Here is a 115343-nt window from a genome sequence, read left to right on the forward strand (position 1 = left end):
GCCTTACGGCCGTGTCGCCGGATCGCGTCGCGCGCATGCTGGGCAAGCACGACCTGAGCCTGCTGCCGGGCCTGCCGGCCCTCACCAGTTCGCCGTGCCTGTACGAAGGCAGCCTGCTCAACGAGTCGAGCCTGCTGGTGCATTCGGGTGAAGCCGGGCTGCTGCTGGAGATCGCGAGCGACGCGTTCAAGACCATGCTCACCAAGGCCAGCGCCGCCCAGTTCGGTGAGCCACTGAGCAACATCCGCCCGAACCTCGACCGCCCCAATGATGACCGTGAGGAAATCACCCAGGCGATGCAGGCATTCACCGCCCGTCGCATCCAGCAACGCCTGGAAGCGACTATCGAGATTCCACCGCTGGCCGACACCGCACAGAAGATCATCAAGCTGCGCGTCGACCCCAACGCTACCATCGACGACATCACCGGCGTGGTCGAGACCGACCCGGCCCTCGCCGCCCAAGTGGTGAGCTGGGCCGCCTCGCCGTACTACGCATCGCCGGGCAAGATCCGCTCGGTGGAAGATGCCATCGTGCGCGTGCTGGGTTTTGACCTGGTGATCAACCTCGCACTGGGCCTGGCCCTGGGCAAGACCTTGAGCCTGCCCAAGGACCACCCGCACCAGGCCACGCCGTACTGGCACCAGTCCATCTACACCGCCGCCGTGATCGAAGGCCTGACCCGCGCCATGCCCCGCGCCCAGCGCCCGGAAGCCGGCCTGACCTACCTGGCCGGCCTGCTGCACAACTTCGGTTACCTGTTGCTGGCCCATGTATTCCCGCCGCACTTCTCGCTGATCTGCCGCCACCTGGAGGTCAACCCACACCTGTGCCACAGCTATGTGGAGCAACACTTGCTGGGCATCAGCCGCGAGCAGATCGGCGCCTGGCTGATGCGCTACTGGGACATGCCGGACGAACTGTCCACTGCCCTGCGTTTCCAGCACGACCCGACCTACGATGGGCAATACGCCGAGTACCCGAACCTGGTGTGCCTGGCCGTGCGCCTGTTGCGCAGCCGAGGGATTGGCTCCGGGCCGGATGAGACCATCCCGGACGAACTGCTTGAGCGTTTGGGCTTGAGCCGTGACAAGGCTGAAGAAGTAGTGGCCAAGGTGCTGGATGCCGAGGTGCTGTTGCGTGAGCTGGCGTCGCAGTTCAGCCAGGCTTAACAGCAGCTGCAAGCTTCAAGTAGTCAGCTTCAAGCTTGCAGCTTGTGGCTCATCGCTTGGAGCTGCGCTTACGCCCCAAATACTTGGTCAACCCCTGGAACCAGATCACCAGCGCCGGGTTGCCCTTGATCTGGATCGACTTGTCCTGAATCCCCGTCATGAACGCCAATTGCTTGTTCTTCGCCTGCATCGTGGCGAAGCCGTAGGCGGCATCCTTGAACGCGATGGCAAACGCCGGCGCCGGGTGGACACCCGAGCGGCTGGTGATGCGTTGGTCTTTGACGATGAAGTGACGGGCAACCTTGCCGTCGAGGGTCTGCAACTGGAAAGCGAGGTCTTTGTCACCCAGCTGTTGCTGGAAGGCAGGATTGGTGCGGCTGGCTTTGCCCATCATCAGGCCCAGCACCCACAGGAGAAGACGAAATTTCATGCACACGGCCTCGGTGTAATTATTGAGTGGCCGCAGCAGTTTAACGAATTGCAAAAAGAACGCTACCGATCTTGCGCATTAGCGGAAGATCGGCTGGCGTTTGACGCTTATAGCAGCATGTTACTTAAACGTTAGGGCAAGGCACCGGTGCCCAGTCGGCCAGGTTTGGATCGCGGCAAGTGCCTTCGATCTGCGCTTTACCGGCGCTGGCGACCTTCTTGCTTTCATCTTGCTTGGTCTGGGCGGTCTGGAAAGTTTTCTCGGTGCTCACCGCTTCTGTTGGTACGGTTGGAAGAGGCGGCTTTTTCGGCGGTTTGCTGCCTGTACCTTTTTTCTTGCCTGGCGTCACAACGGGTGTAGTGTCGGCCTTGGCCACGGTGACCACGTCGGCACGCTGTACGCCAACCTGCTGCAGGTCTTTCTCGTAGGCCTGGGTGTAGTTGTTCAGGTCTTCGGCGGCTTTGCCGTTGACCGCAACGATCAGGTCATTGGATTCCTTCAGGCCCGAGACGATTTCCGCCAGGCGCTTGCGGCCTTCGGTGTCGTTGACGGTCTTGGCTTTGCGATCAGTCACCAACTTGGTGAATGCGCTCTGGTAGCACTGCTGGGACGCCCTGGCGTACGCGGTGCTGCGGTCGATGTCAGAGGCGCTTTTGTTCACGTCAGCCGCATACGAGGCAATGCGCTGGTTGTCATCGGCGATCTGCTTCTGACGCTCGGTGTAGTAACCCGCTGCGCCGCCGGCCAGGGCCCCGCCCGCTGCGCCAATGGCGGCGTTACGGCCACGCTTTTCCTTGTCGCCGGTCAGGGCGCCCAGCAATGCACCGCCGGCCGCGCCGATGGCTGCACCGGTGACAACCGACTTGGTCATGTTCGAGTCGGTGGCGCGCAAGTGCTGCACTGGCTCGTAGCAGTTGGGGTAGTACTCGACCTTGGTGCTGGACGCGACCTTGGAAGCCGGCGACGTGGCGCAGCCTGTCAACACGGTGCTGAAGCCAGCGGCAATCAGCAGCAAGTGACGCTTGGAAACCGCCTTACGGGAAAAAAGCATAAGTAGTGTTCTCTTCTAAGTTTGACTTGCCCAGCACGGCCACTGCCGCCTGAGTCCCTTCCAAGCTCGCCATACAGCCAGCGATCAGCGCTGACCGCTCGCTGCGAGCAATTCCTTCAAGATCGTCGCCGGGTCGGCCCGCTGTTGTTTGCGGTAGTTGCCAACATGGCGAACGAACAGTGTTGCGCGCGTCACCAGGCTTTTGCCGAGCACTGGCTTGCGATCCAACTCTTCCTTGATACGTTGAAACTGTGCCTGGATCACCGCATCGGTATAACGCGTGCCAGTGGCCAGGTTGTCGATATAGATCGCCACCGCGCCATCGAGGGCGCTGCGCCCGTTCTCGATGGCCGTGGCAAATAGCGTTGCGCTGGCCTCGTCCTTATTGTCCAGGGCCTGTTGGCGACTCTTCTGCAGGTTGGCCAGGCGGATGTTGTAGTTGCTGATGGTCTCGGCCACCAACGCGGCCGACTGAATCAGGTTGCCCGCCGCCTCTTCGCGTTGCTGGGCGATCAGCGAGACATTGCGCTTGAGCTCTTCATTGACCAGCCCCAACTCAGCCTGCAGCTTGGGGTCGACGCTGGCGGCGATGATGCTGTCCAGGCGCTTGGTCGGGTCCTGGGCGTCGTCGATGGCGTCGGTCAGCGAGGCCAGGCGGCCCTCTTTCTGCCACTGCGCAAACAGCTCCTTGTAACGCGAGCGCGGTGCCGACAACGCACCAATCGCCACGCGGAAACCGGTGGTCTCATTGCTTTGCTCGGTGCCGTCGGCGGCGAACAGCGGGTATTCGCGGCGCATGCCGGTAAACAGCGTGCCCTCGCCTTCCAGGTAGTTGCCACCCTTGACCACAAAGCCGCCGTAAGTGCCCTGGCGGCGGCCGGCATGCACCAGTTGGAAGGATTCCTGGACCATTTCCGCGGCGTTGCCGATCACGTCGAACATGCCGATCGGGTTCGGCAACTTAGTGCCGATAGGCATCAGGCGCGCGGCCTGGCCGGTGCCGCCTGCGACTTGGTTGAACACCGCGTAATCACCCAGCGGGCCGTCGCTATCGCTGCCTTCGACACGGCGTGGAAACAGGCGCCCTTCGAGGTCCTGACGGCTCACCGCCTGGCCCCCACGCGCGGCGAACTCCCATTCCACTTCGGTGGGCAGGCGTACAAAACCCAGGCCACCGTCTTCTGCCGACGAACCGCGACCACTCACCGGCAGCAAGTCGCGGTGGTATTTCATCAGCCAGGCGCTGTACACCGCCGAAAAGCGCTCAGCCTCGAAGCGCGACAGCTTCACCTTGGGCAAACGCCCGGCCATGCCGGTGGGTGCATCGCACGCCGGCGCCGGTTCGCCACTGGCCAGCGACTGCGCCTGGGCCATCACCTGGGCGTACTGGCGTGCGGTCACTTCGTACTTGCCGATGAAGTACAGCATGGGCTTGAGCGGGGTCTTGGCGTCGGTCTTCGGCATCAAGGGCGCGATGACTTTGTTCCAATCTTTCGGCAAGTCCTTGAGGGTGAACTGGCCGTTGATAAAGTCGCGGCGATAGCCGGAAATAAACGACTGCTGATAACCCGCCTCGCCTTCGGCGAAGGGGTAGCCGAGGCTGATCTCGCGGTCATCCAGAGTCCCTTGGGCCAACACGTAGGCGTAGCGGAACACCATATTGCCTTCGCACGGCAGCGGCAGGCTGACGTCATCGGGCAACGGCTTGGGGTTGTCGAGCTTGTCACTTGCCTCATCAGCCCAGGCCATCGAGGCCAGGCTCAGCGCCACAACGGCGCCCAGTAACTTATACATCTCTGATTCCTTCAGAAGCCTGGATACGCGCCACTCGCCAACCACCACAGGCGGCCGCCACGGCGCTGACGCCAAGGACTGCAACCAGGGCCAGGCCATAGTGACGCGCCAGCAGGTGGCTGGCGTGTTCGCCCGGCACCTGCACGAATAATTTATTCAAACCCGCTTCGGCCAGGCCATACAGCCCGGCACTGAGCAAGGCGGCAAACCCTGCGCTGTACAGCGCTTGCAGCACCACAAACAGCAACAGCGCGCCGGTGGAAAACCCCAACAGGCGCAACACCGACAACTCTCGACGCTTGCGCGCCACAGCCGCCAACGCCCCGGCGAAGATCGCCGCAAACGCGCCCGCCAAGGCCAGCCCGGCGATGATCCAGAACACAATCGACAGGTTGCGGCTCAGCGACTGCACCTGCGCGATGGTCTGGGCCTGAGTCGATACCAACAGAGTCTGCCCGGCGAAAAACACCCGCAACGGCTCCACATCGCTGAGGCTGCGCGCATACAAGCGAAACGCCGGATACACCCGCTGGTCGCTCACAGCGACCTCATCACCCGCCCAACCCAACGCCGGCACCGCACGGCCATCGCGGTAATCTTCCGCCGCTTCCAGCAATCTCAAATCGGCAAACAACCCATCCCGAGCGAAGGCTTCCAGCGGCAGCACCGCCAGTACCTGCAAGCGCGTGCGCTGGGCTTCCACGCGTCCGGCCACTTGCCGCGCAAAGCTGGTCTCCAGCCAATCCCCCGGCCGCGCCGCAAGCTTCTCGGCAGCGGTGTGGCTCAGCACGATCTGGTCCAGACCCTTGGGCATCGGCAGGCCGTTGAGCAACGGGTCACCCGCCGCCGTCGGCAACATTTCCAGGGTCAGCGTGCCCACCTGCGCCGTCGCCGCAATCTGCCGCGTGCGCGGTAAGGCGAACGCCACATCGCTGCGCTGGCCGAGCTGTTCGACAAATGCGCTGCTGAATCGACCACCGCCCAACGGAATAATTTCACGGGTGGCCGGATCGGTCTCCAAACGTTCGGTCAAACTGCTAACCAGTCCAAATTTCAGGCCGAATAACACCAGCAACGGCGCGATCACCGCCACCAGCGCCAACACCGAACAGGCCGACAGCCAGGCATCGTTGCGGTAATCCTGCCAGGCCAGGGACGCCACCAGGGGGATGCGCATCAGCACGCCTCCCCGAGGGTCGCGGTGACGCCGCCGTCGGTGTCGCGCCGACAGCTGATGCGCCGCACCTGCAAGCCACTGGCACGGGCCAGGGGTTCGTCATGGGTGGCGATCACACAGGCGGCGCGGTGCTCGAGGGCCTGGGCCAGCAGGGCCTGCATCACGCGCTCGGCATTCAGCGGGTCAAGGGACGCGGTCGGCTCATCGGCCAGCACCAGTTGCGGTGCATGGGCCAGGGCGCGGGCGCAGCTCACACGTTGGCGCTGGCCCACCGACAACGCGGCCGGCTTCTTGGCCAACTGGTCGCTGATCTCCAGCTGTTCAGCCAGGCGCGTCACGCTGCCATCATCCCTCAAGCCCAGCAGTTGCCGGGACAGCGCGATATTGCTGCGCACATCCAGAAAGCCCAGCAGCCCACCGGTTTGCAGCACATAGCCCAAGTACTGGCTGCGCAGCGCAGCCAGGCTGGATTGCTGATCGGCGCGCCACAGTCCGCCAATGTCCTGCCGGTTGAATTCGAACCGACCCACCTGATCCGGCGCCAGTACCAGCGCCAACAGATCCAGCAAAGTGCTCTTGCCGCACCCGCTCGGCCCGACAATCGCCAACTGCTCCCCGGCACGCAGGTGCAGCGCCGGGATCACCAGGCTGTAACGCTGGCTGCCGACACCCCGGCTCTTGTGCACTGCGCTCAGGTTCAGCATTACGGCAGTGTCGACAACGGCACGCGGTACAACGCATCGCCCGGTTCGGCATCGCCGAAACGGACCCAGTTGGCCACGTCATTGTGGAAGGTTTCGTAGAGGCGGATTTTCGAATCCAGCTCGTCGATAAAGTCTTCCTGCTCGGCCACGCTCAACGACAACCACAGGTCCTGGGTCATGTTCAGCGACTTGCTGCGGTACGGCAGGCCTTCCAGGTATTCGCCGAGAATGCCGCCGTCGGCCAGGTTGCCGCCCTTGCGCAGGGCCTGCGGGTCGCGGCTCATGTAGGCCGAGGCGCTGGCGATTTCCTGGAAGAAATCCTTGGGCGAGGTCTGGGTCTTGCGCGCCGCATCGACGATCAGTTTCAGCGACTGTTGCAGGTCGTTGAGCTGCAATTTGGTCAGCATCACGCACACCTGGAACGCCGGCAGCGCGGGGTTGGTCAGGTCGCGGTCGGCGGTCCAGGCGCTGACCAGCTGCGGCGCCTGGCTCGCGCCCTTGCGACCGAGGAAATCCATGTGCATCGCATAACCGACCGCTGCGGATTTGTCCGCCAGGCTCGGCGCGGCACTCAACAACGGCACCGGTTGCGGAGTGTTGCTGCGCACCTGATGCACGAGGTTGGCGAACACGCTGCCGATCTCGTCGACGCGCTCGCCCAGCTTGCGTACATCGCCACCCGGAACCGCTGTGTACAGGTCGCCGATCTGCGGGTTGGCGTCGGCCGTAAGGATGCGGTATTGGCTCTCGGCGCCGGCGTGGGTTTTCTTGCCGGCGTCGGTGCGCAGGTGCAGCGCGTAGATCTTGATCTGCTTGCCCAACGCGGCCTGGCGCACTTCGGCTTCGTTCATCTGGGTGGCGGCAAACGGGTCGTTCTTGCGCAAGGCACCGGCGTCGGTGACCAGCAGGATGATACGCCCGCCATAGCCGGACCAGTCCATGCCGTCCACGGCCTGCATCACCCCGGCAAACGCATCTTCGTTGAAGGAGTGGCTGGACACGGTAGACGCCTTCACCTGGCGCGCCATGTCGAGGAAGCGTTGCGGGTCGCGGCCCTGGTCGAGGCTGATCAGGGTCTTGGCCACGTATTCCAGGCCAGGGGTTTTCTTGATGCTGCTACGGAAACCGACCATGCCGAAGCTGACACTGTCCAACTCGCCACGCTCGGCGATACGGGTTTGCAGCTCGTGCACTACATCGCGAATCTGGTCGATATAGGGCTGCATCGATACGGTGGTGTCGACCACCAGCACCACCGCCGTGCGGAAGGCGTCGGCATTCGCGTTGATCACCGGCGTCGCGGGCTTGGCCGCCGCGTTACTGCCTGGGTCGATGGAGGCGATGTTAAGCAACTGCACCGGCTGGCCGTTTTCGTCGAAGCTCTCCTTGGCGTCGAAAATCGGCAGCAGGTAGAACTGGTTCTGCGGCACCGCGCTGGCGGACGGCTCCAGGGCCAGCACCTGGCCGTTGTCTTCGCGGTTCTTCTGCGCCTTGGCCAGCACACCTTTGGCGGCGACAGGGTCAGCCAGCAGTTTTTCCACTTCAGCGGATTGGCGCAGGAACATCACCGGCGCCCGGCCAGAGCGTTCGGTGAATTTGAGCACGAGGCTCTGCTTCCAGTCGCTGACCTGGGCAGCCGGCAACCAGCCGTCACTGCGACCGTCGGTGGCGGCACCGACGCGCACCCACGGGCTGCCGTCGACGTCTTTGCGCTGGTACACATAAAGCACGGAGAACGCCGGCAGGGCCTTGCCCGGCGCGCTGCCGGCGTCATTCGACAGCTTGGCGCCGGGCTTGCTGAGGACGCGCTGGAACAGGGTCTTCTTACCGGCCATCAACAATGGACGTTGGCCGCCGTCCGCCTCAGGAGGCGTTGCCTGGGGCACTTCAACTACCGCCGCAGGTGGCTTGGCCTGAGGCACGACGGCAGCCGGCGGCTTGGCCGGTTCATCACTGCCGCTCAACCACCAGTAGCTGCCGCCACCAATGGCCAATGCGACGGCCACGGCTACGGCGGCCAGTGCCAACACCGGCCCACGCCGCTGCTCGGACACGGCGTTATGCCGGGGCGGCGTCACCACCGGTTGGCGCACCGGTTGCGGCTGGGGTTTATCGGTCGGGATGTCGATCGTGACCGGCGTCATGCCCGCCAGATCAAAACTCAGCGGAATCGGCAACGGCCGCACCAGCGTGGCCTCCGGCGAGTCCGTCGGCAGGTTATCCAGCGCCTGCAGCAGCGCCGCCGCATCCGGGAAACGCTCCGCCGGGTCCTTGGCCAACAGCTTGCGCAGCACGCCCTGATAACGGCCATGGTGCACCGGCAATTCCGGCAAGGGTTCGGTCAGATGCGCCAGCGCCGTGGACAGCGCATCGCTGCCGTTATACGGCAGCTTGCCGACGAGGATTTCATACAGCACCACGCCCAACGCATACAGGTCGGCACGGCCATCAATCTCCTGGCCCCGCGCCTGCTCCGGGCTCATGTAGCTCGGCGTGCCCACGGCAAAACCGGCCTGGGTGAACTGGGTGCGGTCGTCCAGGGACTTGGCGATACCGAAGTCCGACAGCACCGCCGTGCCATCGGCACGGAACAGGATGTTTGCCGGTTTGACGTCGCGGTGCACCAGCCCCTGGGCATGGGCATAGCCCAGCGCCGAGGCGATCTGACGGATCAGCGTGAGGCCCTGCTCCGGCGTCAGGCCGGCGGCGATGCGCTCCTTGAGCGTGCCGTTGGGCAGGTATTCCATGGCCATGTAATACAGCTCACCGACATTGCCGATGTCATGGATGGTCACCGTGTGCGGGTGCGACAGCCGCGCCAGGGTCTTGCCCTCGCGCAGGAAGCGCTCGCAGAAACTCGGGTCGGCCGCCAGCGCCGCCGCCATCACCTTCAACGCCACCTTGCGCTCCAGGGAGCGCTGGGTCGCCAGGTACACGCTGGCCATGGCGCCTTCGCCGATCTCGCCTTCGATGTCGTAGCCCGGAATCACAATGTTCATGCCGATACCTTCACGACGATGGCGGTGATGTTGTCCGGCGCGCCGCGGTTGAGCCCCAGGTGCACCAGGCTGCGCACGATTTCGTCCGGCGCGTTGTGGCTGAGCACTTCGCGGATTTCATGGTCTTCGACGGTTTTGTTCAGGCCATCGCTGCACAGCAGGTAGCTGTCGCCGGGGGCGATCAGCAGGTCGACCACTGCCAGCTCCAACTGGGCCTCCACGCCAATGGCGCGGGTGACGATATTGGCACGCGGGTGCACGCGGGCATCGGCTTCGCTGAGCAGGCCGCTGTCTTGCAGGTCCTGCACGTAGCTGTGGTCGCGCGAGATGCCTTCGAGCACGCCGTCGCGCAGGCGGTACAGGCGACTGTCGCCAGCCCACAGGCACACACCGCGCAAGCCGCGTGCAGCGAGCACCACCACCGTGCTGCCCATCATGGTCACGCCACGGTTGGCGGTTTCTTCACGCACGGCGGCGTTGATGCGGATCAGGTCATTGCGCAAGGCCGCCGAGTACTCGTCGAGGGAGCGCCCCATCGGCACGCTGCGCAGGCTGTCGACGATCAGGCTGCTGACGTAATCCCCCGCCGCATGCCCGCCCATGCCGTCGGCCACCACCCACAGGCGATTTTCCGGCAGGTCCAGGCACGCGTCTTCGTTGACCTGGCGGACCATGCCCACATGGCTTTTGCTCGCGGATTTGTACGTCGACCCCATCTACACCACACCTTCTTGTCCGAGCAAAAACTGCGCAAAATCGCCAGCGGCAGGCAGGCCCTGACACCGCAATAAACCAGGGGAAATCGTCTGTGAACCACGTCCCCACCACAGGCTCGCCCCGTCGCAGGCCTGTTCGGCGAGCGCGGTCATGCGCTGATGAGGCACGCTGGCCGCCACGCGTTGCAGACCGGCGAAACGGCTGTCGACCGCGCGCGGCTCTGTCGCCGGCAAGCCCAGGTCGTCGAGGCCAGCGTTGAAGCGTTCGAACGTGGCGCCGGCATCCAGGGTACTGAGCAACAGCTCTTCAGCCCGCTCGAACCAACTGTCCGGCCCGCCCACCAGAGACGCGGGGTTGATGTCGTGATCAAGCAAGGTGACCACCGCCAGCGGGAAATAGCGCCCGACCCGGTCAATGCTCGGCATCACCACGCCCGCCGCCGCGTCCGGCCCACACACGCCGGGCGCCAGCACAAAGCGCCACAGAGGGCTGACCAGGTACGCATTGAGCCAGCCGGCGCCCAGGCTGTTCTGGCTGGCAAGCAAACCCGCCGCCAGCCAGCTGTCCCACGGGCCGATAAAGCTCTGGGGCAAGGCGCGGCTGACGAAGTCACCGCGGCTCGCCAACTTGCCGTAGAAGCCCAGCGTCGTCATAGCCGCTCCGGCAGGCTGAAGCCGCTGAGCACGCGGCTCTTGAACGGGTTGAAGGCGCTGTTGGCGCGCAACTCGTAGGCGATGCTCGCACCGTCGACCCGCAGGCGCAGGTTGAAGCGGTCCGGCGAGTTACCGGCGGTGAGATCCGACTGTTCCAGCAAGCGGAACCAGGCCCACGGCCCGTCCAGGGTCACGCCCGAGCGGCCACTGGCCGACGGCGGCATGATCGAGATACGCACCACGCCAATGCTGCCGGGGTTCGGCCATTGCATCGCCACCGGGCGGCTTGGGCCATGGTCGTAGCTCAATTGCTGGCCGTCGAGGTCGAGCAGGAACTGGGTGATCGTCGGGTCCATCGACACCGGCTTGAGTTCGAAACGCACGATCGGCTGAGTGCCCCCGGAGCGGAAAAACGCATCACGGATCGTTGCGGCCCGCTGGAAGGTTTGCAGCACGCCCGGCGCAATCCCGAGCTTCTGCGCCGCACCCGGCTGCCAGCGCCAGGTCTGTGCCGACGTGTCCACATACGGCTGCAGGTATTTGCGGAAGTAGTTGTCCATCACCCCGCCCACGCCGAAGAACTGACCGAAATCATCCAGGGTCGCATCCCGCGCACTGCCCGGCGACATCGGGTAACGGCCGGCCAGGGACTGGCGGTACACATTGACCACTTCGCTGACCCACGCCGCGTTCAGTTGGTTACGCACCCCGCCCATCATGCTGTTGGTGGTGGAGTTGACCACCGACTTGACCATGCCCTGCACCAGCGGCGGCTGGCGCTCGGCATTCAGGCTGACCCGCGTGGCCGCAGCCGCCGCCTGGTTCTTCGCCTCGCCAAGCAAGGCATCGCCGCTGGCACCGACCATGGCGCTGACCTGCACATACAGCGCGTTCATGTCCGACAACAGGCCGTCAATGGCTGCCGGTTCGCCTTCGTTCTTGCTGACGATGCTGTTGAGTTCGGCAAAGTGCGCGGTCACCGGATCATCCGCCGCAGCCGGGGCATTGGCCGTCGGTTGCTCCTGGCCGAGCAGGCTGCCGAGACGCTCCTTGAGCTTGTCGACGCCACCTTCCACCGGCACGCCTTTGGCGGCCAATTGGCGCTCTTCAGCTTGCAGATCGGTTTCCTTGGCCACTGCCACCAGCAGCTTTTTCAGCGGCGAACTCGGGCCGGAAATCACCCGCAGCACGTCGGCCGCCTGGGCCACGCTGGTGATCGGCACAAAGTCGATGTCGGCGAGCAACGCATCCCACTGGCGCTGGTAGTCCTGGAAATACAGGCGACGCACGTCGGCGGCGAGGCTGACCACGTTCTGCTGATCGGCCTGCTCATGACCCAACACCCACTGCTCTTCAGCCAGAGTGCCGGTCTGGTTCAAGCTGCTCAGCAAAAACGCCTGGCGATAGCCCTTGGCGGTGAAAAAACCACTCAACGGCTCGCCCAACGGCTTGCCGCTTTTACGGCTGAACACCAGCGCGGCATCACGGCCAGCGGCTTCGTTGATACGGAAGTCCGGGATGCCTTCGGGCAGTTTCTGGCGTTTGACCCGGTCGTAGACGCGCTGGGCCACCGGCAGTTGTTGCAGCTGGCGACGCAGATCATCGATCAAGCGTGGGTCAAGGCGCGCACTCGGCGGATGGCGTTCGAACAACGCCTGCAAGTGCCCGCTCAACGCCTGGCGCTGATCGGCCGGCAGGTCCCGTGGCAGGTTGCGGTCCCAGTCGAGGGCGATCCAGGCCTTGATGAAGTCCGGGTCGTAATGCTCGCTGTCGGCGAGCATCAGGTAGGCCTTGAGGCCTTCGTAGAGGAAGTCGGAGTTGCCGCCACCGTGCAGTTGCTCCTCGATGCGCGTCACCAGGCGCGGCGCAAACACAGCGATCAACAGCTTGCGATAGACGCTGGCGGACTCGGCTTCGAGCATATCGCCCTGATACAGCCCCAGGCCCTCGGACCAGCTCGGCGAATCACCCGCGAGGTTCTTCACCGCATTGAGCAGCGGCAGCACCGCGAGCACTTCACGCTGCGCCGGGCTCAGGTTCTGTACGGTCTGGCCCAGCGGCGCGACCTTCTGGTCGACCTGGGCGATATACGCCTGGTTGGCGCGATAGCTCACCCACCACAGGCTGCTGACCACGATCACCAAGGCCACGGTGGCCGCGAGTACACCGCGTGCGATCCACTTGCGCCGGCGTTCGACTTTCGGGTTCACACCCACCAGTCCACGCTCGGCAAAAGCCACGGCGGTGAAGAGTTTTTCGATGAAGTAACTGCGCCCGGTGCCGCTTTGGCGCGCCAGGTGCTGGCGGTCCAGGTTCATGCTCTGGGCCATGGCGCCGATCAGGCGGTCAATCGGACTGCCTTCCTGGGTGCCACTGGTGAAGTACACGCCGCGCAGCAACACGCGCTCTTCAAAGGCATTGGGTTTGAACACGCCTTCGAGGAAGCTTTGCAGGCAATCCTTCAATGCGCCGAACTGCTGCGGGAAGCCGTAGATCAGGTCGCGCCGCGCCGGGTCGCGCTCCTGTTGCAGGCGCTCCACCAGACGCTCGTTGAGGCGCTGCTCCAGACCGGCGAATTCGCTTTGCAGGTGCGCCAGCGGGCTGTCGCTGTTCTTGCCGTCATCGAGGGCAAAGGTCATGCCCCACACCTGGGCGCGTTCTTCCTTGCTCAGGTTGTCGAAGAACTCCATGAAGCCCGGCACCAGGTCGAGCTTGGTCAGCATCAGGTAGATCGGGAAGCGCACGCCCAACTGGGTGTACAGCTCCTGGATACGCAGGCGGATCGCCGCCGCGTGGGCCGCGCGTTCGGCATCGGTGCCCAGCAGCAGATCCGACAGGCTGATGGCGATAAAGGCGCCATCGATCGGGCGGCGCGAGCGCTGCTTTTTCAGCAGGTCGAGAAAGCCCAGCCACGCAGCCTTATCCACCGTCGAGTTGCTGTCCTGGGTGGTATAGCGGCCGGCGGTGTCGAGCAGTACGGCCTGGTCGGTAAACCACCAGTCGCAGTTGCGCGTACCGCCGACGCCGCGCACCGCACCGGCGCCCAACTGGGCCGCCAACGGAAAGTGCAGCCCGGAGTTGACCAGCGCCGTGGTCTTGCCCGAACCCGGCGGGCCGATGATCACGTACCACGGCAGCTCGTAGAGGTTGCGGCGTTCGTCGCCACCGAGCTTGGCCTTTTTCAGCAGCGCCAGGGCTTCGTCCATGCGCTGGCGCAGGGTGGTGAGCTCTTCGGCGGTGGCCACGCTGTTGGGGTCGGCCGGGGTTTCGGCAGCCAGGCTGCGCATCACTTCGGCCGCCTGGCGCCGCGCCTGGATAATGCGGAACACGCGGTAAGCGATCCACACCGCGAACACCAGGATGATCAGCGCCCAGCGCCGGCCTTCCGGCACCAGCACATCGAGCAACGGCCCCACAAACCAGATGATCAGGCTCAGGGCAATCAGGCCCAGCACGGGGATCACCCAGCGAATCATGAAACTGAAAAACGCCTTCACTCGACGCCCTCCGCCAATACGGTGATTTCAACCCGACGATTGCGGGCACGGCCTTCGGCAGTCGTGTTGGTCGCCAACGGCTCGGTGTCACTCCTGCCCTCGGCACTGAAGCGATCGGCCTGGCCGGTCTTGGCCGCGAGGATCTCCAACACCGACTTGGCCCGCGCTTCGGACAAGGCCCAGTTGGATGGGAACCTCAGCGTGGCAATCGGGCGGTTGTCACTGTGCCCGGTGACGCGCACCTGGCCCTTGACCTTGCGGATGGCGTCGGCGATGCGCAGCATCAGCGGCTGGTAGTCATCGACGATGCTGGAGCTGGCGGACGCAAACAGCTCATCGCCTCGAATGGTGACGACAGAGCGGTCGACCTTGTCTTCCACCGCGACGCGACCGGCCTTGATGTCTTCCGCCAGGAAGCCGGCCAGACGCGGACGCTCGATCACTTTGGGCTGCGCCACGGGACGGTCGATGGCCTGCACCGGGATCTCGCCCAGTGCATGGATATTTTTGAACACCGGCTCCGCCTGCGACGCCAGGAGCATGCGCAAGGTGAACAACAACGCCAGCAGCAGCGCCAGGCCAATCGCCACGGCGATCCACGGCGGCATGAACTGCGCCAGCCGATCACGCGCCACGGTGACGCCACGCCAATGCGGCGACAGCTCGCGCTCGTGGTCACCGCGAGCACTGCGAATCGCCGCCGCCGTGCGCTCACGCAAGGCTTCCAATTGGCTGCGACCGTCGTTCATCACGCGGTAGCGGCCTTCGAAACCCAGGCACATGCACAGGTACAACAGCTCCAGCAGGTACAGGCGCTCACGTGGGCTTTGCAGGCAGTGGTCAAGCAACTGGAAGACTTTTTCGCCCCCCCAGGCTTCGTTGTGCACGGTGATCAACAAGCTCTGCTTGCCCCAATCGCTGGTGCTGCCCCACGGCGTGCTCAACACCGCCTCATCGAGGGCGGTGCACAGTGCGTAACGCGCCAGCAGCACTTCGTTGCGTGCCACGCCAGCGGCTTCGGCGCGCTCTTCGAACTGGCGCAGGTAGGCCAGCAACTGCGCGCGCAGGCTGGCCGGCGCCGGGTGCGCGATGGTCTTGCGCAGGCGCGTCAGCAGCGCCAGCAGCGGGCCGGCGGCACTTTCCAGCGGGTTCAGGCCCTGGCTTTTGCCGGTGAGGATCGGCGCGGCCGGCATCGACAGCGGGGCCGGTTCGGCACGTGCGGGTTCCGGCGCACGGCCACCCGGGCGCGGCATGAACTGGGTGCGGTCGTCATCATTGGGATGCATCGCGGATTATCCTCGGATCGCCCAGAAGGCCAGGTTCAAGCCCGGGAACTGCCCGGCGATGTGGAAGGCAAAACCACCGGAATTGCTCAACTGTTGCCAGTGCTCGCTGCCCCGATCCAGCTCGTAGTAGGTCGAGCCTGCGTGGTACGGCAATTGGCGCGGCGCCACCGGCAACGGTACCAGGCCGATACCCGGCAGTTGCAGGTTGACCATGTCGCGGATGTGCTCCACCGCGCCCACCTTGCTCTGCTGGCCGAAGCGCCCGCGCAGGGTTTCGCCGGGCACGTCGGCGCGTACCACCAGAATGAAACTGGCATTGTCGAGCAGGGTCTTGTCCGCCAGCATCGCCACGTGGATGCCATAGGCTTTTTCCACAATGGGAATCGGCGTGGCCTTGCTGTCGATCAGCATCGACAGCGCCTCACGCAACGCAGCCATCACTGGAGCGAAACTCAGGGCCAGGTCGTCGTGCTGATATTGCGGGTATTCCTGGGGGCGACGGCCAGAGGTGGAGAAAGTCGAGAACTCACCGGCCAGGCTGACCAGTTCGCTGAAGAAGCGCTCCGGGTGCAGCGGGCTCAACTGGCTGAAATGCTGGATCAGCGGCTGGGCGCGGTTGACCAGTTGCAGCAGCATGAAGTCGGCGATCTCCGACGCGCCCCCCGCACCCGAGGCAACCACGCGGCCGGCCAGGGCTTCGCCGCGCTGGTGCAACAGGCCGAGCAGTTCACTGCGAAACGCGCTCAACGGTTTGCTGGCGGCCACATCGAGGACTGGCGGGATGTAGCTGTCGTCGAGGACCAGCGCACGGTCGGCGCGCTTTTCCTTGATGCGCACCAGGCCCACGGCGGCATAGTCGCTGATGCCATCCTGGGCGGTCAGCAAGCGCAGGGCCCGGGCCCCCACGGCCACCGGCGCGCGGTTTTCGAACGGGGCGTTGTCATCGCGCACTTCGCGCACCTGGCTCACGTAACGCGCGGCTTCCAGGGCTTCGCCTTCATCCACGGTGTCGCGGGCACCCGCACGTTTGAGGGGCAAGGCCAGGTAGACCAGGCCATCGCGCAGGTTGTCGTCGATGTTCAGCGGGCTGGGCGCCAGGTCATCCTGGGGGATATTGAACGGCGTACCGTCGGGCAACAGGCCGCGCGCCGAGACGATGGCCAGCTTGCCCTGGGCCAACAGGCCCTGGTCGATCAGCAACTCGGAAAACCCCCAGGCGCCGGCGGACAACGGGCGACTGCGGGCGTCGATCAGGTTTTCCAGGTAACGGTCATGCTGCTGGAAGTGCTGCGTTCCGATGAACATGCCTTCCGACCAGACCACGCGATTGTTCCAGGACATGGGGGCTCCGATTGCTTCTTATTGGGCAGGGCTGGATGGGGTGACCACGACGTCAGCGCGCACGGCACGCACATCGAGGCTGATCTGGTATTCGGTGTATTGGCGCGCCGGCACGTTGATCACCGTGCGCCATTGCGCGCGGTCCAACTCGCGATAACCCACCAGCAAGCCGATCTGGCGCGTGGAGGGGTCGAGGTCGCGCTGGATGCTCAGTTGCTGGCCGGGTTGCACCATGACTTCGTCCTGGTCCAGCAGGTCCAGGCCGAGGGTCGATTGCGCACGGTCGGCCAGGGCGAAGTAGTCGGAACGGGCGAAGGTGGCGGCGTTCTTCAGTTCGAAAATGCGCACCCGCACCGGGGCGGCCTGGCCGTTGGCGCCGGGGTTAAGCCCGGCAATGGCGTGGAAATGCAACTCGACGGCGGCGGTGTCCGCTTCAGCCTCAGCGGCTGTTTCGGGTTTGACCGCGTCCTTGGCACACGCGGTCAGCAGCAGTGCGGTGGCGACTGCGAGTAGAAATCTGGGAATCATCCTGCGTCCTCAATGACGTACTTATCTATCCGTTAATCCATGTGTTGCGTGTCAACGACGCTGTCGTGCGCTGTGTTCTTCGTAGGCCCGGCTGAATTCGCGGCCGAACAGGTCCTGGAAATCTTCCTGGGCCTCGCGGGAAATATTGCTGTAGAGCTCGGTGAACTGCTGCCAGTACTGGGCCTGGCGCGAGCCCGCGAACAGGTTCGACAGCCCGCCGGGCTTGCCCATGCGCTCTTCCAGTTGTGCCGGTTCAAAGCGCGTGAGCAGGTGCTTGATCGCCGCTTCCACGCCGGCCATCACCGCCAGCTGGTGGGCGCGCAGGTCATCAAAACTGTCGCGCACGGCAATGTCCGGCGCCATAAACGCTTGGTTGCCGTGGCGAAGCAGCAGCAGTAATGCTTCGTCGGCATTCGGTGCGAATTTCAACGGATTGTTTTCGGCAGGCTGGATCATCGTCTGCTGCATGCGGAACTCACCCTTGAGGCTGGCGCGGGCACGCAACACGTCGATCAGGCCTTCGACCATCAGGCGATAGCTGCGGCCGATGTTTTCCATTTGCGCCTCGGCCTGGGCTTTGTCCAGTCGCAGCTGGTCCAGGCCGGCACCGCGCAGGAAGGCTTGCAAGAGGTCGGGTTGTTGACTGTCTGCCACGGGGAGCGCTGGCTCGACCACGGGTGTCGGCTGGATGATCGGTGCGGGTGGCGGTGCACTGGCAAGGGGCGCCGGCGTGTCGCCAAACAGGTCCCAGTCTTCGGGGATCACCGAGCCCGAGGCCACGGGCGTCTCGATCACGGGCACAGGCACCGGGGTCGGCGGGCGGAAGTCGTGTTGTTCGCTGGGGACGTGGTCGGCCACAGTGGGCGGCGGCACGGCGGTGGGGCTGAGGAAGTCGAACAGGTCCGGCAGCGTGTCCATCGACGAGGCGCCCTGGAACTGCGGGGCGATCACCGGCGTTGGCGCGGGCTTGCTCACCACGGCGCCCATCAAGGCTTCAAAGCTGTTCGGCGAATCACCGGCGAAGGGCTGGCTGTCGATGGGCTGCACGTTGAAGTCGATACGCGCCTGGATCTCGTAATCGCCGATGCGGATCAGCTCGCCATCTTGCAACAGCTCGCTATTACCCCTGCGCAAACGGATTCCGGCGTTAACTAATTCCACACCGTTTGTACTGTTATCAGTTAAATAATAACGGCCATCTTTATATTGAATAACGCAGTGTTGCGAAGACACCAACCGCTCAGGATCAGGCAATACCCAGTCATTATCCGAGCTACGGCCGATAGCCATCGAGCCCTGGTTCATGGACTTTTCCGAGCATTGCCCGGGGGTAATCTTGTGATAACTAGTGATAGTCAAACACAGCGACATCTTGCCTCCTTGCTGATACTTCGCGCGCAGTCGACCCCAGGGACAGCGATTCCCGGGAGATCCCCATCTGGTCGTGCAATCGACCGTCCAAAACCTGCTGATGCCAGCATGATCGCTGATCTTAACTGGGCTCCATGACAAAAATCCTATGCCGGTACGTCGTTCGACCCACCAGTCGCGCAGGTTGTTAAGCACCGCACATCTGTCACAGAGGGCGAATAGCTTACCTTGACAAGGCCTAAGTACTACACCAAAAATGCACAACTTCTTGAATACCAGTGATGGCACATTAGTGGCATCTTACTTATATGACCAAGAAAACATGCAAAGTTCCTTGCGCAACTAATGCATGCATTGCCCGCTATCTAACGGGCCGATAGGGAGATCAATTTCAGTGGATGTGCCGTTGCTGCTCACCGCCGTTTCTGCGACTTCGCCCTGTGGCGAAGACATGGAATATGACGCGGATTTTCTTCAGCTGGAGCGTGATGCCAAGGGCCAACCCGAGCGCAGCATGGGCGACTCGATCCTGCCTGCCGAACCGCCGGAATGGCGCGGCATCCAGCAGCAGAGTCTCGATTTGCTGCAGCGCAGCAAAGACCTGCGCATCACCCATTTCCTGCTGCAAAGCTCCCTCGCCCTCCAGGGTGTGGCCGGGCTGGCGCAAGTCCTTACGCTGATCAACGCGCTGCTGCGCGAATACTGGGCCGAGCTGCACCCGCGCCTGGACGCCGACGACGATAACGACCCCACCGTACGGATCAACGCCCTCTCCGGCTTGACCAGCGATGCGACCATTCGTCTGCTGCGCGAGAGCATCCTCACGCGCTCGCGCACCTTCGGCCCTGTGAGCCTGCGCGCCGCGTTGAATGCCAGCGGCCTGATGAGTTTCCCCGACGAACAGCTCGGTGCCCAGCAACTCAACGCCGCGTTCCTCGACAGCGAACCCGAACAACTGCAAGCCACCCGCGACGCCTTGAGCGCTGCGCGCGCGGCCTGCGAAGCCATCGAACAGCAAGTCAGCGACCAAGTGGGCTCCGCCCAAGGCGTGGACCTCAGCCTGTTGAAGCAACCGCTCAAGCAAGCGCTGCAGGTGCTCAGCCAGTGTGTTCCGAATAGCGATACCAGCAGCGAACCCGAGGCCGTCAGTGACGACAATGCCCCCTCGGTCGACTTCGCCGCTGCCCCCGCCGCACCTCGCCCCACCGGCGACATCAGCAACCGTGATGACGTGCTGCGCAGCCTCGACAAGATCCTTGCGTACTACACCCGGCACGAGCCTTCGAGCCCGCTGCCGGTGTTGTTGAACCGGGCCAAGCATCTGGTGCACGCCGACTTCGCGGCCATCGTGCGTAACCTGATTCCCGATGGCATGTCCCAATTTGAAAACCTGCGCGGCCCGGACGGCGAGTAAGCCGCCCGACTGTGCAGTAACAACACCGTCGCTCAAGCGACCAGGAGCAGCAACGTGGCGAAGCAAAGTTCTCAGAAATTCATCGCGCGCAACCGCGCGCCTCGAGTGCAGATCGAGTACGACGTCGAGCTTTACGGCGCCGAGAAAAAGGTCCAGCTGCCCTTCGTGATGGGTGTGATGGCCGACCTTGCCGGCAAGCCTGCCGAGCCTCTTCTGCCTGTGGCCGACCGCAAATTCCTTGAAGTGGACGTCGACAACTTCGACTCGCGCCTCAAGGCCATGCAGCCGCGCGTGGCGTTCCACGTCCCCAACGAGTTGACCGGCGAAGGCAACCTGAGCCTGGACATCACCTTCGAAAGCATGGACGACTTCAGCCCGGCCGCCGTGGCCCGCAAGGTCGACTCGCTCAAGCAACTGCTCGAAGCCCGCACCCAACTGGCCAACCTGCTGACCTACATGGACGGCAAGACTGGCGCTGAAGAAATCATCATGAAGGCAATCAAGGATCCGGCACTGCTTCAGGCACTTGCCAGCGCGCCTAAGCCTGCAGGGGACCAGTAATCATGACTGACAATACCGCCCGCGAAGGCGCCCAGAGCCTGGGTGCAACCGAGGAAACCAGCGAATTCGCATCCTTGTTGATGCAGGAATTCAAGCCCAAGACCGAGCGTGCCCGCGAAGCCGTGGAAACCGCCGTGCGCACCTTGGCCGAACAGGCCCTGGCGCAAACCGACCTGGTGTCCAACGATGCGATCAAGTCGATCGAATCGATCATCGCCGCCATCGACGCCAAGCTCACCGCCCAGGTCAACCAGATCATCCACCACCAGGATTTCCAGCAGCTGGAAAGCGCCTGGCGTGGCCTGCACTACCTGGTCAATAACACCGAGAGCGATGAGCAGCTGAAGATTCGCGTGCTCAACATCTCCAAGCCGGACTTGCACAAGACCCTGAAGAAATTCAAGGGCACCGCGTGGGACCAGAGCCCGATCTTCAAGAAGATGTACGAAGAAGAATACGGCCAGTTCGGCGGCGAACCGTACGGCTGCCTGGTCGGCGACTACTACTTCGACCAGTCGCCACCGGACGTGGAACTGCTGGGCGAGTTGTCGAAAGTCTGCGCCGCCATGCACGCCCCATTCATCGCTGCCGCTTCGCCGACCGTGATGGGCATGGGCTCGTGGCAGGAACTGTCGAACCCGCGCGACCTGACCAAGATCTTCACCACCCCGGAATACGCTGGCTGGCGCTCGCTGCGTGAATCGGAAGACTCGCGCTACATCGGCCTGACCATGCCGCGCTTCCTGGCGCGCCTGCCGTATGGCGCCAAGACCGACCCGGTGGAAGCCTTCGCCTTCGAAGAAAACACCGACGGCGCCGACAGTTCCAAGTACACCTGGGCCAACGCGGCCTACGCGATGGCGGTGAACATCAACCGTTCGTTCAAGCACTACGGCTGGTGCTCGCGCATCCGTGGCGTGGAGTCTGGCGGTGAAGTGGAAAACCTGCCGGCCCACACGTTCCCTACCGATGACGGTGGCGTGGACATGAAGTGCCCGACCGAAATCGCCATCAGCGACCGCCGTGAAGCGGAGCTGGCGAAGAACGGTTTCATGCCGCTGCTGCACAAGAAAAACACCGACTTCGCCGCGTTCATCGGCGCCCAGTCGTTGCAGAAACCGGCCGAATACGACGACCCGGACGCCACCGCCAACGCCAACCTGGCCGCGCGCCTGCCGTACTTGTTCGCCACCTGCCGTTTCGCTCACTACCTGAAGTGCATCGTGCGCGACAAGATCGGCTCCTTCAAAGAGAAGGACGAGATGCAGCGCTGGTTGCAGGACTGGATCCTCAACTACGTCGACGGTGACCCGGCGCACTCCACCGAGACCACCAAGGCCCAGCACCCGTTGGCCGCCGCCGAAGTGATCGTGGAAGACGTCGAGGGCAACCCGGGGTACTACAACTCCAAGTTCTACCTGCGCCCGCACTACCAGCTCGAAGGGCTGACCGTATCGCTGCGCCTGGTATCGAAGCTGCCTTCGGCGAAAAGCGCCTAACCCACGGATGAGCTGGCTCTTCTGTGGGAGGGGGCTTGCCCCCGATAGCATCACTGGGGTGTGACTGACACACCGAGGTGCCTGCATCGGGGGCAAGCCCCCTCCCACACAAAAGCACTGCCCATTTGGAGTCACTCAAATTCAGTGGCAAGAGCCACACAGGGAGAAAACATGGCTGTTGATATTTTCATCAAGATCGGCGACATCAAGGGCGAGTCCATGGACAAGGCCCACAAGGACGAAATCGACGTGCTGAACTGGAGCTGGGGCATGGCCCAGTCCGGCAACATGCACGTTGGCGGTGGCGGTGGCGCGGGCAAGGTGAATATCCAGGACCTGTCGCTGACCAAGTACGTCGACAAGGCCTCGCCGAACCTGATGATGCACTGCGCCAGCGGCAAGCACATCGACAAGGTCAAGCTGACCGTGCGCAAGGCCGGTGGTGAAAGCCAGGTCGAGTACATGGTGATCAACCTGGAAGAAGTGCTGGTAACGTCCCTGAGCACCGGCGGTTCGGGCAGCGATGACCGCCTGACTGAAAACGTCACCCTGAACTTCGCCCAAGTGATGGTCGACTACCAGCCGCAGAAAGCCGACGGCACCAAAGACGGCGGCGCGATCAAGTTTGGCTGGAACATCCGTTCCAACACCAAGCGCTGATACGCCTACCTCGCTCCGCTGTAGCAGCTGCCGAGCGAAGCGAGGCTGCGTTCGAGGACGAAGTCCTCGTACACCAGGCACTGAGGTTTACCTGATGAAACTCAGTGCCTGCTCTACGACTGCTTCGCAGTCGGACGCAGCCTCGCTTCGCTCGGCAGCTGCTACGGCGGGTCTTTCATTTTCGATATTGTCCGTGGAGCTGCTTTGGTGGTAACTGAAATCGCTTCCCGCGACCGTCTGCAACCGTCCCTGCTGGACCGGTTGACCGACGACGACCCAACTAATCCCAAGGAAAGCGCCGATAAACGCGTGCTGTCCCTGACCCAATTGAAAGCCTCGGTGCTGCGCGACCTGGCGTGGCTGCTCAACACCACGTCGTTGCTCGATGCCGATGCCACGCTGCACACACAGGCAGGCACCTCGGTGGTCAATTACGGCCTGCCGGCGCTGGCGGGCAACAGCGTTTCCAGCGTCGACATCAAGGCCCTGGAAGCCCTGATCTACCAGGCGATTGCCACCTTTGAACCGCGCATCCTGCGCCATACCCTGCGCGTCAAAGCCCGCGTCGGCCATGGCGAGATGAATCACAACGCGCTGAGTTTCGAGATCGAAGGCGACCTGTGGGCGCAGCCGGTGCCCTTGCGCCTGTTGCTGCAAACCGACCTCGACCTGGAATCCGGCCATGTGCGCGTGGTGAATGCCGACCAGCGGAGGCGCTCATGAACCCGCGCCTGCTAGAGCTGTACAACCAGGAACTGCACCACGTGCGCGAAAGCGCGGCGGAGTTCGCCAAGGAATACCCGAAGATCGCCAGTCGGCTGACCCTGTCCGGTATGGACTGCGCCGACCCGTACGTCGAACGCCTGCTTGAGGGCTTTGCCTACCTCACCGCCCGCGTACAGCTCAAACTCGACGCCGAGTACCCGACCTTCACCCACAACCTGCTGGAAATCGCTTACCCGCACTACCTGGCGCCGACGCCGTCGATGACCGTGGTGCAATTGCAGACCGACCCCGATGAAGGCTCCCTGGCCAGCGGCTTCCCGCTGCCGCGCGACACCGTGTTGCGTGCCGCATTGGGCCGCGAAACCCAGACCTGCTGCGAGTACCGCACCGCGCACCCGGTGACGTTGTGGCCGTTGCAGGTCAGCAGCGCCGAGTACTTCGGCAACCCCGCCGCCGTGCTCGGGCGCCTCGCCGCCAGTGAGCCGAAAGCCAAGGCCGGCTTGCGCCTGACTCTGCGCACCGGCGCCGAATTGCCGTTCAACAGCCTCGATCTGGACAACCTGCCGCTGTACCTCAGTGGCGCCGATGAGCAGCCGTTCCGCCTTTACGAACAACTGCTGGGCAACGCCTGTGCGGTGTTTGCACGCAAGCCCGGTGGCGATTGGGTCGAGCGCCTGCCCCAGGACGCGCTGCGCTCGCGGGGTTTCGACGACGCCGATGCGGCCATGCCGGTCGTCGCGCGCGCGTTCCAGGGCTATCGCCTGTTGCAGGAATACTTCGCCCTGCCCCACCGCTTCCTGTTCGTCGAATTCGCCGAGCTGAGCCGAGCGGTCAAACGTTGCGACGGCCAGGAGCTGGAACTGATCGTGCTGTTCGACCGTCACGAGCCGAGCCTGGAAGGCAGCGTCGGCGCGGCGCAGTTTTTGCCGTTTTGCACCCCGGCGATCAACCTGTTCCCGAAACGCGTGGACCGCATCCACTTGTCCGACCGGGTCAACGAACACCACGTGATCGCCGACCGCACACGGCCGATGGATTTCGAGATTCATTCGTTGAGCGGCATCACCGGCCACGGCACCGGGCCAGAGCAGCCATTTTTACCGTTCTATGCGGTACGCGATCCATCGCGTTATGGCCGCGACCAGGCTTACTACACCGTGCGCCGCGAACCACGGGTGTTGTCCAGCGACCAGCGCCGCAACGGCCCGCGCTCCACCTATGTGGGCAGCGAAACCTTTGTCAGCCTGGTCGACAGCCGCCAGGCGCCGTACCGGCACGACCTACGCCAACTCGGCGTGACCGCGCTGTGCACCAACCGCGACCTGCCATTGTTCATGAGCGTGGGCAATGGCAAGACCGACTTCACCCTGGCCGACAGCGCGCCGGTGTTATCCGTGCGTTGCGTCGCCGGGCCAAGCCGTCCACGCGCCAGCCATGCCCATGACGCCAAGGCCTGGCGCCTGATCAGCCAGTTGTCGCTCAACTATTTGTCCCTGAGCGAACAAGGCCAGGGCGCGGCGGCGTTGCGCGAACTGTTGCGCCTGTACGGCGACAGTAACGACGCGGCGCTGCAATTGCAGATCGAAGGCTTGCGCGACGTCAGCAGCAAGGCCGTCACACGGCGCCTGCCTATGCCCGGCCCGATTGTGTTTGGTCGCGGCCTGGAAATTACCTTGGAGTTCGATGAAAACGCGTTTCGCGGCACCGGCGTGTTCCTGCTCGGTGCGGTGCTGGAACGCTTCCTGGCACGCTACGTGTCGATCAACAGTTTTACCGAGACGGTGATCCGTACCACCGAACGCGGCGAGATCATGCGATGGAAAGCCAAGCCCGGGCGTCGTCCGACCCTGTGAGTACGTTGGATGCGATGCATCTGGAGCCCTGGGAATACGATTTCTTCCAGGCGTTGCGGCGTATCGAGTGCGAATCGCCCGAGCTGCCGCGCCTGGGCCATTCCCTGCGCCTGGCGGATGACCCGTTGCGCCTCGGGCAACAGGCCGATTGCACCTTCGCCCCGGCCACCCTGGCCTCGGTCGATCCCGGTGGCGACGGCAAACCCGCACGGCTGGAACAGTTCTTCTTCGGTCTCGGCGGCCCCAACGGACCGTTGCCGCTGCATATCACCGAGTACGTACGCGAGCGCCAGCGCAACAACGCCGACAGCACCAGCAAGCAGTTCCTGGACGTGTTCCACCACCGTTTGCTGAGCCTCTTTTACCGGGCCTGGGCCGAGGCACGGCCGACGGTCAGCCACGACCGTCCGGACGATGACTACTGGTCTGCACGCCTCGCCGCCTTGAGTGGCCGGGGCATGCCGAGCCTGCTTAACCAAGGATTGATCCCCGACACGGCGAAGCTGCATTACAGCGGCCACCTGTCGGCACAAACCCGCTACCCGGACGGTTTGAAGGCCATTCTCGGCGAGTATTTCGGCCTGCCGGTGGAGATCGAAGAATACGTCGGCCAATGGCTGGAACTGCCCGAGCGCAGCCGCGTGGGCGTGAGCGCCAACCAGCTGGGGGTGGACTTCTGCCTGGGCAGCCACGTGTGGGACCGCCAGCATAAATTCCGTATCCGCCTGGGCCCGCTCAAGCTGGACGACTACATGGGCATGCTGCCCGGCAGCCAACCATTCAACGAGCTGGTGGCGTGGGTGGCCGAGTACCTGGGCCATGAATTGGACTGGGACTTGAACCTGGTTCTGCAACAACCCGAAGTACCCGCGCTGCAACTCAACGGCCAGTTCCGCCTGGGCTTCAACACCTGGCTCGGCAAGCCCGAGCATGACGCCAACGACCTAATCCTGGCCCGGCATTACGCCGATCAAGCCACCACCTCAAGGAATCCAGAGCATGGGTGAAATCAGTCGCGCCGCACTGTTCGGCAAACTCAACAGCGTGGCCTACAAGGCCATCGAAGCCGCCACCGTGTTCTGCAAGCTGCGGGGCAACCCGTACGTGGAACTGGCTCACTGGTTCCACCAGTTGCTGCAACTGCAGGACTCGGACCTGCACCGCATCATCCGCCAGTTCAACGTCGAGCCCGCGCGCCTGGCCCGTGACCTCACCGAAGCCCTGGATCGCCTGCCGCGTGGCTCGACGTCGATCACCGACCTGTCGTCCCACGTGGAAGAAGCCGTGGAACGCGGCTGGGTGTACGGCAGCCTGATGTTCGGCGAAAGCCAGGTGCGCACCGGCTACCTGGTGCTGGGCATCCTCAAGACGCCGAGCCTGCGCCATGCGTTGCTGGGGTTGTCGTCGGAGTTCGACAAGATCAAGGCCGAGGCCCTGAGCGAGCGTTTTGACGAATACGTCGGCGACTCGCCGGAAAATGCCCTGACTGCCAGCGATGGTTTCAATGCCGGCGCGGTGCCGGGCGAGGCCAGCGGTGCCATGGCGCCGAGTGCGATGGGCAAGCAGGAAGCGCTCAAGCGCTTCACTGTCGACCTGACCGAACAAGCGCGCAGCGGCAAGCTCGACCCGATCGTGGGCCGCGACGAAGAGATTCGCCAACTGGTGGACATCCTCATGCGCCGCCGCCAGAACAACCCGATCCTCACCGGTGAAGCCGGCGTCGGCAAGACCGCCGTGGTCGAAGGTTTTGCCCTGCGCATCGTCGCCGGTGACGTGCCGCCGGCACTCAAGGATGTGGAACTGCGCAGCCTCGATGTGGGCCTGCTGCAAGCCGGCGCGAGCATGAAAGGCGAGTTCGAACAGCGTCTGCGCCAGGTCATCGAAGACGTCCAGGCCTCGCCCAAGCCGATCATTCTGTTTATCGACGAAGCCCACACCCTGGTGGGTGCCGGTGGCGCTGCCGGTACTGGTGATGCGGCCAACCTGCTCAAGCCCGCCCTGGCCCGTGGCACCCTGCGTACCGTGGCCGCGACTACGTGGGCCGAGTACAAAAAACACATCGAGAAAGACCCGGCCCTGACCCGCCGCTTCCAGGTGGTCCAGGTTGCCGAGCCGTCGGAAGACAAAGCACTGCTGATGATGCGCGGCGTGGCCTCGACCATGGAGAAACACCACCAGGTGCAGATCCTCGACGAAGCCCTGGAAGCGTCGGTGAAGTTGTCCCATCGCTATATCCCGGCGCGCCAGTTGCCGGATAAATCCGTGAGCCTGCTGGACACTGCCTGCGCCCGCGTCGCCATCAGCCTGCACGCGGTGCCGGCGGAGGTGGACGACAGCCGCCGCCGCATCGAAGCCCTGGAAACCGAGCTGCAAATCATCGCTCGCGAGCATGCCATCGGCATTGCGATTGGCGCGCGCCAGAGCAACAGCGAAACCTTGCTGGCCGCAGAACGTGAGCGCCTGGCGACCCTGGAAAGCCGCTGGGCCGAAGAGAAAACCCTGGTGGATGAGCTGCTCGCTACCCGCGCAACCCTGCGCGAAAAGGCCGGGGTTGTGGACAGTGGCAACGATGAACTGCGTGCAAAACTGGTCGACCTGCAACAGCGCCTCACCGCGCTGCAAGGCGAAACCCCGCTGATCCTGCCGACCGTGGATTACCAGGCCGTGGCCTCGGTGGTCGCCGACTGGACCGGTATCCCGGTGGGCCGCATGGCCCGCAACGAACTGGAAACCGTGCTCAATCTCGACCAGCACCTGAAGAAACGCATCATCGGCCAGGACCACGCCCTGCAGATGATCGCCAAGCGCATCCAGACCTCCCGCGCCGGCCTCGACAACCCGAGCAAGCCGATTGGCGTGTTCATGCTGGCCGGCACCTCGGGGGTGGGCAAGACCGAAACCGCCCTGGCCCTGGCCGAAGCCATGTACGGCGGTGAGCAGAACGTGATCACCATCAACATGAGCGAGTTCCAGGAAGCCCACACGGTGTCCACCCTCAAGGGCGCACCACCGGGCTATATCGGCTACGGCGAAGGCGGCGTGCTGACCGAAGCGGTGCGGCGCAAACCCTACAGCGTGGTACTGCTGGACGAGGTGGAAAAAGCCCACCCGGACGTGCATGAAATCTTCTTCCAGGTGTTCGACAAGGGCGTGATGGAAGACGGCGAAGGCCGGGTGATCGACTTCAAGAACACCTTGATCCTGCTGACCACCAACGCTGGTACCGAGCTGATTTCCCGGGTCTGCAAAGACCCGGCGAATATCCCCGAACCGGAAGAAATCGCCAAGGCCCTGCGCCAGCCGCTGCTGGAGATCTTCCCACCGGCCTTGCTCGGCCGCCTGGTGACGATCCCCTACTACCCGCTGAGCGACGAGATGCTCAAGGCGATCACCCGCCTGCAACTCAACCGCATCAAGAAGCGCGTGGAGAATACGCACAAGGTCGCCTTCGACTACGACGACGCGGTGGTCGACCTGATCGTCTCGCGCTGCACCGAAACCGAAAGCGGCGGGCGCATGATCGACACCATCCTCACCAACAGCCTGCTGCCGGACATGAGCCGTGAATTCCTCACGCGCATGCTCGAAGGCAAGGCATTGGCGGGTGTGCGCATCAGCAGCCGGGATAACGAGCTGCATTACGACTTCAGCGACGCCGAATAACGACTGTTGGAATGCAATGCAAATGTGGGAGGGGGCTTGCCCCCGATGGCGGTGAATCAGTCGCCTGATACATCAACTGACACACTGCTATTGGGGGCAAGCCCCCTCCCACATTTGAACTCAGTTTCTTCAGTTATTTAGTCATTTTCGAGACGCCCGATGCTATTCAACCAAGCCTCACGCCTGGCCAAGATCACCAGCCCCCTCGGGCCGGATGTGCTGCTGCTCAATGAAATGGGCGGCGGCGAAGAGCTGGGCCGCCTGTTCAACTATGAGCTGCAACTGACGTCCCTGGACGCCAACATCGACCTCAACCAGTTGCTGGGCAAGCCGATGAGCGTGGGCCTGCAACTGGCGGACGGTGGCGAGCGGCATTTCCACGGCATCGTCGCGCGGTGCAGCCAGAACATCGACCAAGGCCAGTTCGCCAGTTACCAGGTGACGCTGCGCCCCTGGCTGTGGCTGCTCAGCCGCACCTCGGACTGCCGGATTTTCCAGAACCTGAGCATCCCGCAGATCATCAAGCAGGTCTTTCGCGACCTGGGCTTCTCCGACTTCGAAGACGCCCTGAGCCGGCCGTATCGCGAGTGGGAATACTGCGTGCAGTACCGCGAGACCAGCTTCGATTTCGTCAGCCGCCTGATGGAACAGGAAGGTATCTACTACTTCTTCCGCCACGAACAGGACCGCCATGTGCTGGTGCTGGCCGACGCCTATGGCGCCCACACCACGGTACCGGGCTATGCGTCGATCCCGTATTACCCCAAGGACGAGCAGCAGCGCGAACGCGACCACATGCACAACTGGCACCTGGCGCAGGAAGTGCAGCCGGGCTCGCTGGAGCTCAACGACTACGACTTCCAGCGCCCCAGCGCCAGCATCGACGTGCGCTCCGCCATGCCGCGCCCGCACACCGCCGGCGACTACCCGCTGTACGACTACCCTGGCACCTACGTGCAAAGCGCCGACGGTGAGCACTACGCGCGCACCCGCATCGAAGCCCTGCAAACCCTGCATGAACAGATCGAGTTCAGCGGCAATGCCCGCGGCCTCGGCTCCGGCCACCTGTTCAGCCTCACCGGCTTCAGCCGCCAGGACCAGAACCGCGAATACCTGATCGTCGGCTGCCGCTACTACATCGTCCAGGAAAGCCTGGAAAGCGGTGGTGGCTCAGGCTCGGCGCAGTTCGAAAGCAGCCTGACCTGCATCGACGCCCAGCAAAGCTTCCGCCCCTTGGCGAGCACCTATCGCCCCATCGTCAAAGGCCCGCAGACCGCGCTGGTGGTCGGCCCCAAAGGCGAGGAAATCTGGACCGACCAGTACGGCCGCGTGAAGGTGCACTTCTACTGGGACCGCCACGACCAATCCAACGAAAACAGTTCGTGCTGGATTCGTGTATCGCAATCCTGGGCCGGCAAGAACTGGGGCTCGATGCAGATTCCACGGATTGGCCAGGAAGTGATCGTGAGCTTTCTTGAAGGTGATCCAGACCGCCCGATCATTACCGGGCGGGTGTACAACGCCGAGCAGACGGTGCCGTACGACCTGCCGGAAAACGCGACCCAGAGCGGCATGAAGAGTCGCTCGAGCAAGGGCGGCACGCCGGCCAACTTCAATGAAATCCGCATGGAGGACAAGAAGGGGCTGGAGCAGTTGTACATCCATGCCGAGCGTAACCAGGACATTGTGGTGGAGGTGGATGAGAGCCATTCGGTGGGGCATGACCGGAATAAGAGCATTGGGCATGACGAGGTAGTGACGATCGGCAACGACCGCGTGCGTGCGGTCAAGCATGACGACATGCTTATGGTGGGGTTCAGCAAAACCGACGCCATCAGCAAGAGCTATCTAATTGAAGTGGGCGAAAACTTGCGCCTGGTTTGTGGCAAAAGCGTGCTGGAGCTCAACGCCAGCGGCCAGATCAATCTCACTGGTGTGCAGATCAATGTGTATTCCGAGGGCAGCTCGGAGATCAACACCGGAGGTAATTTGCATTTGAACATTGGTGGCAAAGGCGGCACCACCCCCATGGGCCAAGGGGTCAAGGGTGAAATCGACGCGGCCGTCAATTCCATGTTTCCCAAGCCGCCTTCCGGCCAATAACGAGATTCCGTTTCATGACCTATCAACTTAATGAACTGCAATTCACGCTGCCCAGCGATGACGTTCAGGATGCTTCCATCAATATCCTGAAGTTCGCCGCTCTGGGTACGTCGTTGATCGTCAGCCGTAGCCTTCTAGGTAATGGTGAGACGCTGCAAAGCAACTTCGAAGAGCAACTGGCGAAGCTGGAGAAGCAGGTACAGGACCTGCGCTACCAACCGGCCAAGGCACTTCGTGTAGGCGCGGCGCAGGATATAGACGCCATCGAAGTGCATAACCAGTTCAGCAAGGGCACCGAGCGTATCCATCAATACCAGTTAGCGCTTGTGATACCCGGCACTCGGCAGATGCTTGCCCTGAGTTATGTCAAAGCCCAACCCCTGGGCGATGCTGAAAGCGCCCATTGGGCAACCATCAAAAGCACCTTGCAGCTGAATCCCAAGCCTTGAAGTCCCTATTCCATGTCTGACGCACTCTGGGCGGCACGTCTCGGCGACGGCCTGCTGCACACCTCGGCGATGGCCGACATCCTGGGAGGCGTGCTGGAAATTGCGGCCAACATCGCTATTACGGCCGTTGCCACTGCTGCGATTGTGGCCGCCACCGGAATTACAGTCGTAACCGGCGGGCTAGGCTGCTTTGTGCTGGGCGCCGTGGTGGGAATTATCGTCGGCATAGGCATGAGCAAGACGGGGGCGGACAAAGGGCTGACAAAAGTCTGTGACTGGATAGGCAGCGCGTTATTCCCGCCGGTGGTGATGGCAACAATCGCCACCGGCTCCCACAACACCTTCACCAACGGCATACCCTCTGCACGTGCCGCAGGCGCCATCGGCCCGGTCAGCTCGCAACCTGCCGAAGGTGGTAGCCCCGAAGAGGCTAGCTACCTTGATATGGCCAAGGGTTTCTTCTCGCAGATGTGGCGACCCACCGTAGCGGTTCCCGCACCAGGCGCAGTACCGAAACCGCTGGATATTGTGATTTGCACCAAGCATCCGCCAATGCCGCCGCAGTTTATTGCCGAAGGCTCCAGCAAGGTCACTATCAACGGTCAACCGGCCGCCCGCAGCGGTGACCGAAGCACCTGCGACGCATCGATTGTCGAGTCGGGGATGATCTCCAGCAACGTGCGTATTGGCGGAAGCCCGGTGGTGGTGCGCGAGATCCGCAGTGGCAAGACACCCGGTGTCGGGCTGGCGGTGACCGCACTGTTGATGCTGCGTGGTGGCGGCTCCAAGTTTTTCAGCAAGCTGCCGTGCATGGTCGTTGGTGGACTGGTGTCGTGGGGCACCAGCCAAGTGACCAATGCCATTACCTCTGCAGTAGCAGGCTCGCCCAACCCGGTACACAGCTCCACTGGCGCGAAAATTCTTGATGGGGAAGACGATCTGGACTTCGCCCTGCCCGGCCTGCTCCCTATCGAGTGGCAGCGCTACTACAGCAGCCGGGACGAGCGTCGCGACGGTCTGTTCGGTGCCAGCTGGAGCGTGATCTACGAGGTCTGCGTCGAGATTGGCGTACACCCCGAAGGTGGGGAACGGCTGGTCTATACCGATGAGCAAGCGCGACAGATCGACATGGGCGTCATCCCGCTGGGCGGTGCCGTATTCAGCGCAGGAGAAGGCTTGAGCGTACGGCGCAATACCAATGGCCAACTACTGATTGAAAGCGTTGATGGGCTCTATCGGCTATTCGAACCAACGCCAGGCACCGCCTCACGCCTGCGCCTTAGCCAATTGGGGGATCGCAACGACAACCGAATCTTCCTCGACTATGACGTTCAGGGTCGGCTGAGCCACTTACGAGATACGTTCGACCATGTGCGTGTCGAACTTGTTTACAGCCAGCAATGGCCGGCGCGAGTGGAGCAAGTCGAGCGGCTATACCCCGATCACAGCCGGGAAACCCTTGTCAGTTACAGCTACGACTCTCGCGGCGACCTGGCCGAAGTACGCGATACCGACGCAAACGTGCAACGCCGCTTCGCCTATGACGACGGCCAGCGCATGGTCGAGCATCAACTGCCCACCGGGCTGCGTTGTTACTACCAATGGGGCTGCGTGGACGGCAGCGAATGGCGCGTGGTGCGGCACTGGACCGATGAGGGTGACGAATACCTGTTCGACTATGACCTGTCGGCCGGCGTGACGCGCATTACTGATGGTTTGCAGCGTCTCAGCACACGTCGCTGGAACTCGCAGTACCAGATCACCGAATACACCGACAACCTGGGAAAGACGTGGCAATTCGAATGGAATGAGGAGCGTCAGTTGCTCAGCGCGACTGACCCACAAGGCGGCAAATGGCAGTTCGGCTACGACGAGTCCGGCAACCTGTGCAGCACTCAGGATCCGTTGGGGCGTATCGAGTCGACGTTGTGGCTGGAGCATTGGTCGCTGCCGCTGGTGGAGACCGATGCGGCAGGCCACGCGTGGCAATATCAGTACGACCAGCGGGGCAATTGCGTCAGCGAAGTCGACCCCTTGGGACATGCCACACGTTATCGTTATGACACCTTTGGCCAAGTGGTGGAGATCATCGATGCAACGGGTAAAAGCAAAACCCTGCGCTGGAATGAAACCGGGCAGTTAATCCAGCATATCGATTGTTCAGGGTATCCCACAGCGTTCGAGTACGACCGCCAGGGCCATTTGCAGGTGGTCGTCGACGCCTTGGGTGAACGGCAGCGCTATCGACACGACGGCCAAGGCCGGCTGTTGCAGACCGAAATGCCGGACGGCCGCACCGAACAGTACCTGCGCGACACCAGCGGTCTGTTGATCGGCTATACCGATGCAGCGGGTCACACCACCCGCTACCAATACGGGCGCCGCGGGCAAGTGCGCCAACGAATAGATGCACACGGCCGGCAGATTGAGTTCCGCTACGACGCCTACGGACACCTCCAAACCCTGACCAATGAAAATGGTGAGAGTTACCGCTTTACCTGGGACCCGTGCGACCGCCTCGTGGAACAACAAGACCTCGACGGCAGCGCCCGACGTTATGCCTATGACCTTCTGGATAACGTAGCCGCCGTTGAGTACGTGCCCACCGGGCAGACACCTGAGCCTTCAATTGTGCATCGACTCGAACGAGATGCAGTGGGCCGCTTGCTGTTGAAACAAACCGATGATGGTCGCACCGAATACGCCTACGACCCGTTGGACCAACTCACCGCTGTCACCTTCATCGGCAATGACGAAACCACCCAGGCACTGGCCTTCGCCTACGACGCGCGCGGCCAGTTGCTCATCGAACAAAGCGCCGCCGGCAGCCTGAACTACCACTACGATGAGCTCGGCAACCTGATCCAGACGCAGTTGCCCGACGGCCGCTGGCTCAACCGTCTTTACTACGGCAGCGGCCACCTGCACCAGATCAACCTCGACGGCCGCGTCATCTGCGACTTCGAACGCGACCGCCTGCACCGTGAAGTCCTGCGTACCCAAGGCCAGATCACCACGCGCAGCGAATATGACCGCAGCGGCCGCCTGCGCTCACGGATACGACGCCCCAATGGCCAGCCCACGCAACTGCCGGCTGCCCAGCAAAAACACTTCGACTATGACCCGGCCGATAACCTGATCGGCCGCCTGGAGCGTGACCGCGATAACCGTCGGGATCAGCGCCAACTGCTCCATTACGACGCGACCGGGCGCATTATCGCCAGCCAGGACAACGCTCAGGGCCAGCGAGAAACGTTTGCCTATGATGCCGCCGCCAACCTGCTAGACGGTCCGTCAGCCAGTGCGGGGCTGGTGGTGCATAACAAGCTGTTGACCTATCAGGACAAACGCTATCGTTACGACGGCTTTGGCCGAATGATCGAAAAGCGCAGTGCCCTACGCGGTGTACAGCTCTTTGCCTACGACGCAGAGCATCGCCTGATCGAAGTCCGTAGCCAGAAGGATGGACGCGAAACGGTCGTGAAAATGACCTACGACCCCCTCGGCCGGCGCATCGCTAAAACCGAACATGACAGCAACGGCTATCCGTTGGGTGAAAGCCGCTTTGATTGGGAAGGGTTGCGCCTGCTGCAGGAGCATCGGCATAGCCAGACCAGCCTCTATATCTATGAAGAAGACGGCTATGTACCGCTAGCTCGCGTGGACGGCACGGGCGAGCACCAAAGCGTGCGCTACTACCACAACGACCTGAATGGTTTGCCTGAGCAACTGACCGAAGCTGATGGGAAAACGGTATGGCAGGCGCGCTATCAGGTGTGGGGGAATGCGGACGAAGAAGTGCGTGAGGCGTACTTTATCGAAGAGCAGAATTTGCGGTTCCAGGGGCAGTATCTGGATCGGGAGATTGGGCTGCACTACAACACGTTTCGGTTTTATGATCCGGATGTGGGGAGGTTTACGACGCCGGATCCGATTGGGTTGGCGGGAGGCGGCAATCTTTACCAATACGCTCCTAACCCGACGGGTTGGATAGACCCCTGGGGCTGGGCCTGTTCCTCAGCACAAAGGAGGCAGAATAAAGTCAACGGTAAAGCCGCTGAAAACCTGGTGCATCAGAAGCTATTAAATAATCCCAAAGTGACCGTGCTCGGTACACAGGTTTATGTCAAAACTCCAGGTGCAGGGAGAGGCCGCTACGTAGACATTTTGATAAAAAATAACAAAACCGGGAAAGTCGTCGCAATTGAGGTCAAGTCAGGTGGTGCTGTACGGTCTAAAGCCCAGCTTGCAAAAGACAAAATCATCGCCGATGGGAAAGGCATATTTGGTAATTCTGGAAAGAGCACAAAAGGCGTAACCGTTAGCGAAGCCAGGGTCCCACTATGGAGGTTGCCGTAATGACTGAAACTGTAAAAGATATATTGAAGTTACTGACCTCATTCTTAGCAGAACCCTTCGCGAAACATGGGTACGCGCTAAAAAAAGGCAGAAATTTTGAAACGAATGGCGAGCGTGGTCGAGTTCGTCGCTACACGATAAATCTATCCAAGAGCAAGGGATGGTTTTCTCTCCACTTGACGCTTCAGATAGTGGACCCAGCGCTGATGACGTGCGTGAACAACGTCCTTAATAAAGCACTCCGAGACGAACGGTTTGAATATCCGGAAAACTGGTCCCAGTCTATTATCGAGAAGACTATTAAAACCCGGACTTCCAACCATGTTGTCGCCGAACTGACGGACTGGCGGCCACTAAAAAATCCTGGCGAAACGCTTGAGAACTTCAATGAGCGTTTTTCAATATGGTTGTATTCATTTGACAGCCTGGATGAAAAACCTGACTGGAAAGAGCAGTTGCTGACCAGTATTGGATTAGCCCAATGTTGGTTTGACGAAGCAGATTCGGAAGACTGGATTCGCACCAACACTGATTATCCTGCTCTTTATTTGCTATATAACGAAGGTCTAAATCAGAAACTTGAAGACAAATACAAAGCTGTGCTGAGGTCCTCTGAAGACCCAAATGAAGTGGAACTGTTTTACCTGCATCTGTCTTGATAACCAGAACAACACCCAAGGTCAACGGGAACCTTCATCTACAATGCCGAGCATCGCTTGATCGAAATCCACAGCGAGAGGCGCTCTGCCACGTCATTCGCCAAACGAAAAGGTTGTTTCTAAAGGATCACCGGCTATGGGTATCAATCAAATTATCCTCTCAGAGCAAGACCATAACCTTGGACAAATAGGCGGAGGTGCGTGGCTTACAGACCTTGCACTGTGGCCTAAAGATCCGCAAACCGGTCAGCTTATGCTGCCGGTGATTACGATGACCTCAACGTTCTTGGACGTCCCATTCATACCCTCCGGGATGGCGCTTACGGTGTTCGTCTCCGTTGAGCGTACTGACGAAACGTACACACGATCGTCTGTACGAAAGTTGACTGTCCATCAACAAAGCGAGATGGAAAAACTTCAACTTGGCCATAGCCAGGTTCTGCTTCACGCGCTGGCGACTTCCGAACTCACACCCGCTGCGTTGGTTGATCCAATTCCGCGAACGTATATTGCCCAGCAACCGTTCACTCCCGAACAAATGGAGGAAGAATTGGAAGACGTGGACAGTGGCGCGGGTATCAGCAAGGCCCTTGGGCGCCCCGCTTGGTTGCAAGACCCTTTGTATGAAAGCCCTCGCTACTATTTCTTGGCTCAACTCACCGACGCCGACATTGCAAAAATCAGCCCTAGTCACGAAGGAATATTCGGTGGAGGTATCGGCTATGTGTTCGCCGATAATCGAGCGAAAAAGCTGAAGGAAGGGGATGTGGGCGGCTATTTCCTAGTTCAATTCACCTGAAAATGCGATTAGGCGAGCTGGCTTAATCTGGCATACGCATCAGCACCCAACAAAAAATGGGCACCCGACCCAGTCGGCGTGCCCATCTTCTTTACCGCCCCGCCTCCCTTCGAGACGGTACCGCTTAACTTACGGGTTGACGCTGTCTTTGAGCGACTTGCCCGGCTTGAACGCTACGGTGTTGCTCGCCTTGATTTTCACTGGCTCACCGGTTTGCGGGTTTTTGCCGGTGCGGGCGCCGCGGTGGCGTTGCAGGAAAGTGCCGAAGCCGACCAGGGTGACGCTGTCCTTGCGGTGCAGGGCGCCGGTGATTTCTTCGAGGACGGCATTCAGGACGCGGTTGGCCTGTTCTTTGGTGAGATCGGCTTTTTCAGCGATGGCGGCTGCGAGATCTGGTTTACGCATATGTGAAGCCTCTTTGACGGTTTTTTGTTGTTATGTCCGTGCTGCTCTCTGGTGGAGCAGCGCCAAGGCGCCGCAGGCTCTACTCTGCGGCAGACGGGAGTGAGGATGGCATGCCCTCGGGCGCCGCGCCAGTCTCGCGGCGGCCTTTCTCGGGGTATGAACGTGATGTTTGCGACAGAACGGGTGGTATTTACGCCAGTAACGGCGGAAGTTCTTTGTTCAGCGCCAGTTTTTCCATGACAGCGCTGCCAGTCAGTGCGTAACCCAGCAGGCGGCCGCTGGCATCGCGGCACAGGGCCTTGATGTCGGCACCCTGCCCTTCGACACTCCAGACGCCTTCAGTGCCTCGTGGCGCAGGTGAGACCACCAGCGGGCACACCGGGGTTTTCACGGTGATGGGCATCGGCCCATAGCTCACCGCCGTGGCATTGCCGGCCAGGGTTTGCGCCAGGGCACGGGCGCAGCTCATCAGCGGCATCACGTACAACAGGTTCAGGCCATCGACCTCGGCGCAGTCGCCCAGGGCATAGATATTGGCGTGGGAGGTCTTGAGGTGGCGGTCCACCATGATCCCGCGGTTGATTTGCAGGCCGGCCGCTGCGGCCAGGTCTACACGCGGGCGCAGGCCAATGGCAGACACCACCAGGTCACAGTGGATCACTTCACCGTCCGACAGGTGCGCCTCAAGGCCATCAGCCGTGCGTTGCAGGCGATTGAGCACCGGGCCCAGGTGGAAACGCGCGCCGATGCCTTCCAGCCCGGCTTGCACCGCTGCGGCTGCCGCCGGGTGCAGCAGGGTCGGCATGACTTGCTCACACGGCGCGACCAGGTCGATTTCATAGCCGCCCAGGATCAGATCATTGGCAAATTCGCAGCCGATCAGGCCGGCGCCGAGCAGCAGCACGCGGCGCTTGCCGGCAGCGGCGGCGCGAAAGCGGGCGTAATCTTCGAGGTCATTGATCGGGAAAACCAACTCAGCAGCGTCGCCTTCGACCGGTACGCGCACGGTTTCTGCGCCCCAGGCCAGGACCAGATCACGATAGGCCACCGCTTCTTCACCGATCCACAGGCGCTTGTGGCCGGGGTCGATGCCGCTGACGCGGGTGTGGGTGCGCACTTCGGCCTTGAGTTGCTCGGCCATGGCACCGGGTTCGGCCATGCTCAGGCCATCGGCTTCCTTGTTCTTGCCAAAGCCGGTGGAAAGCATGGGTTTGGAGTAGGAGCGCCCGTCATCCGCGGTGATCAGCAGCAATGGGGTCTCGCTGTCGAGCTTGCGAAACTCCCGGGCCACGTTGTAGCCGGCCAATCCTGTGCCGATGATCACGACAGGTGCGTTCATTCCTTTCTCCTTGTAGTACGGTTCTGAAACTGAAAATTAGCCGATTTCGATCATTTCGAAATCCATCTTGCCGACGCCGCAGTCCGGGCACAGCCAGTCTTCCGGTACGTCCTGCCACAGGGTGCCCGGAGCGATACCATCATCCGGCCAGCCGTCTTTTTCGTCATAGATCAGGCCGCAGACTACACATTGCCACTTCTTCATTTACTTGCTTCCTCAGGGTCCAGGCAGGTTGGCCGGCGGTCGATGGATCCAGCGTTGCCGCACGGCTCAGGGCGTTTTGTACTGATCGGGGCCGGCAGATGCAAGCTCGATCGACGCAAGGCGCCGGCTCAGCCCGGCAAAAGATCAGGACGCCATGGTAAGCTCGCCGCCTCTTTTGCTGCCAATACTGACTCACCGTGCCGCACTCAATCGCCCTTCCCGATGTTTGCCAATGGCTGACCCAGAGCCTTCTGATCCCTGCGCCCGCGCCCTTGACCCTCAACTGGCTGTTCGACGAAGGCTCGCTGACCCGCCGGCTGACGTGGCTGTCCAACGACGGTTTCAGCGTGACGCCACTGTTCGAGGGCTGGCAGCCACTGCGCGATGATGAATGCGCGGCGCTGCACATGCCTGCGGCCAGTGTCGGTTGGGTGCGCGAGGTGTATTTGCGTGGGCACGGCCAACCGTGGGTGTTTGCCCGCAGTGTGGCGGCGCGCAGTGCATTGCAGGGCGACGGCTTGCATATGGACGAATTGGGCAGCCGTTCCCTGGGCGAATTGCTGTTTTGCGACCGGGCGTTCATCCGCCAGGCCATCGAGGTGTGCCATTACCCTCGCCAATGGCTGCCCACCACGGACCAGGCCGACGGGCTGTGGGCACGCCGCTCACGCTTTGATCGCGGGCCGCTGAGCGTGCTGGTGGCGGAAGTCTTCCTGCCGAGCTTCTGGCACGCGCTGCATGACCATCCGGAGAACTGCTGATGTATCAACGTCTGCTCAAATCCTTGAACCGCCTGAACCCCAGGGCCTGGGATTTCATTCAGTTGACCCGCATGGACAAGCCCATCGGCATCTACCTGCTGCTGTGGCCGACGCTGTGGGCGCTGTGGATCGCCGGCAAGGGCTCGCCGTCCCTGGCCAACATCGTGATTTTCGTGCTGGGCGTTACGCTGACTCGCGCAGCCGGTTGCGTCATCAATGACTGGGCGGACCGCAAGGTCGACGGCCATGTGAAACGCACCGCGCAACGCCCGCTGGCCAGCGGCAAGATCAGTTCAAAAGAGGCCTTGGTGTTCTTTGCGGTACTGATGCTGATCAGCTTCCTGCTGGTACTGCTGACCAACGCCACCACCATTTGGTTATCGCTGGGCGGCCTGGCACTGGCGGTCAGCTACCCGTTCATGAAGCGCTACACCTATTATCCGCAGGTGGTGCTGGGCGCGGCGTTTTCCTGGGGCATGCCGATGGCGTTCACCGCCGAAACCGGCCACCTGCCCGCCACCGCCTGGCTGCTGTATATAGCCAACCTGCTGTGGACGGTGGGCTACGACACCTATTACGCGATGACCGACCGCGACGACGACTTGAAGATCGGCGTCAAATCCACTGCCATTCTGTTCGGCGATGCCGACCGGGTGATCATCCTTACCCTGCAGGGCCTGGCGCTGCTGTGCCTGTTGCTGGCCGGCGCAAGGTTTGAGCTGGGGGGTTGGTTCCACCTGGGGTTACTGGCGGCGGCCGGCTGTTTTGCCTGGGAGTTCTGGTACACCCGCGACAGGGACCGGATGAAGTGCTTCAAGGCGTTTTTGCACAACCACTGGGCCGGGTTGGCGATTTTTGTCGGGATTGTGGCGGATTACGGGTTTCGATGAGGGGCCGAGCCCCTCACCGCTAGTGGGCCGGATCAGGGCTTGGCGACTTTCCAGGCGCCGTCCATTTTGCCGTCGCCGGTCGTGTCGCCGGCCTTTTTGTCCATCACGAAGGTATAGAGAGGCTTGCCGCTGTAGGCCCATTGGCCCTTTTGATCGTCGCGGGTGATAACGGTCCACTTGCCCATGGGTTTGTCGGTGGACTCGGCCATCAAGGGCGGCCAGTTGGTGGCGCACTTGTCGTTACACATGGACTTGCCATCGGCGTCCTTGGCGAAGGTGTAGAGCGTCATGCCCTTGTGATCCACCAACATCCCGTCTTTCGTCATCGCCGGGTCTGCGGCAAACGCCAGTGTCGGCAGCGTCAACACCGCCGTAACCAGCAGGGCCTTCCAGGAAAAAGTACTGTGAGTCATCGGAACCTTCCTTTTGTGGTTGTCAGGATTCGGACTCAAAGCGTAGTCCAGAGAGGCGCGAATTGCCCAAGCGACTAAATTACTGTCACACGACTGCAATAATTCCGTTATCTAATGCGGCGCAAGACAGTTAAATGACAAGAGGATTTTAGGCATGGTTGGCAGGAGCATTCTGATTGTTGACGACGAAGCGCCCATCCGCGAGATGATCGCCGTTGCGTTGGAAATGGCCGGCTATGACTGCCTGGAGGCGGAGAACTCCCAGCAGGCCCATGCCATTATCGTCGACCGCAAGCCGGACCTGATCCTGCTGGACTGGATGCTGCCCGGCACCTCCGGCATCGAACTGGCCCGCCGCCTCAAGCGCGATGAACTGACCGGGGATATTCCGATCATCATGCTCACCGCCAAGGGCGAAGAGGACAACAAGATCCAGGGCCTGGAAGTCGGTGCCGACGACTACATCACCAAGCCGTTTTCCCCACGGGAGCTGGTGGCGCGCCTGAAAGCCGTACTGCGCCGCGCCGGCCCGACCGATGGCGAGGCGCCTATCGAAGTGGGTGGCCTGCTGCTGGACCCGATCAGCCACCGCGTGACCATCGACGGCAAGCCGGCCGAGATGGGGCCGACCGAATACCGCCTGCTGCAATTCTTCATGACCCATCAGGAGCGGGCCTATACCCGTGGCCAGCTGCTGGACCAGGTGTGGGGCGGCAACGTGTATGTCGAGGAGCGCACCGTCGACGTGCATATCCGTCGCCTGCGCAAAGCCTTGGGTGACGCTTACGAGAATCTGGTACAAACCGTGCGCGGCACTGGCTATCGGTTTTCAACCAAAGGTTGAAACCTGGCTGCAAGTGATCAGCTACAAGCGGCAAGAAAAAGCCGCCTCGCTCCGACTTGAAGCTTGCAGCTTGAAACTTAAAGCTGCTCCGAAGGACGCTCCATGAACCAAAACTGGCATGGCACCCTGATCCGCCACATGCTCCTGTTGATCACCGGCTGCCTGTTGGTGGGCCTGGTCAGCGGCTATTACGGCTGGAGCCTGGCCATTGGTATCGCCCTGTACCTGGGCTGGACCCTCAAGCAATTGCTGCGCCTGCATGAATGGCTGCGCCAGCACAAACCCGACGAAGCGCCACCCGACGGCTACGGCCTGTGGGGCGAAGTGTTCGACAGCATCTACCACCTGCAACGCCGCGACCAACGGGTACGCGGGCGCCTGCAAGCGGTGATCGACCGGGTGCAGGAGTCCACCGCCGCACTCAAAGACGCGGTGATCATGCTCGACAGCGATGGCAACCTGGAATGGTGGAACCGCGCTGCCGAGACCCTGCTGGGCCTCAAGACGCCCCAGGACAGCGGCCAGCCAGTGACCAACCTGGTGCGCCACCCTCGCTTCAAGGAGTATTTCGAGCAGGAAAATTACGAAGAAGCGCTGGAAATCCCCTCGCCGACCAACGACCGCGTGCGTATCCAGCTGTACCTGACGCGCTACGGCAACAACGAACACCTGATGCTGGTGCGCGATGTAACCCGCATTCACCAGTTGGAACAGATGCGCAAAGACTTCGTCGCCAACGTTTCCCACGAACTGCGCACGCCATTGACGGTGATCTGCGGCTATCTGGAGACGCTGCTGGACAACGTCGACGAGATCAACCCGCGCTGGAGCCGTGCCCTGCAGCAAATGCAGCAGCAGGGTTCACGCATGCAGACCTTGCTCAACGACCTGCTGTTGCTGGCCAAGCTGGAGGCGACCGATTACCCGTCGGACAACCACCCGGTGGCCGTGCAAAGCCTGTTGCAGACCATCAAGAACGATGCCCAGGCCCTCTCCGGCCAACGCGGCCAACAGATCACCCTGGAAGCCGACCCGACCGTGCTGCTCAAAGGCAGCGAGGGCGAGTTGCGCAGTGCATTTTCCAATCTGGTGTTTAACGCCGTGAAGTACACCCAGGACAAGGGCAATATCCGCATCCGCTGGTGGGCCGACGAACAGGGCGCACACCTGAGCGTGCAGGATTCCGGCATCGGCATCGACGCCAAGCATCTGCCGCGCCTGACCGAACGTTTCTACCGCGTCGACTCCAGCCGCAACTCCAACACCGGCGGCACCGGGCTGGGCCTGGCCATCGTCAAGCATGTGCTGCTGCGCCACCGCGCACGCCTGGAAATCAGCAGCGTGCTGGGGCATGGCAGTACGTTTACCTGCCATTTTCCTCCAGCGCAGATGACCCGTTCGCGGCTCGTCGGAAATGATGAATAACTCAAACACAGCACAAAACCAAATGTGGGAAGGGGCTTGCTCCCGATGGCGGTGCATCAGTATCAGATATGCTGACTGACACACTGCTATCGGGAGCAAGCCCCCTCCCACAATTGGAATTGTGCTGTTTCGAATAAGGCATTCCACACCCCACCCGGCGGCAACCACTAGGCAAGCGCCCCGTCAGCCGCTACATTGGCCGACTTGCGCCTGCCTTTCAGGCCCTTCTGTCCCCCCTTATTGAACACACGGAACCTGCAAAACCCAATCATGGACCCTTCCCCTGGTATCACCCTCGCCACACTCTTCGCCGATTTCGGCATGATTCTTTTTGCTCTGATCCTGGTACTGCTCAACGGTTTTTTCGTTGCGGCGGAATTTGCCATGGTCAAACTGCGCTCGACCCGGGTCGAGGCCATCGCCCACACCAACGGCTGGCGCGGACAAATCCTGCGCACCGTGCACAATCAGCTCGACGCCTACCTGTCGGCCTGCCAGTTGGGTATCACCCTGGCTTCCCTGGGCCTGGGCTGGGTCGGTGAGCCGGCGTTCGCGCATATCCTCGAACCGCTGCTGGGCGCGGTAGGCGTCGAATCGCCGGAAGTGATCAAGGGCGTGTCGTTCTTTGCCGCGTTCTTCGTGATTTCCTACCTGCACATCGTGGTCGGTGAACTGGCGCCCAAGTCCTGGGCCATTCGCAAGCCCGAGTTACTGTCGCTGTGGACGGCGGTGCCGCTGTACCTGTTCTACTGGGCCATGTACCCGGCGATCTACCTGCTCAACGCCAGCGCCAACGCGATCCTGCGCATCGCCGGCCAAGGCGAGCCCGGCCCGCACCACGAGCACCATTACAGCCGCGAAGAGCTCAAGCTGATCCTGCACTCCAGCCGTGGCCAGGACCCGAGCGACCAAGGCATGCGCGTACTGGCTTCGGCCGTGGAAATGGGCGAGCTGGAAGTGGTGGACTGGGCGAACTCCCGTGAAGACCTGGTGACCCTGGACTTCAACGCCCCGCTCAAGGAAATCCTCGCGCTGTTCCGCCGCCATAAATTCAGCCGATACCCGGTGTATGACGCAGTGCGCAACGAGTTTGTCGGCCTGTTGCACATCAAGGACCTGCTGCTGGAACTGGCGGCCCTGGACCACATCCCCGAGTCGTTCAACCTGGCCGAACTGACCCGCCCGCTGGAACGTGTGTCGCGGCACATGCCGTTGTCGCAGTTGCTGGAGCAGTTCCGCAAAGGCGGCGCGCACTTTGCCCTGGTGGAAGAAGCCGACGGCAAGATCATCGGCTACCTGACCATGGAAGACGTGCTGGAAGTGCTGGTAGGCGATATTCAGGACGAACACCGCAAGGCCGAGCGCGGCATCCTCGCCTACCAGCCCGGCAAACTGCTGGTACGGGGCGACACGCCGCTGTTCAAGGTAGAACGGCTGCTGGGTGTCGACCTGGACCACATTGAGGCCGAAACCCTCGCAGGGCTGATCTACGACACGCTCAAACGGGTGCCGGAAGAGGAAGAAGTGCTGGAGGTTGAAGGTTTGCGGATCATCATCAAGAAGATGAAAGGTCCGAAGATCGTGCTGGCCAAGGTCCTGCTGCTGGACTGACCCTCAATTGCCCAATGCAAAATTGGGCAATGTCCCGACCGGCTGGTTGAATTCGTAAGGAATCGACACCAGCCCGGCCTCGGCACTCTGCTGCACCACAAAGTGCAGGTGTGGCCCGCTGCTGTTGCCGGTATTGCCCGACAACCCCAGCGCGCTGCCCACCGCCACGCGCTGCCCTGCCCTTACACTGACCGAACCTTGCTTGAGGTGCAGATACACGCCCTGGCTGCCGTCATCGTGCTGCACTCGCACGAAATTGCCTGACGCATCGTTGCCGCGTCCGATCTGGCTATTCTCGATTTTCACCACCACACCGCTGCGCGCCGCAATGATCGGCGTGCCTTCGGGCATGGCAATGTCCATGGCATAGCGACTTTTGGCGTCGGTGTGGCTGAAGCTGCCGTTGGGGCCTTGGGTCAGGCGGAACGGACCGCCACGCCAGGGCAGGGGGTAGCGGTAGGCTTGTTGTGGGTAACCGGTTTTTGGCCTGTCGAGTACCGGCCGCTGCACACGCTCCACCTTACGCTCCTGGATCACGAACGCCTGGGCCCCGGGGGTTTGCCGGTCGCTGAAGAACACCATGCCGTTGGCATCAGTGGATTTGTAGAGGGTCATGGCCTGGGTCGAAGTGGCGACCGCAGCCAACGTGCAGGACAGCAAGAGGCGAAGGAACATGGCGCGAACCTGACAGGATGACTGAACGGCAAGCTAGCAACGGTTGATGACAATCTTGTAGTGAGCGGGCTTGCCCCGCGCGGGGCTGTGCAGCAGCCCCGAAACCAGGCGCAGAGGCGTGCCTGATATACCGCATTCGTCTTCGTCAGGGGCGCTTCGCACCCCAACGCGGGACAAGCCCGCTCGCCACAGAGGTCCCAGCTTGCTGCGCGACAGCGCTACGTCGAAGAGGCAGTGGGACCTCCCTCACCACAAGGTCAGGCACCCGGCACAAAATGCTTCTGCGCCGTACCGCGCGCGATCAGCCGCGAGATGTAGTCGAGCTTCTGCGCATCCTGGTCGATAAAGCGGAAAGTCAGTTGCAGCCAGTCGCTGTCCGGCTTGGGTTCGAAGGCGACGATGGCGTGCAGGTAGCCGTTGAGACGGGCCACCTCAGCGTTGTCGCCCTGTTCCAGGTCGAGCACGGCGCTTTCCAGTACCTGAGGCAGGACTTCACCGCGACGCACCACCAGCAGCGCTTCCTTGATGCTCAGCGCCTTGATCACACATTGCTGGGTGCCGCTGGACAGGCGCAACTGACCCTGGCCACGGCCGCCGGTTGGTGCGGTGCCTGGTGCTTGGACCGGCGGGCTGTTAAGCAGGCCTTTGCTTGGCGCAGACGCGGCAGCCGCAACGGGGGCTGCACGCACGGCTTCGGGCTTGCCACCGGTCAAGGCGCTCAGGGAATCATTGCCGAAGGCCGAGTTCATCTTGGTCGGCGCGCTGGCGACCAGGGCGTCGAGGCGACCGACCTTGTGCAGGGCCTGCTTGACCTTGTTCAGCAGTTGCTCGTTGGTGAACGGTTTGCTGACGTAGCCGGAAACCCCGGCCTGGATCGCCTGGACCACGTTCTCTTTGTCGCCACGGCTGGTCACCATCACGAACGGCATGGACTTGAGGTGCGGCTGCTCGCGGCACCAGGTCAACAGCTCCAGGCCGGACATCTCCGGCATTTCCCAGTCGCACAGCACCAAGTCGAAGGTCTCGCGCATCAGGATGGTCTGGGCCTTCTTGCCGTTTACCGCATCTTCAAGCTTGATCCCGGGAAAGTAGTTGCGCAGGCACTTCTTCACCAGATCGCGGATAAACGAGGCGTCATCCACCACCAATACACTGACTTTACTCATCGACCCTTCATCCTATAAAAACTTCGGCACGCAAAACGCCTGACTAATGGCATTTTGCCAAAACTCTGTAGTCACGTTCGGACTTTCTTTTACCCGATTCGCAAAAAATTCAGACGCCACGAACGAAAACGCCCGACCAAAGGCCGGGCGTTAATTTCTCGGGCAACCTTACTTATCGTCAGATTCGCCCGGAACATTAGGGATTTGATCGGCGGAACCTTCAACTTCGGCCTTCATGCGCTTGAGGCCCATGTGCCGTACGTCGGTACCGCGCACCAGGTAGATCACCAGTTCCGAGATATTTCGCGCGTGATCGCCGATCCGCTCCAGGGAACGCAGCACCCAGATGATGCTCAAGACCCGCGAGATAGAGCGCGGGTCTTCCATCATGTAGGTGGCCAGCTCACGCAGGGCGGTCTTGTATTCACGGTCGATGACCTTGTCGTACTGCGCCACCGACAACGCCAGCTCGGCGTCAAAGCGCGCAAAGGCATCAAGGGCATCCCGCACCATGTTGCGCACCTGGTCGCCGATATGACGCACTTCGACATAACCGCGCGGCGCTTCACCCTCTTCGCACAGCTGGATGGCACGGCGGGCGATCTTGGTGGCTTCGTCGCCGATCCGCTCCAGGTCGATCACCGACTTGGAGATGCTGATGATCAAGCGCAGGTCGGATGCCGCCGGTTGGCGACGGGCGAGAATGCGCAGGCATTCTTCGTCGATGTTGCGTTCCATCTGGTTGATCTGGTCGTCGATCTCGCGCACTTGCTGGGCCAGGCCCGAGTCAGCCTCGATCAACGCGGTCACGGCGTCGTTGACTTGTTTCTCCACCAGCCCGCCCATCGCCAGGAGGTGGCTGCGCACTTCCTCGAGCTCGGCGTTGAACTGCGCGGAGATGTGGTGGGTAAGGCCTTCTTTGCTAATCATGCGTTTGCTCCGCAAAAGCTGTAAGCCGCAAGCTACAAGCTGCAAGCTGATGTGTGTCGTTCCGTTGAACTGCTTTTACTTGCCGCTTGAAACTTGCGGCTTGCAGCTGCCCCAACTAGCCATAGCGACCGGTGATGTAGTCTTCGGTCTGCTTCTTCGCCGGATTGGTGAACAGGGTGTCGGTATCGCCGAATTCCACCAGTTTGCCCATGTACATGAACGCGGTGTAGTCGGAAACCCGCGCCGCCTGTTGCATGTTGTGGGTCACGATGACGATGGTGAACTTGGACTTGAGCTCGTAGATCAGTTCTTCGACTTTCAGCGTCGAGATCGGGTCGAGTGCCGAGCACGGTTCGTCGAGCAGCAGCACTTCCGGCTCCACGGCGATGGTGCGCGCGATCACCAGGCGTTGCTGCTGGCCGCCGGACAGGCCGAGTGCCGACTCATGCAGGCGGTCCTTGACCTCATCCCACAGTGCCGCGCCTTTAAGGGCCCACTCAACCGCTTCGTCGAGGATGCGCTTCTTGTTGATGCCCTGGATGCGCAGGCCGTAGACCACGTTTTCGTAGATGGTCTTGGGGAACGGATTAGGCTTCTGGAACACCATGCCCACGCGGCGACGCAGCTCGGCCACGTCTTCGCCCTTGCGGTAGATGTTGGTGCCATAGAGGTTGATGGCACCGTCCACGCGGCAACCGTCGACCAGGTCGTTCATGCGGTTGAAGGTACGCAGCAACGTGGACTTGCCGCAGCCGGACGGACCGATAAAGGCAGTCACGCGCTGCTTGGGAATGTTCATGCTGACGTCGAACAGCGCCTGCTTTTCACCGTAGTACAGGCTCAGGCCCGGTACTTCGATGGCCACGGTTTCCTGGGCCAGGCTCAGGCTCTGTTTGTCGCGACCCAGGGCAGACATGTTGATGCCGTGGGAATGGGTGTCTTGTTGCATGGTCTCACTCCGTTCGTAGCTGCAAGCTTTTAGCGGCAAGCTGCAAGATTTGAGCAAAAGCGGCTTGTAGCTTGCCGCTTGTGGCTAATAGCTTTAGCTGTCCAACGCTTTGTATTTTTCGCGCAGGTGGTTACGAATCCACACCGCCGACAGGTTGAGCGTGGCGATCACCATCACCAGCAGCAAGGCGGTGGCGTACACCAGCGGCCGTGCGGCTTCGACGTTAGGGCTCTGGAAGCCGACGTCATAAATATGGAAGCCCAGGTGCATGATCTTCTGGTCCAGGTGCAGGTACGGGTAGTTGCCGTCCAGCGGCAGCGACGGGGCCAGTTTCACCACGCCTACCAGCATCAGCGGCGCCACTTCACCGGCGGCGCGGGCCACGGCGAGGATCATGCCGGTCATCATCGCCGGGCTGGCCATCGGCAGCACGATCTTCCACAACGTCTCGGCCTTGGTCGCGCCCAGGGCCAGGGAGCCTTCACGCACCGTACGCGGAATCCGCGCCAGGCCTTCTTCGGTGGCCACGATCACCACCGGCACCGCCAACAGCGCCAGGGTCAGCGAGGCCCAGAGCAGGCCCGGTGTACCGAAGGTCGGTGCCGGCAGCGCTTCGGCGAAGAACAAACGGTCGACCGAGCCACCCAATACATACACGAAGAAGCCCAGGCCGAACACGCCGTAGACGATGGCCGGTACACCCGCCAGGTTGTTCACGGCGATGCGGATAATCCGCGTCAGGGTGTTCTGCTTGGCGTATTCACGCAGGTACACCGCCGCCAGTACGCCGAACGGCGTCACGATCATCGCCATGATCAGGGTCATCATCACGGTGCCGAAGATGGCCGGGAAGATCCCGCCTTCAGTGTTGGCTTCCCGCGGGTCATCGCTGAGGAATTCCCACACCTTGCTGAAGTAGAACCCGATCTTGGTCATCGTGCCCATGGCGTTCGGCTGATAGGCGTGCACCACTTTGCCGATGCCGATTTCAATTTCCTTGCCGTTGCCATCGCGAGCGGTCAGGGCGTCGCGGTTGAACTGGGCGTGCAGGTCGGCCAGGCGCGCTTCGATGTCCTGGTAACGGGCGTTCAGCTCGGCGCGATCGGCATCCATGTCGGCCTGGGCGGCGGCGTCGAGCTTGCCTTCCAGTTCCAGCTTGCGGCCGTGCAGGCGAATGCGTTCGAGGCCGGCGTTGATCGCGCCGATGTCGGATTTCTCCAGGGTCTTGAGCTGGGCCGCCAGCTTGTTCACGCGGTCCACGCGGGCTTGCAGCTCCGGCCATGCGGCCTCGCCCTCAGCGATGACCTTGCCATCCTGCTTGACGTTGACCAGGGTGCCGTAGAAGTTGCCCCACTCACGACGCTCGATGGTCATCAGGTTCTTCGGCGTGGTCTGGTCCTTCAACCACTCGCCGACGATCCAGGTGAAGTCGTTGCCGTTCAGGTCACGGTTGCCGACCTTGATCAGCTCGCGGGTCATGAATTCCGGGCCCGCCTCGGGCACCGGCAGGCCAGCGCTTTTCAGGCGCTCGCGTGGCACTTCTTCTTTCTGCACCACTTCGCCGATGACGATATGGTTTTCCTGGCCCGGCACGTTGTAGTTGGCCTGGATCAGGTCAGCCGGCCAGAAGTGGCCCAAGCCACGCACGGCAATCACGGCCAGCAAACCAATGGTCATGATGACCGCGATGGACACCGCGCCACCGCTGATCCAGACGCCGGGAGCGCCGCTCTTGAACCATCCATTCAGGGAGTTCTGTTTCACAGACTTCTACCTTTCTTAAAGCGACGAGTATTTCTTGCGCAGACGCTGACGAATCAACTCGGCGAGGGTGTTCATGATGAACGTGAACAACAGCAGCACCAGCGCCGAGAGGAACAGCACGCGGTAATGACTGCCGCCGACTTCCGACTCGGGCATTTCCACCGCGACGTTGGCTGCCAGGGTGCGCAGGCCTTCGAACAGGTTCATCTCCATCACCGGCGTGTTGCCGGTGGCCATCAGCACGATCATGGTCTCGCCCACGGCGCGGCCCATGCCGATCATCAGTGCCGAGAAGATGCCTGGGCTGGCGGTCAGGATCACCACGCGGGTCATGGTCTGCCACGGCGTGGCGCCCAGGGCCAGGGAGCCCAGGGTCAGGCCGCGCGGTACGCTGAACACGGCGTCTTCGGCGATGGAGTAGATGTTCGGGATCACCGCGAAGCCCATCGCCAAACCGACTACCAGGGCGTTGCGCTGGTCGTAGGTGATGCCGAGGTCGTGGGAGATCCACATGCGCATGTCGCCGCCGAAGAACCAGGTTTCCAGGTACGGGCTCATGTACAGCGAGAGCCAGCCCACGAACAGGATCACCGGGATCAGGATCGCGCTTTCCCAACCATCGGGAACCCGCAGGCGAATCGACTCGGGCAGGCGACTGAAGACAAAACCGGCCACCAGGATGCCTATCGGCAACAGCATCAGCAGGCTGAAAATTCCCGGTAGATGCCCTTCGACATACGGCGCCAGGAACAGGCCGGCGAAGAAGCCGAGGATCACCGTCGGCATCGCTTCCATCAATTCGATCACCGGCTTGACCTTGCGGCGCAGGCTCGGGGCCATGAAGTAAGCGGTGTAGATCGCCGCGGCAACGGCCAGGGGCGCCGCCAGCAGCATGGCGTAGAACGCCGCCTTCAGCGTACCGAAGGTCAAGGGCGCCAGGCTCATCTTCGGTTCGAAGTCGGTGTTGGCGGCGGTCGATTGCCAGACGTATTTAGGCTCGTCGTAGTTTTCGTACCAGACCTTGCTCCACAACGCGCTCCAGGACACTTCCGGGTGCGGGTTGTCCAGCAGCAGCGGCTGCAGCTTGCCGCCGGCTTCGACGATCACGCGGTTGGCGCGAGGCGACAGGCCGAACACGCCCTGACCTTCGACCACTGGATCCACCAACAGGGTGCGATGGGCGGTGCTGTGGAAGACGCCGAACTTGCCGGAAGCGTCGAGGGCAGTGAAGCCTTTGCGACGCTCTTCGGCGGTGATCTCAACGATAGGCGTGGTGCCCATCTGGAAGGTACGGATCTGCTTGAAGCGTTGCTCGCCATCCGGGTCGCGGGCCATGAACCACTGGGCCAGGCCGCCTTTGGAGTTACCGACAATCAGCGAGATACCGCCCACCAGCTGGGTGCTGGCGGTGACTTCGGCGGTGCCGTCTTCGAGCAATTTGTAGCGGCCGTTGAGGCTCTTGTCGCGCAGGCTGAACACATCCGCCAGGGCACGACCGTTGATCACGTACAGCCACTGCTGGCGCGGATCGATGAAGATCGCCTTCACCGGCTCGGTCATTTGCGGCAGCTCGACACGCTTCTGCTCGCTGGTGACTTCACCGGTCATCATGTTTTCTTCGCGGCTCAGGGTCAGCACGTTCAAGTACGAACCGGCCGAGCCGGCAACCACCAGCGACGAATCGGTGGCATTGAGGGCGACGTGCTCCAACGGGCGACCAGCATCGTCGAGCACGATCGGCGTTTCACCGTAGGGGTATTCAATCGCAGGCGTGATGGTTTTCTTGCCGTCCGGGTATGACACCTTATAGGTGTGGCGGAACACCAGAGATTGGCCGTTGGACAACCCGAGGATCACCAGCGGGCTGCCCGGCTGGTCTTCACCGATGGACGCAACGCTCACACCCGCCGGCAGCGCCAGGTCGACACGCTTGAGTTCGGCACCGGTCGTGACATCAAAGAACAGCGCCTGGCCCTTGTCGGAAACCCGCATGGCGACCTGGTTCTGCTCTTCCAGAGAGATCATCAGCGGCTTGCCGGCGTCCTGGATCCAGGCCGGGGTGAGCGCATCTTCCTTGGTCAGCGAGGCGCCTTGGAACAAAGGCGCGACCACGTAGGCGAGGAAGAAGAAAATCAGGGTGATCGCACCGAGAACGGCGAGGCCGCCGACCAGCACGTACCAACGGGTCAGACGGTCCTTGAGCGCGCGGATGCGGCGCTTGCGTTGCAGCTCAGGCGTATTGAAATCAATGCGCTTGGGGGGAGAAGTTGTCGTCATGGTGGAATTGGCCAGATCATTCATGCGCACACCCTAGCGATCCTGTATGACAGAAAGATGACAATGCAGTGACGCACGAAATCCGCCGCGAAGCAGGGCTGGCAGCGGATTGAAAATTAGTGATGCGGGAGCCGGCGTACCGGTTCCCGCAGAGGCAATCAGTTGCCTTCTTTCAGACCCAGGTCAGCCAGGGCTTTGGCGGCCACTTTGGCTGGCAGCGGGATGTAGCCGTCTTTCACTACAACTTCCTGGCCCTGTTTGGACAGAACCAGTTTCACGAACTCAGCTTCCAGCGGGGCCAGAGGCTTGTTCGGGGCTTTGTTGACGTAAACGTAGAGGAAACGCGACAGCGGGTATTTGCCGTTCAGGGCGTTTTCTTCGCTGTCTTCGATGAACTCAGTGCTGCCTTTCTTGGCCAGGGCCACGGTCTTCACGCTGGCGGTCTTGTAGCCGATGCCCGAGTAACCGATGCCGTTCAGCGAGGAGCTGATCGACTGCACGACCGACGCCGAGCCAGGTTGTTCGTTCACGTTAGGCTTGTAGTCGCCTTTGCACAGGGCTTCTTCCTTGAAGTAACCGTAGGTGCCGGATACCGAGTTACGCCCGAACAGCTGCACTGGCTTGTTGGCCAGGTCGCCGGTCACACCCAGGTCGCCCCAGGTTTTCACGTCGGCTTTGCTACCGCACAGGCGAGTCGAGGAAAAGATCGCGTCGACTTGTTCCATGGTCAGGTGCTGGATCGGGTTGTCCTTGTGCACGAACACGGCCAGGGCATCCACGGCAACCGGGATAGCGGTTGGCTTGTAGCCGTACTTCTGCTCGAAGGCAGCCAGTTCGGTGTCCTTCATCTTGCGGCTCATCGGGCCCAGGTTGGAGGTGCCTTCAGTCAGCGCAGGTGGTGCGGTAGCGGAGCCGGCAGCTTGAATCTGGATGTTGACGTTCGGGTATTCCTTTTTGTAACCCTCGGCCCACAGGGTCATCAGGTTAGCCAGGGTATCGGAACCGACGCTGGACAAGTTGCCCGACACACCAGTGGTCTTCACGTAAGCCGGGATTGCCGGGTCAACACCTGCGGCCACCGCGTTGGCGGTCGCAACGCCAGCAGCGACAAAAGTCATTGCCGCCATCAAACGTTTCAGTTTCATGCCTTGCTCCTAGCAGATAGGGATAGTTGGATCGGGGCCAAGTATCGAGAGGCCGTGTGAACACTCTATGTCTGAAATATGACAATTGGATGAAAGGCCAGCATTGGGCGAGCATTCGCAGTTAAGAAGAAAACGGTCGGCAATACAGGCTGGAGCGGCGAGATGAACGTAATGAGGCCCTGGTTTGAAACCTCTCTGCAATTGCTGATCGGAGATTTCCCACAGCTATTTAGGGTTGTTGCTCGGAACTAGCCTTACTAACCTCCCCGCGCCGCTGCAAATTCAGCGGCCGGGACTGCAGTAAAAACTTGACCCCTTCACGGCGCGCCTTAGGTTGACAAAACAAAACCAAAGAATAGTCTTGTCAACCTAAGGAGACCTCACATGATCAATGACCGAATTCGCCGCGCAAGGTTATTGCGTGGCCTGTCGCTGGAAGCACTGGCACTGCGTCTCGGCGACATAACCAAGCAAGGCCTGAGCAAATATGAAAAAGGGTTGAGTACCCCAAACTCTCAGCGCCTTCTGCAGTTGGCAAAAGCACTGGAGGTGAGCCCCGAGTATTTTTTTCGTACTCAGGCACTGCCACTCGCGCCGCTGGAGTTCCGCAAGCTTGCGAAGATGCCTAAATACCGTCAGGTCCAGGTCGAGGAACAGATTCGAGAGCATCTGGAACGCTATATATCTCTGGAGGAGTGTTTCGATCCACAAGATATCAAAACTGCCGAAACCCCAGCCCAAATGCTCCCAGTCTCCTCCATAGAGGACGCGGAACGAGCGGCGGATGAGCTCCGTAAGTATTGGGATATAGGTGAGGATCCTATTGCTCATCTGACTGAACAGTTGGAAGAGCACGGCATTAAAGTGGTGATGCTGTATGGGCCGGACGATTTCGATGGCGCTTGCGCAGCCACCCATGACGGCGAACATGTGTTGATCGCTTTAAATGCTCAGAGAGCAGGTGAACGTATTCGCTTCACCGCTGCTCATGAATTGGGTCACTGGGTGATGAAATTGCCTGATGATATGCCCGAGCGCGATAAAGAAAACTGCTGTCACCGCTTCGCAGGAGCGTTCCTTTATCCCTCTAAAAGCGTTACCGGAGATTTTGGGAATCACCAACGCTCCCGTGTCCACCCTAGAGAACTACTGATTGCTAAGCGCCAATATGGGCTCTCAATGCATGCAGCGCTTCGTCGATTGAAGGACCTCAAACTGTTAGGGGAAAGCGGCTACAAGTCCCTGACCATTCAATTCAGTAGCAATGGCTGGCGCAAAGCAGAACCTGAGCCGTTACCTTGCAAACCACCTCAGCGCTTTGAGTCACTCGTTTTCTGGGGGTTAGCGGAAGGCCTTATCACCAAATCACGAGCGGCCGAGTTGCTGCGGCGTCCTGTGAGGGCTCTAGACCCCAATTTTCTGGGCTCACTGGAGAGTGCATGAGCCTGATCTATATATCAGCGACACCAACATCTGGATTGATTTCAGGAACGCTGGATTGCTGGAGCATATGTTCAGGCTGCCATTTACCCTCTGCTGCACCGATTTCGTCATGCATGAGCTTGAGGATTTCCCTCATGAAGAACTGCTCGCCCAAGGGCTGGTTGTCGAATCATTTGACGAGGGAGGCGTGCAGAAACTCTTAGGACTTAAGGTCGAACACAACAACAGTTCCTTGGCCGACGTTTCTTGCTACCTACTGGCACAAACAACCGGAAGACCCTTACTCACTGGCGATGGGAAGCTACGTCGCCAGGCAATTCAGGATGGACTGCAGGTACACGGCGCACTTTGGCTACTCGACCTCATGGTCGAACATCAAGTCCTCAATGCTATTGGCGCAGCAACGGCACTCGAACAGATGCTGGCAGGCGGCGCCCGCTTGCCAGCATCAGAATGTCAAATACGGATCTCTGGCTGGAAAGTTATATGAAACTCAACTCGGATATTGAATATCTATCCAGCACTTATAAAAATCACCCTGTCCATCTGGCAAAGTAGACATTTAGCCTCTACATAGCCTGCTCCTGAACTGATATTACCGCCCGCGCTTCCACAGATACCCACCCACCACCATCCCCATCACACACAGGACAGCCACGTAGTAAGCCGGGCCCATCGGGCTTTCCTTCATCAGCAGCGACACCGCCAGCGGCGTCAGCCCGCCGAACACGGCGTAGGCGACGTTGTAGGAAAACGACAAGCCACTGAAGCGCACCACGGGCGGGAAAGCTTTCACCATCACGTAAGGCACCACGCCAATGGTGCCGACGAACAGGCCGGTCAAGGCGTACAGCGGGAACAGCCAGTCCGGGTGGGCCATGAGGCTGTGATACAGGGTCCAGGAGGTCGCCAGCAGCAGCGCGCAACCGCTCACCAGTACGCGGCCGGCACCGAAGCGGTCGGCCAGGGCACCGGAGGCGATACAGCCCAGGCTCAAGGTCACGATGGCCAGGCTGTTGGCTTGCAGCGCAACGGTCGGGCTGAAGTGGTAGAGGGTCTGCAGCACAGTCGGGGTCATCAGGATCACCACCACCACACCGGCCGACAGCAACCAGGTCAACAGCATCGACAGCACGATGGCGCCACGGTGGTCGCGCAGTACCGCACGCAGCGGCAGTTCGGCGGCCAGGGTCTTGCGTTGCTGCATTTCGGCGAAGATCGGCGTTTCATGCAGCCAGCGGCGCAGGTACACCGACAACAGGCCAAACACACCACCGAGCAGGAACGGAATACGCCAGGCGTAATCCGAGACCTGCTCCGGGCTATAAATAGTGTTGATCGCGGTGGCCACCAGCGAACCCAGCAGGATACCGGCGGTAAGGCCGCTGGTCAGGGTGCCGCAGGCGTAGCCGATATGGCGCGGCGGTACGTGTTCGGAGACGAATACCCAGGCGCCCGGTACTTCGCCGCCAATCGCTGCGCCCTGGATGACACGCATCAGCAGCAGCAGGATCGGCGCCCACAGGCCGATCTGCGCGTAGGTCGGCAGCAGGCCCATGATCAGGGTCGGTACGGCCATCATGAAAATGCTCAGTGTGAACATTTTCTTGCGGCCCAGCAGGTCACCGAAGTGCGCCATGATAATGCCGCCCAGCGGGCGTGCCAGGTAACCGGCGGCGAAGATGCCGAAGGTCTGCATCATGCGCAGCCATTCGGGCATATCGGCGGGGAAAAACAGTTTTCCGACTACGGTGGCGAAAAACACGAAAATGATGAAATCATAAAACTCCAGCGCCCCGCCCAAGGCAGACAGCGACAGGGTTTTGTAGTCGTTGCGGGTCAGCGGGCGCGACGGTTGCGCACTGCTTGCAGGCACGGAGGACATGGCAAGGCTTCTCTTATAGTAGTCAGCTTGATAAGGACGGCACGCCCGGGACTTGCGGCGGTCCGGCAAGATAGCAAATCGCTTGTAAAAGCACAGCGCCAGGAGAACAGTTGCGCGTAAAAGCCGCGATACAGCGCCTATTTACCGACCAAATGAGCGCCGGGAGGTCGTCGTGGCGCCAGGGTCTCGATATACTCGGCCCCTGCAAGCGCAAGACCCGCAGTCTTGAGGGGCTGCTGTGCCAAAACGTCGTTGGGTGCCATCCAGCCGATTTGGCAGAGTTTCCCTTTAGTACGCCTTACGAGAAACGTATCGAACGGAGTATGTTTGTGCTGAAACGTTTTTCCACCAGTCGGCTATCCACTTTGCTACATCTATAAAAAGCGTCACGGGTCAGAGGCACCCCCGGCATGATCGAACTCGAACAAGAAGATCCTATCCCGCAAGGCGATCTCGCCCTGCAAATCACCGCGCTCCCGCGTGAAACCAACGGTTTTGGCGATATTTTCGGCGGCTGGCTGGTCGCGCAGATGGACCTCGCGGGCACCGCCATGGCCAGCAAGGTTGCGGGCGGGCGTGTGGCCACCGTGGCCATTGATCGCATGGCGTTCCTGGTGCCGGTGGCGGTGGGCGCGCAATTGTCCTTCTATACCCAGGCCCTGGAAATCGGCCGCAGCTCGATCCAGATGATGGTCGAAGTGTGGAGCGACGACCCGCTGTCCAGCGAATGGCGCAAGGTGACCGAGGCGGTGTTTGTATTCGTCGCTATCGATGGCAGCGGCCGCACACGTTCCGTGCCTTCACGCGCGCGTTAAACCTCGCGGGGTTTTGACGGTCAATTGCCCCATTGCCTGCCATTGAGAGTGTCTGTTATGCCTACGCCCCACGTTGAGACCGTAAAGATCGACGAACTGGACTGCTGGCGCATCCGCCACAACGGCGCAGAACTGATGATTGCCCAACAGGGCGCGCATATCTTCAGTTATGGGCGCGAGGGCGAGCAGCCAGTGATTTGGCCGAACCCTGCGGCGGTGTTCAAGAAAGGCAAAGGCATCCGTACCGGCGTGCCAGTGTGCTGGCCATGGTTTGGCGTATTTGACCGCAACCCGCAAAGCGTAAGGGCGATGCGCCTAAGTGATCAGCCTGCGGGCGCTCACGGTTTCGCGCGTACCGCGACCTGGGCATTGGCCGGCACCACGCTTGAAGGTCAAGCGCTGCGGATTGACCTGGAACTACCGGTGCCTGCAGGCGGCTTCCCCGGCTGGCCCCATCAGGTCGACCTGACCCTGAGCTTGCTGCTGGACGACCAACTGCACATCCGCCTGACCAGCCACAACCGTGGCGACGACACTGTCACGCTCAGCCAGGCGCTGCACACCTACTTCGCCGTGAGCGACGTACGCAACGTGCAGGTCGAAGGCCTGGACGGCTCGGCGTACATCGATACCGCCGATGGCTGGAGCGAGAAGACACAATCCGGTCTGCTGCACTTCAGCGCCGAGACCGACTGCATCTACCTTGATACGCCCTCGTCTTTGAACATCGTCGATAAAGACTGGCAGCGCCGCATCCAGCTCACCAGCCAAGGCTCGAAATCGACCGTGATCTGGAACCCCTGGACCGAACGCGCCAAGGCCTTCGACGACATGGCCGACGATGGCTGGCAGGGCATGCTGTGCATCGAGACGGCGAATGTGCTGGATGATGTGGTGAGCCTGGCCCCAGGTGAAAGCCACACGCTGGGCGTGAGCATTACCGGTATCGCCCTGTAAACCCAATCGAAAATGTGGGAAGGGGCAAGTCGAATCGTCACACCGCCCCTCCCACATTGGGTTCTGCCTAAGCTTAGAGATCGGATTCCTTTACGACCCGCACTTTCCCGGCATCCAGCGCATACGCCGCATCCGCCAGGTCGTTATTCACCTTCTCCACCTTCAACGTGCCGGTAACCCACAGCGGCGTGTAGATGTCATCCAGCTTCAGCCCCTTGGGATAACGCACCAGCACCAACTGGTTCGGCGGCGGTGGCGGCACGTGGATGCAGGCGCCTGGGTACGGCACCAGGAAGAACAACGTACTGCGGCCCTTGGCGTCGGTTTCCAACGGCACCGGGTAACCGCCAATACGGATGTTCTTGCCGTTCATGGCGGCCACGGTCTTGGTGGAATACATCACCGCCGGCAAGCCTTTGCTCTGCTTCAGGCCACCTTTGTCGGTGAACGTACCTTGGGCTTCGGGGGAGTTGTGATCGATCTCGGGCATCGCCTCGAGGGCCTTCTGGTCCGACAGCGGCATCAGGTCGAGCCAGTCGGTTTCCGGCAGTTCACCGGCGTGAGCCAGGCCGGAGCCCAGCAAGAGAAGAGTCAACAGAAAACGGCGCATGGAGAGGCTCGGCAAGTAACAAGTGCCGAGCATTCTAGCCCTCTGCGCCTGCGCAGCGCAGAGGACTTTGTCGGCTGATTACTTCTTTTTGATCAGGCCGTAGATCACCAGCAACACAATGGCGCCGACCAGTGCGCCGATAAAGCCTGCGCCTTGACCCGCCTGGTAGATGCCCAGCGCCTGACCACCGTAGGTGGCGGCCAGGGAACCGGCGATACCCAGCAGGATGGTCATGATCCAGCCCATGCTGTCGTCGCCGGGCTTGAGGAAACGCGCCAGCAGGCCGACGATCAAGCCGATAAAAATGGTTCCGATGATACCCATGGCATTTCCCTCTGAATGAAGTGTGCTATGCCAAAGCCTAGACAGGCTTTGGCATCCTGCAATCAGAGGATGGCGGTTACCGAATGGTTCCCGCCAGAGTGCAGCTTATTGCTCGGCGATCAGCGCTTCGACCTTTAGGATCTGCGCTTGCAGCGTTGCGCGGTCCTTGCAGCGCAGGTTGGCGTGGCCGACCTTGCGCCCGGCCTTGAAGGCCTTGCCGTAGTGATGCAGGTGGCAGTCTTCGATGGCGATCACGCGCTCCACTGGCGGTACCACGCCGATGAAGTTGAGCATTGCGCTCTCACCGACCTTGGCCGTGGAACCCAGCGGCAAGCCCGCGACAGCACGCAGGTGGTTTTCGAACTGGCTGCACTCGGCGCCTTCGGTAGTCCAGTGCCCGGAGTTGTGCACGCGCGGGGCGATTTCGTTGGCCTTGAGGCCACCGTCGACTTCAAAGAACTCGAACGCCATCACGCCGACGTAATCCAGCTGCTTGAGTACGCGGCTGGAATAGTCTTCGGCCAGGGCCTGCAACGGGTGATCGGTGCTGGCCACGGAGAGCTTGAGGATGCCGTTGTCGTGGGTGTTGTGCACCAACGGGTAGAAGCGGGTCTCGCCATCACGGGCACGCACGGCGATCAACGAGACTTCGCCGGTGAACGGCACGAAGCCTTCCAGCAGGCAGGCCACGCTGCCCAGTTCGGCGAAGGTGCCGACCACATCGGCGGCGGTGCGCAGGACTTTCTGGCCCTTGCCGTCGTAACCCAGGGTGCGGGTTTTCAGCACGGCCGGCAGGCCGATGCTGGCGACGGCGGCGTCCAGGTCCGCCTGGGACTGGATATCGGCGAAGGCCGGGGTTGGAATGCCCAGGTCCTTGAACATGCTCTTCTCGAACCAGCGATCACGGGCAATGCGCAAGGCTTCGGCGCTCGGGTACACCGGTACGAACTGCGACAGGAAGGCCACGGTTTCGGCCGGGACGCTTTCGAACTCGAACGTCACCAGGTCGACTTCATCGGCCAGTTGGCGCAGGTGGTCCGGGTCGCTGTAGTCAGCCCGCAGGTGTTCACCCAGGGCTGCCGCACAGGCGTCCGGCGCCGGGTCCAGGAAAGCGAAGTTCATCCCCAGCGGGGTGCCCGCCAAAGCCAGCATGCGGCCCAGTTGGCCGCCACCGATTACACCGATTTTCATCGTCAACAACCTCAGGCGATACGTGGGTCTGGATTGTCCAGCACGCTGTCTGTCTGTTCAGCACGGAATTTCTTCAGCACCGCGTGGAACTGCGGGTGCTTGGCGCCCAGGATACTGGCGGACAGCAGGGCTGCGTTGATCGCGCCGGCCTTGCCGATCGCCAGGGTGGCCACCGGGATACCGGCCGGCATCTGCACGATGGACAACAGCGAATCCACGCCCGAGAGCATTGCCGACTGCACCGGTACGCCAAGCACTGGCAGGTGAGTCTTGGCTGCACACATGCCCGGCAGGTGCGCTGCGCCGCCGGCACCGGCGATGATCACCTCGATGCCACGGGATTCTGCTTCATCGGCATACTGGAACAGCAAATCCGGGGTGCGGTGGGCAGAGACCACTTTCACTTCATACGGAATGCCGAGTTTTTCCAGCATATCGGCGGTGTGGCTAAGGGTGGACCAATCGGACTTGGAGCCCATGATCACGCCAACCAATGCACTCATCGTCGTGCCTCTTCTCTCTGGGCGCCCGCAGGCGCGTCAAAAAACAACAAGCCACGCGGGAAATCCGGCGTGGCTTGGTGTACGAATTAAGGCCGGTTGGACCGGCCGAAGGCCGCGCAGTATACCGTAATAATTCGGATAAACAGCCCCTGAGAATGACCATCTGTCCCGCATTGTTAAAACCTTCGCTCCTGACTCAAAGATCAACAAACCAAACAGCATGATCAAGCAAAACATCTTCGCCTGTTTTTTAGCTTTTATTCAAGATTTGAAGAAAGGCACTACAGCACTTGGCTACTCATCTTGGCGAAAACCAACAACACAATCCTTATTATCGATAACGACTGTGCAAGTCGACGTGCACAACTAAATAAATAATTAAGGATTGCCACCATGACTGAACCCAAACAAGTATTACCCCCCCTCCCCTCACCTGCGCATATTACGACGATGAGCGCCCCCTGGCCGGCATTTATGCTGGAAAGGCTGTACGAAAACGCAAAACATACAATCAGTCGATCATTGAATTTTGTGCCAGAGGCATTCGATTTTTTGAAAAACGCCATCACGCCCTTCTTGAACGGCGAAACGCTGGATGAGATTTTTTATCTGCCTCCACAAGCGCCATTACCTCAAATGCCAACACCGAGCCGGAACACGCTCATCCATGTTTTTGAATCCATCATATTTATCAATACCCCCTTGACCACTTACGACAAAACCTGTGACTTCTATTGCTATAAAAATGAGGCCCTGTACAAATTCCCGTCCGCGTTCCAGCGGGCCGTCGAGAAGGCAATATTTGAGCTACAGGGCATCCAGTTTTTTTTGGATCGTATAGATAATTTCTGGTGCGCTGAACACGAAGCCTACCCCATCACTAATAAAGAGTACATGGCCAGCCTAATGGCCACTCAGCTACAGTGTGCAAACATGGTAAGAGCAGAGGATAACTCACTAAACTTAGAGAGTGTAGATTTGCTCCTACGCCTTGCGCATCTCAATATAACGCCTAAAGATTATTTCTACAGGCTGTCGCTTACTCAAATGGAGTACGCCGCCGATATCCCGCTCATCGGTGCGTTTCTGATTACACGAAAGCCTGAAAATCACACTGACGACCTGAATCCCTGCGTACTGTATATCCCCGGTTTAAAAATACAGCAGTTTGACTCTATCGCCCTGCTGAAAACTTATCTGGCAACTCACCTGATAAACCCCAACGCACCACACCCGCCTCTGCGATCCTGCATCGCGTTGCGGCAGCAAGGCCTCCTCATAGACTTGACCCGTCGTGGTGTAATGGATGAACAGAGCATTTGCCTTACGTCTTTCTCAATTGACCCTGAGTTTTTCAGCGAGCACATCCAACGGCTGATCGACCAACATAAACAAGACGTCACTTATATCTGGTCACAGACAGACCGCCCCGTGGTAACGACGACAGACCCCCATCACTTCCAGCCCCGTTATAGCCTGGACTACACAGCTTTTTTATTTTTCACCGACACCGTACAAAATCATGCTATTCCCGCATTGGAAAGATGGAAAAAATCCCAACTACCGGTGGTAACTCCAAAAAGCAAGCCCACCTCATTACAACCCATCAAACTGCATTTCATTCTTCACCAGGACCTGAACGGGTGCCTTCCCGTAAGAGCGTCCGATCTATTATTCAAATTTTTCTTCAGTTCACCCACAGCTTCCACAGCAAAAGAAGCTTTCTTCTCCTGGCTGGTGACTGAACTTGAAAACATCTCAGGCCGCAAGGTTGAGTTAATTGAAATAGAAAAGGAGATCGCCCCCGAACTGTACACCTTCAACTACATGTCGAAATCGCATGACGATGCCATTCACCGTTGGAAAGAAGCAGTCACCCAATTCCTGAAAAGAACATCTCAATCTACTTCACCACTTGATAAGTTCACACTACTCACTTATCACCCCGTCGTTGCAAGTTCTATCCTAGGTGTCGCTGATCGTACTGGAGGGCAGTTTGCAATAGCGTCAACAGTTGAATACCGAATAACCGCACACGAAATAGGCCACATGCTCGGCGCAGAGCATGATGCAGGAGAAATTATCTACGATGGTTGGTGGAGCGAAACAACTATGCGACCGTTCGATGAGGACTCACCTTATCGCACAGCCAGTCATCGCTTCAGTGATAAGAACAGAGCGCTCATTAAAACTTATCTCAGTCAGTTCGACTGATTAGCGCGGCTGTCCGGCCAACAGGAGCGAAGGCCAAACCATGGCGGCTTTCACTGTTTCAGGCGGCAGGGTTGGCCGCCCCACCTTCCAACTTACGCCACAACAACCGCACATTCGCCTTGCGCACCAACGCACAGCGATACAGCCGAATTTCCAGCGGCACATGCCATTGCGGCCCGCCGCAGACCACCAGTTCGCCTCGGGCCAGTTCGGCGCGCACGCTCAGTTGTGGCACCCAGGCGATGCCCAAGCCTTCGAGGGCCATGCTTTTGAGGCTGTCGGCCATGGCGGTTTCGTAAACCGTCGTAAAGCGCAGGGCCCGCTGGCGCAGCAGCAGATGCACCGAACGGCCGAGGAACGCGCCGGCGCTGTAGGCCAGCAGCGGCACACTGCCCTCGCCTTCCAGATCGAACAGCGGCTTGCCATCCGCACCGGCCGCACACACGGGGAGCATTTCGGTGTTGCCCAAGTGCAGCGAAGGGAAGATTTCGGCGTCCATCTGCATCGCCGCATCCGGGTCGTAGAAGGCCAACATCAAATCGCAACCGCCTTCGCGCAGGGCATGCACGGCGTCACCGACGTTGGTGGCGACCAGCCGTGTGGCGATGTTCAGGCCTTCGTTGCGCAATTGCGCGATCCAGCGCGGGAAGAAACCCAATGCCAGGGAGTGGGCAGCGGCCACTTGCATGACTTCGCCCTGCCCGCCTTCCAGGTGATGCAAATGGCGCAGCACTTCACCGAGTTGTTCGACCACGGTGCGCGCGGTGACCAGGAACAGTTGCCCGGCCGCCGTCAGTTCAACCGGCGTGCGCGAGCGGTTGACCAGGGTCAGGCCCAGTGCGGCCTCAAGGCTGCGGATACGTCGGCTGAACGCCGGCTGGGTAACAAACCGCCGCTCCGCCGCCTGGGAAAAGCTGCGAGTCGCCGCCAGGGCGCTGAAGTCTTCCAGCCATTTGCTCTCAAGGTTCATCACTGCCTCCCACGGATACGCACCATTTTGGCACACACGCCCGCCATGATAGCCGGGTCACACTTGCATTATGCCGTTTATGCATAGGCCAGTGTTTAACAGCATTGGCCCAAAATTTCCTACAGGCCTAGCATTCGCAGCGTTCCGGCCTGTTCCGGGTCCATATCGAGATGATTTCCGTCATGTCCTCCGCTGCATCATTCCGCACAGAAAAAGACCTGCTTGGCGTACTCGAAGTACCCGCCCAAGCGTATTACGGCATCCAGACCCTGCGAGCGGTGAATAACTTCCGCCTCTCGGGCGTTCCGATTTCGCATTACCCGAAATTGGTGGTCGGCCTGGCAATGGTCAAACAAGCCGCAGCTGACGCCAACCGCGAGTTGGGCCAGCTCAGCGAAGCCAAGCACGCTGCCATCAGCGAAGCCTGTGCCCGTCTGATCCGCGGCGATTTCCACGAAGAGTTCGTGGTGGACATGATTCAAGGCGGCGCTGGCACTTCAACCAACATGAATGCCAACGAAGTCATCGCCAACATCGCGTTGGAGGCCATGGGCCACAACAAGGGCGAGTACCAATACCTGCACCCCAACAACGACGTGAACATGGCGCAGTCGACCAACGACGCCTACCCGACCGCGATCCGCCTGGGTCTGCTGTTGGGCCATGACGCGCTGCTGGCCAGCCTCGACAGCCTGATCCAGGCGTTCGCCGCCAAGGGCGTGGAGTTCAGCCACGTGCTGAAAATGGGCCGCACCCAACTGCAAGACGCCGTGCCGATGACCCTCGGCCAGGAATTCCGCGCCTTCGCCACCACTCTCGGCGAAGACCTGGCCCGCCTGAAAACCCTGGCGCCAGAGCTGCTGACCGAAGTGAACCTGGGCGGCACCGCCATCGGTACCGGCATCAACGCCGACCCGCGTTACCAGGCCCTGGCCGTACAACGCCTGGCCGTTATCAGCGGCCAGCCCGTGGTCCCGGCTGCCGACCTGATCGAAGCCACCTCCGACATGGGCGCCTTCGTGCTGTTCTCCGGCATGCTCAAGCGCACCGCCGTGAAGCTGTCGAAGATCTGCAACGACCTGCGCCTGCTGTCCAGCGGCCCACGCACCGGCATCAACGAGATCAACCTGCCGGCGCGCCAGCCAGGCAGCTCGATCATGCCCGGCAAGGTCAACCCGGTAATCCCGGAAGCGGTCAACCAGGTGGCGTTCCAAGTGATCGGTAACGACCTGGCCCTGACCATGGCAGCCGAAGGCGGCCAGCTGCAGTTGAACGTCATGGAGCCACTGATCGCCTTCAAGATCTTCGACTCGATCCGCCTGCTGCAACGCGCCATGGACATGCTGCGCGAGCACTGCATCGTCGGCATCACCGCCAACGAAGCCCGCTGCCGCGAGCTGGTGGAGCACTCCATCGGCCTGGTCACCGCGCTGAACCCGTACATCGGCTATGAAAACGCCACACGCATCGCACGTATCGCCCTCGAAAGCGGCCGCGGCGTGCTGGAACTGGTGCGCGAAGAAGGCTTGCTCGACGACGCCATGCTCGACGACATCCTGCGCCCCGAGAATATGATCGCTCCACGCTTGGTCCCGCTGAAGGCCTAAGCGTTTGTTGCACCGCTCACCAGGTTGAGGGACTAGACACCTCTCACCTTTTGAGGGCCTGAAGGCTCGTTCTTCAGGCCCTTTTTTTTGCCTCAAGGTTGTGAAATGACGCCCATAAAAAATCCAATATCGCCCCGTAGCCCCTCCTTGCCTGTAACAGTGCGGCTGAAACCTTTAATCAGCCCGAGCAGACGGATCACGTTCGCCTAGGTATAGTGCCGCCCCTCTTCGCGTCTGCGGCCGTCGGTAACGAGGCCCGGATACACGCGAAAGCGCATGAATAACAACACCCGCAAAAGGATTGGGGTCGAACCGTCGCGCACTGCCTGGTGCGATGCGACGGATAGGACCGTCCTGCGTTTGCCATTAGAAAAATCAGCGAGGAACACTCCATGCTCGAAGTCATCAACGACTTCCTCTCAGGGAAAGTACTGATCGTGCTCATTGTCGGGCTCGGCGGTTATTTCACGATCCGCTCGCGTTTCGTTCAATTGCGTCACTTTTTCCACATGTTTTCGGTGTTTCGCGACAGCCTGAAAAACAGCTCCGACCAGCTCAGCTCGTTCCAGGCGCTGATGCTCAGCCTGGCCGGCCGCGTCGGTGCCGGTAACATCGCGGGTGTCGGCATTGCCGTGACCCTGGGTGGCCCGGGTGCCGTGTTCTGGATGTGGGTCACCGCGCTGGTGGGCATGTCTTCAAGCTTTATCGAGTGCTCCCTCGGCCAGTTGTACAAGCGCACTGACGCTGAAGGCACCTACCGTGGCGGCCCGGCCTATTACATCCAGCACGGTTTGCAGAAGCGCTGGCTGGGGATGGTCATGGCGTTCCTGCTGCTGGTGACCTTCGGCTTTGCCTTCAACGGCCTGCAAGCCCATGCCGTGACCCACTCGCTGAACAACGCTTTCGGCCTCGACACCACCTACACCGGCCTGGCCCTGGCGGCATTGCTGGGCCTGGTGTTCATCGGCGGGATCAAGCGCATCGCCTCGATCGCCGACCTGCTGGTGCCGGTCAAGACCCTGGTCTACATTGCCGTGACCCTCTATGTGATCGTGCTGCAATTCGACCACGTCCCGGCCATGCTCGCGACCATCGTCAAAAGCGCCTTCGGCCTGGACCAAGCCTTCGGTGGCCTGGTAGGCAGTGCGATCATCATGGGTGTGAAACGCGGCGTGTTCGCCAACGAAGCCGGCCTGGGCAGTGCGCCTAACGTGGCCGCAGTCGCTTCGGTAGAACATCCGATCGCCCAAGGCGTGGTCCAGGCGTTCAGCGTATTCCTCGACACCTTCGTGATCTGCACCTGCACCGCGTTGCTGATCCTGCTCTCCGGCTTCTACACCCCAGGCTTTGAAGGCGACGGCATTGCCCTGACCCAGAACTCCCTGGCGGCTGTAGTGGGGGATTGGGGCCGCATGTTTATCTCGGTGGCCCTGGCGTTGTTCGTGTTCACCTCGATCATGTACAACTACTACCTCGGCGAGAGCAACCTGCGCTTCCTGGTGGGTAACAACCGCAAGGTGCTGATGGGCTACCGCGCGCTGGTGCTGGTGCTGATTTTCTGGGGTTCGATCGAGAACCTGAGCACCGTGTTCGCCTTCGCTGACATCACCATGACCATGCTGGCGTTCGTCAACCTGTTCGCCCTGGCGTTCCTGTTCAAGATTGCCATGCGCATCCTGAATGACTACGACAACCAGCGCGCGGCAGGCATCAAGACCCCGGTGTTCGACTCCAGCCAGTTCCCTGACCTGGACCTGGACCGCAAGGCCTGGCCGGCCAATCCGGTAAAACCGCAAGCGGCCCCAACGGCTGAACTGAACGCTCAAGTGCAACGCTGAGCGTAGACAGATGACACGCCGCCCGGCCTTGGGCATGCTCTGGGCCCGGCGGCGTTTTTCGTTCAGGAGATTCTTTGATGCAACCAGCTAACACCATCATGGTGCTCTACACCGGCGGCACCATCGGCATGCAAGCCAGCGCCAGTGGCCTGGCACCCGCATCCGGGTTTGAAGCGCGCATGCGCGAACAGCTCGCCAATGTGTCAGTACCCGCCTGGCGCTTCCAGGAAATGTCCCCGCTGATCGACAGCGCCAACATGACCCCCGCCTACTGGCAGCGCCTGCGCACCGCCGTGGTCGAGGCCGTGGATGACGGCTGCGACGCCGTATTGATCCTGCATGGCACCGACACCCTGGCCTACAGCGCGGCAGCCATGAGCTTCCAGTTGCTGGGCTTGCCGGCGCCGGTGGTGTTCACCGGCTCAATGTTGCCTGCCGGCGTCCCCGACAGCGATGCCTGGGAAAACGTCAGCGGTGCCCTGCTGGCATTGGGCGAGGGCCTGGCACCCGGTGTGCACCTGTACTTCCACGGCGCGCTGATGGCCCCGACCCGCTGCGCGAAGATCCGCAGCTTTGGTCGCCATCCGTTTGCCGCGTTGCAGCGCAACGGCGGTGTGGCCAAGGCCGAAGCGCTGCCCGCCGCCCTGGACTACCGCCAGCCCAAGGCCCTGGCCAATGTCGGCGTGTTGCCGCTGGTACCGGGCATCGCCGCAGCGCAACTGGATGCGTTGGTCGACAGCGGTATCCAGGCGCTGGTGCTGGAATGTTTCGGCAGCGGCACCGGGCCCAGCGATAACCCAGCGTTCCTCGCCAGCCTGCAGCGTGCTCAGGATCAGGGCGTGGTGGTGGTGGCAATCACCCAATGCCATGAAGGCGGCGTGGAACTGGATGTGTACGAAGCCGGCAGCCGTTTGCGCGGCGTGGGCGTGCTGTCCGGTGGCGGCATGACCCGCGAAGCCGCGTTCGGCAAGCTCAATGCCTTGATCGGCGCAGGCCTGCCCAACGCCGAGATTCGCCGCCTGGTCGAACTGGACCTGTGTGCCGAGCTGAGTTGAGCGACGATACATAGTCACCCCCGTCCCTGTCCCGGCGGTGCCTAGCATGGAAAACCCGAGCCTGTATCTCGGGTTGTTTCCATCCACCGGCACGACAGGAACACCTCATGACCTCTTCAACTTCCACCGCCCAGGAGCAACCCCGCAGCAGCGACCCGACACGGGAGCTGATCGCTCAATTCTATGAGGGACCGTCCTTCAGAGAAGCCGCCAGCGAGCTGTTGCGCCAGGCGCTGAACGAGCAATATCCGACCCTGAGCATCGACCCTGACAGCACCCTGATGGGCACCCCCACCTGGACGCTCCGCGACGATGAAATCGTTGCCGGGCCGCCCGAGTATCACGCGCTCAGCGACCTGCTGGCTCGCCAGGCGGTACTGGCAGTACCTGCACTGTGCATCGAAGGCGAACACTTTCTCACGCGGCAACCGCTCACCGAGCCCCCTGTGCATTTGCCTGTGCGCATGACTGACATTGCAAAAATCCTCAACACCCGAGCCCCGGTGATGCTGAGCGCCTTTCAGGCGCGCCTGGTCGACTTCTGGAACGAGAGCAACGCCAAAGGCCCGCGCTGGCAGGAGCTGTCCAACACCCTGCGTAATGGTTGGGATGCCCAAGACGTCGAGGCATGGGATGAAACCGACCACGCCATGGCCCGCAGACTGTTTCACTTCCCCGACCGTGCCACCCGACAAATCGAAGATCCCTATGCGAGCAAAGCCTGCCTCATCCAAATCGAACAGACAGGCAACCGCTTTAAACCGCTGAAGATCGCGGTGCTGTCGGGCCAGCACCAGGGACGCACGCACATCCTCAGTTACTCACTGCTTAAGGGTTACGAGAAGTTCGACTCTCTGGAGCTCTTGGGCGAATCGCTGTCGGACCACCTTGGGCCACCGACAAACCGCGCTTCGCTCAACTGGCGTTTATTCGAGCCCGAAGGCAATTTTTTTGATCATCTGGCCTGCGTATTCATTGCCCAGCAGGTTGACGCTGTCGGCGCCATGGATTTTTCGGACTTGCGCCAGAGCAGCCCTGACACGATCAATAACGCCTTGAACTCGAGCCCGGGGCCGGATGACACCTCCGCGTCAAAAGGGCCGGGCCTTGAGTGGTACCGCGATGCCTTGCCCGACTGGCTGCGCACCGCCTCCACCAGTGACCTGAACAACTACGCCCGCCACCTGAAGGATCTTGCCGCTCTCAACAGCGCGAGTGCCGGAGCGTCCTACCTGGACGATATCCCGAGCATCGAGCAGTACGCTTTGGACCAGATCAAGGACCAGATCCTCCTGGAGCATCCAGATGCCCAGCATCTGGCTTTTGCAAAAATCCGCGTGCAGGTCAAAAGCCTGGTGACTTGGGGCTCCTTCACCGTGCCGGGGGCCTACGACACCGCCACCTTCACATTCGTGGAGCTGGCCCTGCAAAACCTGATCGCGCTGCCCTTGGGCAACAAAACGATTCAATGGGATAACGCTGCAACGTTGCCCGCCTGGATGACGGTCGACTACGCGGAGCAAATCATCCAGCAGGTCAATATCGGCGAGACGTACCCCGAGCTGATCAAGACCAAGTTACTGGATATCCGCCAGGAGTCTGCCCGCCGCAAGAATCTATACACCCAACATATGCGCGTCCAGCTACCCATGATGGCGCTGCAGAGCAAGCTTCAGCAGCGGGACGGGATCAATGAGCAGGGGTACCGCTACATTACCGCGCTGATGGAAATCGATGCCCACGCGCGCAAAGTGGATGGCCAAGCCATTGTCATGCGTCAACTGGCCTTTGCGCCCACACGCCGCCGGGATGCAAGCTACGACGTGGTGGCAAACATGTACGTGATTGGCCCGCAGGATCTCGCTGCCGGCCCCTGCCTGCTCTACCGCCCGTTGTTCAACCCGCCGCTGGTTCAATACGCCTCGCCCGCCAACCTGATCTATGCCGCGGCGCAATCGCCGGAACTGCGCAACTCGGTACTGGCCTGGCTGCCCGATGAGGTACGCGAGGATTACGCCAACTACGTTTTCCCAGGCGACATGCCCTCACCCTGGGCCGTCGCTGACTATCTGGTGGAGCCCGATAAGATGTGGACCCTGAGCGGCCCTATGGCGCTGGCCACACCGGTGCTGAACGATGACCTGCTTGACACGCTGTTCACTGCCAATGCCCAGGCATTGATCACCCTGGCTGATCGCGAGTCGGTGTCCAACGCCGAAAGCCGCTGGGCAACCCTCAAAAGGGCCGGCTGGAGCCTGCTCAATGCCGTGCTGCCCTTCCTCAGTCCGACGCTGGGCACCGCCGCGTGGATCTGGCAAATCGTTGATCAACTGCAACAGTTCGTCGACGCCGAACAGCAGCAGGACAAACCTGCGCAATGGGCGGCGCTCACCGACGTCCTGCTCAACCTCGGCCTGGCGATCACGCTGCATATCGCCACACGCCATCCACCCACCAGCAAAACCCACGCTGATGCGCACAAACCGGAACAGCCGGTTAAAAAGATGATGGTCAAGCAGCTCGCCACCGCCCCATCACTCGACCTGTCTGCCGACCACATTTCTTCAATGAACATCAGTGGCGCCGTCAACCGCCTGCCCGAACAACTGGACACCGTACTGGACAGTTTCAACGTGCAGGCGCCTGAGAACCTGGGCGATGCCATCACCGAAACCGGCACCTACCAGCACCTCTACCGTTCGGGACAGAAGTACTACGTACCCGTCGGCACACGCTGGTTCGAGGTATCGGCGCAGCCGGACGAGCCGGCGGTCATCATAGATCCGGTCCGACCAGAACGCAGCGGCCCGACGCTGCTCCACAATGCTGCAGGCCAATGGTTTATCGATACCCGGCTGCGCCTGCGGGGCGGTGGCCCCAAGCGCGCAATCAGGCGGGCCAGCCTTCAGGCCACGGAGAAAGCCACGCAGATGCGCGACAAACTGCAAGCGTTCGAGAAAACCAAAAAGTCTCTATCGCTTGAGTTGCAACAAGCCCACACCGAGATGACCGACGCGCCCGGTACCTCTGCCGACGCCAAGCGCCAGCTCTATCTGCAAAAGCTCCACACCCAGCGTTCGGACTATGAAACGGCGCTGCAAGACCTCAAGCAACTGAATGTCTTTGACCCCTTCCCGGACTATCGGCCCAGGGCCATGGCCTATTTGAACGCGCAACTGGATTTATCCGAAGCCGGTATCAGCGAGGCCCAGCGCACCTTCACGCCGGTCTTTCGCAAGGTACTGGATCAAATCGAACAGCAGGCCCGGGCTCCTCAGGAGCGCCATATCGAAGGGGCGCGACAGCTGACCGACATGAACCAGGACATGATCGAACGCCTGGATTACGTGCAATCGCGCTTCGAGCATTTGCGCCAATTGCCATCGGAAGGCTTGCGCCAGATCCAGGAGCGGAAAAAGCGCTTACCCCTCTACACCAGCGATGACCTCCGGGCCTTGCAGGTGACCCTGTCACGTAACCTGTGCCTGACCGAGGCCTCGCTCGTCGATGCGCCTGAGGCTTGGGCGGCCCTGGACAAGATCGTCAACACCGCCGACATCGCGGTGCAGGCCGTACGGGACACCTTGTATGAACGCAGCGAAGCCCGCCTGGATGAACGTATCGAAGCGCTGGCCAGCTTGATCGAGCAATTTACGGTCATCAATGAGCGTCTGGAGGACCTGCCGCAAGACTTTGCCGACGCCATCATCCCCGAACAGCTGGAAACCCTGCGCAAGAAAATGCGCAACTATGCCAAGGACACCCAGGCGCAACTGGCGCAGTTGCATCTGGACCGCGACGCCCTCAGAAACCGCCCCACACCGCCACCCACACCGCCCACCGCCAAGAAGAAATTCATCCACACCCGCTATAACGGCATGTTGATTGGCGAGCCGCGATTGAACTCCGTCGGGCTTGAAACCGACCTGGTGGACATCAAGTCGCCCATCACGCAACAAGTCATCGCGACCTACCATCAAAAGGATCAGGGCTTGTGGGTCCAGCGCATTACCACGCCGCCGGAATCGCCACCCGCGGCGCCGGATATCCAGGTCTCCCTCGATAAGGCCCAGGCTTTTCTCGACGGCCTGAAGGCGTTCAAGGATCGCGCCGACGAGCAAGCGAAAAAGCCTACACGTACCGCCATCGGCGTCGAGTATCTGTATCACCAGCATGCGCTGTTGCTGGAAGAGACCGATCAAGCCATTGAACATGCCTTGTCACAGCCGCGCATCACCGTCGACCAGCAACGTTCCGCGGCCATCCTCAGTCGAAAACTCAAGGAGACCACGGCCGAACTGTATCAAGAGGCCACCCGGCACATGCTGCGAATGATCAAGGAGCAGCCACCCACCATCACCGCTGTGGAATGGCTCCAGCAGCGCCGCGAGATAACCCTCAAGAAAACCGTTAATCGACGTCGGATCAAGAGCATCAATTCCGACTATCTGGATGAGTACACCATCACCGACCGCGTCACCCATGACGTCCTCTGGTATGCCCACTTTCACTATTCCACGTCCTGGACGCCGGCCAAGGCGTTTATTTCCGCACGCTTGAAAACGCCCGCACAGCGCAACCTGGGCGTGGATGCGGAGCCCCTCAACGGGCTGGACTCACAGCAACGACTTGATTACTACCGTAGCGAAATCAACCTGCAACAGGCCCGGCGGCTGTTTTTCAACCTCTGATCGGCCGGTGCCCACGGCATGGGAATTGCTCTGTCCAGGCAACCATTGCAGGGATTGGCCCCATGCTGCACTCGCACCTGACTACCCTTAACGCCGTCTCGTTGGTGCTCGAGGCCTTCAGCACCCAAGGCGTAAGCCCCGAGGTGCTGCTGGCCGGCAGCGGCATTGCGGGTGCAGACCTGCACCAGCCCGATACACGCATCACCACTCGCCAGGAAATGCAGGTCTGCGCCAATGCCGTGGCCCTGCGCCAGGACATTGGCCTGGAATTGGGGCAGCGCATGCATGTGTCGGCCTACGGCATGCTGGGTTATGCACTGCTCACCAGTGCCACCTTCGGTGACGCTTTACGCCTGGCCCTGCGCTACCCGGCGCTGCTGGGAACACTTTTCGAGTTGAGCCTTGAGGACGACGGCCAGCAGGTCTGGTTCACCGCCTGTGATTACCGCGAAGACCCGGCCCTGGCCGCATTCAATATCGAGTTGTGCCTGGTATCGCTCAAAGTCATCTGCGACGACCTGCTCGGTCGCCCATTGCCGCTGCTGGGGGCGCGCTTCGATTACCCTGCGCCGGCCTACAGGGCGCGTTATGGCGAACGCTTCGCCTGTCCGTTGCAGTTCCAGGCCGGCAGCAACGCCTTTGCCTTCGACCGTCAGTGGCTCGACCAACCGTTGCCCCTGGCCGATGCCATCACCCATCGCGCCATGGCCGAGCGCTGCCGCAAGCAAAACACCGAGTTCACCGGGCGCCAGGCGTGGCTGGGCCGGGTGCGTCACCTGCTGACCACGCAACTGCACGCCGCGCCGGGGCTGGACAGGCTGGCCGAGCAATTGAACTGCTCGCCGCGCACCTTGCGCCGCCACTTGCATGGCCTGGGCAGCAGCTACCAGGAACTGCTTGATGAGCTGCGCTTCGAACAGGCCAAGCAGTGGCTGGCCGACGACGTGATGCCCATCCACCGTATTGCCGAGCAACTGGGTTTCAGTGAAACCGCGAGTTTCCGGCATGCCTTCGTGCGCTGGAGCGGCGTTGCGCCGAGTCAGTTCCGACCATAAGCCCCGACGGCCGGGCGAATAATGGACAGCGCAGTTGGCCGTATTTATCCCCTTTTGGCCGCTCCTGCCGTTCTCTTGCCGCGCCGGTGAGGCAACACTGCAAGGCACCGCCCAATGCCTGAGAGAACAACAATATGCTGACGATCTACTCGGACGATCATCACCTGCACCACGGCCGTTGCGAATTGATGGACGGGCAATTGATGCCCTGTTTCGAAATGCCCTCCCGCGCCGACCACGTGTTGCAGCGGGTAAAGGACCGCGAACTGGGGCCCGTGCGCGCACCTCATGACTTCGGCCTGGCGCCCTTGGCACGCGTTCACTCCCAGGCCTACCTGGACTTCTTCAAAGGCGCCTGGGAACGCTGGACCGTCTTCGGCCAGGAGGGCGACCTGCTGCCCTACACCTGGCCCGCCCGTACCTTGCGCCAGGTATTGCCCACCAGCCTGCATGGCCAACTCGGTTACTACAGCTTCGACGGCGGCGCGCCCATCACCGCCGGGACCTGGCAGGCGGCCTACAGCGCCGCCCAGGTGGCACTGACCGCGCAGCAGGCGATCCAGACCGGTGCGCCAGCGGCGTTTGCCCTGTGCCGTCCGCCGGGACACCACGCCGCCAGCGACCTGATGGGCGGTTATTGCTACCTCAACAATGCGGCCATCGCCGCCCAGGCCTTTCTCGATCAGGGCCATGAAAAGGTCGCGATCCTCGACGTCGACTACCACCACGGCAACGGCACCCAATCGATTTTCTACGAGCGCAGCGACGTGTTGTTCACCTCGATTCATGGCCACCCGGAGGCGGAGTTTCCGTTTTTCCTCGGCTATGCCGACGAGTTGGGAGAAGGCGCCGGAGAAGGCTTCAACTTCAATTACCCGTTGCCGGCGGGCTCCGGCTGGGAATCCTGGAGCGCGGCGCTGGACCAGGCCTGTAGGGAAATCGAGCGCTACGGCGCCGACATCCTCGTCGTGTCGCTCGGTGTGGACACGTTCAAGGACGACCCCATCTCGCAGTTCAAACTCGACAGCCCGGATTACCTGGCGATGGGCGCACGCATCGCCCGCCTGGGCCGGCCAACGCTGTTCGTGATGGAAGGCGGTTACGCGGTGGAAGAAATCGGCATCAATGCCGTCAACGTTCTCGAAGGTTTTGAGGAAGCAGCCCAATGAACATGCTCAAGTCACTTGCCCTCTGCGCAGCCGTCCTCAGCGGCGCGGCCCACGCCGAAGAAAAAACCCTGCGGGTCTACAACTGGTTCGACTACATCACCCCCAAGGCCCTGGAAGACTTCAAGGCGCAGAACCCCTCGATCAAGCTGATCTACGACATCTTCGACACCAACGAAGCCCTGGAGGCCAAGCTGCTGACCGGCAACTCCGGCTATGACGTGGTGGTGCCGTCCAACGTGTTCCTGGCCAAGCAGATCGAGGCGGGCGTGTTCCAGCCCCTGGACCGCAGCCAGTTGCCCAACTGGAACCACCTTGATCCCAAGCTGATGAAGCTGATCGAGGCCAACGACCCCGGCAATAAATTCGCCGTGCCTTACATGTACGGCACCATCCTCATCGGCTTCAACCCCGACAAGGTCAAGGCTGCGCTGGGCGCCAACGCGCCGGTGAACAGCTGGGACCTGATCTTCAAGGAAGAGAACATCAGCAAGCTCAAGCAATGCGGTGTCGCGTTGCTCGACTCGCCCTCGGAAATCCTGCCCCTGGCCCTGCAACACCTGGGCCTGGACCCCAACAGCAACAACCCCAAGGATTATGAAAAGGCCGAAGCGCTGCTGCTCAAGATCCGTCCCTACATCACCTACTTTCACTCCTCCAAGTACATGGCCGACATCGCCAATGGCGACATCTGTGTAGCCGTAGGCTATTCCGGCAGCTTCTCCCAGGCCGCCAACCGCGCCAAGGACGCCAAGAATGGCGTGACCGTGGACATGCGCCTGCCCAAGGAAGGCGCGCCGATCTGGTTCGATATGCTCGCCATTCCCAAAGGCGCGAAGAACCCACAGGACGCCTACACCTTCATCAACTACCTGCTGCAACCCCAGGTGATCGCACCGATCAGCGATTTCGTCGGCTACCCCAACCCGAACAAGGACGCCACCGAACAGGTCGACCCGGCGATTCGCAACAACCCCAACCTGTATCCGACCGAAGCGGCGATGGCAACGCTCTACACCTTGAAACCGCTGGACAGCAAAGCCGAGCGCGCCCGAACCCGGGCCTGGACCAAAATCAAGTCAGGCACCTGAGCACACCTGCGCATACCCGCTCCCGGCTGCGGAGCGGGTATGTCACCCGTCGCAAGTATCTACCGCCTTCCCCGCGCCAACAGCCCTTACCTTGGCACCCTTTACGCCGTTCGGCCCAGGCCGGATCGCGACCAAGGAATTGCCAATGCCCACTGACTCACCCCACTCGCCTGCTCTGGCCAATAACCGCCCGCCCAGCACTTATGAGCTGCTCACTCAACTGACCACAGGCCCCTCCACGCGCGAAGTCGCTACGGCGATCCTGCGCTCGGTGCTCAAAGAGCAGTACCCGACACTGAATATCGATCCGGACCTGGCAATGGTGGTCACTCCGCGCCGCGTCGTCACCGCAGACAGCGTGCAAGCGATTCAGCCCTACGCCGAATCACTGACGAGCGTCTTGGCCCGTCAGACGCTGGCGGTCAAACCGGTGGTCTACCTCGACGGTGAACACTTTCTCAGTCTGCAGCCGGACGCCCAACCCGCTGTGCATTTACCGGTGAAAATCGATGGTATCGCCCGCCTGATCAATGAACTGGCAGGCCTGCTGTTCACCGCGTTCCAGGAGGAGCAACTGAACTACTGGAACACCTCCAGCAACAACAACGGCCCTCGCTGGCAGGCGCTCTCCCACTCGTTGCGTAAAGTGTGGAACCTCACGACGAAGGATGATTGGGACGCGCACGATTGCAGCATGGCCAGGAACTTGTTTCATTTTCCGGACAAGACCGAACGCCAGGCACAAGACCTCTACAAGAGCCGGGCTTACCTGATCGGCATCGAGCTGCGCCAGGGCGACCAGCCCGCCCACAGCAGCATGACCGGCATGGCGGTACTGATCGGCGAGCACGACCGACGCTCGCTGATCCTCACGCACTCGGTGGTGAACGGTTACGAGAAGTTCGATTCGCTGGAGCAATTGGGCGAACAACTACCGGCCTGGCTGAATCTGCAACAATCCGACATGACCTTGCAGTGGCGGTTGTACGAACCGAGCGGCAACTTTTTCGATCATCAGGCCTGCACACTGATCGAGTTGCAGATAGAAGCCATCGATGACCTCGGCATGATGGACGCTGGCAGGCCATCCGAAACCAGCCTGCCCCGTCCCACCATGACCCGCATAATACCGGGCATTGAAGAATTGAATGACGACACGCTGTCCAGTATCCGCCAGATACATAGCCAGTTGCCCGATTGGATGGCCGGCGCGTCCGACCGCGACGTGTCCTTGTACAGCCGCTACGTAATTGACCTGGCCGAACTGCAAACGCAAAACCACGGCCGCACGTTCGGTGACGATATTCCCCCCATACGCGACTATTCCCGCGAACAACTGCGCGCGCGGATCCCGGCCGAAAAAAAGGGCTTTCACTTGAATCTGGACAAGGTCGAGATCAGCATCGAAAGCCCGGTGGTCTGGGGCACCTTCGTGTTTCCCGTCGCCAACGACATTACCCGCCGCAGCCTGATAGACCTGGCGCTGGACAACTTGACCGGCCTGCCGACCGGCCAGGCGAGCGTGCACTACAACGGCGGTCCGGCTCCGCAATGGCTGTCCTTCAACTACCTCAAGGGCATCATCGAGGCGCTGGACATTGGCGAGCACTATCCGGCGCTGATCAAACAGAAACTGCTGACGGACCCCATACAGTCCAAGACACGACAAATGCTCTACGCCAATCAGCTACGGGGGCAGTTACCGTTGATGGCCTTGCAGTTGAAGATCCAGCACAAAAACGGCTTCGACGACCTCGGTTACCGCTATGTCGCCGCCGTCATGCAATACCACCCCCATGATCGCCAAGTGGACGGGCAGGAAATCAACATTCGTCCATTGGCCTTCGTCCCGACCTTGCGCACCACGCCAGGGCAGGATGTGGTGACCAACATGTTCGTCATTGGTCCCAAGGATCACAGGGCCGGACCCTGCGTACTGTATCGGCCGTTGCTCGAACCGACACTGACCCAGTATGCCTCACGACAAAACCTGATCTATGCCATCAAGCACCAGCCCGAGCTGCGTGAGTCGGTGCTTGCGTGGCTGCCTGAGCAAGCGCGTTTCAACTACGCGCAGTACGTGTTCCCGGGCAAACTGCCCTCGCCGTGGACAGTCGCACAGGCGCTGGTCGAGCCAGAGACGCTGGTGCAAATGAGCGGCCCCCTGGCCTTGAGCGATGAAGCACTGGGCAATGACATCCTGGCGGCGCTGTTCATGGCGAACGCCAACGCCATGGTCGAATTGGCGACGCGCCAGTCGGTATCCAACGCGCAAAAACGCTGGGACACCTTGCGCCAGGCCGGCTGGCGGATCTTCAACGCAGCCTTGCCGTTTTTCGGGCGCACAGTGGGTATGGCCGCCTGGATCTGGCAGATCATGGACGATTTGCAGGAGGTCACAGAGGATGCGCAAACCGACTACCAAGCGACGTCCTGGGCGGCGGAAGCCGATCTGCTGCTCAACCTGGGCATGGCGCTGGTGCTGCATGTCGCGCTGCGTCATCCGCCCACAGACGTCCAGCGTTCAAAACCCAGCGCCGAGCACCCGCCCGTGTTGACCGATGAGCCTGAAAAACCGCCACGCCCAAGGCCGACCATCACCGTCAACCGCCAGCCGGATCTACCTGGCGGCGAGCGTGCGCCCACAGGCGCGGGCCGACTGAATATCAGCGGCGCGATAAACCGCACTCCCAGTAGCCTTGCGGCGACCCTGGACAGTTTCAATATCGACAAACCTGCCGGGCTGGGTGCGCAAACCAAAACACCCGGGGCCCACTTGCACCTGTATCCACTGACGGGCAAGTGGTACGCGCCCGTGGCGCAACGGTGGTTTGAAGTGCGACTGGATGACAACGACGCCGTGGTGATCGTCGACCCGCTCAACCCCTCACGCACCGGGCCGTTGCTGCTGAGCAACCTGGCCGGCCAATGGTTTGTCGACGTGCGCCTGCGCTTGCGCGGCGGCGGCTTCAGGAATCGGCGGCGGGCAGCTCAGGCCCAAACACCTTCACGTATCCAAACGTTGAGAAACCAGATCACGCAATTCAACACCGCCGAGAATCGCCAGCAGCAGAGCATGCACGACGCCTACGTCGCCCTGGGCACCGACGCAGCCCCCTCTACCGAAGAACGCCGCCAAGCCTATGGCGGCCAGGTCGATAACCGGCTGGCGGAGTACGAAGTACCGATCCGACAGCTCAGGGCTCTGGAGATTATCGACACCGTGCCCGACTATCAGCGCGAGATGATCAGCTACTTGAACAAGCAAATCCTGCTGACCCGCTCGGTCATCGACAACCGCCTGCCATCGTTTCGCAGCTTGCTGACGACCACCTTGGAGAGCCTTGAGCAGCCGGCCTTGGACGACCCACAAGCCCAGGCTGCCAGCGCCCTCGTCATGTCTAACATGACGCTGGAACTGATTCAGCGCCTGGAATACGTGGACTCCCGCTTCAAAGAACTGGAAGGCCTGGGGCCGGAGGGGGCCGCTGTCATCCAGGCCACAATGAGGCTTTTACCGGGCATTACACTTCCCGACCTCAAGGCCTATCGCATCAGCCTGGCGCGCTATCTGTGTGTCACGCCGGGAAGCGACGAGGCCTTTACCAATGCCCGCAGCCAGTTAAATGAGATAGTCGAAGGGGTCGACGTTCACCTGCAAAGCTTGCTGGACATCCTTGGCACCAAAGCCGACAGCACGCTGGATGAGCGTATCGACGCCCTCAACAGTCTGCTTGAGCAATTTGCCATTAGCGACCAACGTATGCTCGACCTGCACGCCGAGCAGCCGCAGCAGGTCATGCGCGAACCCCTGGAGAGCCTGCGCCAGCAAGTCGATGAGTTCAGCCAGCGTGCAGCCCATAACCTGGCGCAGCTGTTAAAAGAAAGAAAAGCCCTGGAGCCTAAACCGAGTAGCTCGAAAACAGCACAAACACCCAGACGGAAAATCATCAAGACCCGCTTCAACAGTGTGGTGGTGGGCGAGCCCCGGCAAACTGACAGCACGCTGGTGGATGTCAAGGAACCCTTGACCGGCCGAGTAATCGCCACGTTCCACGAAAAGACGCCGGGGGTCTGGGTCGAACGCCAGCGCTCCGAAACCCGGGCACCACAGTCCGCCGACCTCGAGACCAGCATCACCGCCGGCCGGAACGTGCTCAGAGAAGAACCGGCCGCCACCCTGCGCACCCTGGGCCACTCCAGAAAACCCGGACGCATTCCGGTGGAAATCGAAGAGATGTTCCACCAGTACGCCGCGCGCCTGGAGCGCGCCGTGGTCACCATTGAAGCGGCCCTGACCCGCCTCAACCTCACGGAAAGTGACCGTCCTTCGGCCGCCACTCTCAATCGACAACTCAGCGTAGCCGCAGAAAGGCTCTATGAATTGGGCACGCAAACACGGGTAGGCATGACCAAACAACAGGTGCCGACCGCCGCCCGCGTGGAGTGGCTGCACGGCCTGGGCCAGGTGAAAATCACCAAGGTAGTGAGCCGCCGTCGTCTCAAGGGACCGGGGAAAAACTACTTGGATGAATACGAGGTGCGCGATCACCAGACTCATCAGGTGTTGTGGTACGCCCACTTTCACTACAGTTCGCCAGAAGCGGCAGTCGAGGACTATGTGGCCGGGCACCTGAAGACGCGCGACCAACAGAAGCTCGGGAGCCTTTTTCGGCACACGAGCTTGAGCGAGCGGGAGGAAATCGCGATTTATCGCAGTGAAATCAGCCTGCCATTGGCGAGGAAACTATTTTTTGCGCACTGATTCTCAGCCGGTCCGCCAGGCCTGACGCAAGCGCGCCAGCGCCAGGGCGATTGCCGGCTCGGGCACCGCGGCAAACCCCAGCACCAGGCCGGCGCGCTGATCCGCCGGCTGGGTGGATTGGGCCAGCCAGTAACTGCTCAAACCATTGACCTCGACATCCACGGCGCGGGCCTGTTCAAGCAGTTGCTGCTCGCGGGCCAGGCTGTTCACACGCACCGTCAGATGCAGCCCCGCCGCGACGCTCGGCAACTCACCAACCCCCGGCAGCCCGCTCGGCCAACCGGCCAACAAGGCGTTGCGCCGGCTCAACGCCGCTCGCCGCATACGGCGGATATGCCGCTGGAAGTGCCCGTTCGCCATGAATTCGGCCATGACCGCCTGGGTACTGACTTCCGAGTGGCGCATGTCCACCGCACGACGCCGAGAAAAGGCGTCCACCAGGCCCATCGGCAATACCAGATAGCCCAGGCGCAAGGCCGGGAACGCCACTTTGCCGAAGGTACCGACATAGAGCACGCGCCCACTGCGGTCCAGTGCGGCCAGGGGCGCCAGCGGTGCGCCGCTGTAGCGGTACTCACCGTCGTAGTCGTCCTCAACAATCCAGCCACCGGTGCGCTCGGCCCAGGCCAGCAGTTCCAGGCGCCGCGCCAGGCTCATCACCACGCCCAGCGGGTATTGATGCGAGGGTGTGACGTAAGCCAGGCGGCAATCTTTCAGGCTATTCAGGGTTTGGCAATCAATGCCTTCGCTGTCCACCGGCACGCCATGCAGACGCCCGCCGGCCAAGGCGAATGCGTGACCGGCGGCGCGATAGCCCGGGTTTTCCACCGCCACGCCGTCGTCGGGCTCCACCAGCAGCTGTGCACAAAGGCTGATTGCCTGCTGTGCGCCACTGGTGATCACTATTTGTTCAGCCGAGCATTGCATGCCGCGCGAACTGCGCAGGTAAGCCGCGATCAGCCCACGCAGGCGCGCGTCCCCTGCCGGGTCGCCGTAGCACAACTGTTCCAGGTCGGGTTTGCGCCAGAACGCCCCATTCAGCTTGGCCCACACCTCAAACGGGAATAGATCGAAGGCGGGCACCCCGACGCGAAACGCCTTGGGCGGACCAGTCGGCGGTTGAGGTAAATGGTTGTTTTCCAGACGGTCCAGGGCCGGCCTGTGGATAACTTCGTCATCGAGATCCAAGGGCAAATTCGCCCATTTTGTGGATAAGGCTGGGGATAAGCCTGTTGGTAACCCTGTGGATAGTTTTGTGGATAGTTTTTTCGGGGTGGGCAGTTGGGCGACATAAGTACCATCGCCCACCCGGCCTTCAATAAACCCCTCGGCGTATAGCTGATCGTAGGCGCGCACCACGCTGTTGCGGGAAATCGACAGGGCCGCCGCCAAGTCACGGCTGGCGGGCAATCGCGTGCCGCTGACCAGGCGGCCATCCAGCACTCGCTGGCGTAAGGCTTCATAGAGTTGGCGTGTCAGGCCCTGGCGCCGATCCAACTCAATACCGGCAGGGTTGAACGACAGCGGCGGCTCTATGGAAGGCATCGAATTGGACCTATTAAATTGACGATAGATGGCTCTTACAACGAACCATTAGCCTGCCTAGGATGCAGGCATTCGCCAAGGAAAATATTCATGTACACACCCCGCGCCTTTGCCCTCGAAGATTTGCCCGAACTCCATCAACTGATCCAGCACACACGCCTGGCGCAGTTGGTGACCGTTGGCGAGCAAGGCCTGCAAGCCAGCCACTTGCCGCTGCTGCTTAACCCCGATGAAGGCCCCAATGGCACGCTGCACGGGCACCTGGCCAAGGCCAATCCGCAGTGGAAAGACCTGCAAAACGGCAGCGAAGCCCTGGTGATCTTTGCCGGCGCCGAGGCTTACATCAGCCCGGCGTTTTACCCGGCCAAGGCCGAGCACGGCAAAGTCGTGCCCACCTGGAACTACCTGGCGGTGCATGCCTACGGCAAGGCCGAGGTGTTTACCGATGCCGAGCGCTTGCTCGGCGTGGTCAGCGCCCTCACCGACCGCCACGAGGGCAACCGCGCCCAACCGTGGAAAGTCAGCGACGCCCCGGCCGATTACATTGACGGCATGCTCAAGGCGATCGTCGGCTTCAGCCTGCCGATCGAGCGCCTGATCGGTAAACGCAAGCTCAGCCAGAACCGCAGCCCGGCGGACATCGCCGGCGTACGCGAGGGCCTGGCCGCCAGCCTGGACGTGCGCGACCAGACCCTCGCGCGCTTTATTTCCCAAGGAGTTTCAGAATGAGCCAGATCGACATCCGCCGGGTCACCGCTGCCGACCACGCCGCCTGGCTGCCGCTGTGGCAGGCGTACTTGAAGTTCTACAACACCGAACTGCCGGACGCGGTCAGCCAAAGCACCTGGCAGCGCCTGATCGATCCCCAGGAGCCGACCCATTCCGCGCTGGCCTGGCAGGACGGCAAGGCGGTGGGCATGGTCAACTTCATCTACCACCGTTCCAACTGGAGCATCGAGAACTCATGCTACCTGCAAGACCTGCTGGTGGACCCGGCCCAGCGCGGCACCGGCGTCGGCCGTAAACTGATCGAGTTCGTCTACGCCACCGCCAAGGCCGACGGCTGCTGCAAAGTCCACTGGCTGACCCACGAGACCAATGCCACCGCGATCCAACTCTACGAGCGCATCGCCGAACGCCCTGGCTTCATTCAATTTCGCAAAGGTCTCTAAGGAGCGCAGCATGTCCACTTCCCTCGCCGACTGGAAAGGCGCCCCTGCGCCCACCGCGCAACTGCTCGAAGGGCGCTTTATCCGCCTGGAAAAACTCGACCCGGCCCGCCACGCCGACCAACTGTGGCAAGCCCTCGAAGGCCCCGGCGCCGACCCCAAGTTGTGGGACTACCTGCCTTACGGCCCGTTTTCCGAGCGCAGCGCTTTCGATGCCTGGCTGAACAACCATGCGGCGAATAGCGACCCGTATTTCTTCAGCGTGGTCGACCGTGCGACCGGCCAGGTGCAGGGCATCCTAAGCCTGATGTCCATCGTTCCGGCCCAGGGCCGTATCGAAATCGGCCATGTCACCTTCGGCGCACCGATGCAGCGCTCACCCAAAAGCACCGAGGCGGTGTACCTCTTGGCCAAATACGCGTTCGAGCAGGGCTACCGCCGCCTGGAATGGAAGTGCAACAACGGCAATGCCCGCTCCAAATATGCGGCCGAGCGGTTGGGGTTCAGTTTTGAAGGGGTGTTCCGCCAGCACATGGTGGTGAAGGGGCAGAACCGCGATACGGCGTGGTATTCGATTTTGGATTCGGAATGGCCGACGGTGGGTGCGGGGTTTGAGGCGTGGTTGTCGGAGGCGAACCTGGCAGGTTCCGGGCAGTTGAAGGGCCTGGCGGAGTGTCGCCGCCAGGCGCTTTAAGCCTTAGCCCAGCTTCTGGGCCAGCACCGCAATGTGCTCCGGCCCGATCCCGCAGCACCCGCCCAAGTGGCTGGCACCGCGTTTTTTCCAGTCTGCGGCCCACTGCAGGTAGCCCGGTGGGTCGAGATCTTCGCGCAGGGGGTCCAGGCCATCGTTGGCCGTGGCTTCCTTGGGCTGTGGTGGGAAGGCATTGGCATAGGCGCCGATCTGAATCTGCACGCCCAGCCGCTCGAAGGTCTGGCGTGCGGCATCGATCGCCGCGCCGATCACTTCCGGTTGGCTGCAATTGAACAGCAACACCTGCACACCCAGCTGCGCTGCCGCTTCGGCCGCGTCCGCCACCGGCTCGCCGGAACGCAGGCGCGGTACTTCGTCGGTGTCTTCATCTTTCAAGGTAAACGACAGCCAGAACGGCTTGCCATCCTTCGGCAGGCCCGCATGAATCGCCCGCGCTTCGACGATTGAGCTCTGGGTTTCCGCCAGCCACAGGTCGACATGCGGTGCCAGGCCCTGCACCAGTGGCGTCAGCAACTCAGACACGCGCTGCGGCTCGAACAGGTCGGGGCGATACGAACCAAACAGCGGCGGCAGCGAGCCGGCCACACGCACGGCTTTGCCCGAAGCCTCCACCGCTCTCCTCGCCAACTCACCCGCCAACGCCGCCAGGGCCTGGCCTTCGGCAGCAAACCGCGCCTCACCGATATGAAACGGCACCACCGCATAGCTGTTGCTGGTAATCACGTTGGCGCCGCTGTCGATATAGGCCGCATGCACTGCCTCCACTGCTTGCGGTGCTTCGCTCAATGCCAGCGCCGACCACTCCGGCTGCCGGAAGGGCGCACCGCGTCGTTGCAGTTCACGGCCCATGCCGCCGTCCAGAATTACTGTGCTTACTGCGCCCATATGCTTTTTACTCATAAGCTTATGAAAATAACTCACTATGAGAGTCGTTCTTATAACTATTTAATACGTACAATTCGGTTCATAACAACCTCTTTTTATTCAGGTGCCTCTTTGAAACTTAAACCGCTACTGGCCTTGGGCCTGACGATACTGGCTGCCTCCACCCAAGCCTTTGGCGGCGCGACCCTGGACCGGGTTGAGAAGAAAAAAGAACTGGTGGGTGTGCTGATGGAAAGCTACCCGCCGTTCTCGTTCCTCAACGATCAAAACCAACTCGACGGCTTCGATGTCGACGTGGCCAAGGCCGTCGCGCAAAAGCTCGGTGTGAAACTGCGCCTGGAAACGCCGTCGTGGGACGTGATCGCTGCTGGCCGCTGGAGCGGCCGTTATGACATCTGCATCTGCTCGATGACCCCAAGCAAGGCTCGCGCCGAGGTGTTTGATTTCCCGGTGGAGTACTACGCCTCCCCTGCCGTGATCGTGGTCAATGCCAAAGATGATCGCATCCACGGCGCCAAGGACCTGAGCGGCAAAAAAGTCGGTCTCACCAGTGCCTCCAGCTACGAAAGCTACCTCAACAAGAACCTGGTGATCGAAGGCGCCGAGGACACCCAGCTGCAATACCCGTTCGAGGACGTGCAGATTGCCCCGTACGACACCGATAACGTCGCTTTCCAGGACCTCGGCCTGGGCGCCGGTGTGCGCCTGGATGCGATCCTGACCAACCTGGTCACCGCCCAGCCGCGCTTGAATCAGGACAAGCGCTTCAAGCTGGCCGGCGAAGCGCTGTATGCCGAACCCAACTCGGTGGCCATCGAAAAAGGCGACGCCCAGTGGGACGCCAAGGTGCGTGAGGTATTTGCCCAGTTGAAACAGGACGGCACCCTGAGCAAACTGTCGCAAAAATGGATCGGTGCCGATATCAGCCAATGAGTGTTCCCCCAAAACCTGCGCGCGCCCTGCTGGGCTTTCGCACGCGGCTTTACCTGACCTGGGCGGCGCTGTTCGCCCTGTTTGCCAGTTTCTTCCTGAGCTTTGACCTGAAGTTCTCGATCATCCTCGACAAACTGCCCAACCTGGTCGGCCTGCACCTGGCACCCAATGGCTTTCTGCAAGGCGCAGCGCTGACGCTGTTCCTGTGCCTGTGTTCGATTGCCGCGTCGTCGGTGCTGGGCTTTATCACCGCGCTCGGGCGCTTGTCCAAAAGCGCCGTGGCCTTTGGCATCGCGAGCTTTTACGCGTCGTTCTTTCGTGGCACGCCGTTGCTGATCCAGATCCTGCTGATCTATCTGGGGCTGCCGCAATTGGGCCTGGTGCCGGGTGCCATCGTCGCCGGAATCATCGCGTTGTCGCTGAACTATGGGGCTTACCTGAGCGAAATCTTCCGCGCCGGCATCCTTGGCGTCCCTCACGGGCAACGGGAAGCCGCGCTGGCCCTGGGCATGCGCGACAGTGTGATCTTCTGGCACGTCACCCTGCCCCAGGCCATGCGTACGATTATTCCGCCGGCCACCAACCAGTTCATCTCCATGCTCAAGGACTCGTCGCTGATCTCGGTGATGGGCGTGTGGGAAGTGATGTTCCTGGCGCAATCCTACGGCCGCTCGAGCTATCGCTACATCGAGATGCTCACCACGGCCGCGATCATTTACTGGGTCATGTCCCTCGGGCTGGAACTGATTCAGGCGCGAATGGAGCGTCACTATGGCAAGGGCTATGTCAGGCGCGGGTGAAGGCCGGCAAAAATGACACCCACCATCAGCCTGATCGTGCAGCGTTTTTTATCGCTGCAGACTAGAGACCTCTCCCGCAAACCATCGGCACCTGATCTGACAGTTATTACTTCGACACCTCGCTAAATTCCCCGACCTCATACATAAGAGGTCGGGATCGCATGTCCTTCACGCCGCAACAACTTGTACTTGCCATCACCCTTGCGCTGGGCGCCACCAGCCTTCAACTCGCACAGGCACAGCCCTCCCCCGCGCTGCCCGAACCTTCCATCGACTTCGCCTTCACCGGGCAAGCGACCAGCCGTAACGGCCTCCGGGCAGCACAGGTACTGGATTCCGCAGTAGATGCTCTGCTGAAGTCGGATGAACTCAGCGACTGGGACAGATATGAAATAGGTCAAATCGGCGACTACCTCCACAGCCTTGAGCCTGGCCGGGTAGGTGCGGTTCTGGAGCAACTGGCCGGTAGCCAGAATGCCAACCTGGGTACGGCCACCCAAAAAAGCATGGAGCAGATAAGCAACGGCTTGCTGTCAGTCATGCGCGAACAGGCCAAAGGCTCCGTCGAAGACAGCACACGCGTTTGGGCCATGGGTATGAACAATGGCGGTCGCCTGGCCGGTCAGCAAGGCAGCGCGGGTTTGCAACGAGACACCCGCGGAGTGTTGTTCGGGGCCGACTGGGCAGCGGGGCCTGAATGGCGAATAGGCCTGATGGGCGGGAAATCCGACAGCACTTTCGACGCCAAACGCTTCCACGCCGAACTGGACAGCTGGCATCTGGGCAGTTACGCCGTGCGCCAGGACGGCCCCCTGGCCCTCCGCCTCGGGGCGATCTACAGCAGCCATGACGGTCAGAACAAGCGCAACATCGACATTGACTTCTTCGACTATCGAGAGCAACTCAAGGGCAAGTACAACGCCCAAAGCCAGTCCGCCTTCGCCGAGCTGGGCTATCAGGTGAGCAAGGGTGACCTCACTGCCGAGCCGTTCGCAGGTGTCGGCTACCAGCGCTATCACCGTGACAGCTTCAAGGAAAACGGTGGCCTGGCGGCCCTGAACGTCGGCGAGCAAACCCAGAAAAACCTCAGCAGTACCTTCGGCGTTCGACTGGCCAGCCTTCACCGACTGGATAACCAGATGAGCCTCAAGCCCTACCTGGCCACCAGCTGGAAGCACCTGTACGGCAATGTCGACAGCAAGGTTCGGCAGTCTTCCAGACTGGTGGACAAAAAAGACTTCAACAGCGACTTCACCATCGAAGGCACCGCTCTGGACCGCGATAGCCTGGCCCTGCAAGCGGGCGTTGACTGGGGTCTGTCGGCGCAACAGACGATCAGCCTTGCGTACACCTCGGACATAGGCAGCGACAGTCGCAACCACGGTGTAATGGGCCAGTGGCAGATGGGGTTTTAATACCAGCACCTTGAGGAAACCTCACGGGCCTGAGTGCCAAATCCCAGGCAAAAAAAAGGGGGCACATGCCCCCCCGAGGTTTAAGCGGTAGTGTCGAAGGCTGTGTATCAGCCTTCGATTTCAATCAGGATTTCGCCAGGGTTCACCCGGTCGCCCTTGGCCACATGAACGGCGGTCACCTTGCCGGCAATCGCAGCCTGCACTTCGGTTTCCATTTTCATCGCTTCGGTGATCAGCACGGCCTGGCCGGCCTTGACCACGTCGCCTTCCTTGACCAGCACATCGACGATATTGCCCGGCATGGCAGTGCTGACATGCCCCGGCTCGGTGGCCTGCTTGCGCTTGCTGCTACCGCCGCCGACGAATTCGTTGAGCGGTTCGAACACCACTTCTTCCGGCATGCCGTCGATGGACAGGTAGAAGTGGCGCTTGCCTTCGGCTTTCACGCCGACACCGGTGATGTCCACGCGGTAGCTTTCGCCGTGCACGTCGATGACGAACTCGGTCGGCACGCCTTCACCACCGACACGGGCCACGCCGCCGGCTTCAGGGATAGGCAGCAGCACTTCTGGCGTCAGGGTGCCGGCATCGCGTTCTTCGAGGAACTTGCGCCCGATGTCCGGGAACATGGCGTAGGTCAACACGTCTTCTTCGGACTTGGCCAATGCGCCGATTTCGCCGCGCAGCTTGGTCATCTCCGGCTTGAGCAGGTCGGCCGGGCGCACGTCGATCACTTCTTCGCTGCCGATGGCCTGGCGACGCAACTTCTCGTTAACCGTGCCCGGCGCCTTGCCGTAGCCGCCTTGCAGGTACAGCTTCACTTCGTTGGTGATGGTCTTGTAGCGCTCACCGGCCAGCACGTTGAAGAACGCCTGGGTGCCGACGATCTGCGAAGTCGGGGTCACCAGCGGCGGGAAGCCGAGGTCTTCACGCACCCGTGGGATTTCAGCCAGTACTTCACTCATGCGGTTAAGAGCGCCCTGCTCTTTCAACTGGTTGGCCAGGTTGGAAATCATCCCGCCCGGCACCTGGTTGACTTGCACGCGGGTATCGACGGCGGTGAATTCGCTTTCGAACTGGTGGTACTTCTTACGCACCGCGTAGAAGTACAGGCCGATCTCTTGCAGCAGCTCCAGGTCGAGACCGGTGTCGAATTCGCTGCCTTTAAGGGCGGCGACCATCGATTCGGTGCCCGGGTGGCTGGTGCCCCAGGCGAAGCTGGAGATGGCGGTGTCGATATGGTCGGCACCGTTTTCGATGGCCTTGAGTTGGCACATCGCAGCCAAACCGGCGGTGTCGTGGGAGTGGATAAAGATCGGCAGGTTCTGCTCGGCTTTCAGCGCCTTGACCAGTTCACCGGTGGCGTACGGCGTCAGCAGGCCGGCCATGTCCTTGATCGCGATCGAGTCGCAACCCATGGATTCCAGCTGCTTGGCCTGGGCCACGAAGGCCTCGACGGTGTGCACCGGGCTGGTGGTGTAGGCGATGGTGCCCTGGGCATGTTTGCCGGCGGCTTTGACCGCTTCGATGGCCACGCGCAGGTTACGCACGTCGTTCATGGCGTCGAAGATGCGGAACACGTCGATGCCATTCACGGCGGCCTTGGCCACGAAGGCTTTGACCACATCGTCGCTGTAATGGCGGTAGCCCAGCAGGTTCTGGCCGCGTAACAGCATTTGCAGGCGCGTGTTAGGCAACGCGGCGCGCAGTTTGCGCAGGCGCTCCCACGGGTCTTCCTTGAGGAAGCGTACGCAGGCGTCGAAGGTCGCGCCGCCCCAGACTTCCAGGGACCAGTAGCCGACCTTGTCGAGCTTGTCGCAGATCGGCAGCATGTCGTCGGTGCGCATGCGGGTCGCCAGCAACGATTGGTGGGCGTCGCGCAGGATGGTGTCGGTTACGAAGATTTTTTTAGTCATATTCGGATCTCCTCATAGCTGCAAGTTTCAAGCTACAAGCTGCAAGTAAAAGCTGATCCGCTTTCACTTGTAGCTTGCCGCTTGCAACTTGCCGCTGTTTATTTACAGGCCTGCGTGGGCGGCGATGGCGGCGGCGATGGCCAGGGCCAGCTCTTCGGGTTTGCGCTTGATCGAGTAGTTAGTCAGCTCAGGGTGGCTTTCCACAAAACTGGTGTTGAACTGGCCGCTGCGGAATTCCGGGTTACGCAGGATTTCCTGGTAGTAAGCGGCAGTGGTCTTCACGCCTTGCAGGCGCATGTCGTCCAGGGCTCGCAGGCCGCGGTCCATGGCTTCTTCCCAGGTCAACGCCCATACCACCAGTTTCAGGCACATGGAGTCGTAGAACGGCGGGATGGTGTAGCCGGTGTAGATCGCCGTATCGGTGCGCACGCCGGGGCCGCCGGGCGCGTAGTAACGGGTGATCTTGCCGAAGCTTGGGAGGAAGTTGTTCTTCGGGTCTTCGGCGTTGATGCGGAACTGCAACGCGAAGCCACGGTGCTGGATGTCTTCCTGTTTCACCGACAACGGCAGGCCCGAGGCGATGCGGATCTGCTCGCGGACAATGTCGATCCCGGTGATTTCTTCGGTGATGGTGTGTTCCACCTGCACCCGGGTGTTCATCTCCATGAAGTACACCTCGCCCTCGGCGAGCAGGAACTCCACGGTGCCGGCGTTCTCGTAGCCCACGGCCTTGGCCGCGCGCACCGACAGGTCGCCGATGTAGGCGCGCTGTTCCGGGGTGAGTTGCGGGCTCGGGGCGATTTCGATGAGCTTCTGGTTACGACGCTGGATCGAGCAATCGCGCTCGAACAGATGCACCACGTTGCCGAAGCTGTCACCGAGGATCTGCGCCTCGATGTGCTTGGGATTGACGATGCATTTTTCCAGGAACACTTCCGCCGAACCGAACGCCTTGGTGGCTTCGGAGATCACGCGGGGGAAGGCTTGTTCGAGTTCTTCGCGGCTGTTGCAACGACGGATGCCGCGACCGCCACCACCGGACGTGGCCTTGAGCATCACCGGGTAACCAATGCGGTCGCCTTCGGTGAGGGCCTCGGCGATGTCGGCGACGTTGCCTTCGGTACCGGGCGTGACCGGCACACCGGCCTTGATCATGCTGCGACGGGCTTCGGTCTTGTCGCCCATGCGGCGAATCACTTCAGCCGAAGGCCCAATGAATTTGATGCCGCGTTCGGCGCAGATGTCTGCCAGTTCGGCGTTTTCCGACAGGAAGCCGTAGCCGGGGTGCAGCGCGTCACAACCGGTTTCCACCGCCAGGTTCACCAGCTTGCGCGGGTTCAGATAGCCGGCCAGGGGCTCGACACCAATGCTGTGGGCTTCGTCGGCACGCTTGACGTGCAACGCGTGGCGGTCGGCGTCCGAGTAAACCGCGACCGAGCGAATGCCCATCTCGGCGCAGGCACGCACGATTCGTACGGCAATTTCACCACGGTTGGCGATCAGGATCTTTTTTATCACTTGGAAATTCCCTTGAGCCGATTGCTGCGTTCTTCGACCCGTTGAAGCCGGGTCGGTGCGTGACTAAATGTTTCATGACAGTCGCGAGACACACACTAAGCCCGCTGAGGGATTAACAAAAATCAATAATTATTGGGTTAGGCATAAGCAAAAGCTTATAGTTTGCCGGACGGCCTGGGACGAGAGGATTTATATATGCGTAAGTCATTGATGAGACTGACATTGCGTCAATTGCAGATCTTCAATGAGGTGTGCGATTTGCGCTCTTACAGCCGCGCAGCCGAGGAAATGTCTCTCACCCAACCGGCCGTTAGCCTACAAATTCGCCAGCTGGAAGAGCTGATCGGCCAGCCGCTGTTCGATTATGTCGGCAAAAAGCTCTACATGACCGAGGCTGCCGAAGCCCTGCAACGGGCCAGTCGGGATATTTTCGGGCGCCTGGAAAACCTCGATATGCAGCTGTCGGACATGCAGGGTTCTTTGCAAGGCCAGCTAAAGCTCGCGATTGAGTCCAGCGCCAAGTACTTCGTGCCGCACCTGTTTGCCGCGTTCAAACGCCAGCATCCCGAAGTACAGCTGCACCTGACCGTGGTCAACCGCGCCCAAGTGATTCGGCGTCTCTCCGACAACCGCGACGACCTGGTAATCATGTCCATGGTGCCCCAGGACATGGGCCTGGAATTCCTGCCGTTCCTAAACAACCCGATCGTGGCCGTGGCCCCACCCGATCATCCCTTGAGCCGGCAAGGACCGCTGCGCTTGCAGGACCTGGAACCCTACACGCTGTTGCTGCGCGAACCGGGCTCCGGCACGCGATTGGCCTGCGAGGAGTACTTCAAGGAGAAACGCGTGCACTTCACCCAGACGGTGGAAGTGGCCTCGGCCGAGGCGCAGCGTGAATGCGTCTGCGCCGGGCTGGGCGTGGCTTTGCTGACGCGTCATGCGGTCAACATGGAACTGGCCACCGGCGGGCTCAAGGAGCTGCCGGTGGAAGAACTGCCACTGTACCGCAGCTGGTGCCTGGTGCAGGCCAAGGCCAAGCGCCTGTCACCGGTGGCCCATGCGTTCCTGGGCTTTATCCGCAGCGAACGGGTGCAGATCAGCGCGTTGGCTGAACGTTTCGCTGGGCAGCCGCGGGTGCCTGCCAGTGGAGTTCCGGGTAGTCACTGATGCTCTGCTGCAGCTGACGCTGGTCGCAGCGGTCTTCGATTGCGCGACGGAACGCCATGCGGCGCTGGTCTTCCTGCTGACGACGGGTTTTGACGGAGCTGTTGCTGTCTTCGTAGGGCCGGGCCATTTGGAGTCTCCCAATGCGAGTACGGGAGTTCAGGATGGGTTGTAGCGATGACGGTTTAACGGCGTGGGGGTTACAGGACGATGAATCTTACGAATAGGTAAACAATCCAAATGTGGGAGGGGGCTTGCTCCCGATTACGGTACATCAGCCGATTTCTCTTTGACTGACCCACTGTTATCGGGAGCAAGCCCCCTCCCACATTTTGAGCGTGTATGGCCCTGGATCAGTCGTCGAGCGCTTTGACGGACTTGGGCGACAACCGCAGGCTGCGCAAGCTGCGCTTGACGCTCTTGAGGTGGTTGACCAGGCTCGGCCCACGCGCCATGGCCACGCCCATCGCCAGCACGTCGATCACCACCAGATGAGCGATACGCGACGTCAGCGGGGTGTAGATCTCGGTGTCTTCGTGCACATCGATCGCCAGGTTGACCGTGGACAGCTCCGCCAACGGCGTCTGGCTCGGGCACAAGGTGATCAACGTGGCGCCGCTTTCACGCACCAGGTTGGCGGTGATCAGCAGGTCTTTGGAACGGCCCGACTGGGAAATGCAGATCGCCACGTCGGTCGGCTTCAAGGTCACCGCCGACATCGCCTGCATGTGCGGGTCGCTGTAGGCCGCCGCAGTCAGCAGCAGGCGAAAAAATTTGTGCTGGGCGTCTGCCGCCACCGCACCGGACGCGCCGAAACCATAGAACTCCACACGCTGGGCCTGGGACATGGCGGTCACCGCCTTTTGCAGCTCCACCGGGTCGAGCTTCTCGCGCACCTCCATCAGCGTGTGCAAGGTGGTGTCGAAGATTTTCAGGCTGTAGTCGGCGACGGAATCGTCTTCGTGGATCGCAAACTGGCCGAAGCTCGCGCCAGCGGCCAGGCTCTGGGCCAGCTTGAGTTTCAAGTCCTGGAACCCGGAGCAACCGATGGCACGGCAGAAGCGCACGATGGTCGGCTCGCTGATGCCCACGCTGTGGGCCAGGTCGGCCATGGAACTGTGCATCACGGCCGCAGGGTCAAGCAGCACGTGATCGGCAACCTTGAGTTCCGATTTGCGTAACAGGTGGCGCGACTGGGCGATATGTTGCAACAGGTTCAAAGGGCAGGACTCTTGTTATTGGCAGGGCCAGGGATGTAGCAAGCTTGTAGTTATACTACAAGAATTGCCGTTTTGCCCGTTCAACGCATGACTAAATCGCCCTGCTGGCCTCTGAATCAAAGGGCAGAGGCTTTGTAGCCTCTGGGGCGACCCAGGCGTGGTTAAGGAAAATCTGCATTTTTACGTAACAAATCTGCCAACCCCTCGGCCTCCATCGGCCGACTGATCAGGTAGCCCTGCACCTCATCGCAGCGTTCTGTACGCAGGAAATCCAGCTGCTGCTGATCTTCCACGCCTTCGGCCACCACCTTGAGCGCCAAACCGTGAGCCATCGCAATGATTGCTCGGGTAATGGCTGCGTCTTCCCGCCCCTGGCCGAGGCCGCGGATAAAGGTCTGGTCGATCTTCACGTAATCCACAGGGATACGCTTGAGGTAACTGAGGGATGAATAGCCAGTACCAAAGTCGTCGATGGCCAGCTTCACGCCAAGGTCGCGCAGTTGCTGGAAGGTCGCAATGATGTGTTCAACACTGTCGAGCAACTGGCTCTCGGTCAGTTCCAGTTCGAGGTATTGCGGATCCAGGCCGGTTTCTTCCAGTACCTGGCGCACCAGGCTGACCAACTTGCCCTGGCGCAACTGATGCACCGAGAGGTTCACCGACACACGGATCGGCGCCAGCCCTTGGCGCTGCCACTCACAGGCTTGCCAACAGGCCTGGCGCAGCACGAATTCGCCCAGCGGTACGATCAGGCCCGTTTCTTCGGCCAGGCCGATAAAGTCGCCTGGCGGCACCATGCCCCATTGCGGATGCTCCCAACGGATCAACGCTTCGGCGGCGTTCAGCTTGCCGGTGGCCAGGCACAGTTTCGGCTGGTAGAAGACCGTGAGCTGGCGCTCATCGATGGCTTTGCGCAGATGGTTTTCCAGCTGCAAACGCTCCAGGGTGCTGGCTTGCAGGCTGTCGGTGTAGAACTGGAAATTATTGCCGCCCAGGTGCTTGGCGTGCTGCATGGCCATGTTCGATTGACTGACCAACGCGGAAATTTCCCGCGCGTTATCCGGCAACAGGCTGATGCCCATCGACGCGCTCACCACCAACTCATGCCCTTCCACGGTCACCGGCACCCGTAGCTTGGCCAGCAGCCGTGTGGCCACCCGTGCCAGGCTCGACAGGTTGCCGTAGGCGTCGAACAACACGGCGAATTCATCGCCGGACAAACGCGCGATGGTGTCGGCCTCTGGCAAGGCATTGATCAAGCGACGGGCCATTTTTTGCAGCAACTGGTCGGCCACCTCATGGCCCAGGCTGTCATTAAGCAACTTGAAGCGATCGAGGTTGATATGCAGCAACGCCAGGCTGCGTCCGCCTTGGCGTACACGCTGATGGACCTCGCGCAGCCGTTCGCGGAACAGCGAGCGGTTGGCCAGGCCGGTCAATTCATCGTAGTGGGTGAGGTAGCGCATGCGTTCCTCGGATTCGCGCCGCGCTGACAGATCGGCGAAAAAGCCCACGATATGACTGACTTTTCCGCGAACATCGCGCACGACGTTCAGTTGCAGCCACTGTGGGTACAGCTCGCCGTTCTTGCGTGTTTCCACCAACTCGCCCTGCCAGGTGCCGTGGCTGAGCAAGGCTTGGCGGATCACCGGGAAGTGTCGCCTGGCATCGCGGCTGCTGGGCAGCTCCACGACGTTGCGGCCGAGCATATCGTCAATCTCAAAGCCGGTGACGCGGCTGAACGCCTGGTTGACCGCGATCAGGGCGTAGTCCGGGTCAAGGATCACGATGCCTTCGCTGGCCGCCTCGAATACGGTCGAGGCCAGCCGCTGTTGCTCTTCCAGGGCTTTGCCGGCGCTGATGTCGCGGCGGGTGCCGAGCATTCGAGTCACTCGCCCGCTCGGCGCGCGCTCCACGGCGCGACCGCGGTCTTCGATCCACACCCAGTGACCATCGCCATGGCGCACGCGGTATTCCACCTGATAATCCTCGGAGCGCCCTTTAAGGTGCTCCACCAGCGCCCGCTTGAGCAGCGGCAGGTCGTCGGGGTGCAGGCGCGGCTTGAGGTGGCCAAGCATGGCCGTGACGTACTCGGGCTCCAGGCCGAACAATTCCTTGAGTTGGGTGTGATGAACCTCGTCAGTTTGCAGGTTCCAGTCCCACAGCCCGAGCTCGCTGGCTTGCAGGGCCATGGCCAGGCGCGCCTCGCTTTTATTCAGGGCCAGGCTAGCGGCGTCCAGCTCCTGGCTGCGTTGCGCCACGCGGTCCTGCAGGCCGACTTGCGCCTCGCGCAGCTCCTGCTCAACCTGACGCCGCTGCTCGACTTCGCGCACCAGGTCCTGATTCAGCTGCTCGCTGCGCTGCTGCGCCTGCTGCAGATGCTCGATCAATGCCTGGTTCTGGAAACGCCGCAGCAGCCCGCGCTGGATCAGGCGGTTGACCTGCCACGCCACCACGCTCAGGGATGCCAGCAGGATCAAGCCGAGCACACCCCAACCTTGCTGTTGAGGGGCGCCGTTCCAGAACAGATAGACAATAGCCGGCACCAGGCACGGCAGGGCAAAGGACAGGAACGCCGGCAGGCTCACCGCGTAGGCGACGCTGGCTGACAGCGTCGCCGCACCGATCAGGCCGAACACCCAGGCCTGCTGCATAAAGCTATCCACCGGCACCAAGGCGATGGCTGCGACGGCCAGGGTCAGGCCGCTGACTGCCGACCCGAGCATGAACATGCGCCGCCAGATGGGTTGGGCCTGGCGACTGGGCATAGCCGAATCAAAGGCCGCCACCTGGATCACACGCATCGCCACCAGGGCCAGCAGCCAGACCAGCCAGACGCTGTCCAACAGGTATTGCTTGGGGTTCCACAGCAGCCAGGCGCAGACCAGGCCGTTGACCAACATTAATAACGTGGGCAGCAATGAGCCCTGATACAGCAGGCGTGTGCGCTCGACCGCCATCTCGGTGGCGTAATGTTTGCGGATAACCTGCGCGGGCGCCGCCGAGGGGCCGAGCAGGTCGGTGCTGAGGGTCATAGGCAGTGTTCTTATAATGGTGAGCCCGAAACGTCGACGGAGCATACACAAGCAAGCGCTCGGGCCAAACTGCTCCAGATCATAAAAAGCACCCCGTGATCAGCCGCAAACCTTGGTGCCAGACCCCTTGAGCGAGGCCCTGCGCGGGCTGTGGCCCATGACTTACCGGTCATCAGCCCTGCCGGAATGTTTGCCCGGCCGGGACCACGCGAGACGTTTTGCGTCGACCACCCGGCATTGGGATTTGCCCGAGTCCCCTTAGGCCCCTAGAATGCGCCGATGCGCGATGATCTCTCTCTTTTGCTGAACTCCCTCAACGATGCCCAACGCCAGGCCGTAGCGGCCCCCGTTGGCCGTCAGTTGGTCCTGGCCGGTGCTGGCTCCGGTAAAACCCGAGTGCTGGTGCACCGTATCGCCTGGTTGATCCAGGTCGAGAACGCGTCCCCGCATTCCATCCTGTCGGTGACCTTCACCAACAAGGCCGCCGCCGAGATGCGCCACCGCATCGAGCAGTTGATGGGCATCAGCCCGGCCGGCATGTGGGTCGGCACCTTCCACGGCCTGGCGCACCGTCTGTTGCGGGCGCACTGGCAGGAAGCGGGCCTGGCCCAGACCTTCCAGATCCTCGACAGCGATGACCAGCAACGCCTGGTCAAGCGAGTGATCCGCGAGCTGGGCCTCGACGAACAGCGTTGGCCGGCACGCCAGGCCCAGTGGTTTATCAACGGCCAGAAAGACGAAGGCCTGCGCCCGCAGCACATCCAGGCCAGCGGCGATTTGTTCCTGGCTACCATGCGCAGCATTTATGAAGCCTACGAGGCCGCTTGCGCACGCGCCGGCGTCATCGATTTCTCCGAGCTGCTGCTGCGCGCCCTCGACCTGTGGCGCGACAATCCGGGCTTGCTGGCCCATTACCAGAAACGCTTCCGTCACATTCTGGTCGACGAGTTCCAGGACACCAACGCCGTGCAGTACGCCTGGTTGCGCCTGCTGGCCAAGGGCGGCGACAGCCTGATGGTCGTGGGCGACGACGACCAGTCGATCTACGGCTGGCGTGGCGCGAAAATCGAGAACATCTACCAGTATTCCGAGGACTTCCCGGACGCGGTCACCATCCGCCTGGAGCAGAACTACCGCTCCACCGCCGGTATCCTCAAGGCCGCCAACGCCTTGATCGCCAACAACACCGGGCGCCTGGGCAAAGAGCTGTGGACCGACGGCGGCGAAGGCGAAGCCATCAACCTGTACGCCGCGTTCAACGAGCACGATGAAGCGCGCTACGTGGTGGAAACCATCGAAAGCGCGCTGAAAACCGGCCTGGCGCGCAGCGACATTGCGATCCTGTACCGCTCCAACGCCCAATCGCGGGTGCTGGAAGAAGCGTTGCTGCGCGAGCGCATCCCGTACCGTATCTATGGCGGGCAGCGCTTCTTCGAACGGGCGGAAATCAAGAACGCCATGGCTTACCTGCGCTTGCTCGAAGGCCGTGGCAACGATGCGGCACTGGAGCGGGTGATCAATATCCCGGCCCGTGGTATCGGCGAGAAAACCGTCGAGGCGATTCGCGACCATGCGCGCCATGCCGATGTGTCGATGTGGGAGTCCATGCGCTTGCTCATCGCCAATAAAGGCCTGACTGGGCGTGCTGCTGGCGCGCTGGGGGTATTTGTCGAGTTGATCGAGAACCTCGCCGCCAAGTGTTCGGAAATGCCCCTGCACTTGATGACCCAGACGGTGATCGAGCAGTCCGGGCTGATTGCCTATCACGAAGCGGAAAAAGGCGAGAAAGGCCAGGCCAGGGTAGAAAACCTTGAGGAACTGGTCAGCGCCGCCCGCGCATTTGAAAACACCGAGGAGGACGAAGAGCTGACCCCGCTCGCCGCCTTCCTCGGCCATGCGTCCCTGGAAGCCGGCGACACCCAGGCCGATGAGCATGAAGACAGCATCCAACTGATGACGTTGCACAGCGCCAAGGGCCTGGAGTTCCCGTATGTGTTCCTGGTGGGCATGGAAGAAGGCCTGTTCCCCCACAAGATGAGCCTGGAAGAGCCCGGTCGCCTTGAAGAAGAACGCCGCCTGGCCTACGTGGGCATCACCCGCGCGATGCAGAACCTGGTGATGACCTACGCCGAGACCCGACGGCTGTACGGCAGCGAGACCTACAACAAGGTGTCGCGCTTCGTACGTGAAGTGCCGAAGGGCCTGATCCAGGAAGTGCGCCTGTCCAACAGCGTCAGCCGCCCGTTCGGCGGCGGCCAGCAACAGAACTCCAGCAGCATGTTCGCCGGTTCCGAGATTCCGGAAACGCCGTTCAGCCTGGGCCAGCAGGTCAAGCATGCGATCTTCGGCGAAGGGGTGATCCTCAACTTCGAAGGCGCCGGTGCCCAGGCCCGCGTGCAGGTGAACTTCGCCGAAGGCAGCAAGTGGCTGATGATGGGCTACGCGAAGCTCGAAGCTGTCTGAAACATTTGCCTACATGAAGGTTATTGGCCCGCCCTTGTTTTTAACGAGCGCGGGCCAATATCTGTAATAAGTCCTACAGGCCATTCTGATTCGGTCTTACGCAAAAGCCCGAAACATTATGTCGCTAGCCACTGTCACTACACCTGTGCAACATGGCGCGCGTGCAATCCACAAATGGGAATTCCCTTTATGAAACGTTTTCTTAGCATCGCCATGGCGTTGTGCATCGGCCTGACGATGAGCCTCGACGCCAACGCCAAACGCTTCGGTGGCGGCAAAAGCTCGGGCGCGGCGCCGACTCACCAGACCAGCCAAATGGCTCCATCCGCCGGTGCAGGCGGTGCTGCCGCTACTGCAGGCGCAGCCGGTGCTGCTGGCGCCGCGGCCAAGGCCGGCGGTGCTTCGCGCTGGTTGGGCCCTCTGGCCGGTATCGCGGCCGGTGGCCTGCTCGCATCCATGTTCATGGGCGGCGGCTTCCAAGGTATGCAGATCTTCGACATCCTGATCATGGCGGTCATCGCCTTCCTGGTCTTCCGTTTCATCGCCGCCCGTCGCCGCAAGCAGCAGGAGCAACTGGCTCCAGCTGGCGCGCCGATGCAGCGTGAAGTGTTCGAACAGAAGCCAGCCATGGGTTCGATCTTCGGTGGTTCGGCAGCGCCTGCTGCAGCCCGCCCGGTGATCAACGCACCGGCGTGGTTCAACGAAGAGCGTTTCGTCGAAGCGGCCCGCAGCCACTTCCAGTCCCTGCAGCAGCACTGGGACGCCAACGAAATGGACAAGATCTCCGAGTTCGTGACCCCGCAACTGCTGGAGTTCCTCAAACGCGAACGCGCCGACCTGGGCGAAGGCTTCCAGTCGACCTATATCGACGACCTGCACGTCCAGTTGGAAGGTGTGGATGATCGCGCCGACAAGACCATCGCCACCCTGACCTTCAGCGGTGTGTCGAAGACCTCGCGTTTCGACCAGGGCGAAGTGTTCAGCGAAAGCTGGAACATGGAACGCGCCCAGGGCGACAACCAGCCATGGCTGGTCGCCGGTATCCGTCAGAACGGCTGATACCTACGCGCTTGAGCAAGCCGTAACAAAAAACCCCGGACCTGTCCGGGGTTTTCTATTTCACGGTTGCACTTATAGCGAGCTACTGTATAAAACCCCCCTGTAAACCGCGCCATCAGCAAGAGGATCCCGGACGTGGAAGAAATCATCGAACAATTGCGTGAAGCCAACGAACCGGTCCCGGTTCCTCTGGAACTACCTGATGAAGATCAGTTGGTGGAAATCGAAGAACAGCTGTTCATCGACATCCCGTTTGTCTTCCGTGAATTCCTGCTGACCGTCAGCGATGTGGTGTATGGCAGCCTGGAGCCGGTGACCGTCACCGACCCGCAGTCGCACACTTATCTGCCGGACGTGGCCGCCAACGCCTGGGATGCCGGTGTTGACCGCAGCATGATCCCGATCTGCCAGGACGGTGACGACTACTACTGCGTCGAGGAAGACGGCACCGTGGTGCTGTGGTCCGGCGAAGAAGAACTCGTCACCGAGGAAACCTGGGAATCGGTGTGGCATTGGGCGCGGGACGTCTGGCTGGAAAGCTGAGACCTGATCCCTGTGGTGAGCGGGCTTGTCCCGCGCCAGGCCGCGCAGCAGCCCCCATCAGTGCTCCGGCGTATCCTTGTGGTTATCCAGCGTCTCCAGCAAGGCGACCTGCATCCGCGTATGCACGCGGATGAACCATCGCCAGAGCACGGCCGCCACCGCCGCCGTGACCACGGCAATCAATACCAGCAACTTGTTGGTCGGCAGAATACTGGCCGACAAGGCTGCCAATAGCACAAAGATCACCAGCAGCGACAAAATCGGGATCAGCTCCGCAATCACCCGTCGCACACGCTGGGTATGTCGCCCGGCCATCTCCGGTTTCACGCTCATCTCCGCCAGCAACATCGACAGCGCCTTGAGCTTGCGGTACGCCGCAATCAGGAACGGCAGCGACAACAGCAATGCCCCACCCCAGATCAACGCCTTCTGCCAGCTTGGATCACTGATCCAACCTTCCAGATACCCACCAATGCGCACCGCGAAAAAGCTTCCGGCGAAGAAAATCGCGATCACCAGGGCCAGGTTCACGCCCACCTGCAGGATGATCTTGCGGATCATCGACGCCAGCATTGCGCCCTCGCCTTGCGGCTGAATACTGCGCAACCATTCGCCGTACATGCCAAACACCCGGCTCATACGCTTGGGCATCACGGCGGCGATCTTCAATGACAAGGGGTCGGCGCCGCGAATCAGGTACGGCGTGAGCAACGTGGTAATCGCCGAAACGGCCACCGCCACCGGGTACAGGAAGTCGCTGGTGACCTGCAAGGTCATGCCCAGCGCAGCGATAATGAAGGAAAACTCGCCAATTTGTGACAGCCCCATGCCTACGCGCAGTGAGGTACGGCCGTCATTGCCGGCGATAAAGGCACCCAGGCCGCAGGACAGCATCTTGCCCAGCACCACGGCCACGGTGATCACCGCGATCGGCCAGGCGTATTGCAGGAGGATCTGCGGGTCGATCATCAAGCCGATCGCCACAAAGAAGATTGCGCTGAACATGTCGCGAACCGGTTCGATCAGGCGCTCGATCTTCACCAATTGCCGGGACTCGGCCATGATCGCGCCGATCAGAAACGCCCCCAGCACCATGCTGTACTCCAGCTTGACCACCAGCAGGCAGAAACCGAAACACAGGCCCAGTACGGTGATCAGCAGCATTTCATTGCTTTCGAACTTGGCCACGTAGGCCAACAGGCGCGGCACCAGCAAAATACCGATGACCAACGCAACAATCATGAACAGCGAGAGCTTGCCGACCGTGGAGAACACCTCGCCGGAACTCACCGTACCGCTGACGGCGATGCTCGAGAGCAAGGCGATGATGCCGATGCCGAGGATGTCTTCCACAATCAGCACGCCAAAAATCAGTTGGGCGAAGCGCTGGTTTTTCATCTTCAGGTCATTGAGCGCTTTCACAATGATGGTGGTGGAGGAAATCGCCAGGATCGCGCCGAGGAACAGCGAGTCCATGGTGTTCCAGTCGAACCAGCGGCCAATCTCGTAGCCGATCCAGATCATCAGGATGATTTCCAGGAAGGCCGCGATAAACGCCGTGGCCCCCACCTTGAACAGCTTGCGCAGGCTGAACTCCAGGCCCAGGCAGAACATCAGGAAGATGACCCCCAGCTCGGCGAGGGTCTTGATGGTGTCTTCGTCATGGATCAGGCCGAACGGCGGTGTATGCGGGCCAATGATGAAGCCGGCGACGATGTACCCCAGCACCACGGGTTGCTTGAGGCGGTGAAACAGGACGGTGACCACCCCTGCCACCAGCATGATCACGGCCAAGTCCTGGATAAAGCTGATGGCGTGCATGGCGAGGGGCTCCTTGAGGGTACTGGCGCTTTTCCCACTTCCGCACGCGCCTTTGAAAAATCGCAAAGTGCGGAAGGAAAAGTCTGCCTTGATCGTAAGAAATGCCCTGAGATGGGCTTTTGAAGGTTAACACCGCGACTTCCGCCGGAAAGCCGGTGCAATATATGGAAACAGATCGGTGAACGCGTGACGGCAAGCCGTCCACCGGCGTCCCGTAAGGGATGGCGCTGCAAAGATTCCAGCACCCGCAGAGGTGCCCCCCAACCAATGCCTACAACCCGTGAGTGTGCTATGGAACCCGGAAACGCCCAGCTGTCGATGACGGTATTGATGACCCCTGACATGGCCAACTTCTCAGGCAATGTCCACGGCGGCACCTTGCTCAAGTACCTCGACGAAGTGGCCTACGCCTGCGCGAGCCGTTATGCCGGTCGCTATGTGGTGACGCTGTCGGTGGATCAGGTGATTTTTCGCGAGCCGATCCATGTCGGCGAGCTGGTGACATTCCTTGCATCGGTCAACTACACCGGCAATACGTCGATGGAAGTGGGCATCAAGGTGGTGACCGAGAACATCCGCGAGCGCTCGGTACGGCATACCAACAGCTGCTTCTTCACCATGGTGGCCGTGGATGACCAGCGTAAACCCGCCGCCGTACCGCCGCTGCAACCGCACAACAGTGAAGACAAGCGCCGGTTCGTGCAGGCCCAGCAGCGCCGGCAGATCCGTCAGGAGCTCGAGAAGCGCTACCAGGAAATCAAGGCTGACGCGCTGTAAGTCCGGGACTGTAAACCCAATCAAAATGTGGGAGGGGGAGCAAGCCCTCTCCCACATTGGGTTTTGCGTACTTACAGGCCGATCGGCGTCGCCTCAAAACGTACGCGAGGATGGGCGATGCGGTCCTGGGCACGAACCAGTTCCAGCTCGTAGCTGGCACAGGCCTGGGTTTCCAGCAGCACTTCGTGCACCGCCGCTGCCGTGAACTCAAAAGCCGCCAGCAGGCTGTCGCCCAACAACACCCGCGCCAGGAACAGCCCTGACGTCAGGTCGCCCACGCCCACCGGTTGGCGCGGGAACGCCAGCAGCGGCCGACGCAGGTGCCAGCTGCCCTCGGCGCTTACCAGCAGCATCTCGAAACCTTCCGGCAACTTTCCCGGGTAATCCAGGTGCTTGACCAGTACCGCCTTCGGGCCACGCGCCAGCAACGCCTTGGCCATGCCCAGGCAATCGAACAGCGATTGCGGCTTGCGCCCGGCAAAGCTGTCCAGTTCCAGCTGGTTGGGGCACAGGAAGTCGGCCATCGCCGCGGCCTCATCCAGCAGGAAATCGCTGACTTCCTGCGGCACGATGCAGCCCTTTTCCGGATGGCCCATCACCGGGTCGCACAGGTACAGGGCCTTGGGATTGATGGCCTTGATGCGCGCCACACCGGTAAGAATCGCGCGGCCCTGATCCGCACTGCCCAGGTAGCCAGACAGGATCGCATCGCAGTTGCCCAGCTCGCCGATGGCGGCAATGCCTTCCACCAGCGCAGGAATCTGCTGCGGCGCCAACACTTCGCCCGCCCACTGGCCATACTGCGTATGGTTGGAGAACTGCACCGTGTTCAGCGGCCAGACATTCACCCCGACCCGCTGCATGGGGAACACGGCGGCGCTGTTTCCGGCGTGGCCAAAGACCACATGAGACTGGATCGCAAGCAGATGAGGTGTGCGTTTCATGCAGGGGATTTCCGTAAAGCCATTGAAATTCTGGCCGCGCAGTATGCGACTAAACGCAGCCTGTACGACAGGCCGACGACACAGTTAAGCTGCTCTCACTTTGTTGGAGTTTTTCGCATGCTGACCCTGGGAAACATCTTCGTGTTGATGCTGCTGGCGACCGGCGCCGCCTGGGTATGGCACAACCACGGCCTGCGAGAACGGGCGCTGGCGCGGGTCAAGCAGCATTGTGCCAAGCTCGATATCGAATTGCTCGACGGCGCCGTGGCGTTGAAGCGCATCGGTTTTGTGAAGGATGCCAACGGTCGGCGGCGTCTGGCGCGCATCTACAATTTCGAGTTCACCGTCACGGGCGAGACCCGTCACAGCGGAACCATCACCCAATTCGGCGCCCACAGCGCGCACATCGAACTGGCGCCCTACCCGTTCGAAGCCAAGGAGGCGCCGCCCAGCGCCAATGTGATCGAGCTGAGCCAGTGGCGCCAGGACCACGCGACCAAGAACCGTCAGTAACGGCAGGCGGCCAGTGCGACCTGCAACGCGGCCACGTCCTGTGGTGCACTGAAGATCAATTCGATACGTGAGTCGCGACGCCATTCGCTGGGTTGCCAGGCAAGCGGGCTGTTATCCACAGCGTTGGCCGAGATCCACCCATCACGGCTGTGGATAACCAGTTTGGCGCGGCGCCACTCAAGCGATGTCAGCCACCGGTGCAGACGCTCGGTATCGAATTGCTGGCTCGGGTGCCAGCGCCAACCGATACTCCAACCGCCCTCCTGGGCCTGGCTCAGGCAGATCGGCAATGCTGGATCGCTCCAGATAGCCGGCAATTGAGCCAACCCGTTGGGCACCGCGAAGTTATCCACAGCGGCTTCAGCCTGCGCATTCAAGCCAGGCAGTCTGCCAAGCGGCACATGCGCCTGGCGCGTCCAATAAATGTCGCGGTCGGGTAGCTGTCGCTCGATAGCCTCGCGTTGCGCAGCATCCAGCCCCTCATCCTTGTTCAACACCAACAACCCGGCACCCACCAGGGCCTGCTGCTGCGCGGGCGGCAAGGGTTTGCCCACTGCCAGCGCCTGGGCATCCAGCACCAGCACACAGGGCTGAACTGCCAGCACCTGCTGCCATGGCGCTTCGCGTAACTGCTTGAGCAACTGCGCAGGATGGCCCAGGCCCGAGGGTTCGATAAACAACCGATCCGGCTTGGCCTTACGCAACAACCGGCCCAGGCCTACCTGGAACGGTGCGCCATTCACACAGCAGAGGCAGCCACCGGCGACTTCACCGAGGGCAATGCCGTCGTCATCCAGGGTCAGCAGTGCAGCGTCCAGGCCAATCTGGCCGAACTCGTTGATCAACACCGCCCAGCGCTCGTTGGCCGGGCGTTGGGCGAGCAGGTGCTTGATCAGGCTGGTCTTGCCGGCGCCCAAGGGCCCGGCAATCACGTGGGTGGGAATGTTCTGTAGCATGAGTGCCATCGTTCGGACCGTGTAGAGCGTTTGATCCTACGCGGTTACGCGAGCCAATCCAGCGTCAGAATCAATCGACGCTCATCCGCTTTCAGCGCGGGGGAGCGATGGATCAGGCCGTAGCCTTCGTTGCCATGCCACTTGGTGCCTTTGAGCAGGGCCACTTCACCGCACTGGATCTGTTCGATGCGCTCGCTCGGTTCGGCATCCGGTTGGCTGAGCTTACGGCGGTCCATCACCCCTTCGCGCAACCACTGGCTGCCGATGCCGGCGTAGGTGGTGATCAGCCGCACCGGCACATGGTCAACGTGAAAACGCGGGCACATGGCTTTATCCATCAACCGCAGGCGCACACCGATGCGCTTGGCGCCGAGCAAGCACGCAAAGGCGCTGACCAGCCACGACACATCGGCGATAAAACCTTCGTAGCCTTCAAGATCGCGGCAGCTGGACGCCAGACCGAGCAAGTTCGGCTCGGCGTTTTCGCTGTTGAGTTCAATCACCAGGGACTCGGCCAACGGCTCATTGAGCGCCACCAGCAAGGCGCCGAACTCGGCGATATGCAGCGGCAATTGGCGCTGCCACAGTGCCAGGTTCACGCCGTCTTCGAGAATATCGGACAGCGCCAGCGGAGTTTCACCACGGGTCTGGCGAATCACGGGGCGCAAGGGCATCAGCGGTGCCAGCATCAGGCGGCCTCTTCATACCAAGGACCAAACGGATCAGCCAGCAGGCGCCAACCTTCGACGCCCAGGGCCATTTCTTCATCGGTGAGCAAGCACGCGTCCAATTCAGCACGCATCTGCGCGAAGTCGATGTTTTGCCCGATAAACACCAGTTCCTGCCGGCAGTCGCCGGTACTGAGTTGCCAGTTACCCATGATTGCGGCGACGCTTTCTTCGTCTTGGGGCCATTGGCTTTTCGGTACAAAGCGCCACCAGCGTCCGGCAAACCCGTGGCGCATCAAGCCACCGGCCTGGGACCAACTGCCCGCATCCTGATGCTTGCTGGCCAGCCAGAAAAAGCCCTTGGAACGCAGCAATTTACCGTTGACCCAAGGCCGGTCGATAAAGTCGTAGAAGCGTTGCGGATGGAAGGGCCGGCGTGCGCGATAAGCGGTGGAGGCGATGCCGTATTCTTCGGTTTCCGGCACATGTTCACCACGCAACTCCTGCAACCAGCCCGGCGCTTGCGCGGCACGCTCGAAGTCGAAGCGGCCAGTGTTGAGGATCTTGTGCAGCGGCACTTCGCCCATGACCATCGGGATGATTTCCGCCTGGGCGTTGAGGCGTTCAAGGATCGCCATCAACTCTTCGCGCTCACAGCTGCTGATCAGGTCGATCTTGCTGATCAGGATCACGTCGGCGAATTCGATCTGCTCGATCAACAGATCGGTGATCGAGCGTTCGTCTTCCTCACCGAGGGTTTCGCCCCGTGAGGCGAGGCTTTCGGCGGCCTGGTAGTCGAGCAGGAAGTTCATGCCGTCGACCACGGTGACCATGGTGTCCAGGCGCGCGATGTCGGCCAGGCTTTGCTCGTTTTCATCGCGGAAGGTGAAGGTTTCAGCCACCGGCAACGGCTCGGAAATACCGGTGGATTCAATCAGCAGGTAATCGAAGCGACCTTCCTTGGCGAGTTTTCCGACTTCCTCGAGCAAGTCTTCACGCAAAGTGCAGCAGATGCAGCCGTTGCTCATCTCCACCAGTTTTTCTTCGGAGCGGTTGAGGGTGACGTCACGCTGCACCTCGCTGCCGTCGATGTTGATTTCGCTCATGTCGTTGACGATCACCGCCACCCGCAGGTTTTCGCGGTTGCGCAGGACGTAGTTGAGCAGCGTGCTTTTACCGGCGCCGAGAAAGCCGGACAACACGGTAACGGGGAGACGATTGGGCATCAGGTAATCCTCATCAGGGTTGGCCGGTCAAATCGCCCGTTTATGGCGTTCGCGCAGCTCTTCACGTTCTTTGGCTTCGATACACAGGGTGGCGGTGGGGCGCAGCAACAGGCGTTGCAGGCCGATGGGCTCACCGGTTTCGCGGCACCAGCCGTATTCGCCACGGGCGAGCAGTTCGAGGGCGTCGTCGATCTTGTCGAGCAGCTTCTTTTCCCGCTCCAGCAGGCGCAGTTGCCACTGGCGTTGCTCTTCGGCGCTGCCTACATCGGCCGGGTCGCTGTTGGGTTCCTGCTCGCGCAGCACCAGGAATTCGCCCTCGATACGCACCTGTAGTTCATTGCGCTGGGTCAGCAGCAGTTCGCGGAAAAAGCCCTGCTGGGCTTCATTCATGTAGTCGGCGGGCGGTTGGGCCAGCAGGTCTTGTTCGGTCATCGGGTGCGGTTCACGGGTCAGGCTGTGATTTTATGTTATAGTATAACAATGCAAATAAGCCAATCCCCCCTTGCTCGTTGCGACGAAGGGCGCAATGCTTGAACACTTCCCAGCCCCGAGAACCCTTATGAAATACCTGGTGTGCGCCCTGTTACTGGCAGCGGCAGGGCCAGCCTGCGCCCAAGCGCCAAGCTTGCTGGCCAATTGCACGCGCAGCGCCAACCTGTTGGCCTGTGTGGATCCGCTGGGCAATGCCTACAGCGTGGCGACGGTAGGCACCACCACGTATTTGCGCGGTTTCGAGGTGGTCGGCAAACGCTATTGGGCGCAAACCAACAGCCGCTATGGGCAATTGACGTTCTTTACCGGATTGGCATCGGACGGTGAGGCATGGGTCGGCTACACGCGGCGCGTGGGCTGGACCACCATCAACCGATTTTCCAGCTCCGGTGGCGCCACCGCCAAGTTCACGTGCAGCCGAATGACCGGCTGTTAGACCTGAGCGTTCTCCTGTTCCTGAACCCAGGCCATGTAGCTGTTCATCGGCGGGTTCTTCTGGAAGTATTTTTTCAGGCCTTCGAACAAGCCGTCCGCAACCGCTTGTTGATGGCGCGCCGTCACCAGGCGCTGGGCGTCCTGGGCATTGGAGATAAAGCCGGTCTCGACCAGGATCGACGGCACGTCCGGCGACTTGAGCACCGCGAACCCCGCCTGTTCCACACGTTTCTGATGCAGGCTGGTGATGTTTTGCAGGCTGCCCAGCACCGAGCTGCCCAGTTGCAGGCTGGAAGCGATGGTGGCATTCATCGACATATCGAGAATCACCCCGGCCAGCATCGGATCCTTATCCTTGAGATTGAGTAACGTGGTGGCACCCAGCAAATCCGCACCGTTTTCGCGCTGGGCCATAAAGCGCGCCGTGGCCGAGGTTGCGCCGCCCTCCGACAGCGCATACACCGAGGCGCCCGAGGCCGTGAGCCGTGGCGCGGCATCGGCATGCACCGAGATGAACATATCGGCCTTGTGCTGACGGGCGATGTCCACGCGCTTACGCAACGGTACAAAGAAGTCATCGTTGCGCACCAGCTTCACGTCAAAACCCTTTTCGCGTTTCAAGCGCTTGGCCAGCAGTTGGGCGATAGACAGCACCACGTCTTTTTCGCGCTGGCCCTTGGACCCGACAGCACCGGGGTCTTTGCCGCCGTGGCCAGGGTCGACCACCACAATGATGTCGCGCCTGGGGTGCGCCTTGTCCATCGGGGCCACCAAGGGCACGGCTTCAGTAGCAATTTGACGCGGTGCATGGGTGGCGCTGGTCAGGTCCAGCACCAGGCGATGCCCCTGCCCGTCCTGAGGCGGTAATACAAAGCTGTTGAGCTGCATCGGCGCGGCCAGGTCGAGCACGATGCGCGTATCCGCCTTGCCGAAATGCCCCGAGCGAATCGAGGTGATCCCGCTGTTCTTCAGCTCAAGTTGAGAAAAGTCGCCACTGAGGCCTGCGCCGCTCAGGTCGACGATCAGGCGTTCCGGGGCAGTCAGCGAGAACGTCTTGTATTGCACGGGGCCGCTAAGGTCGAACACCAGGCGCAGCTTGTCGTCCGAGCGCCACAGGCGCGCATTGCGGATCTGGGTCGCGTGGGCCGCGAACGGCAAAGCAAACAAAGGGCTGGCCAGGAGCAGGTTGAGGAGCTGACGTCTGTGCATGACAAATACCGCGAATAAAGGAGCGTCCGTACTCGACATGACTGAAAAAAGGCCGGGGCAGAAAATTCATCGTCGACTCTATTGTTATACTATAACATGTCGAATTATTTCCAACGATGGACCTGCTTATGAATGCGCTGACTCTGCCGGATATTGCCGCGCAGGCTTCACGCCAAGCCTTGCCTCTCGACTGGGTGGGCATGTGCGGTATTGCCCTGCCGATCCTCATCGATGGCCAGCGCCTGACCGCCACCGCCGATGCCGGCGTCAGCCTGGACGACGGCACCGCCCGTGGCATTCATATGTCACGCCTGTACCTGGCGCTGGAGATGCTCGACCAGCAGCCCGTTACGCCTGCAGTTCTGCGCAATGTACTGCAGCGGTTTCTCGACAGTCATGAAGATTTATCTAAGAACGCCTACCTGCGTCTGCACACGAATTTACTGCTGAAACGCCCCGCGCTGGTCAGCCCACTGGCCGGCTGGAAAGGCTACCCGGTGAGCATTGAGGCGCGCCTGGAAAACCAGATGTTCCACGTGGAACTAAAAATTGACGTTACGTATTCCTCAACCTGCCCCTGTTCCGCCGCCCTCGCCAGGCAGTTGATTCAGCAGCAATTTCTCCAAGACTTCGGTAACACGCCGTTGCAGCATGAAGACGTACTGACCTGGCTCGGCAGCGCCAACGGTATCGTCGCCACACCTCACAGCCAGCGCAGCAGCGCGCAGTTGCACGTGCACCTGCAAGGCGAGCATCTGGCACTGACGGACTTGATCAACGCTGCCGAAGCCGCCCTCGGCACCGCCGTACAAACCGCCGTAAAACGCGCGGACGAACAAGCCTTCGCCCTGGCCAACGGGCAGAACCTGATGTTCTGCGAAGACGCCGCCCGCCGCCTTAACCTCGCCTTGAAACGCTCGGATGCCGTCAAAGCCTTCCACCTCAAAGTGATCCACGCCGAAAGCCTGCACGCGCACGATGCCGTGGCTGAAAGCCGCTGGACGAGAAACCCTTCATGATCAGCTGCACCGCTTTGCGCTGGGGCGCCCCCGGCCAACCGCTCACTCCCGCCGTGGATTTCACCCTGGAAACAGGCAGCCTCACCGGTGTGATTGGCCCCAACGGCTGCGGCAAAAGCAGCCTGCTCAAAGTCATCGCCGGCCTGCAAAAACCGTTGTCAGGCAAAGTCACCGTGGATGTACCGCGTCGTGGCGGCCTGTCGTTCCTGCCCCAGCAACAGCACCTTGACCGTCAGTTTCCCATCAGCCTGCAAGAACTGGTCGCCGCCGGTTTCTGGGGCTCGCGGCTCACCCCGCCACAACGCAGCGAGCGCCTGCAAAAGGTGCTGGAAGACTGGTGCCTCAGCGGCCTGGAACAGCGCCCGTTGATGGCGTTGTCTGGCGGCCAACTACAACGTGCATTGCTCGCTCGCATGAGCCTTGCCGAGTCGCCAGTGTTATTGCTTGACGAGCCCCATGCCGCTCTGGACGAAGAAGGCCAAGCGCTGTGCTGGAGCCATATCCACGCCTGGCATGCCGAAGGCCGGACGTTGGTGGTGGTGTGCCATGACCTCGCCTCCGTTCGCCACCACACCCAGCAAGTGGTGCAGATCAAAAGCAGTGGCTGTGTGTTCGGCCCCAGCAAAGAGTTGATCCGCCCGCAGCCGCACATGCAGGTGGCGTGATGCACTTCGCCGCCCACCTGTGGATGCCCTTCCTCGACTTCGTCTTCATGCGTCGCGCCCTGATCGGCGGGCTGGTGCTCGCCTGCAGCACCGCTCCGCTCGGCGTATTTCTGATCCTGCGCCGCATGAGCCTGATCGGTGACGCCGTCGCCCACGGCATATTGCCCGGCGCCGCACTGGGCTTCTGGTTCGCCGGACTCAGCCTGCCCGCCCTGACCATCGGCGGCCTGGGCGCCGGCCTGAGCATGGCCGGCCTGTCGGCGTGGATTACCCGTCGCACCGGCCTGCGCGAAGACGCCAGCCTGGCGGCCATCTACCCCATCTCCCTCGCCGCCGGCGTGTTGATCCTGGGCCTGGCCGGCAAGCGCCTGGACCTGCTGCACCTGCTGTTCGGCTCAGCCCTGGCCGTCGACGAAACCACCCTGACCGGCATGCTCTGGGTCTCCGGGTTCAGCCTGATCGCCATGATGCTGATCTACAAACCGCTGCTGCTGGACACCCTCGACCCGCTGTTCCTGCAAACCGTCAGCCGCCTTGGCCCGCTGGCCCACGGCCTGTTCCTGACCTTGGTGGTACTGAACCTGGTGATCGGCTTCCAAGCCATCGGCGCCTTGATGGTGGTGGGTTTGATGATGTTGCCGGCCATCGCTTCACGCTTCTGGAGCCGGCGCCTGCCGGTGTTGATCGCAGTATCGGCGGTGCTGGGATGCCTGTCGGTGTGGTTGGGTTTGTTGCTGTCGTTCTACTTCTCGCTGCCCAGCGGCCCGGCGATTGTGCTGGTGGCTGGCGGCGGGTACCTGCTGTCCGTGGTCTTCGGTCCGGTGCACGGCTTGCTGCGCCGCCCGCCTTTGCTTACATCCCAATGAGGTGTTTCCCAATGCGCGCTCTACTCGTGCTGTTCAGTCTGCTGCTGCCGCTGTCGATGGCCCAGGCCGCCGACAAACTCCAAGTGGTTACCAGCTTCAGTATTCTCGATGACATCACCCACCAGATCGGTGGCGATCACATCCAGATCAGCAACATGGTCGGCCCCGACGCCGACGCCCATACCTACGAGCCAACCCCGGACGACGCCAAGGCGCTGCTCAAGGCCAAGGTGATCATCAAGAATGGCCTGGGCTTTGAGCCGTGGCTGGACCGCCTGGTCACCAGCACCGAAACCAAGGCCACGGTGGTCACCGCCAGCAAAGGTGTGATCTCCCACACCATGGAGGAAGACGGCGAAACCATTCCCGACCCGCACGCCTGGCACAACCTGGCCAACGCCGAAATCTATGTGAACAACATCACCAAGGCGCTGGTGGCTGCCGACCCGGCCAACAAGGCCGACTACCTGCGTAACAGCCAAGCCTACCTGAAAGAAATCTACCGCCTGCTGGCCGAAGCCAAGACCAAATTCGGCGCGCTGCCGCCGGGTAACCGTCGCATCGTTACCTCCCATGACGCCTTCGGCTACCTGGGCCAGGCCTATGGCATCCAGTTCCTGGCGCCTCAAGGCCTGTCCACCGAACGTGAACCTTCGGCCGCCGAAGTCGCCGCGCTGATCACCCAGATCCGCAAAGACAAGGTCAAGGCCGTGTTCATGGAAAACATCAAGGACTCACGCCTGCTCAAGCAGATCGCCGATGAAAGCGGCGCGCAGATTGGCGGCACGCTGTACTCCGACGCCCTGGCTGCAGAAGGCCCGGCCAGCACCTTCATCGGGCTGTTCGAGTACAACCTCAATACGCTGTGTGCGGCGTTGAGCAAGCCATGACCCTGAGCATGCTCGAACTGGAAGGGGCTGCCGTCGGCA

General features: G+C 61.2%; 94 protein-coding genes (2 of these 94 cut by a window edge). 50 read left to right on the top strand and 44 right to left on the bottom strand.

What is annotated here, in order from left to right; all coding sequences use genetic code 11:
- Positions 1-1172: the 3' portion of an aminoacyl-tRNA deacylase and HDOD domain-containing protein gene (locus tag AB1462_RS08720; RefSeq protein WP_090401429.1), read on the top strand. Its footprint begins 229 nt before the window's first position; 1172 of the gene's 1401 nt are visible here — the last part of the coding sequence; the start codon falls outside the window, past its left edge; it ends in the stop codon at positions 1170-1172.
- A gap of 49 nt (positions 1173-1221) precedes the next feature.
- On the opposite strand, the gene AB1462_RS08725 is transcribed toward AB1462_RS08720, so the two are convergent.
- From AB1462_RS08725 to tagH, 13 genes are all read right to left on the bottom strand, one after another.
- Positions 1222-1602, bottom strand: coding sequence for a helicase (locus AB1462_RS08725; RefSeq protein ID WP_065948786.1), 381 nt, complete (start codon positions 1600-1602; stop codon positions 1222-1224).
- A 124-nt stretch (positions 1603-1726) separates the two neighbouring features.
- Complete coding sequence (gene tagQ, locus AB1462_RS08730; protein WP_090401426.1) at positions 1727-2653, bottom strand: type VI secretion system-associated lipoprotein TagQ; 927 nt, start codon at positions 2651-2653, stop codon at positions 1727-1729.
- Positions 2654-2737: 84 nt separating this feature from the next.
- Complete coding sequence (locus AB1462_RS08735) at positions 2738-4447, bottom strand: SUMF1/EgtB/PvdO family nonheme iron enzyme (protein ID WP_090401425.1); 1710 nt, start codon at positions 4445-4447, stop codon at positions 2738-2740.
- On the bottom strand, positions 4440-5624 hold the full coding sequence (locus tag AB1462_RS08740; RefSeq protein ID WP_315335377.1) for an ABC transporter permease: 1185 nt from the start codon (positions 5622-5624) through the stop codon (positions 4440-4442). The genes AB1462_RS08735 and AB1462_RS08740 overlap by 8 nt, the downstream gene beginning before the upstream one ends.
- Positions 5624-6328 (bottom strand): ABC transporter ATP-binding protein, encoded by a 705-nt coding sequence (locus tag AB1462_RS08745; RefSeq protein WP_315335378.1) that lies wholly within the window; start codon positions 6326-6328, stop codon positions 5624-5626. The genes AB1462_RS08740 and AB1462_RS08745 overlap by 1 nt, the downstream gene beginning before the upstream one ends.
- The gene (locus AB1462_RS08750; RefSeq protein ID WP_367246583.1) at positions 6328-9327 is read right to left on the bottom strand and encodes a serine/threonine-protein kinase; all 3000 of its coding nucleotides are present in this window, start codon (positions 9325-9327) and stop codon (positions 6328-6330) included. The genes AB1462_RS08745 and AB1462_RS08750 overlap by 1 nt, the downstream gene beginning before the upstream one ends.
- The gene (locus AB1462_RS08755; RefSeq protein WP_090401421.1) at positions 9324-10043 is read right to left on the bottom strand and encodes a PP2C family serine/threonine-protein phosphatase; all 720 of its coding nucleotides are present in this window, start codon (positions 10041-10043) and stop codon (positions 9324-9326) included. Before AB1462_RS08755 ends, AB1462_RS08750 begins: the two co-directional genes overlap by 4 nt.
- Complete coding sequence (tagF, locus tag AB1462_RS08760) at positions 10044-10697, bottom strand: type VI secretion system-associated protein TagF (RefSeq protein WP_367246584.1); 654 nt, start codon at positions 10695-10697, stop codon at positions 10044-10046. It lies immediately after the preceding gene.
- A complete protein-coding gene (gene tssM, locus AB1462_RS08765) occupies positions 10694-14194 on the bottom strand; it encodes a type VI secretion system membrane subunit TssM (RefSeq protein WP_367246585.1) in 3501 nt (1166 codons plus the stop codon). Before tssM ends, tagF begins: the two co-directional genes overlap by 4 nt.
- Positions 14191-15480, bottom strand: a complete 1290-nt coding sequence (locus AB1462_RS08770) for a DotU family type VI secretion system protein (RefSeq protein WP_090401418.1) — start codon at positions 15478-15480, stop codon at positions 14191-14193. The genes tssM and AB1462_RS08770 overlap by 4 nt, the downstream gene beginning before the upstream one ends.
- 6 nt (positions 15481-15486) lie before the next feature.
- Positions 15487-16821: a type VI secretion system baseplate subunit TssK gene (gene tssK / locus AB1462_RS08775; RefSeq protein ID WP_367246586.1), complete on the bottom strand. Its 1335-nt coding sequence runs from the start codon at positions 16819-16821 to the stop codon at positions 15487-15489.
- Between the two features lie 18 nt (positions 16822-16839).
- Positions 16840-17349, bottom strand: a complete 510-nt coding sequence (gene tssJ / locus AB1462_RS08780) for a type VI secretion system lipoprotein TssJ (RefSeq protein ID WP_090401416.1) — start codon at positions 17347-17349, stop codon at positions 16840-16842.
- Positions 17350-17400: 51 nt separating this feature from the next.
- Positions 17401-18720 carry a type VI secretion system-associated FHA domain protein TagH gene (gene tagH, locus AB1462_RS08785; protein ID WP_367246587.1) on the bottom strand — a complete coding sequence of 440 codons (1320 nt, stop codon included), beginning with the start codon at positions 18718-18720 and terminating at the stop codon, positions 17401-17403.
- 394 nt (positions 18721-19114) lie between these two features.
- Here tagH and tssA point away from each other — a divergent pair, with 394 nt between their 5' ends.
- From tssA to AB1462_RS08850, 13 genes are all read left to right on the top strand, one after another.
- The gene (gene tssA / locus AB1462_RS08790; protein WP_367246588.1) at positions 19115-20134 is read left to right on the top strand and encodes a type VI secretion system protein TssA; all 1020 of its coding nucleotides are present in this window, start codon (positions 19115-19117) and stop codon (positions 20132-20134) included.
- A gap of 54 nt (positions 20135-20188) precedes the next feature.
- A complete protein-coding gene (tssB, locus tag AB1462_RS08795) occupies positions 20189-20695 on the top strand; it encodes a type VI secretion system contractile sheath small subunit (RefSeq protein ID WP_065926732.1) in 507 nt (168 codons plus the stop codon).
- Between the two features lie 2 nt (positions 20696-20697).
- The gene (tssC, locus tag AB1462_RS08800; RefSeq protein ID WP_090401413.1) at positions 20698-22194 is read left to right on the top strand and encodes a type VI secretion system contractile sheath large subunit; all 1497 of its coding nucleotides are present in this window, start codon (positions 20698-20700) and stop codon (positions 22192-22194) included.
- A gap of 171 nt (positions 22195-22365) precedes the next feature.
- Entirely contained in the window at positions 22366-22854 is a 489-nt protein-coding gene (locus AB1462_RS08805) for a type VI secretion system tube protein Hcp (RefSeq protein ID WP_017735732.1), read from the top strand.
- Between the two features lie 207 nt (positions 22855-23061).
- The gene (tssE, locus tag AB1462_RS08810; protein WP_090409834.1) at positions 23062-23577 is read left to right on the top strand and encodes a type VI secretion system baseplate subunit TssE; all 516 of its coding nucleotides are present in this window, start codon (positions 23062-23064) and stop codon (positions 23575-23577) included.
- Entirely contained in the window at positions 23574-25433 is a 1860-nt protein-coding gene (tssF, locus tag AB1462_RS08815) for a type VI secretion system baseplate subunit TssF (RefSeq protein WP_367246589.1), read from the top strand. The genes tssE and tssF overlap by 4 nt, the downstream gene beginning before the upstream one ends.
- Positions 25397-26440, top strand: a complete 1044-nt coding sequence (tssG, locus tag AB1462_RS08820; protein WP_090401411.1) for a type VI secretion system baseplate subunit TssG — start codon at positions 25397-25399, stop codon at positions 26438-26440. Before tssF ends, tssG begins: the two co-directional genes overlap by 37 nt.
- Positions 26433-29096: a type VI secretion system ATPase TssH gene (gene tssH / locus AB1462_RS08825; RefSeq protein ID WP_090401410.1), complete on the top strand. Its 2664-nt coding sequence runs from the start codon at positions 26433-26435 to the stop codon at positions 29094-29096. Before tssG ends, tssH begins: the two co-directional genes overlap by 8 nt.
- 159 nt (positions 29097-29255) lie before the next feature.
- Positions 29256-31199, top strand: coding sequence for a type VI secretion system Vgr family protein (locus tag AB1462_RS08830; RefSeq protein WP_259191597.1), 1944 nt, complete (start codon positions 29256-29258; stop codon positions 31197-31199).
- 14 nt (positions 31200-31213) lie between these two features.
- Entirely contained in the window at positions 31214-31648 is a 435-nt protein-coding gene (locus tag AB1462_RS08835; protein ID WP_367246590.1) for a DcrB-related protein, read from the top strand.
- Between the two features lie 12 nt (positions 31649-31660).
- Complete coding sequence (locus AB1462_RS08840) at positions 31661-36007, top strand: RHS repeat-associated core domain-containing protein (protein ID WP_367246591.1); 4347 nt, start codon at positions 31661-31663, stop codon at positions 36005-36007.
- A complete protein-coding gene (locus AB1462_RS08845) occupies positions 36007-36666 on the top strand; it encodes a hypothetical protein (RefSeq protein ID WP_057975240.1) in 660 nt (219 codons plus the stop codon). The genes AB1462_RS08840 and AB1462_RS08845 overlap by 1 nt, the downstream gene beginning before the upstream one ends.
- A gap of 136 nt (positions 36667-36802) precedes the next feature.
- The gene (locus AB1462_RS08850) at positions 36803-37465 is read left to right on the top strand and encodes a hypothetical protein (protein ID WP_082631491.1); all 663 of its coding nucleotides are present in this window, start codon (positions 36803-36805) and stop codon (positions 37463-37465) included.
- 129 nt (positions 37466-37594) lie between these two features.
- Here the strand turns inward: AB1462_RS08850 and AB1462_RS08855 are convergent, their stop codons facing one another.
- The 3 genes from AB1462_RS08855 to AB1462_RS08865 all read right to left on the bottom strand — a co-directional run bounded on the left by AB1462_RS08855 (position 37595) and on the right by AB1462_RS08865 (position 39413).
- On the bottom strand, positions 37595-37870 hold the full coding sequence (locus AB1462_RS08855) for an HU family DNA-binding protein (RefSeq protein WP_003195589.1): 276 nt from the start codon (positions 37868-37870) through the stop codon (positions 37595-37597).
- A 190-nt stretch (positions 37871-38060) separates the two neighbouring features.
- Positions 38061-39209: an NAD(P)/FAD-dependent oxidoreductase gene (locus AB1462_RS08860; protein WP_367246592.1), complete on the bottom strand. Its 1149-nt coding sequence runs from the start codon at positions 39207-39209 to the stop codon at positions 38061-38063.
- Positions 39210-39245: 36 nt separating this feature from the next.
- Positions 39246-39413, bottom strand: coding sequence for a rubredoxin (locus tag AB1462_RS08865; protein WP_003213373.1), 168 nt, complete (start codon positions 39411-39413; stop codon positions 39246-39248).
- A gap of 197 nt (positions 39414-39610) precedes the next feature.
- Between AB1462_RS08865 and AB1462_RS08870 the strand changes: the two genes are divergently transcribed.
- Together AB1462_RS08870 and ubiA are read left to right on the top strand one after the other, a co-directional pair.
- A complete protein-coding gene (locus AB1462_RS08870) occupies positions 39611-40174 on the top strand; it encodes a chorismate lyase (RefSeq protein WP_090401403.1) in 564 nt (187 codons plus the stop codon).
- Positions 40174-41064, top strand: coding sequence for a 4-hydroxybenzoate octaprenyltransferase (ubiA, locus tag AB1462_RS08875; RefSeq protein ID WP_090401402.1), 891 nt, complete (start codon positions 40174-40176; stop codon positions 41062-41064). Before AB1462_RS08870 ends, ubiA begins: the two co-directional genes overlap by 1 nt.
- Before the next feature lie 32 nt (positions 41065-41096).
- Here the strand turns inward: ubiA and AB1462_RS08880 are convergent, their stop codons facing one another.
- A complete protein-coding gene (locus tag AB1462_RS08880) occupies positions 41097-41477 on the bottom strand; it encodes a hypothetical protein (RefSeq protein ID WP_259191579.1) in 381 nt (126 codons plus the stop codon).
- 154 nt (positions 41478-41631) lie between these two features.
- Between AB1462_RS08880 and phoB the strand changes: the two genes are divergently transcribed.
- The 3 genes from phoB to AB1462_RS08895 all read left to right on the top strand — a co-directional run bounded on the left by phoB (position 41632) and on the right by AB1462_RS08895 (position 45357).
- Positions 41632-42321 (top strand): phosphate regulon transcriptional regulator PhoB, encoded by a 690-nt coding sequence (gene phoB, locus AB1462_RS08885; RefSeq protein WP_003176964.1) that lies wholly within the window; start codon positions 41632-41634, stop codon positions 42319-42321.
- A 102-nt stretch (positions 42322-42423) separates the two neighbouring features.
- A complete protein-coding gene (gene phoR, locus AB1462_RS08890; RefSeq protein WP_090401400.1) occupies positions 42424-43746 on the top strand; it encodes a phosphate regulon sensor histidine kinase PhoR in 1323 nt (440 codons plus the stop codon).
- Between the two features lie 270 nt (positions 43747-44016).
- On the top strand, positions 44017-45357 hold the full coding sequence (locus AB1462_RS08895; protein WP_090401399.1) for a hemolysin family protein: 1341 nt from the start codon (positions 44017-44019) through the stop codon (positions 45355-45357).
- A gap of 3 nt (positions 45358-45360) precedes the next feature.
- Here AB1462_RS08895 and AB1462_RS08900 read toward each other — a convergent pair whose 3' ends face one another.
- From AB1462_RS08900 to AB1462_RS08930, 7 genes are all read right to left on the bottom strand, one after another.
- The gene (locus AB1462_RS08900; RefSeq protein ID WP_367246593.1) at positions 45361-46032 is read right to left on the bottom strand and encodes a M23 family metallopeptidase; all 672 of its coding nucleotides are present in this window, start codon (positions 46030-46032) and stop codon (positions 45361-45363) included.
- A 257-nt stretch (positions 46033-46289) separates the two neighbouring features.
- The gene (locus AB1462_RS08905; RefSeq protein ID WP_090401397.1) at positions 46290-47198 is read right to left on the bottom strand and encodes a response regulator; all 909 of its coding nucleotides are present in this window, start codon (positions 47196-47198) and stop codon (positions 46290-46292) included.
- A 168-nt stretch (positions 47199-47366) separates the two neighbouring features.
- Positions 47367-48128 (bottom strand): phosphate signaling complex protein PhoU, encoded by a 762-nt coding sequence (gene phoU / locus AB1462_RS08910; RefSeq protein WP_065937962.1) that lies wholly within the window; start codon positions 48126-48128, stop codon positions 47367-47369.
- Positions 48129-48243: 115 nt separating this feature from the next.
- Positions 48244-49077 carry a phosphate ABC transporter ATP-binding protein PstB gene (pstB, locus tag AB1462_RS08915; RefSeq protein WP_090401395.1) on the bottom strand — a complete coding sequence of 278 codons (834 nt, stop codon included), beginning with the start codon at positions 49075-49077 and terminating at the stop codon, positions 48244-48246.
- A gap of 93 nt (positions 49078-49170) precedes the next feature.
- Positions 49171-50841 carry a phosphate ABC transporter permease PstA gene (gene pstA, locus AB1462_RS08920; protein WP_090401394.1) on the bottom strand — a complete coding sequence of 557 codons (1671 nt, stop codon included), beginning with the start codon at positions 50839-50841 and terminating at the stop codon, positions 49171-49173.
- 15 nt (positions 50842-50856) lie between these two features.
- On the bottom strand, positions 50857-52890 hold the full coding sequence (locus AB1462_RS08925; protein ID WP_259191800.1) for an ABC transporter permease subunit: 2034 nt from the start codon (positions 52888-52890) through the stop codon (positions 50857-50859).
- A gap of 386 nt (positions 52891-53276) precedes the next feature.
- Positions 53277-54263, bottom strand: coding sequence for a phosphate ABC transporter substrate-binding protein PstS (locus tag AB1462_RS08930; RefSeq protein ID WP_090401393.1), 987 nt, complete (start codon positions 54261-54263; stop codon positions 53277-53279).
- Between the two features lie 384 nt (positions 54264-54647).
- Here AB1462_RS08930 and AB1462_RS08935 point away from each other — a divergent pair, with 384 nt between their 5' ends.
- Both AB1462_RS08935 and AB1462_RS08940 read left to right on the top strand, forming a co-directional pair.
- Positions 54648-55706, top strand: coding sequence for an XRE family transcriptional regulator (locus tag AB1462_RS08935; protein ID WP_259191576.1), 1059 nt, complete (start codon positions 54648-54650; stop codon positions 55704-55706).
- Positions 55699-56196 (top strand): type II toxin-antitoxin system VapC family toxin, encoded by a 498-nt coding sequence (locus AB1462_RS08940; protein WP_367246594.1) that lies wholly within the window; start codon positions 55699-55701, stop codon positions 56194-56196. The genes AB1462_RS08935 and AB1462_RS08940 overlap by 8 nt, the downstream gene beginning before the upstream one ends.
- 105 nt (positions 56197-56301) lie before the next feature.
- Here AB1462_RS08940 and AB1462_RS08945 read toward each other — a convergent pair whose 3' ends face one another.
- Positions 56302-57591 carry an MFS transporter gene (locus AB1462_RS08945; RefSeq protein ID WP_259191573.1) on the bottom strand — a complete coding sequence of 430 codons (1290 nt, stop codon included), beginning with the start codon at positions 57589-57591 and terminating at the stop codon, positions 56302-56304.
- 410 nt (positions 57592-58001) lie between these two features.
- Between AB1462_RS08945 and AB1462_RS08950 the strand changes: the two genes are divergently transcribed.
- Complete coding sequence (locus AB1462_RS08950; protein ID WP_003176975.1) at positions 58002-58406, top strand: acyl-CoA thioesterase; 405 nt, start codon at positions 58002-58004, stop codon at positions 58404-58406.
- 57 nt (positions 58407-58463) lie between these two features.
- Complete coding sequence (locus tag AB1462_RS08955) at positions 58464-59363, top strand: D-hexose-6-phosphate mutarotase (protein WP_367246595.1); 900 nt, start codon at positions 58464-58466, stop codon at positions 59361-59363.
- Between the two features lie 73 nt (positions 59364-59436).
- Here AB1462_RS08955 and AB1462_RS08960 read toward each other — a convergent pair whose 3' ends face one another.
- The 4 genes from AB1462_RS08960 to purE form a co-directional block, all read right to left on the bottom strand.
- Positions 59437-59973, bottom strand: a complete 537-nt coding sequence (locus AB1462_RS08960) for a DUF3299 domain-containing protein (RefSeq protein WP_041161056.1) — start codon at positions 59971-59973, stop codon at positions 59437-59439.
- Positions 59974-60051: 78 nt separating this feature from the next.
- Positions 60052-60297 carry a GlsB/YeaQ/YmgE family stress response membrane protein gene (locus AB1462_RS08965; protein WP_005792540.1) on the bottom strand — a complete coding sequence of 82 codons (246 nt, stop codon included), beginning with the start codon at positions 60295-60297 and terminating at the stop codon, positions 60052-60054.
- Between the two features lie 105 nt (positions 60298-60402).
- Positions 60403-61488 (bottom strand): 5-(carboxyamino)imidazole ribonucleotide synthase, encoded by a 1086-nt coding sequence (locus AB1462_RS08970; RefSeq protein ID WP_367246596.1) that lies wholly within the window; start codon positions 61486-61488, stop codon positions 60403-60405.
- Between the two features lie 11 nt (positions 61489-61499).
- Entirely contained in the window at positions 61500-61991 is a 492-nt protein-coding gene (purE, locus tag AB1462_RS08975; protein ID WP_003176980.1) for a 5-(carboxyamino)imidazole ribonucleotide mutase, read from the bottom strand.
- Positions 61992-62384: 393 nt separating this feature from the next.
- Here purE and AB1462_RS08980 point away from each other — a divergent pair, with 393 nt between their 5' ends.
- Entirely contained in the window at positions 62385-64205 is a 1821-nt protein-coding gene (locus AB1462_RS08980; RefSeq protein ID WP_315335386.1) for a reprolysin-like metallopeptidase, read from the top strand.
- 58 nt (positions 64206-64263) lie between these two features.
- On the opposite strand, the gene AB1462_RS08985 is transcribed toward AB1462_RS08980, so the two are convergent.
- A complete protein-coding gene (locus AB1462_RS08985) occupies positions 64264-65175 on the bottom strand; it encodes a LysR substrate-binding domain-containing protein (RefSeq protein WP_090401388.1) in 912 nt (303 codons plus the stop codon).
- A gap of 182 nt (positions 65176-65357) precedes the next feature.
- Here AB1462_RS08985 and aspA point away from each other — a divergent pair, with 182 nt between their 5' ends.
- From aspA to AB1462_RS09025, 8 genes are all read left to right on the top strand, one after another.
- Positions 65358-66782 carry an aspartate ammonia-lyase gene (aspA, locus tag AB1462_RS08990; protein WP_025854459.1) on the top strand — a complete coding sequence of 475 codons (1425 nt, stop codon included), beginning with the start codon at positions 65358-65360 and terminating at the stop codon, positions 66780-66782.
- Between the two features lie 392 nt (positions 66783-67174).
- Positions 67175-68620 (top strand): sodium:alanine symporter family protein, encoded by a 1446-nt coding sequence (locus tag AB1462_RS08995; RefSeq protein WP_090401387.1) that lies wholly within the window; start codon positions 67175-67177, stop codon positions 68618-68620.
- Between the two features lie 77 nt (positions 68621-68697).
- A complete protein-coding gene (locus AB1462_RS09000) occupies positions 68698-69675 on the top strand; it encodes an asparaginase (RefSeq protein ID WP_090401386.1) in 978 nt (325 codons plus the stop codon).
- Positions 69676-69782: 107 nt separating this feature from the next.
- The gene (locus AB1462_RS09005) at positions 69783-74366 is read left to right on the top strand and encodes a hypothetical protein (protein ID WP_367246597.1); all 4584 of its coding nucleotides are present in this window, start codon (positions 69783-69785) and stop codon (positions 74364-74366) included.
- A 62-nt stretch (positions 74367-74428) separates the two neighbouring features.
- Positions 74429-75421: an AraC family transcriptional regulator gene (locus AB1462_RS09010; protein ID WP_090401385.1), complete on the top strand. Its 993-nt coding sequence runs from the start codon at positions 74429-74431 to the stop codon at positions 75419-75421.
- 134 nt (positions 75422-75555) lie between these two features.
- Positions 75556-76590, top strand: coding sequence for a histone deacetylase family protein (locus AB1462_RS09015; RefSeq protein ID WP_259191564.1), 1035 nt, complete (start codon positions 75556-75558; stop codon positions 76588-76590).
- Positions 76587-77678 (top strand): polyamine ABC transporter substrate-binding protein, encoded by a 1092-nt coding sequence (locus AB1462_RS09020; RefSeq protein WP_259191563.1) that lies wholly within the window; start codon positions 76587-76589, stop codon positions 77676-77678. Before AB1462_RS09015 ends, AB1462_RS09020 begins: the two co-directional genes overlap by 4 nt.
- A 145-nt stretch (positions 77679-77823) precedes the next feature.
- A complete protein-coding gene (locus AB1462_RS09025) occupies positions 77824-82443 on the top strand; it encodes a DUF6543 domain-containing protein (protein WP_367246598.1) in 4620 nt (1539 codons plus the stop codon).
- Between the two features lie 3 nt (positions 82444-82446).
- On the opposite strand, the gene AB1462_RS09030 is transcribed toward AB1462_RS09025, so the two are convergent.
- Complete coding sequence (locus AB1462_RS09030) at positions 82447-83988, bottom strand: PLP-dependent aminotransferase family protein (RefSeq protein ID WP_367246599.1); 1542 nt, start codon at positions 83986-83988, stop codon at positions 82447-82449.
- Positions 83989-84078: 90 nt separating this feature from the next.
- Here AB1462_RS09030 and AB1462_RS09035 point away from each other — a divergent pair, with 90 nt between their 5' ends.
- Genes AB1462_RS09035 through AB1462_RS09045 form a run of 3 tightly spaced genes read left to right on the top strand, consistent with a single transcriptional unit; the run spans position 84079 to position 85851 of the window.
- Positions 84079-84717, top strand: a complete 639-nt coding sequence (locus AB1462_RS09035; protein ID WP_090401380.1) for an FMN-binding negative transcriptional regulator — start codon at positions 84079-84081, stop codon at positions 84715-84717.
- A complete protein-coding gene (locus AB1462_RS09040) occupies positions 84714-85160 on the top strand; it encodes a GNAT family N-acetyltransferase (RefSeq protein ID WP_090401379.1) in 447 nt (148 codons plus the stop codon). Before AB1462_RS09035 ends, AB1462_RS09040 begins: the two co-directional genes overlap by 4 nt.
- 10 nt (positions 85161-85170) lie before the next feature.
- On the top strand, positions 85171-85851 hold the full coding sequence (locus tag AB1462_RS09045) for a GNAT family protein (protein WP_315335393.1): 681 nt from the start codon (positions 85171-85173) through the stop codon (positions 85849-85851).
- Between the two features lie 3 nt (positions 85852-85854).
- On the opposite strand, the gene AB1462_RS09050 is transcribed toward AB1462_RS09045, so the two are convergent.
- Entirely contained in the window at positions 85855-86754 is a 900-nt protein-coding gene (locus AB1462_RS09050; protein WP_259191555.1) for a homocysteine S-methyltransferase family protein, read from the bottom strand.
- Between the two features lie 111 nt (positions 86755-86865).
- Between AB1462_RS09050 and AB1462_RS09055 the strand changes: the two genes are divergently transcribed.
- The 3 genes from AB1462_RS09055 to AB1462_RS09065 all read left to right on the top strand — a co-directional run bounded on the left by AB1462_RS09055 (position 86866) and on the right by AB1462_RS09065 (position 89902).
- On the top strand, positions 86866-87687 hold the full coding sequence (locus tag AB1462_RS09055) for an ABC transporter substrate-binding protein (RefSeq protein ID WP_090401373.1): 822 nt from the start codon (positions 86866-86868) through the stop codon (positions 87685-87687).
- A gap of 29 nt (positions 87688-87716) precedes the next feature.
- Entirely contained in the window at positions 87717-88487 is a 771-nt protein-coding gene (locus AB1462_RS09060; RefSeq protein ID WP_090409830.1) for an amino acid ABC transporter permease, read from the top strand.
- Positions 88488-88648: 161 nt separating this feature from the next.
- Entirely contained in the window at positions 88649-89902 is a 1254-nt protein-coding gene (locus AB1462_RS09065) for an autotransporter domain-containing protein (RefSeq protein WP_367246600.1), read from the top strand.
- A gap of 107 nt (positions 89903-90009) precedes the next feature.
- On the opposite strand, the gene oadA is transcribed toward AB1462_RS09065, so the two are convergent.
- Positions 90010-91818: a sodium-extruding oxaloacetate decarboxylase subunit alpha gene (oadA, locus tag AB1462_RS09070; RefSeq protein WP_090401371.1), complete on the bottom strand. Its 1809-nt coding sequence runs from the start codon at positions 91816-91818 to the stop codon at positions 90010-90012.
- Positions 91819-91920: 102 nt separating this feature from the next.
- Positions 91921-93336, bottom strand: a complete 1416-nt coding sequence (locus tag AB1462_RS09075; protein ID WP_090401370.1) for an acetyl-CoA carboxylase biotin carboxylase subunit — start codon at positions 93334-93336, stop codon at positions 91921-91923.
- Between the two features lie 195 nt (positions 93337-93531).
- On the opposite strand from AB1462_RS09075, the gene AB1462_RS09080 reads away from it, so the two are divergent.
- Complete coding sequence (locus AB1462_RS09080) at positions 93532-94506, top strand: LysR family transcriptional regulator (RefSeq protein WP_315335395.1); 975 nt, start codon at positions 93532-93534, stop codon at positions 94504-94506.
- On the opposite strand, the gene AB1462_RS09085 is transcribed toward AB1462_RS09080, so the two are convergent.
- The 3 genes from AB1462_RS09085 to AB1462_RS09095 form a co-directional block, all read right to left on the bottom strand.
- Complete coding sequence (locus AB1462_RS09085) at positions 94436-94633, bottom strand: PA3496 family putative envelope integrity protein (protein WP_074848013.1); 198 nt, start codon at positions 94631-94633, stop codon at positions 94436-94438. The two genes, AB1462_RS09080 and AB1462_RS09085, sit on opposite strands and share 71 nt — an antisense overlap.
- A 223-nt stretch (positions 94634-94856) precedes the next feature.
- Entirely contained in the window at positions 94857-95723 is an 867-nt protein-coding gene (gene hexR / locus AB1462_RS09090; protein ID WP_010168370.1) for a transcriptional regulator HexR, read from the bottom strand.
- 161 nt (positions 95724-95884) lie between these two features.
- Positions 95885-98758, bottom strand: a complete 2874-nt coding sequence (locus AB1462_RS09095; protein WP_367246601.1) for an EAL domain-containing protein — start codon at positions 98756-98758, stop codon at positions 95885-95887.
- A gap of 279 nt (positions 98759-99037) precedes the next feature.
- On the opposite strand from AB1462_RS09095, the gene uvrD reads away from it, so the two are divergent.
- The 3 genes from uvrD to AB1462_RS09110 all read left to right on the top strand — a co-directional run bounded on the left by uvrD (position 99038) and on the right by AB1462_RS09110 (position 102823).
- A complete protein-coding gene (gene uvrD, locus AB1462_RS09100; protein ID WP_131697706.1) occupies positions 99038-101221 on the top strand; it encodes a DNA helicase II in 2184 nt (727 codons plus the stop codon).
- A gap of 189 nt (positions 101222-101410) precedes the next feature.
- Positions 101411-102280, top strand: a complete 870-nt coding sequence (locus AB1462_RS09105) for a Tim44 domain-containing protein (RefSeq protein ID WP_090401366.1) — start codon at positions 101411-101413, stop codon at positions 102278-102280.
- 135 nt (positions 102281-102415) lie between these two features.
- Complete coding sequence (locus AB1462_RS09110; protein WP_017739032.1) at positions 102416-102823, top strand: SMI1/KNR4 family protein; 408 nt, start codon at positions 102416-102418, stop codon at positions 102821-102823.
- Positions 102824-102880: 57 nt separating this feature from the next.
- Here AB1462_RS09110 and AB1462_RS09115 read toward each other — a convergent pair whose 3' ends face one another.
- On the bottom strand, positions 102881-104644 hold the full coding sequence (locus AB1462_RS09115; RefSeq protein ID WP_053127534.1) for a cation:proton antiporter: 1764 nt from the start codon (positions 104642-104644) through the stop codon (positions 102881-102883).
- Between the two features lie 291 nt (positions 104645-104935).
- Between AB1462_RS09115 and AB1462_RS09120 the strand changes: the two genes are divergently transcribed.
- The gene (locus AB1462_RS09120) at positions 104936-105421 is read left to right on the top strand and encodes an acyl-CoA thioesterase (protein ID WP_003177014.1); all 486 of its coding nucleotides are present in this window, start codon (positions 104936-104938) and stop codon (positions 105419-105421) included.
- Between the two features lie 71 nt (positions 105422-105492).
- Here AB1462_RS09120 and pdxY read toward each other — a convergent pair whose 3' ends face one another.
- A complete protein-coding gene (pdxY, locus tag AB1462_RS09125) occupies positions 105493-106365 on the bottom strand; it encodes a pyridoxal kinase PdxY (RefSeq protein WP_090401365.1) in 873 nt (290 codons plus the stop codon).
- 117 nt (positions 106366-106482) lie between these two features.
- On the opposite strand from pdxY, the gene AB1462_RS09130 reads away from it, so the two are divergent.
- Positions 106483-106878 (top strand): DUF3301 domain-containing protein, encoded by a 396-nt coding sequence (locus tag AB1462_RS09130; RefSeq protein ID WP_090401364.1) that lies wholly within the window; start codon positions 106483-106485, stop codon positions 106876-106878.
- Here the strand turns inward: AB1462_RS09130 and AB1462_RS09135 are convergent.
- From AB1462_RS09135 to dksA, 4 genes are read right to left on the bottom strand one after another with little or no spacing between them, the layout of a single operon-like run.
- Positions 106872-107834, bottom strand: coding sequence for a GTP-binding protein (locus AB1462_RS09135; RefSeq protein WP_367246638.1), 963 nt, complete (start codon positions 107832-107834; stop codon positions 106872-106874). The two genes, AB1462_RS09130 and AB1462_RS09135, sit on opposite strands and share 7 nt — an antisense overlap.
- A gap of 44 nt (positions 107835-107878) precedes the next feature.
- A complete protein-coding gene (locus AB1462_RS09140; protein WP_367246602.1) occupies positions 107879-108523 on the bottom strand; it encodes a DUF1826 domain-containing protein in 645 nt (214 codons plus the stop codon).
- Entirely contained in the window at positions 108523-109728 is a 1206-nt protein-coding gene (gene zigA / locus AB1462_RS09145) for a zinc metallochaperone GTPase ZigA (protein ID WP_090401361.1), read from the bottom strand. The genes AB1462_RS09140 and zigA overlap by 1 nt, the downstream gene beginning before the upstream one ends.
- Positions 109729-109755: 27 nt before the next feature.
- Positions 109756-110160, bottom strand: a complete 405-nt coding sequence (gene dksA, locus AB1462_RS09150) for an RNA polymerase-binding protein DksA (protein WP_090401360.1) — start codon at positions 110158-110160, stop codon at positions 109756-109758.
- A 127-nt stretch (positions 110161-110287) separates the two neighbouring features.
- On the opposite strand from dksA, the gene AB1462_RS09155 reads away from it, so the two are divergent.
- Positions 110288-110656 (top strand): glutamine synthetase, encoded by a 369-nt coding sequence (locus AB1462_RS09155; protein ID WP_259191541.1) that lies wholly within the window; start codon positions 110288-110290, stop codon positions 110654-110656.
- On the opposite strand, the gene AB1462_RS09160 is transcribed toward AB1462_RS09155, so the two are convergent.
- The gene (locus AB1462_RS09160; RefSeq protein ID WP_367246603.1) at positions 110653-111864 is read right to left on the bottom strand and encodes an N-acetylmuramoyl-L-alanine amidase; all 1212 of its coding nucleotides are present in this window, start codon (positions 111862-111864) and stop codon (positions 110653-110655) included. The two genes, AB1462_RS09155 and AB1462_RS09160, sit on opposite strands and share 4 nt — an antisense overlap.
- Positions 111865-111992: 128 nt before the next feature.
- On the opposite strand from AB1462_RS09160, the gene folE2 reads away from it, so the two are divergent.
- The 5 genes in view from folE2 to hisI are tightly spaced (at most 11 nt apart) and all read left to right on the top strand, a layout consistent with a single transcriptional unit that may run on beyond the window.
- Complete coding sequence (gene folE2, locus AB1462_RS09165; RefSeq protein WP_367246604.1) at positions 111993-112883, top strand: GTP cyclohydrolase FolE2; 891 nt, start codon at positions 111993-111995, stop codon at positions 112881-112883.
- On the top strand, positions 112880-113548 hold the full coding sequence (locus AB1462_RS09170; RefSeq protein ID WP_259191538.1) for a metal ABC transporter ATP-binding protein: 669 nt from the start codon (positions 112880-112882) through the stop codon (positions 113546-113548). The genes folE2 and AB1462_RS09170 overlap by 4 nt, the downstream gene beginning before the upstream one ends.
- The gene (locus AB1462_RS09175) at positions 113548-114414 is read left to right on the top strand and encodes a metal ABC transporter permease (protein WP_090401355.1); all 867 of its coding nucleotides are present in this window, start codon (positions 113548-113550) and stop codon (positions 114412-114414) included. The genes AB1462_RS09170 and AB1462_RS09175 overlap by 1 nt, the downstream gene beginning before the upstream one ends.
- Before the next feature lie 11 nt (positions 114415-114425).
- Positions 114426-115304, top strand: a complete 879-nt coding sequence (locus tag AB1462_RS09180; RefSeq protein WP_090401354.1) for a metal ABC transporter substrate-binding protein — start codon at positions 114426-114428, stop codon at positions 115302-115304.
- Positions 115301-115343 carry the beginning of a phosphoribosyl-AMP cyclohydrolase gene (hisI, locus tag AB1462_RS09185; RefSeq protein WP_090401353.1) on the top strand. It continues 371 nt past the right edge of the window, so the window shows 43 of its 414 coding nt (coding positions 1-43); the start codon lies at positions 115301-115303; the stop codon falls past the right edge of the window. Before AB1462_RS09180 ends, hisI begins: the two co-directional genes overlap by 4 nt.

The sequence above is a fragment of the Pseudomonas sp. SB113 genome, assembly GCF_040754745.1.
Lineage (GTDB): Bacteria > Pseudomonadota > Gammaproteobacteria > Pseudomonadales > Pseudomonadaceae > Aquipseudomonas > Aquipseudomonas grimontii.

Bases quoted from the DNA above. Each gene is read 5' to 3' on its own strand.
- AB1462_RS08725 (WP_065948786.1), bottom strand. From the start codon at position 1,602: ATGAAATTTCGTCTTCTCCTGTGGGTGCTGGGCCTGATGATGGGCAAA.
- tagQ (WP_090401426.1), bottom strand. From the start codon at position 2,653: ATGCTTTTTTCCCGTAAGGCGGTTTCCAAGCGTCACTTGCTGCTGATT.
- AB1462_RS08735 (WP_090401425.1), bottom strand. From the start codon at position 4,447: ATGTATAAGTTACTGGGCGCCGTTGTGGCGCTGAGCCTGGCCTCGATG.
- AB1462_RS08740 (WP_315335377.1), bottom strand. From the start codon at position 5,624: ATGCGCATCCCCCTGGTGGCGTCCCTGGCCTGGCAGGATTACCGCAAC.
- AB1462_RS08745 (WP_315335378.1), bottom strand. From the start codon at position 6,328: ATGCTGAACCTGAGCGCAGTGCACAAGAGCCGGGGTGTCGGCAGCCAG.
- AB1462_RS08750 (WP_367246583.1), bottom strand. From the start codon at position 9,327: ATGAACATTGTGATTCCGGGCTACGACATCGAAGGCGAGATCGGCGAA.
- AB1462_RS08755 (WP_090401421.1), bottom strand. From the start codon at position 10,043: ATGGGGTCGACGTACAAATCCGCGAGCAAAAGCCATGTGGGCATGGTC.
- tagF (WP_367246584.1), bottom strand. From the start codon at position 10,697: ATGACGACGCTGGGCTTCTACGGCAAGTTGGCGAGCCGCGGTGACTTC.
- AB1462_RS08770 (WP_090401418.1), bottom strand. From the start codon at position 15,480: ATGCATCCCAATGATGACGACCGCACCCAGTTCATGCCGCGCCCGGGT.
- tssK (WP_367246586.1), bottom strand. From the start codon at position 16,821: ATGTCCTGGAACAATCGCGTGGTCTGGTCGGAAGGCATGTTCATCGGA.
- tssJ (WP_090401416.1), bottom strand. From the start codon at position 17,349: ATGATTCCCAGATTTCTACTCGCAGTCGCCACCGCACTGCTGCTGACC.
- tagH (WP_367246587.1), bottom strand. From the start codon at position 18,720: ATGTCGCTGTGTTTGACTATCACTAGTTATCACAAGATTACCCCCGGG.
- tssC (WP_090401413.1), top strand. From the start codon at position 20,698: ATGACTGACAATACCGCCCGCGAAGGCGCCCAGAGCCTGGGTGCAACC.
- AB1462_RS08805 (WP_017735732.1), top strand. From the start codon at position 22,366: ATGGCTGTTGATATTTTCATCAAGATCGGCGACATCAAGGGCGAGTCC.
- tssF (WP_367246589.1), top strand. From the start codon at position 23,574: ATGAACCCGCGCCTGCTAGAGCTGTACAACCAGGAACTGCACCACGTG.
- tssG (WP_090401411.1), top strand. From the start codon at position 25,397: ATGGAAAGCCAAGCCCGGGCGTCGTCCGACCCTGTGAGTACGTTGGAT.
- tssH (WP_090401410.1), top strand. From the start codon at position 26,433: ATGGGTGAAATCAGTCGCGCCGCACTGTTCGGCAAACTCAACAGCGTG.
- AB1462_RS08830 (WP_259191597.1), top strand. From the start codon at position 29,256: ATGCTATTCAACCAAGCCTCACGCCTGGCCAAGATCACCAGCCCCCTC.
- AB1462_RS08835 (WP_367246590.1), top strand. From the start codon at position 31,214: ATGACCTATCAACTTAATGAACTGCAATTCACGCTGCCCAGCGATGAC.
- AB1462_RS08840 (WP_367246591.1), top strand. From the start codon at position 31,661: ATGTCTGACGCACTCTGGGCGGCACGTCTCGGCGACGGCCTGCTGCAC.
- AB1462_RS08845 (WP_057975240.1), top strand. From the start codon at position 36,007: ATGACTGAAACTGTAAAAGATATATTGAAGTTACTGACCTCATTCTTA.
- AB1462_RS08850 (WP_082631491.1), top strand. From the start codon at position 36,803: ATGGGTATCAATCAAATTATCCTCTCAGAGCAAGACCATAACCTTGGA.
- AB1462_RS08855 (WP_003195589.1), bottom strand. From the start codon at position 37,870: ATGCGTAAACCAGATCTCGCAGCCGCCATCGCTGAAAAAGCCGATCTC.
- AB1462_RS08860 (WP_367246592.1), bottom strand. From the start codon at position 39,209: ATGAACGCACCTGTCGTGATCATCGGCACAGGATTGGCCGGCTACAAC.
- AB1462_RS08865 (WP_003213373.1), bottom strand. From the start codon at position 39,413: ATGAAGAAGTGGCAATGTGTAGTCTGCGGCCTGATCTATGACGAAAAA.
- ubiA (WP_090401402.1), top strand. From the start codon at position 40,174: ATGTATCAACGTCTGCTCAAATCCTTGAACCGCCTGAACCCCAGGGCC.
- AB1462_RS08880 (WP_259191579.1), bottom strand. From the start codon at position 41,477: ATGACTCACAGTACTTTTTCCTGGAAGGCCCTGCTGGTTACGGCGGTG.
- phoB (WP_003176964.1), top strand. From the start codon at position 41,632: ATGGTTGGCAGGAGCATTCTGATTGTTGACGACGAAGCGCCCATCCGC.
- phoR (WP_090401400.1), top strand. From the start codon at position 42,424: ATGAACCAAAACTGGCATGGCACCCTGATCCGCCACATGCTCCTGTTG.
- AB1462_RS08895 (WP_090401399.1), top strand. From the start codon at position 44,017: ATGGACCCTTCCCCTGGTATCACCCTCGCCACACTCTTCGCCGATTTC.
- AB1462_RS08900 (WP_367246593.1), bottom strand. From the start codon at position 46,032: ATGTTCCTTCGCCTCTTGCTGTCCTGCACGTTGGCTGCGGTCGCCACT.
- AB1462_RS08905 (WP_090401397.1), bottom strand. From the start codon at position 47,198: ATGAGTAAAGTCAGTGTATTGGTGGTGGATGACGCCTCGTTTATCCGC.
- phoU (WP_065937962.1), bottom strand. From the start codon at position 48,128: ATGATTAGCAAAGAAGGCCTTACCCACCACATCTCCGCGCAGTTCAAC.
- pstB (WP_090401395.1), bottom strand. From the start codon at position 49,077: ATGCAACAAGACACCCATTCCCACGGCATCAACATGTCTGCCCTGGGT.
- AB1462_RS08930 (WP_090401393.1), bottom strand. From the start codon at position 54,263: ATGAAACTGAAACGTTTGATGGCGGCAATGACTTTTGTCGCTGCTGGC.
- AB1462_RS08935 (WP_259191576.1), top strand. From the start codon at position 54,648: ATGATCAATGACCGAATTCGCCGCGCAAGGTTATTGCGTGGCCTGTCG.
- AB1462_RS08945 (WP_259191573.1), bottom strand. From the start codon at position 57,591: ATGTCCTCCGTGCCTGCAAGCAGTGCGCAACCGTCGCGCCCGCTGACC.
- AB1462_RS08950 (WP_003176975.1), top strand. From the start codon at position 58,002: ATGATCGAACTCGAACAAGAAGATCCTATCCCGCAAGGCGATCTCGCC.
- AB1462_RS08955 (WP_367246595.1), top strand. From the start codon at position 58,464: ATGCCTACGCCCCACGTTGAGACCGTAAAGATCGACGAACTGGACTGC.
- AB1462_RS08960 (WP_041161056.1), bottom strand. From the start codon at position 59,973: ATGCGCCGTTTTCTGTTGACTCTTCTCTTGCTGGGCTCCGGCCTGGCT.
- AB1462_RS08965 (WP_005792540.1), bottom strand. From the start codon at position 60,297: ATGGGTATCATCGGAACCATTTTTATCGGCTTGATCGTCGGCCTGCTG.
- AB1462_RS08970 (WP_367246596.1), bottom strand. From the start codon at position 61,488: ATGAAAATCGGTGTAATCGGTGGCGGCCAACTGGGCCGCATGCTGGCT.
- purE (WP_003176980.1), bottom strand. From the start codon at position 61,991: ATGAGTGCATTGGTTGGCGTGATCATGGGCTCCAAGTCCGATTGGTCC.
- AB1462_RS08980 (WP_315335386.1), top strand. From the start codon at position 62,385: ATGACTGAACCCAAACAAGTATTACCCCCCCTCCCCTCACCTGCGCAT.
- AB1462_RS08985 (WP_090401388.1), bottom strand. From the start codon at position 65,175: ATGAACCTTGAGAGCAAATGGCTGGAAGACTTCAGCGCCCTGGCGGCG.
- aspA (WP_025854459.1), top strand. From the start codon at position 65,358: ATGTCCTCCGCTGCATCATTCCGCACAGAAAAAGACCTGCTTGGCGTA.
- AB1462_RS08995 (WP_090401387.1), top strand. From the start codon at position 67,175: ATGCTCGAAGTCATCAACGACTTCCTCTCAGGGAAAGTACTGATCGTG.
- AB1462_RS09000 (WP_090401386.1), top strand. From the start codon at position 68,698: ATGCAACCAGCTAACACCATCATGGTGCTCTACACCGGCGGCACCATC.
- AB1462_RS09005 (WP_367246597.1), top strand. From the start codon at position 69,783: ATGACCTCTTCAACTTCCACCGCCCAGGAGCAACCCCGCAGCAGCGAC.
- AB1462_RS09010 (WP_090401385.1), top strand. From the start codon at position 74,429: ATGCTGCACTCGCACCTGACTACCCTTAACGCCGTCTCGTTGGTGCTC.
- AB1462_RS09015 (WP_259191564.1), top strand. From the start codon at position 75,556: ATGCTGACGATCTACTCGGACGATCATCACCTGCACCACGGCCGTTGC.
- AB1462_RS09020 (WP_259191563.1), top strand. From the start codon at position 76,587: ATGAACATGCTCAAGTCACTTGCCCTCTGCGCAGCCGTCCTCAGCGGC.
- AB1462_RS09025 (WP_367246598.1), top strand. From the start codon at position 77,824: ATGCCCACTGACTCACCCCACTCGCCTGCTCTGGCCAATAACCGCCCG.
- AB1462_RS09030 (WP_367246599.1), bottom strand. From the start codon at position 83,988: ATGCCTTCCATAGAGCCGCCGCTGTCGTTCAACCCTGCCGGTATTGAG.
- AB1462_RS09035 (WP_090401380.1), top strand. From the start codon at position 84,079: ATGTACACACCCCGCGCCTTTGCCCTCGAAGATTTGCCCGAACTCCAT.
- AB1462_RS09040 (WP_090401379.1), top strand. From the start codon at position 84,714: ATGAGCCAGATCGACATCCGCCGGGTCACCGCTGCCGACCACGCCGCC.
- AB1462_RS09045 (WP_315335393.1), top strand. From the start codon at position 85,171: ATGTCCACTTCCCTCGCCGACTGGAAAGGCGCCCCTGCGCCCACCGCG.
- AB1462_RS09050 (WP_259191555.1), bottom strand. From the start codon at position 86,754: ATGGGCGCAGTAAGCACAGTAATTCTGGACGGCGGCATGGGCCGTGAA.
- AB1462_RS09065 (WP_367246600.1), top strand. From the start codon at position 88,649: ATGTCCTTCACGCCGCAACAACTTGTACTTGCCATCACCCTTGCGCTG.
- oadA (WP_090401371.1), bottom strand. From the start codon at position 91,818: ATGACTAAAAAAATCTTCGTAACCGACACCATCCTGCGCGACGCCCAC.
- AB1462_RS09080 (WP_315335395.1), top strand. From the start codon at position 93,532: ATGCGTAAGTCATTGATGAGACTGACATTGCGTCAATTGCAGATCTTC.
- AB1462_RS09085 (WP_074848013.1), bottom strand. From the start codon at position 94,633: ATGGCCCGGCCCTACGAAGACAGCAACAGCTCCGTCAAAACCCGTCGT.
- AB1462_RS09095 (WP_367246601.1), bottom strand. From the start codon at position 98,758: ATGACCCTCAGCACCGACCTGCTCGGCCCCTCGGCGGCGCCCGCGCAG.
- uvrD (WP_131697706.1), top strand. From the start codon at position 99,038: ATGCGCGATGATCTCTCTCTTTTGCTGAACTCCCTCAACGATGCCCAA.
- AB1462_RS09105 (WP_090401366.1), top strand. From the start codon at position 101,411: ATGAAACGTTTTCTTAGCATCGCCATGGCGTTGTGCATCGGCCTGACG.
- AB1462_RS09115 (WP_053127534.1), bottom strand. From the start codon at position 104,644: ATGCACGCCATCAGCTTTATCCAGGACTTGGCCGTGATCATGCTGGTG.
- AB1462_RS09120 (WP_003177014.1), top strand. From the start codon at position 104,936: ATGGAACCCGGAAACGCCCAGCTGTCGATGACGGTATTGATGACCCCT.
- pdxY (WP_090401365.1), bottom strand. From the start codon at position 106,365: ATGAAACGCACACCTCATCTGCTTGCGATCCAGTCTCATGTGGTCTTT.
- AB1462_RS09130 (WP_090401364.1), top strand. From the start codon at position 106,483: ATGCTGACCCTGGGAAACATCTTCGTGTTGATGCTGCTGGCGACCGGC.
- AB1462_RS09135 (WP_367246638.1), bottom strand. From the start codon at position 107,834: ATGCTACAGAACATTCCCACCCACGTGATTGCCGGGCCCTTGGGCGCC.
- AB1462_RS09140 (WP_367246602.1), bottom strand. From the start codon at position 108,523: ATGCTGGCACCGCTGATGCCCTTGCGCCCCGTGATTCGCCAGACCCGT.
- zigA (WP_090401361.1), bottom strand. From the start codon at position 109,728: ATGCCCAATCGTCTCCCCGTTACCGTGTTGTCCGGCTTTCTCGGCGCC.
- dksA (WP_090401360.1), bottom strand. From the start codon at position 110,160: ATGACCGAACAAGACCTGCTGGCCCAACCGCCCGCCGACTACATGAAT.
- AB1462_RS09155 (WP_259191541.1), top strand. From the start codon at position 110,288: ATGAAATACCTGGTGTGCGCCCTGTTACTGGCAGCGGCAGGGCCAGCC.
- AB1462_RS09160 (WP_367246603.1), bottom strand. From the start codon at position 111,864: ATGCACAGACGTCAGCTCCTCAACCTGCTCCTGGCCAGCCCTTTGTTT.
- folE2 (WP_367246604.1), top strand. From the start codon at position 111,993: ATGAATGCGCTGACTCTGCCGGATATTGCCGCGCAGGCTTCACGCCAA.
- AB1462_RS09170 (WP_259191538.1), top strand. From the start codon at position 112,880: ATGATCAGCTGCACCGCTTTGCGCTGGGGCGCCCCCGGCCAACCGCTC.
- AB1462_RS09175 (WP_090401355.1), top strand. From the start codon at position 113,548: ATGCACTTCGCCGCCCACCTGTGGATGCCCTTCCTCGACTTCGTCTTC.
- AB1462_RS09180 (WP_090401354.1), top strand. From the start codon at position 114,426: ATGCGCGCTCTACTCGTGCTGTTCAGTCTGCTGCTGCCGCTGTCGATG.